A 114,730-nucleotide genomic window follows, 5' to 3' on the forward strand; every position below is an offset into this window, starting at 1 on the left:
TGCAGGCCGCATCGGCGCTCGAAGCGCAGTCGACCGCGCAGAATCTGCAGGTTCCGGATGGCGGACTGCGCCCGTTGGCCGGCCAGGTCGACGCCGCGGTCTTCGACGGCAGCGTCGTCTCCGACGAGCGGGTGCACGAGACCTGGCACGCGGCGGATGCGGCGTTGGCCGCGGCGACGGCATCCGCCGGGCGACTCCGGGCTCGGCTGGCCGCCTTCCGGTATCGTCGGCCACGCAAGGCGTAGCCGTCGGCCACGCAAGGCGTAGCCCTATAGTGGCCTGGTGGACTCGTCCGGTTTCATCGTTCCCCCGCCGAACCTGATCCCGCCTCGCGAGGACACGGGAACGGAGACCCGTCGCGCCCCGGCACGGAGTGGCGAACTGCCGCCGTTCCTCCCTCCTGTAGCAGCCCCGGCCCTCACGCCGTCCGAGCCCGCCGCTCGACGCTGGCAACTTGTTCTGCCGTCCGGTCGGGTCGTCGAACTCACCGACACTGTTCTCCTCGGGCGCAACCCTGTTCGCTTCGGGCAGTGGGGTGAAGCCGAACTGATAGCCGTCGACGACCCCGCCGCGTCGGTCTCGAAGACCCATGCCGCATTCGAGGTCATCGCCGACACGGCGCGCGTCACCGACGTCCATTCGACCAACGGCGTATCGATCACGGCTCCGGATGGGGTCGCCACCACGATCACGCCCGGAGCCCCGGCCGAGGTGGTCGACGGCTCGACGGTGCACCTGGGACGCTTCGCCGTGCGCGTCCAGCGAGGCTGAAAGGTGCAGCCGTGAACCGGTGCTACCCTGAAAACGTGCTTGACGGTTTGCTCCTCCTTAGCTGCCGCGACGGGTCCTAGTTTCCAGGCCTCCCTCGTCGCGGAGTTCGTCGTTGGCTGACCACCGAAGCAAGCAAGGAGTTACGAACACCCATGAGTACCGATTCAGAGCACACCTCGCTCACGCTGGCCGAGAAGGTGTGGCGTGACCACCTGGTGGTCAAGGGCGAAGACGGTTCGCCCGATCTGATCTACATCGACCTGCACCTGGTGCACGAGGTCACGAGCCCGCAGGCGTTCGACGGGCTCAGGATGGCCGGCCGGCCGGTGCGCCGTCCCGACCTCACCATCGCCACCGAAGACCACAACACCCCGACCGTCGGCATCGACAAGCCGATTGCCGACCTCACCAGCCGCACTCAGATCGAGACGCTGCGCAAGAACGCCGAGGAGTTCGGCATCCGCCTGCACTCGCTGGGCGACATCGAGCAGGGCATCGTGCACGTGGTCGGTCCGCAGCTCGGGCTCACCATGCCCGGCATCACCGTCGTCTGCGGCGACTCCCACACGTCGACCCACGGTGCGTTCGGGGCGATGGCCTTCGGAATCGGCACCAGCGAGGTCGAGCACGTCATGGCGACGCAGACGCTGCCGCTCAAGGCCTTCAAGACCATGGCGATCACGGTTGAGGGCGACCTGCGTCCCGGCGTGACGGCCAAGGACATCATCCTCGCGGTCATCGCCAAGATCGGCACCGGCGGCGGTCAGGGCTACGTGCTCGAGTACCGCGGCAGCGCCATCCGGGCTCTCTCGATGGAGGGCCGGATGACGATCTGCAATATGTCGATCGAAGCCGGCGCCCGTGCGGGCATGGTGGCTCCGGATGAGACGACGTACGCCTACCTGAAGGGTCGCCCCACGCGCCCGCCGGTCAGGACTGGGACGACGCCGTCGAGTACTGGAACACGCTCGTCACCGACGACGACGCCGTCTTCGACGCCGAGGTCTACCTCGACGCCGCCGACATCGAGCCGTTCGTCACCTGGGGCACCAACCCCGGCCAGGGCGTCTCGCTGAGCCAGTCGGTGCCGAACCCGGCCGACATCGCCGATGCCAACCAGCGTGCCGCCGCCGAGCGCGCCCTGGAGTACATGGATCTCGAGGCGGGAACGCCGATGAAGAGCATCCCGGTGGATGCGGTCTTCATGGGTTCGTGCACCAACAGCCGGATCGAAGACCTGCGAGCCTTCGCCTCGGTCATCAAGGGCCGCAAGAAGGCCGACGGCGTCCGCGTCATGGTCGTTCCCGGCAGTGCCCGGGTGCGGATCGAGGCCGAGGCCGAGGGCATCGACAAGATCGTCGAGGAGTTCGGCGCCGAGTGGCGGTTCGCCGGTTGTTCGATGTGCCTCGGGATGAACCCCGACCAGCTCGCACCGGGGAGCGCTGCGCCTCCACGTCCAACCGCAACTTCGAGGGCAGGCAGGGCAAGGGCGGCAGAACGCACCTCGTCTCGCCGCTGGTCGCGGCGGCGACGGCCGTGCGCGGAACGCTGTCCAGCCCGTGGGACCTCGAGAGCGACGAAGGCGGCGACACGCCGACCGATGGCAGCACGGATACGCGCACCGGAGAGAAGGTGGGCGCCTGATGGAAAAGATCTCGACCGTCTCCGGCGTGGCCGTCCCGTTCCGCCGCTCCGATGTCGACACCGACCAGATCATCCCGGCGGTGTTCCTCAAGCGCGTCACGAAGACCGGTTTCGACGACGCTCTGTTCTTCGCCTGGCGCCAGGATCCCGATTTCATCCTGAACCAGGAGCCGTACCGCGCAGGCAAGATCCTCATCGCCGGTTCCGACTTCGGCACAGGATCCTCGCGTGAGCACGCCGTCTGGGCGCTGCGCGACTACGGCTTCTCCGCCGTGCTCAGCCCGCGATTCGGTGACATCTTCCGCGGCAACGCGGGCAAGCAGGGCCTCCTCGCGGGTCAGATCAGCGAGGAGGACGTCGAACGTCTCTGGCAGGCCGTCGAGGCGAGCCCGGGAATAGAGGCGACGGTCGATCTGGTTGCCAAGACTGCAAGCGTCGGTGATCTCACAGTCTCGTTCGAGATCGACGATTACACTAGATGGCGTTTGCTCGAAGGGCTGGACGATATCGGTCTGACCCTGCGTGACGAGGCGCACATCACAGAATTCGAAGCCCGCCGTGAAAACTGGCGGCCTAAGACGTTACCGGTGAAACTTTGAACTCACTTCTTCAGGACGCCCAGGCGGCAGGAGCCAGCGTTGGCCTCAAAGGCGATCGCATCGCGATCAACGGCGGCATTCCGCTCCGCGGCCGGATCGAACTGAAGGGCGCCAAGAACCTCGTCACCAAGGCGATGGTCGCGGCCCTCCTCGGCGAGGGACCGAGCGTGCTTCGCGATGTCCCCGACATCAGCGACGTGCGGGTCGTCCGCGGTCTTCTCGAGATCCACGGCGTCAAGGTCACCGACGGCACCGAGGTCGGCGAGCTGCTGCTCGACCCGAGCAACGTCGAGATCGCCCACATGGCCGACATCGACGCGCACGCCGGCTCCAGCCGCATCCCGATCCTCTTCTGCGGACCGCTGCTGCACCGCCTCGGTGAGGCGTTCATCCCCGACCTCGGCGGCTGCCGCATCGGCGACCGCCCGATCGACTACCACCTCGAGGTGCTGCGCAAGTTCGGCGCGATCGTCGACAAGCTGCCCACGGGCATCCGGATGACCGCCCCCAACGGTCTGCACGGCGCCAAGCTCGAGCTCCCGTACCCGAGCGTGGGCGCGACGGAGCAGGTGCTCCTCACCGCCGTGCGTGCCGAGGGCATCACCGAGCTCAAGGGCGCGGCGATCGAGCCCGAGATCATGGATCTCATCAACATCCTCCAGAAGATGGGCGCGATCATCACGGTCGACACCGACCGCGTGATCCGCATCGAGGGCGTCAGCAAGCTCGTCGGCTACAGCCACACCGCGCTGTTCGACCGCAACGAGGCAGCCAGCTGGGCCGCCGCGGCACTGGCCACCGGCGGCGACATCTACGTCGGCGGCGCGCGCCAGCCCGAGATGCTCACCTTCCTCAACGTCTTCCGCAAGGTCGGCGGCGCGTTCGAGATCCACGACGACGGCATCCGCTTCTTCCACCCCGGTGGCGAGCTCAAGCCGGTCGTCATCGAGACGGATGTGCACCCCGGCTTCATGACCGACTGGCAGCAGCCGCTCGTGGTCGCCCTCACCAAGGCGAACGGTGTCTCGATCGTGCACGAGACCGTGTACGAGCAGCGTTTCGGCTTCGTGGACGCCCTCGTCGACATGGGTGCGACCATCCAGATCCACAAGGACTGCCTGGGCGGGCACCCGTGCCGCTTCGGTCAGCGCAACTTCAACCACTCGGCCGTCATCTCCGGCCCGACGCCGCTGCACGGCGCCGACATTGTCGTTCCCGACCTGCGCGGCGGCTTCAGCCACCTGATCGCGGCGCTCAGCGCCGAGGGACGTTCGACCGTCAGCAACGTCGGGATCATCAGCCGCGGGTACGAGAACTTCATCACCAAGCTCGAACTGCTGGGAGCCGACTTCACTCTCGAAGGATAATAGGGACGTGTCCCGACCTTCTTCAGAGCAGAAGCCTGCGCCCGCGTCCGTGAAACTGCCCCGCAAGGAGACGAGCAAGCCCTCGATCTTCTGGGTGCTCGCCGGGATCGTCATCCCGATCATGAGCATCGGCGTGCGATTCAAGATCACCGACGGCGACAAGTTGCCCCGCAAGGGCGCTTTCGTCGTCGCACCGAATCACTACACGGAGATCGACCCGGTTCTGGTAGGCATGGTCAGCTGGCACCTCGGTCGCGTGCCCCGCTTTCTGGCGAAGGGGAGCCTGTTCAAGGTTCCGGTGGTCGGCTGGTTTCTGAAGAAGTCCGGTCAGGTGCCTGTGGAGCGTGCGGGCTCGGTCCGTGGCTCCGCTCCACTGCAGGCCGCTCAGCAGATCGTCGACGACGGCCGCATCGTGATCGTGTATCCCGAGGGATCGCTGACGCGCGACCCCGACATGTGGCCGATGCGAGGCAAGACCGGTGCGGCGCGAATGGCGCTCGAGCACGACATCCCCGTCATCCCGGTTGCGCACTGGGGTGCTCAGCAGGTCATGGCCCGGTACGGCAAGAAGATCAGCTTCTTCCCGCGCAAGACGGTCACGGTCAAGTTCGGCGACCCCGTCGACCTGTCGGCCTTCCGAGGGCGCAACCTGGACTCGGCGACGCTCAACGAAGCGACCGCCGCCATCATGGACGCCATCACCGCGCTGCTGGAAGACCTCCGCGGCGAGAAGGCGCCCACGAACCGGTGGAACCCCGCCGAGCACGACCAGAAGGAGACGGGACGCTTTGAGAGCTGACTCGAGAAAGGCTCCTGTGATCGCCCCCCGCCGTGTCGCCGTCCTCGGCGCGGGTAGCTGGGGAACGACCTTCGCGAAAATCCTCGCCGACGGCGGTGCCGACGTCACTCTCTGGGCACGTCGTCCCGAACTCGCTCGCGAGATCAACGAGGTGAAGCGGAACAGCGACTATCTCGAGGGCATCAACCTGCCCCGCAACCTGCACGCTACGAGCAAGATCGGCGACGCGATGCGCGATGCCGAACAGGTCTTCGTCTCCATCCCGAGTCAGACCCTGCGTTCGAACCTGGAGGCGATCGCCCCGTTCCTCGGCCCGTCGACGGTCGTCGTCAGCCTCATGAAGGGGGTCGAGAAGGGCACCGGGCTCCGGATGAGCGAGGTCATCGCCCAGGGACTGCCGATCGAGCCCGAACGCATCGCCGTCGCATCCGGACCCAACCTCGCGTTGGAGATCGCGCGCGAGCAGCCCACTGCCGCGGTCGTGTCATCCGTGAGCCTGGAGACCGCGCAGGCTGTCGCCATGGCGGCGACCAACAGGTATTTCCGCAGTTTCGTGAACACCGATGTCATCGGCACCGAGTTCGGCGGCGTGCTCAAGAACCTCATCGCGGTGGCCATCGGCATCGTCGACGGCGTCGGCTACGGCGAGAACACCAAGGCGTCGATCATCACGCGCGGACTCGTCGAGATGACCGACTTCGCCGTGGCGTATGGCGCGGAGGCCGTCACCCTGTCGGGACTCGCGGGCCTCGGCGACCTCATCGCGACCTGCGAATCCTCGCTCAGCCGCAACAACACCGCGGGCCGGCTTCTCGGACAGGGCTACAGCTTCAACGACGTCGTGAAGCAGATGAACCAGACCGCCGAGGGATTGGCGTCGGTGGCGCCCATCCTCACCCTCGCCGAGGCGCGCGGAGTCGAAATGCCGATCGTCCGCCAGGTCAGCCAGGTGCTGGCCGGTACGCTCGACCCGAAAGACATCGCCCCGCACCTCACCACCGACTCAGACGAGCCTCAGGGCGAAAGGACACTGGATGACGGACAAACTCGTAGTCGCTCTTCTTTTCGGAGGGCGTTCAAGCGAGCATTCGATCAGCTGCGCAACGGCGGCGGGAGTGCTGACCGCGATTGATCGCGAGAAGTACGACGTCATCCCGATCGGCATCACCCGTGACGGCACCTTCACGCTGCAGCCCGACGACGCCTCGCTGTTTGCGCTGAACGCGGAGAAGTTGCCCACCGTCGAGGACAACGGCACGCGCATCCTGTGGCCGGAGAACGCCTCGACGCACGAGCTGTCGGTCACCGAGAACGGCGTGACCCGCACGCTCGGCAACGTCGACGTCGTCTTCCCGATCCTGCACGGACCTTGGGGCGAAGACGGAACGGTGCAGGGCCTTCTCGAGTTGGTCGACCTTCCGTATGTCGGTAGCGGCGTGCTCGCGAGCGCTCTCGGCATGGACAAGCACTTCACGAAGACCGTCCTGCAGCAGTCGGGCATCCCCGTCGCGCCCTGGCGTACGGTGACCGCGTTCGAGTGGCGCACGGATCCGGATGCGGTGCGTGCCGCGGCCGCGGAGCTCGGCCTCCCCGCCTTCGTCAAGCCCGCTCGCGCCGGCTCCAGCGTCGGAGTGAGCAAGGTGAAGCAGGCGTCCGAGCTCGACGCCGCGATCGAGACGGCGTTCGCCGAAGACGACCGCGTGCTGATCGAGTCGTCGGTGGCCGGTCGGGAAGTGGAGATCGCGGTGCTCGGCGGTCGCCCCGGCGAAGCGTCGCGCGCATCCGTCGCCGGCGAGATCGTCGTCACGGGTCGCGACTTCTACGACTTCGCCGCCAAGTACCTGGATGCGCCCGGGATCGACCTCGTCTGCCCAGCCGACCTGACCGCCGAAGAGCTCGCCACGATGCAGGCGCTCGGTGTGCAGGCGTTCGACGCCATCGGGGGAGAGGGACTCGCCCGTGTCGACTTCTTCCTCACCGCAGACGGCTTCGTCATCAACGAGATCAACACGATGCCGGGCTTCACCCCGATCTCGATGTTCCCTCGCTGCTGGCAGGAGTCTGGGCTCAGCTACCCGGCCCTCATCGACGAACTCATCTCGGTCGCCCTCGCCCGCGCGGCCTGAGACCTCCGGATTACGGGCCGGTCGTCGGCGCAGGTGTCGGTGTCGCTGTGGGGGTGGGCGCGGGTGTCCCCGTGCTCCCCGGATCCGTGTCCAACGTCGACAGGCACTTCTGGGTCTGCTTGACCTTCGCGATGGCACCCGAGAACTCGGGCAGCACGGCGGAGTCGGAGACGCCGGAGACGTGGTCGATGATCAGCTCGGTGGCGGGCACCCGTCCGAAGGTCTGGTAGACGATCGTCTTGGCAGCGGGATCCGTCATCAACACCCAGTCGATGCCGTTGACGTTGACGCACGGCTGGGTGGTCGGCCCGATCGGCTTCACGCCGCACCGCAGCAGCACCACCGTGGGCGTTCCCCATGCCCCGGTCGCCTGCGCATTCGTCTCCCGCTTCTCCTTTCCCGCGACACTGTCGGGCAAGCGAACGCTGATCTCTGCACAACCGGGATCGTTCGAGTCGGGCGCGGCGTCGAGTGCGACGATCGGGGCGCATCCGGTGAGCGAGAGGAGGGCGGCGGCGAGGATCACCGCGAGGGCGGTGTGGCGTCTGGGCATCGGTTTCAGGCTACCGTTTGATGCATGACGATGTCTGGGAGCGCCACCGCCGGTCCGACCCTCGGCGAGGCCTCCGAGCGGGAGACCCTCAAGCTGATTTTCCCGCGCCTGCCCGAGTCGTCAGCGACGATCGTCGGCCCGGGCGACGATGCGGCCGTGCTGGCAGCGCCCGACGGCCGCTACGTGGTCACCACCGACATGATGGTGCACGGCCCGGATTTCCGCTGGGCCTGGTCGGCACCGTACGACCTCGGCTGGAAGGCCGCGGCGACGAACCTGTCCGACGTCGCCGCCATGGGCGCGCTGCCGACCGCTCTCGTCGTCGCGATCGCCGCTCCGAGATCGACACCGGTTGCCGACCTGCTCGAATTCGCCGACGGACTTCGGGATGCCTGCCAAGGGCTCGCGCCAGGCTGCGGCGTGGTCGGGGAGACCTTTCCGTGTCCGATACCTTCACGATCGCGGTGACGGCGTTCGGCGATCTGCAGGGTCGTCGCCCTGTGCTGCGAGCGGGTGCGCGACCCGGCGATGTCGTCGCCTTGTCCGGCGACCTCGGAGTCGCGGCGACAGGGCTACGGCTGTTGTTCGAACACGCCGTGGACGAGAACGGCGAGCCCGACCGGGCGAGGTTTCAGGATGTGCTGCGCGAGCATCCTGAGGCCGTCACCGCTCAGCTGCGCCCACGCCCACCGATCGCCGACGGGCCGCTCGCCGCGACCGCAGGGGCCACAGCGATGCTCGACCTGAGTGACGGTCTGGCGCTCGACGCCCGGCGTGTCGCAGAGGCCAGCGATGTCGCCATCGATCTCGATCCGGATGCGCTGGGCGACGACGTTCACACGGCGCTGACCGGGGGCGAGGACCACGGCCTTCTCGCAACCTTCCCTCCCGAGGCGGTACTCCCGGGAGGCTTTCGGCGGATCGGGCGCGTCGCGGTCGGCACCGGGCTGCTCGTCGGCGGGCACACGTTCGACGAGCGCGGTGGGTGGGACCCGTACGTCGGGTGGAACGGGCAGGGCGGCTGACACCGGTCCGGCTCAGGTCAGACGGCCCTGGTCAGGTGGGCGTGGTCAGGCGGGTGTTATCCAATACAGCGCCGTGTCGCCGTAGTCTTTGCGCCGGTCGAGCGCGAGTCCCGGCGGGAGAACGGGCTCCGGTGAGCGGGTGCTGCGTTCGAGGCAGACGGTGGCGTGCGGCGCGAGACGGTGCTCCAGTTTCAGCAGCGCGTCGCGGATGTCGTCTTCTTCGAGGTCGTAAGGCGGATCGATGAAGACCAGGTCATAAGTCGATCCCGAGCCGGTCAGAAACGTCTGCACGGCCGTCGAGCGCACCTCGATCTTGGGCTTCGCATCCTTGGGCGCCGCCTTGAGGAGCGCCGAGATGTTCTTGCGAACGACTGCGGCCGCCTCGGCGTTGCGTTCGACCAGCATGACCGTTGCGGCGCCACGGCTCGCGGCCTCGAGACCGAGAGCGCCTGACCCGGCATAGAGGTCGAGCACGCGGGCGCCGCGCAGCTCGTCCCGGGCGTCGAGCGCCGAGAAGATGGCCTCGCGCACGCGATCGCTGGTCGGCCGTGTCCCGCTTTTCGGCACCTGCAGGGCGAGCGATCCGGCGAAACCTGAGACGATTCGTGTCATTGTGCCTCCGAGCCTAGGTGATCTCTCACGCGGCACCCGTGATGTCGGCGCAATTCCCACCTCACGGCCTAGCGGCGGGACCTCTAGCCGAGCAAGATAGTGTCGTGGACGAACGACTCGACCAGTCCGAGCTCGACGCCCTGTGGAACTTCGACGACCCGATCGCCTCAGCGGACCGTTTCGCTCAGGCGGCAGCCGAATCCGACCGTACCGAGGTGGTGCGCGCCGAGTTGGAGACGCAGCGCGCGCGAGCACTCGGCCTGCAGCAGCGCTTCGATGAAGCGGACGCCCTGCTCGACTCCCTGGAGCCGGCAGTGGGTGTCCTCTCTGTGCGCATTCCGCTGGAACGCGGGAGGCTGCGAACCTCATCCGGGCGCAAAGAGGAAGCCGTCCCGCTCTTCGAGGAGGCGCTGGCTCGTGCACGTAGGGAGGGCGAGATCTTTCTGGCCGTCGACGCGGCGCACATGCTCGCCATCGCCGATACGGCTCGTTCCGCTCATTGGACAGCGGAGGGCCTCGCCGAGCTTCAGGCGACGACGGACTCGCGCACGCGTCGGTGGGCGGTGACTCTGCACAACAATCGTGGGCTCGCGCTCATCGACGACGGGCATCCAACGGCCGCGCTCGAAGAGTTCGCGACGGCGTTCTCTGCAGCGCGGGAGGTCGGCACCGACGTGCAGCTCTTCTGGGCCGAATGGGCGCTCGCCCACTGCCTGCGCCTGCTGGGCCGCACCGAGGAGGCGCTCGCCATCCAGCAGCGCCTCTCCGCCGAACGACCCGAGGATCCCGACGTGGTGGCAGAACTCGCCGCGTTGACGGATGCGGCGCATACGATCGAACCATGAGTTCCGTGTCATCCCCGGCCGTCGAGAGCGCGATCACCCTCGACTCCCGACTGAGCACCGTGCTCGGCGGGCGTACCGCCGGTGCCTTCGATAAGGCGTTCGGGATGCGCACGGTCGCCGATCTGCTCACCCACTACCCGCGCCGCTACGCGAAGCGCGGTGAGCTGACCGCCCTCGCCAACCTGCCGATCGACGAGAACGTGACGATCGTCGCCGAGGTGCTACGCGTTCAGGAGCGTCCCATGCGTGCCCGCCGCGGCTCGATCCTCGAGGTGAAGATATCCGACGGCGAGGGCATCCTCACCCTGACCTTCTTCAATCAGGCCTGGCGCGCGAAAGACCTGGTCCCGGGGGTGCGCGGCATCTTCGCGGGCAAGGTCTCCGACTACCGCGGTGCGCTGCAGCTCGCGCATCCCGACTACGAGCTGTTCCAACCGGATGAGGGCGGCGAGCTCGCTGCGAACAGCGCGGCCGCTAAGAACTGGGCGCAGACCCCGATCCCGATCTATCCCGCCACCGGAACCGTGGCCAGCTGGCAGGTGCAGAAAGCGGTCGACCTGGTGCTCGACGGGCTCGGCCCGGTCGCCGATCCGGTGCCCGACGCCGTCTCGCGCGAGCGCGGACTGTTGCCGTTCCGTGAGGCCATCGAGCTCATCCATCGGCCCGAGAAGGACTCGCAGTGGCAACGGGCCCGGGATGCGCTCCGATTTCAGGAGGCGTTCGTGCTGCAGGCGGCCCTGCTGCAGCAGCGCGCAGCGGCGCGGACGATCCCCGCGACGCCGCGAACGCCGACCCCGGGCGGTTTCCTCGAGCGATTCGACGCGGCACTCCCGTTCGTCCTGACGGACGACCAGGCGGTGGTCGGCGGAGAGATCGCGCGCGACCTCGCTGACACGGCCCCGATGAACCGGCTCGTGCAGGGAGAGGTCGGCTCGGGCAAGACCCTCGTCGCGCTCCGGGCGATGCTCGCTGTCGCCGATTCCGGCGGTCAGGCAGCGCTGCTGGCGCCGACGGAGGTTCTGGCCGCCCAGCACCTGCGCTCGATCGTGAAGGTGCTCGGACCCGATCTCGCTGCCACGCTGATGCCGACCATGCTCACCGGGCAGCTGACGACCGCTGAGCGGAAGAAGGCGTTGCTCCGCACGGTCTCGGGGCAGGCGCGAATCGTCGTCGGAACCCACGCTCTGCTCGGGGACGCGGTCACCTTCTTCGATCTCGGCCTGGTCGTCGTCGACGAGCAGCACCGGTTCGGGGTCGAGCAGCGTGAGGCTCTGCGGGCCAAGGGAGGCACGCCGCCGCACGTTCTCGTGCTCACGGCCACGCCCATCCCGCGAACGGTCGCGATGACGGTGTTCGGAGACCTCGACGTCTCGACGATCGCGCAGCTGCCCGCGGGCCGACAGGGGATCGAGAGCTTCGTGGTGCCGTTGGCCGATCGGCCCGGCTGGGAGAGACGCATCTGGGAGCGCGCAGCGGAGGAGATCGGCAAGGGCCGTCAGGTCTTCGTCGTCTGCCCGGCGATCACCGGCAAGGATGCGGAAGACGACGGCGAGGATGCGCTGCCGGAGGAGGGCCCCGCTCGCCCGATCGCGAACGTCGAGTCCGTCGCCGCGCAGGTGCGGGCCGATCCGCTGTTCGCCGAGGCGCGAATCGGGGTGCTGCACGGCAAACTGCCGTCGGACGTGAAGGATGAGGTCATGCGCGCGTTCGCCGCGGGCGCCCTCGATCTCATCGTCGCGACCACGGTGATCGAGGTGGGCGTCGACGTACCCAACGCCTCGGCGATGGTGATCCTCGACGCCGACCGGTTCGGCGTGTCGCAGCTCCACCAGCTCCGGGGGCGCGTCGGCCGAGGGGAGTGCCCGGGCTCTGCCTCATGGTCACGTCGGCCGAACTCGAGACGCTGGCCAGGGAGCGGGTGGATGCGGTCGCCGCGACGCTCGACGGGTTCGAGCTAGCGAATGTCGACCTGGAGCTGCGGCGCGAGGGCGATGTTCTCGGCAGTCGCCAGTCTGGTGGTCGTTCCTCGCTCCGGCTCCTGCGGGTCGCGAAAGACGGAGAGCTCATCTCGGAGGCGCGCACCGCGGCGGAGGAGACGCTCGAATCGAACGGCGGCCTCGGCGCGCATCCCGCCCTCGCCGACGCGCTCGCTCGGCGCCTCGATGAAAGCGAACGGGCCTTTCTCGCGAAATCCTGATGCGGCCACCGACGCCCGCACCGGGCCGTCATGCGCCCGCAACATTTCGGTAACGGATTCACAACGAAATACCGGAATCGGCGGGATAGTCTGAAGGTCTATGAACAGGATCGCCGTTGTCCCTGGATCGTTCGACCCGGTCACCCTCGGGCATCTCGACGTGATCGAACGTGCCGCCGGCATCTTCGACGAGGTGCATGTCCTCGTGGTGCACAACCCGGACAAGTCGGCACTCCTGCCCATCGCACAGCGGGTCTCCCTGCTCGAACGGTCGATCGAGGACGCGGGGATCGTCGGCACCATCGTCGTCGCGTCGTGGAGCGTCGGGCTCCTGGTCGACTACTGCACCGATGTCGGCGCCCATGTTCTCGTGAAGGGCATCCGTTCGCAGGTCGACGTGGCCTACGAGACGCCGATGGCGATCGTCAACCGCAACCTCGCGGCGGTCGAGACGATCTTCCTGCTGCCGAACCCAGCCAACGCCCATGTCTCCAGCTCCCTCGTGCGTCAGGTCTCCGCGCTCGGGGGCGACGTCAGCCCGTACGTTCCACCCGTCGTCTACGAGTACTTGCAGGAGACATGAACAGTTACGCGACCCGCCAGCCGACGGAGTCCTCCGTCGCCCCGTCCGAACCCATGGAAGATGCCGCCGTCGGCATGGACCTGGATGAACTGCGCCGCCGAGCCGAGCAGATCACGGTCAACGTCGAGTCGGTCATCGACGGCAAGCACGAAGCTGTGCGAACCGCCCTGACCGTGTTGCTGGCCGAAGGCCACCTCCTCATCGAGGATGTGCCCGGCGTCGGCAAGACCATGCTCGCCAAGGCACTGGCGAAATCGGTCGACTGCACCGTCAGCCGCATCCAGTTCACGCCCGATCTGCTGCCGAGCGATGTGACGGGCGTCTCCGTCTACAACCAGGCCGAGCGGCGGTTCGAGTTCAAGCCCGGTGCGGTGTTCGCCAACATCGTGATCGGCGACGAGATCAACCGCGCCAGCCCGAAGACCCAGTCCGCCCTCCTGGAGTGCATGGAGGAGCGTCAGGTGACGGTCGACGGATCGACGTATCCGCTCTCCGCCCCGTTCATCGTGGTCGCCACCCAGAACCCGGTCGAGATGGAGGGCACGTACGCTCTCCCGGAGGCCCAGCGCGACCGCTTCATGGCGCGCATCGCGATGGGGTATCCCGACGACGACTCGGAGATGGCGATGCTGACCACCCGAGACACATCGAGCCCGCTCTCCCGGATCGGGCCGGTGGTGACCTCGGCAGAGCTGCGCGCGATGATGACGACAGCGCGGGGCGTCTACGCGTCCACGCCCGTGAAGCAGTACGCGGTCGACCTCGTGCGGGCCACTCGAGAAGACCGCGATCTGCGGCTCGGTGCGAGCCCGCGCGCGACGCTCCAGCTCGTGAGGGCAGCCAAGGCCAAAGCGGCGCTCGACGGCCGCGACTTCGTGCTGCCGGACGACATCGACACGCTCGCCGTTCCCGTACTCGGGCACCGGCTGCTTCCGACGAGTCGTGCGCTCGGCCATCACCACGAGAGCGCGCCGGTGATCGCGGACATCGTGCGGCGCATCGTGGCCGCAACGCCTGTTCCGGTCGGTTCGGGTGCGATCGGCGGGGGTTCGGCAGGCTCGGGTCCGGCCAGGCCGGCCGCGGCCAGGTCCGGCTCGGCAGGCTGAGCCGTGCCCCGGCGCTCGCGTTCCTCGTCGCCGGTCCGCAAGCCGCGGCCGACGTTCCGAGGCTGGGCGTTGTTCGGCGTTGGAGTGCTCGCACTCATCGCCTCAGCGGTCTTCGGACGCACGGACGTGCTTTTTGTCGGCCTGTTCCTCACCGTCTTGCCGTTGGCGGCGATGATCTCGGTGACGATGGACCGGCCGAGGCTGACGGTCACGCGCAGCTTCCATCCCGACATCGTCGGTGTCGGGGAGACGGCGAGTGTCGTGACGACGGCCCGCAACGAGTCGAGCCGTCCGAGTCCGGCCGCCCAGTGGCGCGAGTTCGCACCCCCTGCTGTCGGTGTGCAGGACTCGGCCCCGTTCCCGCGGCTGGGCGCACACCAGTCGAACGTGACGCACGGGCGTGACACGATCGTGCTGCGGCAGGAGGTGCGTGCGCTGCACCGGGGATCGCATCCGGTCGGCCCGCTGATCGTCAGCCGCACCGATCCGTTCGGCCTGGCATACGCGGAGTACGCGCTCGGGCAGCCGCGCCAGTTCGTTGTCACGCCGCGCGTCCAGTCGCTCAGCACAGGCGATCTCGACATCGCCAGGAGCGAGGGCACCGAGCACGAGCTGCTCCGCCACAGCATCCCGAGCGCCGACGAGCTGATCGCGCGCGAGTACCGGCAGGGCGACCCGCTGCGTCGTGTGCACTGGCGGGCGACAGCGCGTCACGACAAGCTCATGGTGCGTCAGGAGGAGCAGCGCAGCAATCCCGAGGCCTGGATGCTCTTCGACACCCACGCTGCCGGCAACGACGCTGAGTTCGAGACCCTCGTCGAACTGGTGGCATCGATCGGCGTGCACCTGCTCGATCAGGGCTTCGTCGTGAGCGTCGTGGAGACCGGATCGCGTCAGCTGTCCGGCCGAAGCGGTGCCGGGCGCACGGGAACGCTCGGATCAGCGACGCCCACCTACGACGTCGGGAGCGCCGATCGCCTGCTCCTCGCCGATCTGGCCGCCGTGGATCAGGATGCGGAGAGCCGCGACGACGCCGTCGCAGAGCTCGCAGCCGGGCTGCGCCGATCCGGCCGCGCCGTTCCCGTGTTCGCCGTGCTCTCCGGCGGATCGCTCGACGAGCTTGGAGCTCTGGCCGCTGTGCGTCCCATGTGCGACCCGGCCGTCGCGTTCGTGGCCTCCTCCGCGCCTCAGGATGTGGCCGATGTGCTCGCCGACGCCGGCTGGCTCTGCGTCCCGTTCGCCGCCGGAGACCAGCCCGCCGAGTGCTGGCAGCGCGCCATGCAGGGTCAGAGGGCGGCGATGCAGCGTGGCTAGCGAGAGCGCGGTCGGAACTGCGGCCTTCGCAGGCGTGCGCGCCCGCCGTCCCGGATATTGGCGACTGACATCTGCTCTCCTCCTGCAGGTGCTGGCCCTGAGCTTCTCCTTGTTCGGCCTGATTGAGGGCGCCGGCTGGTGGCTCGCCCTGCTGTTCTCGGCTTCGGTGATCCTCGTCACGGGCGCCAGTCTCCGGATGCTCGGAGTCGGACGCCGGTGGGTGCCGCTCCTGCTCGTGGTCGAGTTCACGATGATCATGACCCTGGTCTTCGGTCGCGGGACGGGACTACTCGGACTCTTTCCCACGCCGGCGACCTTCGCGCGCTTCGGTGAGCTCTCGAGTCAGGCGATGCTCTCGATCTACCAGCAGGGGACCCCGGCGGAGGCTCTTCCCGAGTTCATGTTCCTGGTGGTGGGTGGTGGCTGTCTGATCGCGATCCTGCTCGACCTCTTCGCCATTGCCTTCCGCGTCCCCGCCTTGACCGCCCTCGGGATCGGCGGCGTGCTCATCGTGCCGGCGGCATTGCTCGGCGACGGTCTCGACCCGTTCGCGATGGCCGCGTCCGCCGCGGCGTTCCTGTGGCTGCTGCGCTGCGACGTGCGTACGCGGCGGCCGGGGACGAGCCGGCCGACCGCATCCCTCTCGATCGCGGCCTCGTCGATCGTCGTCGCGCTCATACTGTCGGGCACGGCCCCTGGCTTCGACCGGGGCGGCGCGACCTCTTTCACGGCCGGTGGCGTTTCGATCGGCGGAACCGTGACGCCGCTCATCGACCTGGGCCGCGACCTGCGCCGGCCCGCGGCCGTGCGCACGCTCACGTACACGACGTCGGCGGGGACCGGCCAGTATCTCAAGCTGGCATCGCTCGACCAGTTCACCGGCTCTGTCTGGAAGCACCGAGAGAGGGACACCAAGCGGCTGCCGACCGGTAACACGATCGGCCCCGTCTTCGGCCTCTCCGATACGGTCGCGACCACCAAGATCACGACCAACATCGAGATCGACAACATGCAGAGCCGCTGGCTCCCGGTGCCGTATCCCGTGCAGGGCATCAAAGGATTGAACGGAACGTGGTCGTGGGATCCCGACGATCTCACGATCGGCGGGGTGAACAGCACGACCCAGGGTCAGAAGTACACCGCGACGAGCCTTGTCCTCCAACCGACTGCCGACCAGCTGAAGTCGGCGGGCGGGTTCGTCCCCGCGTCGATCGAGCGCGACCTCTTCCTCCCGCCCGGTCTCCCGTCGATCATCTCGTCGACGGCGATCGCCGCGACTGCCGGTGCGGAGTCCGAGTACGACCAGGCGGTGGCGTTGCAGGACTACTTCCGCGAGAACAATTTCGTCTACTCGACCCAGACGCCCCTCCGTCAGGGATACGACGGCGACGGGGCGCGAGTGATCGCGAAGTTCCTCGAGGTCAAGAGCGGGTACTGCGTGCACTTCGCCTCTGCGATGGCATTGATGGCCCGCACCCTGGGGATCCCGTCGCGAGTGGCAGAAGGATATCTGCCGGGCGTCGCGAACGGCGGCACGGCCAATAACCCCGGTCAGTACAGCGTGACAAGCGACGATCTGCACGCGTGGCCCGAACTGTACTTCGCCGGGGTCGGCTGGGTGTCGTTCGAACCGACGGTGGGCCGCGGAACGATCCCGAGCTATACGCGACCAGATACCGGTGCCCTGCCGATCGGACCGCAGCCCACCTCGACCTCCACGTCGGCGGCCCAGCGTCTGGTGCCGACCGACCCGGCGAACGTCCCGGGTGCGGCCGGTACCACGGTCGCTTCGCCCCTCCAGCCGATCGCATCCGGTGTCGGGGTCGCCCTCCTGGTCATCGCGATACTCCTCGTTCCCGCCGTGTTCCGCCGGGTGCGCCGCCGCAGTCGCTTGAGACGGCTCACGGACGAATGGGGCGGCGCCGCTGTCGCCTGGGACGAGCTGCGCGATACGGCGCGGGACCTCGGGTGGGCCGTGCCGAACACCGAGACTCCGCGCACATTCGCCGCACGCATAGCGGCGGCGATCGCTGGAACACCGGGGGAGGCGGCCGTCTCCCGCCTGCTCACTGTGCGAGAGAGGGATGCGTACGGTCCGCCGACGCGCGCTACCGCCGTCGGCCTCGCCGACGATCTCACCAGGGTCATCGACGCACTCGAATCGCAGGCCGGTGCGGCCCTGCGTGCCAAGGCGCTGCTGCTGCCGGTGTCGCTCATTCCGCCGGGCTGGTCTGTGGGGTCAACTGTCAGGAGCTGAGGCGTAAAATAGTCGATCGTGACCAAGTTCAAGACCACTCCGTACACCGTCAACGTGTACGACCTCATCCACCGTCCCGGGGAGATGCGGGAGACCCGCATCAGCCTGCCCGTCGACGAGAAGCTGGGCGAGGGACTGGTGAGCGTTCCGGTCGGTGCGACCATCGATCTCGACCTCCGGCTCGAGTCGATGCACGAGGGAATCCTGGTCTCGGCCGAGGCCGAATCGACCGCGATCGGCGTCTGCGGACGCTGCCTGATCGACATCGAACAGCCTGTCGAAGTCGATTTCCAGGAACTTTTCGCGTATTCTTCTGACGAAGCTTTTGATTTTGAGGTTCACGACGACCACGTGGATCTTGAACCTCTGATCAGGGATGCGGTAGTGCTTGCACTTCCGTTCCAGCCGGTGTGCCGGCCGGATTGCCCCGGACTCGACCCAGAGACCGGCGAGCGACTGGCGGAAATGCCGGACCGCGAACCCCAGGAGACGACCGATCCGCGGTGGTCTGCGCTTGCGGCCTTCCAGGCTTCCGACAACGTGACGCAGGATGTTCCTGCCGACAACGACAACGACAGAAACAGAGAAGAGAGTTAGTCATGGCTGTTCCGAAGCGGAAGCAATCGCGCGCCAACACCCACGCCCGTCGTTCGCAGTGGAAGGCTGAGGTCCCCACGCTCGTCAAGACGATCGAGAACGGCAAGGTCACCTACAGCCTCCCGCACCGCGCGAAGGTCGTCGAGGACTCCGCAGGCACCGCCCTGTTCATGGAGTACAAGGGCCGCAAGGTCGCCGACGTCTGATTTCCGGCGCAACTGATTTCAGCAGCATGGCCGGACATTCGACCGACCGCACTGCGCTCATCGAGAAGCTCGGGGTCGATATCGACCCCGAGCTTCTCGAGCTTGCGCTGACCCACCGCTCGTACGCGTACGAGCACGGCGGCATTCCCAACAACGAGCGCCTCGAGTTTCTCGGCGACTCGATTCTGGGACAGGCCGTCACGGTCAAACTCTTCACGGAGAACCCGAACCTCGACGAGGGCGACCTGGCGAAGCGGCGGGCGAGCCTCGTCAGCTCCGTCGCACTGGCCGAGGTTGCGCGCGGCATCGGACTGGGGGAGTTCCTCCTGCTCGGACGCGGCGAGAACCAGAGCGGCGGCCGCGACAAAGCCTCCATCCTCGCCGATACCGTCGAGGCCATCATCGGTGCGGCCTATCTCGACGTCGGCGGTGAGCGCGCCACCGAACTCGTGCTCCGCCTCGTGGAGCCGCTGCTCGGCGATCCCGATCGCTTCGGGGCGGCGATGGATCCGAAGACCAGCCTGCAGGAGGCGGCCGCTCATCGCGGCGCGGGCCTCCCCGTCTATACGGTGACGAACAGCGGTCCCGATCACAGCAAGACCTTCCACGCAACGGTCGAGGTGGCCGGACTCGTGACCGCCACAGGCGAGGGCACGAGCAAGAAGCAGGCCGAGATGTCGGCCGCCCTGATCGCCTGGACAGAACTCACGAAGCGTCGTGCCCGAGCTCCCCGAGGTTGAGGTCGTCCGCGCCGGGCTCGCTCCGGCGGTCACCGGTGCGACCATCCTCGGCGTTGAGGTCTTCGAGCCGCGATCGTTGCGACGACATGACCCCGTCGCAGGCGGGTTCGAGGCGCTCGTCACCGGCCGCGTCATGGCTACGCCGGTGCGGCGAGGCAAATTCCTCTGGATCCCGCTCGAAGACAGCACAGGCGTCGAGCCGGGGCGGGCGATCGTCGCGCATCTCGGGATGAGCGGTCAGATCCTGCTGCGGGAGCCTGGCGCCGTCGAGAACGGACTGCTCCGCATCCGGCTGCACATCGAGCATCCTGAGCTCGGCGAGCTCTGGGTGCACTTCGTCGACCAGCGCATCTTCGGCTCGATGGCCGTCGATACGCTCGTGCCGACCGTCGATGGCGCTCCCGGCGGTCGCGGGACCGACAAGCCGCTCGTACCCACCCAGGTGTCCCACATCGCTCGCGACCCGCTCGACCCGGCGTTCGACGACGCAGGCTTCGCGCGGTCGCTCGGCAAGAAGAAGACGGGGATCAAGCGCGCACTGCTGGATCAGACCCTCATCAGCGGCATCGGCAACATCTACGCCGACGAGGCTCTGTGGGGGGCCAAGCTGCACTACGCCCAGCCGGCGAACAGCCTGAGCCGGGCCCGCATCCGCACCCTGCTGGCTGAGATCCGCCTGGTGCTGACGAAGGCTCTGGCCGAAGGCGGCACCAGCTTCGACGCTCAGTACGTCAACGTCAACGGCGCGTCCGGCTACTTCTCACACAGTCTGAATGCGTACGGTCAGCAGGGCAGACCTTGCCCTCGCTGCGGAACCCTGATCGTGCGCGAACAGTTCATGAACCGCTCGTCGCACTTCTGCCCGCACTGCCAGAAACTGCGCGCTTAGGCGAGGGACTTCTGCCAGGTGCCGGTCAGGCCCTGCAACTCGAAGCCGAAGGCATCGTTGACCGCCAGCATCGGCGCATTCTCGTCGGCGTTCCAGGTGAGCAGACGACGGATGCGCGGAGCTCGGTCCGCGAGCCGTCTCAGATTCTCGAGCTTCACCAGGGTGCCGAGCCGGTGGCCCCGGTGCGCGAGGGCGACGAGCGTGTCGTACTGCTCGGCCTTGTCGCCGTCGTCGGGCACAGTGATCTCGGTGTACGCCGCCAGATGCCCGCTCGGGATGTGCTGGGCCACGGTCGTGAGCAAGGGCTCACCGCGGGCGATCAGCTCGTTCTCATGCTCGCGCACCCGGTCGCCGGTCCACTGCTCGTCGTCGAGGGCGATGCCGCTCTGGGGGATGTCGACGGTCATCCGCTCCTTGAGCGCCGCGAACTCGTCGAGCAGATCCTCGGGCGCCGAGCGCCACCAGCTGACCGTGCGGTAGTCGCCCGAGTGGGCGAGAGCGTCGGCGAGCAGCGTATCCCAGCGGCCCTGCGGCATCGGCAGCTCGAGGGAGCTGAACCGCTCGACCTGGCCCAGACGGTAACCGCGACGTTGCGCGAATAGGACGTCGGGGGAATCGGCGGGAAGACCGCTCGGTCCCGCATCGGCGCGAACGACCGGGCCCCCGTGAAGTGTGGCGGCAGGATGCTCGGTGTATGCCGCGATCACGGTGCGGCCCCCGTCCTGCACGAGGTCCTCGCCTTTCGCCAGAAGCGCCGACCCGATCCCGCGGCCGCGCAGTTCCGGGACGACATCGACGAGCAGTGTGGCGGTGACCGCATCCTCTTCGAGCGGGAAGTCGGCGACGACACGCCCGACGATCACGCCGTCGACGACCGCGACGAAGACGACCTTCTCGTGGAACTCCTGCGCCTGGAGGGAGGCGAGTTCAGCCTCGGCGGTGTAGGCGAAGTCGTCGTTGTGCCAGAGCGCGACGGCGACACCGTTCATCACGGCGACCATTTCTTCGAACGCGGCCGACTCGGGTGTGTGCACCCTGGTGGGGATGATCAGCTCTGCGATGGTGGGCGCGGGGCTCTCGCGCATCCGTCGGCACCTCCTCGTGCTCCCGAGATCTCAAGCCTATCCGCGGGCCCGAGCTGTGAACAGGGTGGGTCGTTTTGGTTGCAATCGTGTAAATCTGCGACGAAAAGTGCGTTGCGATTACTTGTGTTGCATGTAGTCTCGGCACACATATTCGTGGTGCGAAGCGGCGACCACGCCGTTTCATAACGGATTCACGTCGAGAGGCAGAATCAGATGTTAGGAAAGAAAGTCATCGTAGGAGCCGCCGTTGCAGCGTCGGTCGCTCTCTTCCTGGCCGGGTGCGCCAATCAGGCGTCCACGGGCGGGTCGACGAATTCGGGGTCGAAAGTGAACATCCCCGCGATCACGTCGATCGATACTCCTGCGGACGCGGTGCTCCCCGCCGGCGATGGAAAGGCGACCTGTCCGGCCGGCCTCACCATCGGCTACGTCGGAGCGGAGACGGGTGCGAACGCCCAGCTGGGTATCAACATCTACAACGGTGTCCAGCTCGCGATCGACCAGCACAACCAGGCCAACGCAGGCTGCCAGGTGGCCTTCAAGAAGTTCGACACCGAGGGTGACCCGAACAAGGCGACGGGCCCCGTCACGCAGGCCGTCAACGAAGCCGACATCATCGGCGTCATCGGTCTCCCGTTCTCGGGCGAGTCGAAGGCGACCGGCAACATCTTCGAGCAGCAGGGTCTGGTGCACATCACGCCGTCGGCGACCAACCCCGATCTGACGAAGAACGGCTGGACGACCTTCTTCCGCGGCCTCGGCAACGATGCCGTTCAGGGCCCGGCAGCGGCCAAGTTCCTCACGGACAAGCTCGAAGCCAAGAAGGTGTACCTGGTCCAGGACGACTCCGACTACGGAATCGGCCTCGCCACGACCACCTCGAAGGCTCTCGGCGACGCGCTCGTCGGAACCGACAAGGTGACCACCGGCCAGAAGGACTTCTCGGCCGTCATCTCGAAGATCATCAACGCCAAGCCGGACGCGGTCTACTACTCGGGCTACTACGCCGAGGGTGCTCCGTTCGACCAGCAGCTGGTGGCCAAGGGCTACGAGGGAACGTTCGTCGGACCGGATGGCGTGAAGGACGACCAGTTCATCAAGCTGGCCGGTGATGCATCCAGCAACGCTTACTTCACCTGCCCCTGCATCCCGGGCGAGCTGATCCCGGACTTCGAGAAGGCGTACAAGACGCTCGCCAGCGCGGAGCCCGGAACGTACTCCATCGAGGGTTACGACGCCGCGACCGTGCTGCTCTCGGGCATCGACCAGGGCAAGACGACCCGCGCCGACCTGAAGGAGTTCGTCAAGTCGTACGACAAGGACGGACTGAGCAAGCACTACAAGTGGGACTCCACCGGTGAGCTCCAGGCGCCGACCGTCTACGGCTACAAAGTCGAGGGCGGCAAGATCGTCCCGATCGGAACCATCGGATAGCGCGACACCATGAGGATGCCGCGGGTCGCCTCCGCGCGGCCCGCGGCATCCTGCGTTCTACCTGTCCGCTCCCGATCGGATCGCCCAGCGGTCCCTTCCCCATCGATCTGGATGCTTGAATGCTCGAACTGCTCGTCCTTCACCCGGTCCTCGACAACTCGTGGATCAACTTCGATGTCCCATCCCTGATACAGAACTTCTGGAGCGCCACGTTCGACGGCCTCACCTTCGGAGCCATCTACGGCCTGATCGCAGTCGGATACACGCTCGTCTACGGTGTGCTGAACCTCATCAACTTCGCGCACTCCGAGGTGTTCATCGTCGGCGCGTACGGCGTGGTCATCACCCTCACCTCACTCGGTTTCGGGCCGTCCGTCCCGAATCTCTCGCTGGCGGCGATCATCGGCGATCTCCTGCTCGCCCTCCTCGTCGGCATGGTGGCCTCGGCCGTCACCGCTTTCCTGCTGGAACGGGTCGCATACAGACCGTTGCGAAGACGCAACGCGCCGCGGCTGGCGTTCCTCATCACGGCCATCGGTGCATCGTTCGCCATCCAGTCGCTGATCTTCGTGATCCGCGGCGCGAACGCCGAGCCGGCGGTGACGATGTTCAAGCCGATCGCAGTGTTCGACGTGTTCGGCACCATCATCAACACGACCTCGATCATCATCGTGGTCTCGGCCGTCGTGCTCATGGTGCTCACCGACATGCTCATCCGGCGCACCCGCACCGGCCGCGGCATCCGCGCGGTGGCTCAGGATGCCGACACCGCGACCCTCATGGGCGTCAACAAGGAGCGGATCATCGTGATCACGTTCGTGCTCGGCGGTCTCCTCGCCGGTGCTGCCGCACTGTTCTACGTGATGCTCGTCCCCTCCGGTGTGATCTACACCGGCGGGTTCGTGCTCGGCATCAAGGCGTTCGCCGCCGCGGTGCTCGGCGGCATCGGCAACGTGCGCGGCGCCCTCCTGGGTGGACTTCTGCTCGGATTGATCGGAAACTACGGACAGATCCTGTTGGGTGATTCGCAGTGGACCGACGTCATCGCCTTCGTGGTGCTGGTGCTCGTTCTGCTCGTCAAGCCCACCGGTATCCTCGGTACCTCACTGGGGAGGAGCAGAGCATGAGCACGTCAGATGGACCCCGGGTCCTGCCCGACGCGAGAAGCGAACAGGCCGAGGATGCGGCCGAGGCTCGACGCAAGAGGGGTGGCCCCCTGCTGGGCTTCCGCAACCGGTGGAACGGTCTGCCCCGCCAGGTGCAATGGCTCTGGATGCTCATCGTGGTGGCATTGGCCTTCGCCCTGCCGTACATGAACTTCTTCCCGCTCACCACCGAACCCGGCAACGACTGGCCGCTGGCCTGCTTCTCAATGGCGGTCTACGCGTTGATCGCGGTCGGCCTGAACGTGGTGGTCGGCTATGCCGGACTCCTCGACCTCGGCTACGTCGCGTTCTTCGCGGTGGGGTCGTACACGGCGGCCATGCTCACCAGCCCGGACTCGCCGTTCATCAAGATCCCGTACCTGTGGACGATCCCGGTCGCCATGGCGGTCGCGATGATCTTCGGTGTCGTGCTCGGTGTTCCGACGCTGCGGTTGCGCGGTGACTATCTGGCCATCGTGACGCTCGGCTTCGGTGAGATCGTGCGCATCCTGGCCACGATCATCCCCGCGCTGAAGGGTCAGGTCGGGTTCCAGAACGTGGGTCACCCGCCGGGCGAGAACGCGAACGGTGTACCGATCTTCTCGAACTCGAACGGCGTGCCCTGGTACTGGCTGACGATCACGATCATCATCGTGATCCTGCTCCTCGTCGGCAACCTGGAGCGCAGCCGCGTCGGCCGCGCCTGGATCGCCATCCGCGAAGACGAGGACGCCGCCGAGATCATGGGCGTCCCCACGTTCAAGTACAAGGTGTGGGCGTTCGCCATCGGCGCTGCGGTGGGTGGCCTCTCGGGCGCGCTCTTTGCCGGGCAGGTCGGCTTCGTCAACAACCAGAAGTTCGACGTGCAGACCTCGATCCTGTTCCTCGCCGCCGTGGTGCTCGGTGGAACGGGAAACAAGGTCGGAGCCCTGCTGGGTGGCGCGATCGTGGCGTACATCCCGCTGCGGTTCACGGCTATCGCCGACTACAAGTACCTGATCTTCGGTGTCGCGCTTGTGGTGCTGATGATCTTCCGGGCGAAGGGTCTCGTGCCCGCCAAGCAGCGTCTGCTCGCCTACGGCAGGAACGCGTTCAAGTACCTGGTCGACAAACCGAAGTCGCCGCCGCCCACCACCGCGTCGACTCCGACGACCACGCCGACCCCGAGGGGAGACGCATCATGACCGACGCACGCGACAACGTGCCCGACGGCCTGGCCCCCGGTGCCGATCCCGAAGCCCTCGCCGAACTCGACGTGAACCTCGACGTCGCGGCCGCCGCCGCACCTGATCGCGAAATCGCGGTCGAGGTCGGCGACAGCATCGTCGAGGTGAAGAACCTGACGGTCAAGTTCGGTGGCCTTTTGGCTCTCGACAACGTCAGTTTCGACATCAAGCGCGGTGAGATCCTCGGGTTGATCGGTCCGAACGGCGCAGGCAAGACCACCTGCTTCAATGCGATGACCGGGGTCTATAGGCCGACCAGTGGCGACGTGCTGCTGGAGGGCAAATCGATCAAGGGTCAGAAGCAGCACCAGATCACTCGCCTCGGGCTGGCGCGCACGTTCCAGAACATCCGGCTGTTCGGCGAGATGAGCGCTCTCGAGAACGTGGTGGTCGGTCTGGATGCGCGGCACAAGACGAGTGTCCCCGGCGCCCTGGTGCGCACACCGCGGCACACGCGAGAGGAAAAGTCCGCCATCGAACGAGGGATGGCTCTGCTCGAGTTCGTGGGGATCGCCGACCTGGCGACGACCGCATCCCGACAGCTGCCGTACGGATACCAGCGCCGTCTGGAGATCGCACGAGCGCTCGCGACCGACCCCAAGGTGCTCTGCCTGGACGAGCCGGCCGCCGGCTTCAACCCGGCGGAGAAAGAGGACCTGATGGACCTCATCCGCACGATCCGCGCCGACGGGTACACCGTGCTGCTGATCGAGCACGACATGCGGCTGGTGATGGGAGTCACCGACCGGATCGTCGTGCTGGAGTTCGGCCGCAAGCTCGCCGACGACGTCCCGACCGTGATCCGCAACGACCAGCGCGTGATCGCCGCCTACCTGGGGGAGCCCGAAGATGACGTTGCTTGAGCTGAAGAACGTGAGCGTCGCCTATGGACGCATCGAGGCCATCCACGACATGTCGTTCTCGGTCGAGGAGGGCGAGATCGTCAGCCTCATCGGGGCCAACGGTGCAGGCAAGTCGACGACGATGAAGACCATCTCGGGTCTGCTGAACCCGTCGAAGGGCTCCATCATGTTCGACGGTCAGGACATCACGAAGATGAAGGCGCACATCCGTGTCGTCAAAGGGATCTCGCAGGCTCCTGAAGGTCGGGGGATCTTCCCCGGCATGACGGTCTACGAGAACCTCGACATGGGTGCATTCGGCCGCAAGGATCGCAGCGGCATGGCCGCCGACTTTGATCGGGTCTTCTCGCTGTTCCCGAGGCTGGCCGAACGACGCACGCAGGTCGGCGGCACAATGTCCGGCGGCGAGCAGCAGATGCTCGCGATCGGTCGGGCGCTGATGTCTTCACCGCGCCTGCTCCTCCTCGACGAGCCCTCGATGGGTCTCGCCCCGCAGTTCATCAAGCAGATCTTCTCGATCATCAGCGAGATCAACAAGCAGGGCACGACCATCCTCTTGGTCGAGCAAAACGCCAACCAGGCGCTCGCTCGCGCCGACCGTGGGTTCGTCCTCGAGACCGGTTCCATCACGAACTCCGGCACTGGCCGCGAACTCCTCGCCAACCCGGCGATCAAAGAGGCCTATCTCGGCGTCGGCTGATCACCGCTCGAGCCCGGGGTTCTCCCGCTGATTCTCCGGTTTCGGCGCAAGAACCCCGGGCTCGATTGCGCGCGCCGGGCGGGGCGGACCGGAGGCTGGCCGCCGGTCGGGTAAATTTGGCGCAGACATTCCGTACGACGCGAGAAAGAAGGGGCGCAGGTGTATCTGAAGAGCCTGACGCTCAAGGGGTTCAAGTCCTTCGCACAGTCGACGACCTTCGCGTTCGAACAGGGCGTAACCTGCGTCGTCGGCCCGAACGGTTCTGGCAAGTCGAATGTGGTGGATGCGCTCGCCTGGGTCATGGGCGAGCAGGGCGCGAAGACCCTTCGCGGCGGCAAGATGGAAGACGTCATTTTCGCCGGCACCTCCACGCGCGGCCCGCTCGGCCGCGCCGAGGTCACGCTCACGATTGACAACTCCGACGGCGCTCTGCCCATCGAGTACTCCGAGGTGACGATCTCGCGCACGCTGTTCCGGAACGGCGGCAGCGAGTACGCGATCAACGGCTCCGCTTGCCGACTGCTCGACGTGCAGGAACTGCTCAGCGACTCCGGTCTCGGCCGCGAGATGCACGTCATCGTCGGTCAGGGGCAGCTGGATGCGGTGCTGCACGCGAGCCCCGAGGATCGGCGCGGCTTCATCGAGGAGGCCGCGGGCATCCTGAAGCATCGTCGTCGCAAAGAGAAGACCCTCCGCAAGCTGGAGGCGATGCAGACCAACCTGACCCGTCTGAGCGACCTGGCGGGGGAGATCCGTCGGCAGCTGAAGCCGCTGGGTCACCAGGCGGAGATCGCCCGCGAGGCGCAGTCGATCGCGGCCGTGGTGCGCGACGCCCGCGCTCGCCTGCTCGCCGACGAGGTCGTCACCCTGCGCACCGCGCTCGACGACCACGGTCGCACCGAGTCAGAGCGGCACAGCGAACGCATCGTGCTGCAGGAGCAGCTCGAACAGAAGCAGCTTCGTGTGGCACGCCTCGAGCAGGCCCAGGTGGGCGACGAGGTGGATGTGGCCCGGCGCACGGCCTTCGGCCTCGAGTCGGTGCAGGAACGACTCCGCAACCTCTACACGATGGCCAACCAGCGTCTCGCGCTGCTCGGGAGCCAGGCCGAAGCGCCCGACTCCGGTCCGGGCGTGAGCCCTCAGATGGTGCAGGATGCGCGCGACGAAGTCGAACGTCTGCGCGCGGTCGTACTCGAATCCGAGGCCGCTTGGACCGCATCCCAGACCGCCACGCGCTCGGCGCGATCGCGTCTCGATGCGGTCGATGAGGAGATCGCGGCACAGAGCGCTCTCGTCTCGAGACATGACCTCGAGATCTCGAAGCTGAGCGGGCAGGCCGACGCCGCCGCCCAGCGTCTGGCCGCTGTCCGCGGCGAAGTCCTCCGCCAGCAGAACGCGCACGATGCCGCGACCGAGCGCCGCGAGAAGGCGCGCGCGGATTTCGCAGCTCGCGAAGCAGAGGCCGCGACAGCCGACGTCGGCGAGGGCAACCTCGACGAGGCCTACGAGCTCGCGCAGGCCGATGTATTCGAGGCCGAGGGGGAGATCGAGCGGCTGCGCGAAGAACTCCACGTCCTGGAACGGGAGCGCGACGCTCTCGCCGCCCGCACCGGTGCGCTGTCTCTCGCCCTCGACCAGAAGGACGGCTCCGCCGCGCTTGTCGCTGCGCGCCTCGCCGGGGTCCGTGGGCTCGTTGCGGAACACATCCGCGTGCATCCTGGTTTCGAAGCCTCGATCGCTGCCGCACTGGGTTCGCTGGCGGATGCTGTGCTCGCCGATGACCGCGACCGGGCCTTCGAGGCGGTCGCCCACGCCTCCGCCGACGACTTAGGTCGCGTCGAGGTCATCATCGCCGATGCGGACGCCGCTGCCGTCGACCTCTCCGGTGTCGCGGGCGTCGTGCCCGCACGCTCGGTGGTCGAGGCGCCGGCGGGAGTGCTGGGCATCCTCGCCCTGACTGCGATCGCCGACGACCTCGACGCCGCACGCGCCGCTCATGCCGCCTTCGCGAAGCGCGCTCTCGGCGCCCCCGTCACCATCATCACCAAGAGCGGGGATGTGCTCACCGACTATGTGCTCCGCGGCGGTTCCGGCGCCAAGCGCAGTCGGATCGAGCTGATCGCCGAGCGCGAGACCGCTCAAGACAGGCTGGGCGAGGTCACCTCGCTGATCGACCGGGCCCGGTTTGCTCTCGCGGAGCAACGTGGAGTGCTGCAGGTCGCCAAGGAGCAGTCGCAGACCGCACTCACCGCACTGCGCGCATTCGACGCGCAGCTGGCAGCCCAGACCGAGCAGCTGAACCGACTCAAAGTGCAGCTCGAGGCTTCGCAGGCCGAGTACGAGCGGTTGAGCTCTGCGCTCGCTCTCGCAGGCGACCGGGTCGCGGAGGCCGAGGCTGCCGCGGAGAAGGCCAAGGCGGAACTGGAAGCCGCGCGCTCACGACCGCGGCCGATCCTCGATGTGAGCGCCCGCGACAGCCTCTCGGCCGAACTGGATGCGTCGCGTGAGGCCGAGGTCGAGGCCCGACTGAACGTCGAGACCGCCAAGGAGCGCGTGCGCGCGGAGCAGGCCAGGGGAGAGGCGCTCGCACGTCAGCTGGACGCCGAACGTGCCGCAGCCGAGGAGGCGGCCCGTCGTGCCGTCATCCGTCGCCGTCAAGTCGACGCCGCCACCGGTGTGATCGAGGCGCTGCCCGCCGTTCTCGATTCGGCAGACCGTTCCGTCGCGCAAGCGCGCGTCGAGCTCGCAGCGGCGGAGGCCAGGCGTGCGAGTCAGAACGAAGAGCTGTCCACGCTCCGGCGCGAGGAGAACGCTCTTCGCGAGCGACTGCAGACCATCACCGAGAGTGTGCACGGGCTCGAACTGCAGATCTACGAGAAGAAGCTGCACCTCTCGAGCCTCTTGGAGCGCGCGGGGAGTGAGCTCGGACTCGTCGAGGACGTTCTGGTCGCCGAGTACGGTCCGGAGGTCCCCATCCCGGTGGACGTCGATCGTCGCGACCATGAAGAGAACGAGGAGAGCGCGGCCACCGCCGAGTCTGACACCCGTGCCGAGGTCGAGACGGTCCCGTTCAACCGTGAGCAGCAGCAGAGAAGACTGGCGTCAGCCGACCGCAAGCTCGCACAGCTCGGGCGCGTGAACCCGCTGGCGCTCGAGGAGTTCGCCGCGCTGGAACAGCGGCACAAGTTCCTCACCGAGCAGCTCACCGACCTCACGAACACCCGCAAAGACCTGCTGACGATCATCGAGGAGATCGACGAGAAGATGCAGACCATCTTCGAGTCGGCGTTCGAGGACACGAAGGCAGCTTTCGGCTACGTCTTCCCGATCCTCTTCCCTGGCGGAACGGGCAGCATCTCGCTGACGAACCCCGACGATCTGCTGACGACCGGCATCGAGGTCTCGGTGAAGCCGGCCGGAAAGAAGATCGAGCGGCTCTCGCTGCTGTCCGGTGGCGAACGGTCTCTGGCGGCGGTCGCCCTGCTGATCGCGATCTTCAAGGCGCGCCCCAGCCCGTTCTACATCATGGACGAGGTCGAGGCGGCTCTCGACGATGCCAACCTCGGTCGCCTGCTCACGATCTTCGAAGACCTGCGCGAGTCCAGCCAGCTCATCGTCATCACTCACCAGAAGCGCACGATGGAGATCGCGGACGCACTCTACGGCGTCTCGATGCGTCAGGACGGCGTCTCCGCCGTGGTGGGGCAGCGAATCGCACAGGAACAGGCTTCTTAGCTACTGCGCAGTGCGTCGAGCGCGGGTTCGGCCTCGGCGAGACTCGCCGTCGCTGCCGCCTCTACCTCAGCGGCGAGTCGCGCGATCCCGGCGATCGCGGATGCACTGAGCTCGGTCGCCGAGGAGCGCTCGCGCAGGTAGAGCGCAAGCAACGTGCCGTCGCGGTTGTCGCCGTAGGCGTCTTGCACCGCCTCGGCCTCGGCCGCGAGCTCGGTCACGTCGCGGGTGTCCGCGACCGCCTCGGCCGCATACCGCAGTCTGCGCGCGGCCTTGCGGAGGCGGTGCCGCTCGTCCAAGGTCGTGGGCTCCGGGATGCGAACCCGATCCAGCGCTCTCGCCAGCGCCGCCTCGATCAGTTCGTCGCCATGCTTCTCGGCGCGTTTCCGCAGCGGCGGTCGTGCGGCGAACTCCTGGACGTCGGCCAACAGGATGCGGTGCGAGCGGCCCTGCAGCCGCGCCACCAGTACCCGCTCCGCCGCTTCGAACTCGCGGCGCGCTTCCTCGGCGAACGAGAGCACGGCATCCATGACGTCCGGCGTAGTCTGTGCCTCGAGGAGGTTCTCGAGGGCGGTCGCCCGCACCTCGAGGTCACGGGCACGGCCCAGGGCGTCGCCCAATGATTTGAGCCGGGCGCTCAGCTCCTTCGCCGCGGCCTTGTTGAACGCTCGGCGGTAGACGCCGAGCACACTGCGCAGGCGGCGAACACGCGTGCGGGCCTGGTGCACCGCATCCTCGCCCCCCAGCTCTACCGCGATGAGCTGCTCGGCGAGCTCTGCGGAGAGGCGGACGAGGGCGAACATGGTGACACCGTAGCAACTAGGCTCGTGCGTATGGCAGATCGCACCCCCTGGTCGCTGTCGAACGCTCTGCGGGGCATGTTCGCCAAGAAGACCATCGATGACACCACCTGGGACGACCTCGAGACGGCACTCATCACCGCCGATTTCGGACCGGACGTGACCGAGGCCATCGTCGACGACCTGCGCGCCAAGGTCGAGCGCTACCGCACCACCGACCCGGCCGACCTGCAGCGGATGCTCCGCGAGACCCTCGAAGAACGTCTCTCGAAGTACGACACGACCTTGAAGCTGAGCGAGCGCCCTGCCGTCGTGCTCGTCGTCGGTGTTAACGGCGTCGGCAAGACGACCACGATCGGCAAGTTCGCGAAGTTCCTGCGCACGTACGACCGCACCGTCGTCGTCGGTGCAGCGGATACGTTCCGTGCGGCTGCCGTCGAGCAGTTGGCGACTTGGGCCGAGCGAGCGGGGGCGTCGATCGTACGGCCGCAGCAGCAGGGTCAGGACCCGGCATCCGTCGCGTTCCAGACCGTCGAGCTCGCCAAGCAGAACGGCACCGAGATCGTCATCATCGACACCGCAGGACGACTGCAGACCAAGGGCGGCCTGATGGACGAGATGTCGAAGATCAAGCGCGTCGTCGAGAAGCAGGCGCCGATCGCCGAGGTACTGCTCGTACTCGACGCCACCACGGGTCAGAACGGGCTAGCGCAGGCAGAGGCCTTCCTCGAGCACGCCGGCGTCACCGGTCTCGTCCTCACCAAGCTCGACGGGTCGGCCAAGGGCGGCTTCGTCCTCGCTGTGCAGGAGAAGACGGGCATCCCGATCAAGCTCGTCGGCCAGGGCGAGGGGATCAACGACCTCACCGGTTTCACGCCTCACGTCTTCGCGCAGCAGCTGGTCGGATAGGGGAGCGGTATGGCCATCGAGCACGACTACTTCGGGATCATCGACGAGACCGCGAGCGGCGGCCTCGCCTGGGGCGACTCTGCCGACGTGTCCGAGCAGGTCGTCGAGATCGAGCTCCAGGCGGACGACGAGTCCGCGGTCACCGAGTTCGCTCTCGACGCCGCTGCCGCCCTCATCCAGGCGCTCGAGGGTTTCGACTCGCGGGCTCGGGATGCGCTCATCGCCGAACTGAGTTCACGCGCCTCCGCGACCACCAGCTACATCGACGATCACGTCGCGAAGCTCGGCGACACGCTGCTCGACCTGCTCGTCTACAACTCAGGCGACATCCCGGTGGACGTGCTGCGTTCACTGCAGCTCGTGCGAGTGGTCATCCAGCCCGACCATCCGGACGAGGAGGAGGTCTTCGCGACCTTCGACTACTCGATCAGCCCCGACGAGACGGATGCGCTCCTCACCGTGAGCTTCGACATCCGGGGCGATGTGGTCTCGATCGACACCCAGGATTCGTAGCGCGTTCCGAACTCGGAGCGCACATCCGGTACGCGCGCGGCTGAATGCGCGCTTGCTCACAGCATCCGCCCGTTAAACTGGATAGATCATGGCTACTTTCGGAACGCTGTCTGACCGGCTCGCAGACACCTTCAAAAACCTCCGCACCAAAGGCAAGCTGACTGCCGCCGACGTCGACGGCACCGTGCGCGAGATCCGGCGCGCACTCCTCGACGCCGACGTCGCTCTCGACGTCGTCAAGGAGTTCACCGGCAAGGTGCGTGAGCGCGCCCTGAGCGATGAGGTCAACAAGGCTCTCAACCCGGCACAGCAGGTCGTGCAGATCGTCAACGAAGAGCTGGTCGCCATCCTGGGCGGACAGCAGCGCCGTCTGCAGTTCGCGAAGAAGCCGCCGACCGTGATCATGCTCGCAGGTCTCCAGGGCGCGGGTAAGACGACCCTCGCCGGCAAGCTGGCCAAGTGGCTCGTCAAAGACGGGCACACACCGGTCCTTGTCGCGGCCGACCTCCAGCGTCCGAACGCCGTCACCCAGCTGCAGATCGTGGGCGAGCAGGCCGGAGTTCCGGTGTTCGCGCCTGAGCCGGGCAACGGCGTCGGCAACCCGGTCAAGGTCGCCAAAGAGGCGCTCAAGTTCGCCGAGACCAAGCAGTACGACACGGTCATCGTCGACACGGCCGGCCGTCTCGGCGTCGACGCGGAACTCATGAAGCAGGCCGCCGACATCCGCAAGGCCGTCGACCCCGACGAGGTGCTCTTCGTCATAGACGCCATGATCGGTCAGGATGCGGTCGCAACCGCCAAGGCCTTCCAAGACGGCGTCGACTTCACCGGTGTGGTGCTTTCAAAGCTCGACGGCGACGCCCGCGGTGGCGCCGCACTGTCGGTGGCGTCGGTTACCGGACGTCCGATCATCTTCGCCTCCACGGGTGAGGGGCTCGACGACTTCGAGCCGTTCCACCCCGATCGCATGGCGAGCCGCATCCTCGACCTGGGCGACATCCTGACCCTCATCGAGCAGGCGCAGGAGGCCTTCGACGAGGAGGAGGCGCGCAAGGTCGCGGAGAAGTTCGCGACCGACACGTTCACTCTCGACGACTTCCTCAAGCAGATGCAGCAGCTGCGCGACATGGGCTCCATCAAGAAGATGATGGGGATGCTCCCGGGCGCCGGCGCGATGAAGCAGCAGCTCGACAACTTCGACGAGAAGGAGATCGTGCGCACCGAGGCGATCATCCAGTCGATGACCAAGGCCGAGCGCACCACTCCGAAGCTTCTCAACGGATCGCGTCGTCTGCGCATCGCAAGGGTTCCGGCTCGACCGTCACCGAGGTGAACCAGCTGGTGAACCGGTTCGAGCAGGCGGCGAAGATGATGAAGACCGTCGCCAAGGGCGGCGTCCCGAACGTTCCCGGCATGGGTCCGATCCCGGGCGCCGGGTTCAGCGGCGGGCGCGGCAAGGCGCAGCAGCCCAAGAAGAAGGGCTCCAAGTCCGGCAACCCGGCGAAGCGGGCGGCCGAGAACGCGGCGCTGGCCTCGGGCGCGAAGCCCACGGGAGCCGCAGCGGGTTCAGGATTCGGTCTTGGTGCGCCGGGCGGCAAGCCCGGCGGCCCGTCAGAGGAAGAGCTCGCCTCGCTGCAGAAGTTCCTCGGCCGCTAGGCCGAAGGCGGCACCCGACGCGCGGGCGGCACCGCCACGTCTACAGGGCGAGGTTGAGCGTCGCCAGCTTCTCTTCGATGGTCTTGGCCACTTCGACCTGTCCGGAGACGTTGGGGTGGATCTGGTCCGGCTGCAGCCACGCGGTGTGGCCGACGAGCGGGAAGCCGATGTCGAGGAACGTGCCGTCGACGCCGGTAACCGACTTGCGGACGATCTCATCGACCCTGGTCATCGTTGCCGGCGGCTGATCCGAGCCCCAGACGGCGGTGATCCCGATGATCCGTGCCTTCGGGAACGCGTCACGGAGGGCATCGAGCATCTCCGTGCTCTTCTTCTCGACGAGTGCGGGGTCTTGATCCCGGTCGTTGCGAGTGGCGGCGATCAGGATGCAGTCGGGCTTGAGCTGCAGAGCGCGGTCGACCTGCTGCTGGAACGTCGTGCCGTTCCAGCCCGGCTTGACGAACCCGGAGCCGGAGACAGCCAGGTCGGTCAGCTTCCAGTTGTGCGCCGCTGCGACCAGCGCGGGCCACGCCTCATCGGGCTTCACGCCCTTGCCGAAGGCGATCGAGTCGCCGATCGCGACCGCCTGAATCTGATGCTGGGGCGCGGGCGCGGCGACGGGCGTGCCGACTGCGGCCACGGGCCGTTGAACAGGTGCGGCAGAGCAACCTGCGAGGAGTGCGGCCGACGCCGTCAGCGCCACGAGGGCAGCCACTCGGAGGCTACGGGTTGACATGCGCACGAGCCGAGAGTAGTACTGCGAAACTGCGTGAACGCTGTGGATGCGGGCGCGTGTCTCAGCGAGGAAGTCCGGAGCGCAACTCGTGCGTGAGCGAACTCACCACGGCCTGCAGACTCCCACCGTTCGCTTCGGCGACTTTGAGCTGCCGCTGGTAGCTCGCACCGGTGCGCAGGATGACGTCCACCGTCTCGAGTTCTGCCAGGCAGCCGAGCCGTTCGGCCTCAGGCGCGAGGTCCACGACGAGGTCGCGAAGTGCGTCCGAGACGAGGCGCTCCTCGCCGTCGGGAGCCACGATGATCTCGGCGTCGAGGCCGTAACGGGCGGCCCGCCACTTGTTCTCGCGCACGAACCACGGCTGCAGTGTGACGGGCTCGACGCCATCATCGAGCTGTCCGGACATCCGGTCGGTCAGACAATGGATGAGAGCCGCCACCGCCCCGACCTCGTCGGCCGTCGACAGGCCGTCGCACGCCCGCATCTCCACGGTTCCCCATTTCGGAGAGGGGCGGATGTCCCAGCGCACTTCCGAGTGATCGGTCACGACGCCGGTCGTCACCAGATCTTGCACGTACTCCTCGTAGTTCGCCCAGGTTCCGAACTGCCAGGGCAGACCGGCCGTGGGCAGCTGCTGGAACATCAGCGCACGGTTGGACGCGTATCCGGTGTGCGCCCCGGCCCAGTACGGGCTCGAGGCGCTGAGGGCCTGCAGATGCGGATAGTACGTGAGGAGGCCGTTGACGATCGGAAGGGCCTTATCGCGGTCGTCGATCCCCACATGCACATGAATGCCCCAGATCATCATCTGGCGGCCCCACCACTGCGTGCGGTCGAGCAGCCGGTCGTAGCGCTCGTTCGGTGTGACCTTCTGCTCGTACCACTGGGCGAACGGATGCGTTCCCGCGCACATCAGTTCGACACCGAGCGGGTCGGTCACTCCGCGCACGAGCCTGATGAGCTCCTGCAGATCGGCGATCGCAGCGGGCACGGTGTGGTGGACGCGGCTGACCAGCTCGATCGTGTTGAGGAGCAACTCGTGGGTGATCTGGGGATGTTCGCGGCCGTCGGGCGTGCCGAGCTCGCGCAGCACGTCCTCGGCGATGTTCACCAGCTCGCCGGTGGATCCGTCGACGAGCGCGAGCTCCCATTCGACGCCGACTGTGGAGCGCTCGGATTCCGAGAATTCGATCTGCATACTGAACGTCCCGTTCATCCGATTATTCAAGGGCGGCGATATCTGACAGAATAGCTAGTTGAGTTCCGTGCTTACTCGACCCTCTAATCAAGTTCGCGCAGAAACCCTTAGACCTCCTGCCGAGTGTGCCCCCACGCTCACGGCAGTCAGTTCGTCAAACACCTCATACAACACAGGAGAATTGTGGCTGTCAAAATCCGTCTGAAGCGCCTCGGCAAGATCCGCGCCCCGTACTACCGCATCGTCGTTGCCGACTCGCGCACCAAGCGCGACGGTCGTGTCATCGAGGAGATCGGTCTGTACCACCCGACCGAGGAGCCCTCGGTCATCCAGGTCGACTCGGAGCGTGCTCAGTACTGGCTCGGCGTCGGCGCCCAGCCGAGCGAGCAGGTTCTCGCACTCCTCAAGCTCACCGGCGACTGGGGCAAGTTCAAGGGCGACAAGAACGCTGTCAGCACCGTCAAGACCAAGGAAGCCAAGGCTGAGTTCCAGGTCGACGAGAAGAAGAAGCCGGTTCTGAAGCCGAAGGCCGAGAAGCCCGCCGAGGTCGTCGCCGAGGCTGAGGCCGTCGTCGAGTCCGAGGTCGAGGCTGAGGAAGCCGCCGAGGCCGAGGTGGTCGAGGCCGCCGAGGAGATCACCGAGGCTGCTGCCGACGGCGAGAAGGCGTAGCCTTGCTCGCTCCCGCACTGGCACACCTCGTCAAGGGGATCGTCGATCACCCCGACGACGTGCACGTCGTTGCAAAGAGTTCGCCCCGCGGCGAGGTCCTCGAGGTTCGTGTGAACCCCGAGGACCTCGGCCGGGTCATCGGCCGGGCCGGTCGCACCGCCAAGGCGCTGCGCACGCTCGTGGCCGCGCTGGCAGACGGACGTCGCGTTCGCGTCGACGTCGTCGACACCGACGACTGAGGTGGCCGAACACAAGCTGCCCCCGGCTGACGGTCCACGGTCCGATCAGACGCAGCTCCGAGTCGGTCGGCTCGTCAAGGCGCACGGCCTGAAGGGCGCCATCAAGGTGGAGCTCTACACGGACGAGCCCGAGAAGCGGTTCGCCCCCGGCGCGATCTTCACCCTGCAGGTGCCGACCGCGTCGAAGTGGCACGGCAAGACGCTCGAACTGGTCGAACTGCGCTGGTACAACGCCCATGCGGTCGGCTTCTTCAAGGGAGTCGACGACCGCACGGAGGCCGAGTCTTTGATCAAGGCGATCCTCTGGGTCAGTCAGGATCCGAAGGAGCTCCCCGAAGAGGAAGACGCCTGGTACGACCACCAACTGGTCGGGCTGGACGCGCTCCGCGACGGTGTCAAGGTCGGTCTCGTCGCTCGCGTCGATCACCTGCCTGCTCAGGATCTGCTCGCGATCAAGACCGCTGACGGCGAGGTGCTCGTTCCGTTCGTCAAGGCGATCGTGCCCGAGGTCGATCTCGCGGCAGGAACGCTGACGCTCACGCCGCCGATCGGGCTGTTCGAAGAACTGCCCGAGGAGCCGGAGGAGCCTGAGGCCGAGGCCGAGGCCGAATCCGAATCGCCAGACCCCGACGACAAACCTTCCGAGTAACAGAAGAGCCCCGACCATCCGGTCGGGGCTCTTCTGTTTTCTTGCTAACGCACGATCGCGAGCCCGCGCGCCCTGAGCGACCGGGTGTCCGCATCCAGAGCGGCCAGCAGCCGTTCGTGGGTGGCCACGATGTGATGGTGGATGTGCTGAGCGGCGGCGTCCGCATCCCTTGCTGCGATCAGGTCCACGATCTCGCAGTGCTCGGCCCACGCGGCGCGGCGCGCGTCCTCCGTGCGCACCTCGAGCCAGCGAGTTCTCGCCAGTCGGGTCATGGCGGAGTCGACGGCGTCGGCGAAGAAGTGATTGCCCGAGAGCCCGGCCAGGTCGACGTGGAAATGCGTGCCCGCCCTCACGCTCGCCTCGCTCGGACCGTCGAGCACGAACGCGCCGAGCCGCTCTCTGAGCGCCGTCACCTCTTCGTCGCTCGCCCGCGCACAGCTGAGGCGCGCGGCCGCGGTCTCGACCGCATCCCGCAGCTCGCTGAGTCGGATGATCTCGCCGAGGTCGATGGGGAGACCTGCCAGGCCCTCCCGTCGCGCTCGACCAGCCCGTCGGCCTCGAGGCGCATGAGCGCCGCACGCAGCGGGGTTCGGGATGCGCCGAGCTCGGTCTCCAGGCCACGCTCGGTGAGTCGCGCGCCCGGCATTCTGTCGAGGTCGAGGATCTGCGAGCGAAGACGATCGTAGACATGCGTTTGTTCGGCCAAGACGCCCTCTCTGTTTGGTATACCGTCGTGGTATACCGCTAGGGTATACCACATGGCCTCCACCCAGACGCGAACACCCCGGCCCTGGCTGATGCTGAGCTTCGGAGTGCTCGCTCAAGCCAGCTCCACGGTGTTCGTCAGCACGCCGGCGTTTCTCATCCCGTTGCTGCACACCGAGCGGGGTCTCTCTCTGCTCAGGCGGGCCTCCTTGCGTCGGCGCCGACTCTGGGGCTCGTGATCACGCTGATCGCCTGGGGTGCGCTCAGCGACCGGATCGGGGAGAGATGGGTGATCGCATCCGGACTCGCCATCACCGCGCTGGCCGGGTTCGCGGCCATGTTCGCGAGCGACTACATCAGCCTCGGAGCGCTGTTCCTCATCGGCGGGATGGCCGCGGCAAGCCCCAACGCTGCTAGCGGCCGCGTCGTGATCGGCTGGTTCCCGAAGGAGCGTCGGGGGCTCGCGATGGGCATCCGTCAGATGTGCCAGCCGCTGGGCGTCGCTGTCGCCGCCCTGACGGTCCCGCAGCTCGCCGCGTCGGGCGGGATCGCCGCCGCGCTGGTCGTGCCGGCGGTCCTCTGCGCGATCTCGGCCGTGCTCTGCGCGATCTGGATCGTCGATCCGCCGCGTCCGCCCCGACAGGTCGCGGGCGGGGATGCGCATCCCCAGGCCGCGTGGCGTCCGTACCGGGAGACCTCGCTGCTCTGGCGCATCCACGGTGTCTCGATGCTGCTCGTCGTGCCGCAGTTCACGGTGTCGACGTTCGGACTCGTCTGGCTGGTCACCCAGCTGCACTTCTCCTCGCTGGGAGCGGGAATCGTCATCGGTGTCAGCCAGTTCGCCGGTGCCATCGGCCGGATCGGGGTCGGGGTGCTGAGCGACCGTGTCGGCAGCCACCTGAGACCGTTGCGGTGGGTGTCACTGGCTGCGGTCGCCGTGATGCTGTCAATGGCGGTCGCCTCCTCGCTGGGGGCCGTCTGGGCGGCGGTCATTTTGATCGTCGCAGCCATCGTCACCGTCGCGGACAACGGTCTGGCGTACACCTCGGTCGCGGAGATCGCCGGACCGTTCTGGTCGGGTCGAGCGCTCGGCGCTCAGAACACGGGTCAGTTCCTCGCCGCCTCTGTCGTCGGCCCGGCCGTCGGCGGCCTCATCACGCTGGTCGGGTATCCGTTCGCCTTCGCCCTTGTCGCGCTCTGCCCAGCCGTTGCGACGCCGTTGGTGCCTCGCGAGCGCGAGCTCCAGGTGGTGCCGGCCGAGACCGTGGCGGCCTAGCGCGGGCGACGCCCATAGAATTTCCGTCATGCGCATCGACATCGTCACGATCTTCCCCGAGTTCTTCGATGTGCTTGACATCTCGCTCCTCGGCAAGGCCCGCCAGTCCGGGATCATCGATCTCGGCGTGCACAATCTGCGGGAACACACGCACGATCGCCACCGAACGGTCGACGACACACCGTACGGCGGGGGCGCCGGCATGGTCATGAAGCCCGAGCCGTGGGGGATGCGCTCGACGGCATCCTCGACGCGAGCCCCGGCGATCCGCTGGTCATCTTCCCGTCGCCTGCCGGGGAGGTCTTCACCCAGGCCGTCGCCCGCGAGTTGGCGGAGGAGCAGCACCTGGTCTTCGGATGCGGGCGGTATGAGGGCATCGACCAGCGCGTCTTCGACGAGACGGCGTCCCGTGCCCGGGTTCGTCTGATGAGCCTCGGCGACTACGTGCTCAACGGGGGAGAGGTCGCCACGATGGCGATGATCGAGGCGATCGGGCGGCTCATCCCTGGCGTCGTCGGCAACCCCGAGAGCCTGGTGCAGGAGTCGCACGAAGACGGGCTGCTCGAGTACCCGAGCTATACCAAGCCGGCCGTCTGGCGCGGCCGAGAGGTTCCGCCGATCCTGCTCTCCGGCAACCATGGCGCCATCGCCGCATGGCGCCGTGAGCAGCAGCTGGAACGCACCGCACGCGTGCGTCCCGATCTCCTGCCGCCTGTCTGACGCTGTCCACGCGTGCCGACTCTCAGTCGCGCGCGGTCAGGACGATCGGTCCGGTCTCGGTGATCGCGATGGTGTGCTCGGAGTGGGCACCCCTGGATCCGTCCGCGCTGCGCAGGGTCCAGCCGTCGGGGTCGGTGAAGATCTCGTCCGTCGTCTCGAGGAACCACGGCTCGATGGCGAGAACGAGACCCGCGCGCAACGGGTAGCCACGGCCGGCACGCCCGTCGTTGGGGATATGCGGGTCGCCGTGCATCGTGCGTCCGACGCCATGCCCGCCGAACTGCGTGTTGATGGAGTACCCCTCGGCGTGGGCGACGGCGGCGATGGCGGCGGAGATGTCACCGATCTTGTTAGCGGGCTGCGCGGCCTCGATCCCGGCTGTCAGGGCACGGCGCGTCGTCTCGATGAGACGGAGGTCCTCATCCCGTGCCTCGCCGACCACGATGCTGAGCGCCGAGTCCGCCACCCAGCCGTCGACGCCGGCGGCGAAGTCGAGGCTGAGGAGGTCGCCGTCCCGCAGCCGGTAATCGTGGGGAAGACCGTGCAGCACCGCGTCGTTCACCGACGTGCAGATCACCTTGCCGAACGGGCTCGCTCCGAACGACGGGTGATAGTCGAGGTAGCTCGACTCGGCACCGGCCTTCCGGATGAGGTCGTGCGCGATCCTGTCGAGCTCCAGCAGATTCGTGCCCACCCTGGCTGCGGCCGCGGTCTGCCGCAGGACGTCTGCGACGAAACGGCCTGCCGGGCGCATCTGCTCGATCTCGGCGGGGGTTCTCAGTTCGATCACGCGATCCTCGTTTCTGTCCAGGACAGTTTTTCACGCCCACGGCGAACCCGCAGCCGCTGCACAGCCGAGCGCGGATACGCTGGTCGCGTGTTCATCCGCAAGGCGTTCTACTGGTGGCTCTTCCCCTCTGCCGTCGTGCTGCCTGTCTGGCTGCTGATCGGCTGGGCGGTCTTCCACCCGAGCGGCTGGGCTTTCGTCGGGTTGTTGGTGCTCTGCCCGATCCTGTTCATCGCGTTGCTCGCGGTCGGCGGCATCATCGCGGCGCGCAAGACCGTGCGGGATCAGCGAGCTGTCTCGTGGTACGACGTCGGGCTGCTGGCCGCCTGGCACGCGACGATCGTGGTGTTCGGATGCTTCATCCCGGGTGCTACCGGCTGGATCGCCGTCCTGGGCGTACTCCTCGGCCTTGCGACCTTCTGGATCTCTCTCTGGGAGCTCATCACCGAGGCCAGGATGCGCGTCAAGCAGACATTCGACGCCTACGAGCGCGCGGCGCAACAGCAGCAGGTGAACCGCCCACCGAGTGGATTCACCGACGGCGGCGAGTACATCGTCATCGAGGAACCCCGCGACGATCGGTGAGCCCGGCGGAGGCGCTTTGGTAAACGCGCCCGGTTCATGGCAGAATTGTTGTTTGTGCCGCGGCCAGACTCTGCCACAGGGGAGTCAGCACTTCTCGCGGACACCCCATAACCGATAACCCGGACGTTGACCGCGCGGAATGCCGCGCGCCAGTAGTCCCCAAGTCCGTCCTCGACCTGTGGCGGGTACAGAGAGCGAACGAGCAATGCACATTCTCGACCAGGTGGATGCCGCTTCACTGAAGCAGAACATCCCGGCCTTCCGCGCCGGAGACACCGTCAAGGTTCACGTCAACATCATCGAGGGAACCCGCTCTCGTATCCAGGTCTTCCAGGGCGTCGTCATCGGCCGCTCGGGCGAAGGCGTCCGCGAGACCTTCACGGTCCGCAAGGTCAGCTTCCAGGTCGGCGTCGAGCGCACCTTCCCGGTTCACTCGCCGGTCATCGACCACATCGAGGTCGTCACCCGCGGTGACGTTCGTCGCGCCAAGCTGTACTACCTGCGCGAGCTGCGCGGCAAGAAGGCGAAGATCAAGGAGAAGCGCGACAACTGAGCTGTTGCGCCTCGGCGCAGCACGATGACTCGCGGCTGAACCAGCCGATCCTGAGCTCCCGGTCCTCTACACTGGACCGGGAGCTCAGGCGGTTAAATGACGGAAGAATCAGCGCCCACCCGGTCGGACCGCGTGGCGAACGAGAGGCGCGGCAGGCGCCGGAGCACGAAGCTCTTCGTGCGGGACATCATCATCATCTTCGTGGTGGCGGTCCTCGTGTCCTTCCTCATCAAAACCTTCGTGGTGCGGTCGTTCTACATCCCGTCGGCCTCTATGGAAAACACGCTCCAGATCAACGACCGGATCATCGTGAACGAGCTGGAGCCGTCCCTCGTTCCCATCAGCCACGGCGATGTGGTCGTTTTCCGCGATCCGGGCGGCTGGCTGCCGCCCCAGCCGCCGAGCACACAGAACCCATTAGCCGCTGCGATCGATTCGGCGCTCACCTTCATCGGTCTCTCGGCGGCGGACAGCAACGATCACCTGATCAAGCGAGTCATCGGGCTTCCGGGCGATCACGTCAAGTGCTGCAATGCGCTCGGGCAGATCTCGGTGAACGGCGTTCCGCTCAAGGAGCCGTACATCCTGATACCGCCCGGCCAGACGAAGGCCGCCACCGTCGACTTCGATGTGACTGTTCCCAAGGGCGAGCTCTGGGTGATGGGCGATAATCGGTACAACTCGCAAGACTCGTCGCGCAACCAGAACCTGCCGGGCAAGGGATTCGTGCCGATCGACCATGTCGTCGGTCGCGCGTTCGTCATCACCTGGCCGGTCAGCCGCTGGACGTGGCTCGACAACTATCCCGAGGTCTTCGCCGGAGTGGAGGACAGCAAGTGATGACGCCGATCAGCCCGACCCTCCGCTTCGAGAAGTCTCTCTACCGCGAAGGCGTCACCTCGATCATCGCCTGTGACGAGGTGGGCCGGGGTGCCCTCGCCGGCCCGGTGGCCGTCGGGATGGTGATGATCGACACGGCGGTGAAGCGGATGCCCACCGGGCTCCGCGACTCGAAGCTGCTTCCCGAGCCCGCTCGCGAGGCGCTGGAGCCGTATTGCCGCAAGTGGGTTCTGCACTCCGCAGTCGGACTGGCGAGCGCCGCGGAGGTCGACTCGCTCGGGATCATGCGCTGTCTGGGCCTGGCGGGAGCCCGTGCGCTGGCGCTGCTGGAGGAGGGTGGGGCGGACGTATCCACGAGCACGCTCATCCTCGACGGCAACTACGACTACCTCAACCCTGCGCTCTATCGGCCCGCCCGGGTCGTGACGCGGATCAAGGCGGACAGGGATTGCGCATCCGTCGCTGCCGCATCCGTGATCGCCAAAGTGCATCGCGACCGCATGATGATCGCGCACGACGTCGACTACCCAGGCTACGGCTGGGTCACCAACAAGGGATACTCCAGCCGGGAGCACTTCGACGCCATCGCGGAGCTCGGTCCGAGCGCGTTGCATCGCCTCACCTGGCTCAAGGAGGCAACGATGCTCGATCTTCCGGCATAGACTTGTCGGACGATGGATGATGACGAGTTCGACGACTACGACCGCGAGGTCGAGTTGGCCTTGTACCGCGAGTACCGAGACGTCGTCTCGCAGTTCAAGTACGTGATCGAGACCGAGCGTCGGTTCTACCTCGCCAACGAGGTCGAGTTCGTGCGCCGGGACACCGAGCACGACTTCTACTTCGAGCTGACCATGAACGATGTCTGGGTGTGGGACGTCTACCGCTCCGACCGCTTCGTGAAGTCGGTTCGTGTGCTGACGTTCAAAGACGTCAACATCGAGGAGTTGTCGAGCAAGGAGTTCGAACTCCCCAAGGAACTCGCGCTCGACGAGTAGCGCTCGGGTCTGGTGAGGTTCCTCCACAGGACGCCTTCTGACTGACCTTTCCACCGATCTTCTGCGCGCCACGCGCCGCCGCATCCCGCCCCCGAAGCTGGGTGCGGGAGGCAGAGATGGCAGCGAAAGACGATTTGGGCCGCCGAGGCGAGGCCGTCGCGGCGATGTGGTTCGAGCAGCACGGATACACGGTGATCGCCCGCAATTGGCGGTGCCGGGTGGGGGAGCTCGACCTCGTGCTCCAGCACGGCGAGACGACGGTGTTCGCCGAGGTGAAGACTCGCACGTCGGTGGCGTACGGGCATCCGTTTGAGGCGATCACCGCGCAGAAGCGTCGACGGCTCAGGCAGTTGGCCGCCGAGTGGTGCAGAGAAAACGAGCCAGGCGCAGGCGGAATCCGCGTGGATGCCGTCGCGGTCGTCGACGCGTGGAGCGCGGTGCCACAGGTCGAGCATCTGAGTGGGATCGCCTGATGTCGCTCGGGCGCACCTTCGCCATCGCCTTGAACGGGATCCACGGCGAGCTGGTCGAGGTCGAGGCGGATATCGCAGCCGGGCTGCCGATGTTCGTGCTGATCGGGCTGCCCGACACTGCGCTCGGAGAGTCGCGCAAACGTGTGGCGGCGGCGGCAGTCAATGCCGGGTGCCCACTCACGCAGCGCAAACTCACGGTCAACCTGTCGCCTGCCGCCCTGCGAAAGCAGGGATCCGCCTTCGATCTGGCGATCGCGATCGCTGCTCTCGCTGCTGCGGGAGACGTGTCGGGGGAGTCGACGGAGCGGGTTGTGCACCTCGGGGAGTTGGGACTCGACGGACGGCTGCGCCCCGTAACGGGAGTCCTGCCGGCTGTGCTGGCCGCGCGAGCCGCCGGGTTCGGGAGGGTGATGGTGCCGATCGCGAATCGTGACGAGGCCGATCTCGTCGATGGGATCGAGGTGACCGGGGTTTCGTCGCTGCGCGAAGCTGCCATTTGGCACGGCAGCGAACTCGAACCGGCGGATCCTGTTGAGCAGCCCGTCTTCGTCGCCTCGAACGAACCACCCGAACCGGCGGCCGAGCTGGACATGACAGAAGTCATCGGCAACGACGAGGTCGTGGACGCGCTGGTCGTCGCGGCAGCCGGGGGCCACCACGTCTCGATGATCGGCCCGCCCGGTGCGGGCAAGACAATGCTGGCGGCACGGCTGCCGAGCATCCTGCCCGACCTCACCGATGAGCAGGCGCTGGAGGTGAGTTCGATCCGATCGCTCGCGGGCGCGACGATCGGCAGGGAACTCGTCCGTCGACCGCCCTTCGAGGCCCCTCATCACACGGCATCGCCCGCTTCTCTAGTGAGCGGGGGCACGAATCGCATCGTCCCTGGTGCGATCGTGCGGGCATCTCACGGAGTCCTCTTCCTCGACGAGGCAGCCGAATTCAGATCGGGTGTTCTCGACGCACTGCGCCAGCCGCTCGAATCGGGGTCGATCACGATTCACCGGATGGTCGGTACGGCGGTCTTTCCGGCACGGTTCCAACTCGTGCTCGCCTCCAACCCGTGCCCGTGCGGCCTGTACGGATCACCGGATGAGGAGTGCACGTGCACACCGATCGTCCGTCGGCGCTATCTGGCGAAACTGTCCGGGCCTCTGCTCGACCGGGTCGACATCCGGCTCACCGTGCGTCGGCTCGGACTCGCGGCCCTGCGCGCGAGCGCAGACCCCTTGGATACGGATGCAGCAACGGAAGGCTCTCGCTCGCGCGGCCGTCCCGATGACGTGGCCGTCGTTCCTCCCCGCAGCAGTGGCGAGTTGCGTCAACGGGTGGTCGTCGCGCGGGCGGTGGCTGCTGAACGTCTCGTCGGCACAGCGTGGACCCGCAATTCGGACGTTCCGGGCAGCTGGCTCCGGGCACGTGGACGTCGGCTACCGCCGTCGGCGACGGCAGGTCTTGATCGAGCGCTCGAACGCGGCGCGTTGACGATGCGCGGCTACGACCGCACACTGCGACTCGCGTGGAGTCTGGCCGACCTCGATACGGCGTCAGCGCCCACCGCTCACCACTTGGGCGCGGCGCTCTATCTCCGCAGGGGGATCTCATGACGGGCTATCTCGGGCTCGAGCACCGCGAGCTCGCTCGCGTCCTCGGGCCGGTGACGTCGGCAGCGCTGAGCGTGGACCTGACTGACGGATCCGAACTGGAGAGCCGGTTCGCTGCGGCGGCGCTCTCGACCATCGTGGAACCAGGAGACACGGATGCGGTCCTTCTCATCGGAGCGCTCGGCGCCCCCACCGCGCTGACGGCAATCGTCGAGCGCTGGCCCGCTGTCCGGATCCTCGCTGCCGTCGCAGAGGTGGATGCAGGAGCGTCAGAGATGCTCTCCGGTCGCCCGCGCCCGCGGACTCGCGGAACCAACGCGCTAGAAAAGAGCGCGGAGGCTGCCATGCGGATCGAGGAGGCCGTTGAACGCTGGCTTCCACGGCTCTCACTGCGAACGGCGACACGATCGCTGGAGACGGCCGCCGGTGTGAATGCCGCCCTCGTCGTTCCCCTTGACCGGCTGTGGCCCACAGGCTTCGGAGACCTGGGCGATGGATCCCCGATTGCACTGTGGGTTCGCGGCGATGTCGATCGCTTGACGGCCTGCAATCGGTCGATCGCCCTCGTCGGTGCACGCGCCGACACCGGATATGGGGAGCACGTCGCCATGGAGTCGGCGGCCGGCCTCGCAGATCGCGGCTTCGCTATCGTGTCCGGGGGCGCATACGGAATCGACGGAGCCGCTCATCGTGCGACGCTGGCCAGCGACCAGACGACGATCGCGTTCCTCGCCGGGGGAGTCGACCGCCTCTACCCTGCGGGCCACACAGCCCTTCTCACTCGCATAGCCGAGCGCGGCCTGCTCGTTGGAGAGCTTCCGTGCGGCTCCGCACCGACGAAATGGCGGTTTCTCCAGCGGAACAGATTGATCGCAGCGGCGAGTCGGGCAACTGTCGTCGTCGAGGCGGGACGTCGGTCTGGATCACTGAACACGGCCGGTCACGCGGCAGCGATAGGTCGTCCACTCGGTGCCGTGCCAGGTCCGGTGACCTCGCCGGCATCGGCCGGATGCCATCGGCTGATCCAGGAATACGGCGCGGCATGTGTGACCTCGGCCTCCGAGATGGCCGAACTGGCTGGCATCGTCGCTTCACCCGAGAAGGGCGGCGAGAGCAGTCTCGCCTCGACGGACGGCGGATCGACAGACCACGGCGAGCGGGTCCGGATGCTCGATGCCCTGAGCCCACGAACGCCGCGTTCTGTGAACGAGCTCGCCGCTCGGGCGGGAATGTCGGACCGAGAGGCGGTCGCGATCCTCGGGCTCCTCGATCTGGAATCACTCGTCAGCGAACGCGATGCAGGCTGGGTCCGGGCGCCCCGCAGCCCTCGCTGATCAGTAGGGGCGACGGCGAGCCGACAACGTTCGCCCAATTCTCGCGGATCCGGCCGAACGGGCAGCCCGCGGGTGCGTCGCTCCCTGAAATCGGGCGCTGACGCGCGAGCCTAGAGGGGTGGAACTGCAGCGTGCGATCGAGGACTACACCGTGCACCTCGCGGTGGAGCGCGGATACTCGCCGCAGACCGTGCGCGCGTATCGCGCGGACCTCCACGGGTTCGCCGACTTCGCGGCGGCGAAAGGTCACCTCGCAACCGACGAGATCACGCTCGAACTCCTCCGCGACTGGTTGTGGACGGCCGCCCAGGAGGGTCGCTCGAAGGCGACACTCGCCCGGCGATCCGCTTCAGCACGAGGATTCACCGGCTGGCTGGCCCGCACCGGAAAGGAGACCAAGGACCCGGGGGCACGTCTCCGTTCCCCGAAACCCGACAAGACGTTGCCCCGGGTAGTGAATCGCGCCCAGATGGCCGGGATGCTCGACGGCCTGGCGACCAGGGCGGCTGACGGGGACCCGAGTGCATCCCGAGACCAGGCGGTGATCGAGCTCCTTTACGCCTCGGGGATCCGCGTGTCCGAGCTCACCGGACTCGACGTCGACGATGTCGACCTCGAGCGCTTGACCGTTCGCGTGCTCGGAAAGGGTTCCAAGGAGCGCGTCGTGCCCTTCGGTGTTCCGGCCCGGGATGCGTTGGTCGGGTATCTGCACGGCGCTCGGCGCGCGCTCGCAACCGCGGCTTCAGGGCCCGCGCTCTTCCTCGGCGCACGCGGCGGACGGCTCGGGACGAGGGCCGTGTACGAACTCGTCGCCGGCTTGCTGTCGGACATCCCCGGCGGCGGCCCCGCGGGTCCGCACGCGCTCCGGCACACGGCAGCGACGCATCTGCTCGACGGGGGCGCCGATCTGCGGGCGGTACAAGAGCTGCTCGGGCACGCCAGTCTCGGCACCACCCAGATCTACACGCATGTCTCGACGGAGCGTCTCAAAGAGAGCTACCGGATCGCGCATCCGCGAGCCTGACCACGCCGGATCGTCCGCTCGACCCAGAGGAAGAAGTATCGCCCGCGGAACGCGGTCGAAGAAGAGGAGGGGAGACACGTATGCACCGTCGATGCGCACTCCAACATGCAGGCAGCGTGCGTCGCAATGACCGCCGCCTCCGACCAAACCAATGAGGTCGCCTCGGCGCACTGTCGACCCGACACGGAGAGTTGAAGGCGCGGACATCGCGCCTGCGACCGGTTCATAGCTCGAGAGCACGCCTCGGCCGTGATCGATCGTCACCACCGGCCGATCCGCGACCATCCCGACGAAGTGCACCGTCCCATCGGCAGGGGCCGTCACCCGGTCGCCGGGTGCGGCCGTGAGGTCGATGCCGCGATGACCCGCGGCGTACCGAGTCGCGGGCGCCTCGAACCCGCGAACAACGGCATGCGGCTGCAGCGGCCACTCCCACTGCGTGCGTGCTCGCCGCGCCTGATCGTGCTGCGGAGACGCTCCGCTCCCGATGAACGCGACCAGCACCGTGCACGTCACGGCCAGCGCGATCGGCACGACTCTTCGCGCAGCGCTGAGCACGATCGCGCACGAACCGCGCATCCTGATTCCCATCAAACCGCCTCCATTTGAGCGCCACACTGACACGCCTATAGACGACCTGGTTGCGAATCGGGAGACCGGTGTGGAGCCCGATTCGTTTCAGCCCTGGGGAGGAAAGGACACGCACGCATCTGGGACTTGTCTGAATGTCCGTGCGGAGTAACTTGGAAATGCGGTTGTCCGATGCACCCTCCCGGCGTGTTCAGAGCCGCACCGGAACGCGAAGGGTCCCCATGTCTGACAGGCAGAGCAACACGCCAGCCTCTTCCGAGGAGAACTATCCCAAGCCCACCGGCGCGATGCGGCGCAAAGTCCTCGGCCTCGCCCTCGCGGCTGCGGTCGGCGGCTTCCTCTTCGGGTTCGACTCGTCCGTCGTCAACGGCGCCGTCGACTCCATCCAGCAGAACTTCGCCCTGAATGACTTCGTCAAGGGCTTCGTCGTCGCGATCGCGCTGCTCGGTTGCGCCGTCGGCGCGTACATCGCGGGTCGTCTCGCCGACCGTTGGGGTCGCATCAAGGTGATGCTGCTCGGGTCCATCCTCTTCTTCGCGAGCTCCATCGGAGCCGGCCTCGCCTTCTCCGTCTGGGATCTCGGCCTGTGGCGTGTGGTCGGTGGTCTCGGCATCGGCATCGCATCCGTCGTCGCCCCCGCATACATCGCGGAAATCGCACCCAAGCAGTCGCGGGGTGGTCTCGCATCACTGCAGCAGCTCGCGATCACGATCGGTATCTTCGTCGCTCTGCTCTCGGACGCCCTCCTCGCGGGCGTCGCCGGCGGCGCGTCGAACCAGCTGTGGTTCGGCCTCGAGGCCTGGCGCTGGATGTTCCTGGTCGGCGTGATCCCGTCGGTCGTCTACGGCATCCTCGCGCTGACGCTTCCCGAATCGCCGCGCTATCTGCTGGCGACAGGCAAGCACGACGAGGCCAGAGCGATCTTCGCCACCCTGGTGCCGGAGAGCGACATCGATCGCCAGATCGGCGACATCGAGCACTCGATCAGCGAGGACAAAGAAGGCCTCAAAGCCACTCTGCGCGGCAATCGCTTCGGGTTGAAACCGATCGTCTGGATCGGCATCATCCTGTCGGTGTTCCAGCAGTTCGTCGGCATCAACGTGATCTTCTACTACTCGACAACGCTCTGGAGGGCGGTGGGGTTCACCGAGAGCAACTCGTTGCTGATCACCGTCATCACCTCAGTGACCAACGTCGTGGTCACGATCGTCGCCATCCTCCTGGTCGACCGCATCGGGCGCCGCCCCATCCTGCTCACCGGCTCGATCGGTATGACCGTGTCGCTCGGGGCGATGGCGCTCGCCTTCGCGTTCTCGATCACGAACGACAAGGGCGACGTGAGCCTGCCCGGCGCTTGGGGGCCGATCGCGCTGATCGCAGCGAACGTCTTCGTTGTCTGCTTCGGTGCATCCTGGGGCCCACTCGTCTGGGTTCTGCTCGGCGAGATCTTCCCGACCAAGATCCGTGGAAAGGCGCTCGGTGTCGCTGCAGCGGCGCAGTGGATCGCCAACTTCCTGGTCACCGTCAGCTTCCCGCCGCTCGCGGCCTTCTCATTGCCGTTCACTTACGGTATGTACGCCGTGTTCGCCCTGCTCTCGTTCTTCTTCGTGTTCTGGAAGATCCCGGAGACGAACGGGATGGCGCTCGAGCAGGCGGAAACCCTGTTCGCCAACTCGGGCAAGAATCGCGGGCCGCAGGTGCGCTCCACCGGAGACATCGCCTGAGACGCATTCTGATAGGATGACTGCAGCACCTCGCTCGTCGGGGTGACTACGCGTGCCCACTCGGGTTCACGCCACATCCACCGGTCTTCACGTACCGCGGCTCATCGCCGTCGGGCCGAGGAGCGGATGTGTGCGCCGGGCACCAGGAGTGGCGGCCGACCGGCCGCCGCAGTCAACCGCAAGAGCATCCGCGCGCCGCGCGCCACGGATGCAAGAAAAGGAGAACGGCAAATGGCCGTTGTAACCATGCGCCAGCTGCTCGACAGCGGCGTCCACTTCGGACACCAGACCCGTCGCTGGAACCCGAAGATGAAGCGATTCATCCTCACGGAGCGCTCGGGCAGCTACATCATCGACCTGCAGCAGTCGCTGGCGTACATCGACAAGACGTACGAGTTCGTCCGCGAGACGGTCGCCCACGGCGGCACCATCCTCTTCGTCGGCACGAAGAAGCAGGCCCAGAACGCCATCGCCGAGCAGGCGACCCGCGTCGGCCAGCCCTACGTCAACCAGCGCTGGCTCGGTGGCCTCCTCACCAACTTCCAGACGGTGTCGAAGCGCCTCGCCCGCATGAAGGAGCTCGAGGAGCTGGACTTCGAAGGCACCACGAGTGGCTTCACCAAGAAGGAACTCCTCATCAAGAAGCGCGAGCTCGACAAGCTGCACAAGTCGCTCGGCGGCATCCGCAACCTGTCCAAGACGCCGAGCGCGCTCTGGGTCGTGGACACCAAGAAGGAGCACCTGGCGATCGACGAGGCCAAGAAGCTGGGCATCCCGGTCATCGGCATCCTCGACACCAACTGCGACCCCGACGAGGTCCAGTACCCGATCCCGGGTAACGACGACGCGATCCGTTCGGTGGGCCTGCTCACCCGCATCGTGGCCGACGCGGCCGCTGAGGGCCTGATCCAGCGCCACCAGAAGCCCGAAGAGGGTGCAGAGCCGGCCGAGCCGCTCGCCGAGTGGGAGGCAGAGCTCCTCGGTGCATCGGGCGAGGAGATCCAGTCCAGCGCCGAGACCGAGAAGGCCGCTGACGCCGACCTCGCCGAGGCCAAGGCGGACTCCGCCGAGGTCGTCGCCGAGGGCGAGGCTGTCGCCGAGGCCGTTGCCGAGGTCGAGTCCGCTGACGAGACCGCCGCCGTCGCCACCGACGACGCTACCGAGGCTGTCGTCGAGGCCACTGAGGCCGACGCCAAGTAATCCGTCTCACCAACGTCAATTTCGACAGAAGGTTCTCAAAAGAACATGGCAAACATCAGCATCGCTGACATCAAGGCCCTGCGCGAGCAGCTCGGCACGGGCATGGTCGACACGAAGAAGGCGCTCGAGGAAGCCGATGGCGACCTCGAGAAGGCCACCGAGATCCTGCGCCTGAAGGGTGCGAAGGGCAACGCGAAGCGTGCCGACCGCTCCACCAGCGAGGGACTCGTCGCGGCCAAGGAGAACGGCTCGACCGCAACGATGATCGAGCTCGCCTGCGAGACCGACTTCGTCGCCAAGGGTGACAAGTTCATCGCACTGGCCGACAAGGTCCTCGACGCCGTGAGCGCCGCAGGCGCCACCACGGTCGAAGAGGGTCTCGCGGCCGCCGCGGGCAGCCAGACCGTCGCCGAGCTCATCGGCGGCGAGGCCGCCATCCTCGGCGAGAAGGTGGAACTCCGCCGGATCGCCGTCGTCTCGGGCGAGCACTTCGCGATCTACCTGCACAAGACCTCCAAGGACCTGCCCCCGCAGGTCGGTGTCGTTCTCGGCTACGCCGGCGACGACGCGGAGACCGCGCGCAGCATCGCCCAGCACATCTCGTTCGCCAACCCGGAGTACCTCACCCGCGAGGACGTCCCCGCAGAGGCCGTCGAGAACGAGCGTCGCATCGTCGAGGAGATCTCGCGCAACGAGGGCAAGCCCGAGGCAGCACTGCCGAAGATCATCGAGGGTCGTCTCGGTGCGTACTTCAAGCAGGTCGCGCTCCTCGAGCAGGACTACGCCAAGGACAACAAGCTGAGCATCAGCCAGGTCGTCAAGGATGCGGGCATCACCGTTTCGGGCTTCGCCCGTTTCAAGGTCGGCGCCTAACAGCCTCATGAAGGAGTCCGGATCGTTCACACGATCCGGACTCCTTTTCTGTGCGCCCGGACTGCCCGACCGAGAAGGTCGGGTTCGACCGTCGGGCGTGCACGCACTAACTTTGAACGAGATCACCAACGGAAGGGCTCAGTGACGCATGTCGGAATCGAATAAGAGGCGCAGGGTTCTTCTCAAACTCTCCGGTGAGGCGTTCGGCGGGGGTCAGTTGGGAGTCAATCCCGACATCGTGAGTTCGATCGCGCGCGAGATCGCCGAGGCAGCGCAGGATGTCGAGGTCGCGATCGTCGTCGGCGGAGGTAACTTCTTCCGCGGCGCCGAGCTCTCGCAGCGCGGCATGGACCGCGGCCGCGCGGACTACATGGGGATGCTGGGCACCGTGATGAACGCCCTCGCGCTGCAGGACTTCCTCGAGCAGGCGGGCGCCGAGACGCGCGTACAGTCCGCGATCGCCATGACCCAGGTCGCCGAGCCGTACATCCCGCGCCGCGCGGAGCGCCACCTCGAGAAGGGACGCGTCGTCATCTTCGGCGCGGGGGCGGGACTTCCGTACTTCTCGACCGACACGGTCGCTGCGCAGAGAGCGCTCGAAATCGAGGCGGATGTGGTGCTCGTCGCCAAGAACGGCGTCGACGGCATGTATGACGACGACCCCCGCACCAATCCGGATGCGCGCAAGATCGACCAGATCAGCCACCAGCAGGCGCTCCAGCGCAACCTGAAGGCCGTCGACTCGACCGCTCTGAGCCTGTGCATGGACAACGGTATGCCGATGCGCATCTTCGGCATCGAGCCCGCCGGTAACGTGACCGCGGCGATCCTGGGCGCCGAGATCGGCACTCTGCTCGGCTAGCCGGGCAGGACGCCGAGGCCACGGGCTCTAGACTAGACACCGATTCACCGATTGAAGGAGAGACCGTGATCGCGGATGTGATTTCCGACGCCACCCAGCGCATGAGCAAGACCGTCGAGGCGGCGAAGGACGACTTCAGCACCGTGAGCGCCGGCCGCGCCAACCCCGCGCTGTTCCTGAAGGTGCTCGTGGACTACTACGGCTCTCCGACGCCGCTCGCTCAGCTCGCCGGGTTGCAGAACCCGGAGGCACGCGTTCTCCTCGTCACGCCGTACGACAAGTCAGCCCTGAAGGAGATCGAGAAGGCGATCGTCAACATGCCGAACCTGTCGGCGAACGTCGGCAACGACGGTGACATCGTTCGAGTGACGCTTCCCGAGCTCACGGAGGATCGCCGCAAGGATTTCGTCAAGCTCGTCCGTACCAAGGGTGAAGACGCCAAAGTCGCGATCCGCAACATCCGCCGCAAGGCCAAAGACGATCTGGACGCGCTGAAAAGCGAGGTCGGTGACGACGACGTGGCCCGCGGCGAGAAGGAGCTGGAGAACGTCACCCGTGCGCACGTCGACGCCGTGGATGAGGCGTTGAAGCGCAAGGAAGCCGAACTCCTCGAGGTTTAGGCATCCCTCATGACCAACGGCAGCTCCGGCGATCCGGGCACCCCGGCACAGCCGAAACGGGGCCGGGCGGCCTCGAAGGCCGAGTTCAGGGCCCAGGTGCAGGCCACACGGGCCGATCTGGAGCGCCAAGTACAGGCGCGCAAGGCGCAGCTCGACGCCACGAACGAGCGCATCGAGGCTCGCACCGGGCGCAATCTCATCCTGGCGATCCTGATCGGCCTGGGATTCGGGCTGCTCATGCTGTTCAGCCTGATCTTCGTCAAAGAGCTGTTCATGGTGGTCGTCGTCGCAGCGGCGGGTTTCGCGGCCCTCGAGCTCACGCAGGCCTTCCGCGGCGCTGGTCGGCTTGTTCCACGGGTCCCGACGGTCGTCGCGGCCGTGGTGATCGTTCCCGCCTCGTACTACCTGCACTCAGGCGGTCAGCTCGTCGCGCTCTCGGGGGGCATTCTCCTCGTCTGGGTGTGGCGGTTGATCGAGGAGGCCGCGCGGCCTCAGAAGGTCGGTGGCGCCCAGTTGCTGCGTGACCTGGGCTCCGGTGCGCTCGTGCAGCTCTACGTCGCCCTCCTGGCGAGCTTCGCGGTACTGCTCCTCGCGGAAGACGGCGGAGAGTGGTGGGTTCTGGCCTTCATCGTCCTAGTGGTCGCGGTCGACACCGGTGCGTACGTCAGCGGGCTCTCGTTCGGCAAGCATCCGATGGCCCCGACCATCAGCCCCAAGAAGACCTGGGAGGGATTCGCGGGCGCGGCTCTTGTGGCGATGGTCGCCGGCGTGCTCCTCGCGATTTTCATGATCGGTGAGGACTGGTGGTTCGGCATCGTCTTCGGCCTGGTGGTGCTGCTGACGGCCACGGTCGGCGACCTGGCCGAGTCGCTGATCAAGCGCGACCTCGGCATCAAGGACATGAGCTCGTGGCTGCCCGGGCACGGCGGCTTCCTCGACCGACTGGACTCGATCCTGCCGTCGGCCGCGGCCGCGTACGCGCTCTTCCTCATCTTCGGATGACACAATGGGGGAGTGAGCACCTTCCCCTTACTCGAAAGTCGAAGCTCGGCTACGACACCGAGCAGGTCGACGAGTTCCTGCAGTCCGCCCGCCGCGCGTACGACGGCGAGCGTTCCGCCGGCGGCACCCTGATGGCCGCGGACATCCGGCACACCGCCTTCGCCATGCAGAAGGGCGGATACTCGACGAGCCATGTGGATGCAGCTCTGGAACGCCTCGAAGACGCGTTCTCGGCCAGGGAACGGGAGGCCGCGCGCGCTCAGAAGGGCGACGGGGTCTGGTTCGAGGAGGCTCGTACGACGGCCCAGGTCATCCTGAACCGTCTGGCCCGTCCGCTGGGGCACCGATTCGATCGAGTGAGCATCTTCACCTACGGCTACAACCGGGCCGATGTCGACCGCTTCGCGGCGCGTCTTGTGCGGTATTTCCAAGACGCGAAACCGATGAGCGTCGACGAGGTGCGCACTGCGACTTTCCGCCCACAGCGCGGTGGATACAAGGAAATCCAGGTCGATCTGCTGCTCGACAGCGTGACGGATGTGATGCTGGCTGTTCGCTGAATGTGGGAGTCCCGTCTTGGTACTTCGCGATTCGTCCGTTATGGTTCTGTGATCGTGGGTAGACGAGAAGCAGAGATTGTTCCGCTGTCTCCGGCCAACCCGGTCGGCGTGGCTGTCAGGCGACCCCATGTGCGCTCCCGGGCTGTACTGCTGGGATTCGCGTTCACGGCCGCCGTCGGTTTCACTCTGGTGAGTGTCGTCGACCCGTATTCGGGCTCGGCGTCGACCCCGGCATACGCGGACACCGTCCAGCCGACGTCCCGTTTCGGGGATGCCCCTGTGCAGTCGCTGACCGCACCGGGCTCGTACACGATGGACATCACGCGTGAGGCTGTGAGCGTCAAGGAGAAGCCCAAGCCCGTCGTCGTCGCACCGGCGCCCGCTGCTCCGGCTAAGAAGAAGAGCACCGGCACGGCGCCCCCCGCTGGAGTCCCCGACCCCGGATCCGCGCAAGCCGCCGGATACGCGGCCGTCAAGGCACGCGGCTGGGGCGATGACCAGTTCAATTGCCTGGTGTCGCTCTGGAACAAGGAATCGCACTGGAACGTCTACGCGCAGAACAAGAGCAGCGGAGCGTACGGAATCCCGCAGGCGCTCCCGGGCAGCAAGATGGCGTCCGCTGGTCCCGACTGGCAGACGAGCGCGGCGACGCAGGTCGCTTGGGGTCTCGGCTATATCCAGGGCCGCTACCAGACGCCCTGTGGCGCATGGGCGCACTCGCAGAGCACCGGCTGGTACTGATCGCCTGAGCGGCACCTGACCTGACCTGGCTGCCGCGCCGATCGCCTGATCGCCCGGCCCGGGCATCCTGACGCCCCGCGTCGTCACGATAGCGTTTGACAATGGAATTCGCGCTGATCGGTGTCATCGGGATCGTCGTGCTCGTGGTCGTTTCGGCGTTCTCGAAACAGCTGGGGATCGCCGCTCCGCTGGTGCTCCTTGTCGTCGGCGTCGCCATCTCGTATCTGCCGTTCGTGCCCTCCGATTTCGTGGTGCCATCCTGGGTGATCCTCATGGCAGTACTGCCGCCCTTGTTGTATTCGGCGGCGATCCAGGTTCCCCTGATGGACTTCCGTCGGAATCTGGGGACGATCTCCATCCTCTCGGTCGTGCTCGTGATCGTGACGGCGCTCATCATCGGCTTCGTGCTGTACATGGTCTTCCCCGATCTCAATCTCGCCGCAGGCATCGCTCTGGGCGCTGTCGTCAGTCCGACGGATGCTGTGGCCGCCACCGCGGTCGCGAAACGACTCGGCCTCCCCAGCCGCATCGTGACTGTTCTCGAAGGCGAGAGCCTCGTGAATGACGCGTCTGCGCTTGTGCTGCTCAAGTCCTCACTGGCGGCGGCGGCTGCGACGGCAGCGGCCGTGAATTTCGGGGAGGTCGTCGGCCACTTCGCGCTCTCGGTGGTGATCGCGATCGCGGTCGGACTGGCCGTCGGCATTGTGACGGTGTTCGTGCGCTCGCGCCTCAACGATCCCGTTCTCGAGACGGCCATGTCGTTCGCCGTGCCCTTCATCGCGTACATCCCCGCGGAGAGCCTGGAGGCATCCGGAGTGCTCGCGGTCGTTGTGGCGGGTCTCTACACCGGCCACAACGCGGCGCGGAAGTTCAGCGCACAGGCCAGGATCGCTGAACGCCTCAACTGGCGCACCGTCCAGTTCGTGCTCGAGAACGGCGTGTTCCTCCTGATGGGCATCCAGCTGAAGTCGATCATCGCGGGCGTGGAGACGCATCCCGCGGGGTACGACGTGTGGGGGTGCATCCTGCTCGGGCTGCTCGTGTGCGTGCTCCTGCTCATCATCAGAGGCCTGTTCATCGTGCCGATCGTGCTGCGACTTCGGTCTGTGCAGCGCAGAGCAGGCGAGATGAGGGATCGTTTCGACGACGGGATCGATCGTCTGAAGGACAGGGGTCAGCCGGAAGATGAACGGGGTCAGCGTCGCTTCAGCCGGGTGACCCGCTATCTGGAGCGCCGCTCTGCAGACATCACCGACATGCAGGAGTCGTCCATCGGCTGGCGGGGCGGCGCCGTCCTCACCTGGGCGGGGATGCGCGGAGTCGTCACCCTCGCAGCCGCGCAGACGATCCCGCGCGAGACGCCGTACTCGTACCAACTGATCTTCATCGCGTTCGTCGTAGCCGTGATCACGCTGCTCGGCCAAGGCGGAACGCTTCCGTTGCTCATCCGCTGGCTGAAGGTGTCGGGCTCGGACGCTGTGGCCGATCGTCGTGAGCTGGCCACCCTGCTCGAAGAGCTCAGCGAGGCGGGCCTCGCCGCGCTCGAGCGACCCGATATCCCGCTCGCAGCAGGGCAGGAGGTGGACGAGGTCGTCGTGGAGCGCGTGCGCAAAGACACCCTTCTGCGTGTGGAGGCCGAATGGGAGCGTGCGGAATTCGACGAGTCCGACGAGGAGACGGTCGGTCCTCACCTGCAGTACCGGGCACTGCGGTCTCTCGTACTCGACGCCGAGCGCGAGGCTCTGCTCGAGGCGCGCAGCCGGGGCAACTACGCGTCGCGCATCCTGACCAAGGCCCAATCGATGCTCGACTTCGACGAGTCGCGGATGGCGCAGCGCGAGGGCGACGTCTAGCCCGATCTAGACTTGGATCATGCCGCGCAGCAATCGTCCGAAGGGTCGCCACGGCCGCGACGCTCGCGACGACGAGGAGGCGCAGGACCTGAGCCGCCTCATGACCGGCTGGCGACGCACCGAGGTGCGTCGCGGCGTTCTGTGGAATGTGCAGCCCGTCTCCGCTGCCCAAGCGCAGAAGAGCTACCTGTGTCCGGGATGCGGCCAGGAGATCACCGCGGGCGTGGCACACCTCGTCGCCTGGCGCGCCGACGGCGTGATGGGCGATGCCGCCGACGTCGCGGCCAGACGGCACTGGCACGGCCATTGCTGGAAGATCAGCTGAGGAGAAGGACAGACGTGACGACCGAGGCGATAGAGCCCATCGAGATCCGTGGCGGCGTCGAGCTGCCGGCGCGCCGGGAGGACATCGAGCTGCACACGAGCGACGGTCTCACCCTCGTCGGTGAGCTCGCCAGCCCGCTCGACCGGCCGCCTGTAGCGACGCTGGTCACCCTCCACCCGCTTCCGACGGGCGGTGGGTTCATGGATTCGCACATCCTGCGGAAGGCCGCCGGGCGTCTGCCCGCGCTGGCCGACATCGCCGTGCTTCGCTTCAACACGCGCGGAACGAAGTCGCCGCGTGGCACGAGCGATGGACAGTTCTCCCAAGGGGTCGACGAGCGGTTGGATGTGGAGGCCGCGATGGCGTTCGTCGCGGAGCGCGGCTTGCCGCACCCGTGGCTGGTCGGTTGGTCGTTCGGCACCGAGCTCGCGCTCATGTACGGCCGTCAGTTCCCGGTCGACGGTGTGATCCTCCTGTCACCTCCGCTGCACCGGGCGACGCCGGAGCATCTCGCGGCGTGGGCGGGGGACGAGCGCCCTATCGTCGCGCTCATCCCGGAGCACGATGACTATCTGAAACCGGATGCTGCGGCCGAGGCCTTCGCGCCGCTCCCGCAGATCGAACTGGTCGAGGTCGCCGGCGGAAAGCACCTGTGGGTGGGGGAGAGCCAGACGCGCCGTGTGCTGGACGAGATCGTCTCCCGCGTCAATCCGTCGGCTTTACCTCTGCCGACGACTTGGCCGGCCGCCTGACGGCTTCTGAACGGGCCTCTACGGCCCCGACCGGCTCTGACCGCCGAACCACCCGGTCCGGGCACTGAAGCGCGCTAGAGCTCGTTCTGGCGCGGGATGACCACCTGTTTGATCACCAGCAGGATGGACGCGGCGAACGGGATGGCGATGAGCGCCCCGAGGATGCCGAGCAGTGTTCCGCCGGCCAGCGCTGCCACGACGACGAGTGCGCCCGGCACGGAGACCGCGCGATTCATGATTCGTGGACTGAGTACGTAGGCCTCGACCTGCATGTAGATGATGTAGTAGATCGCCGCCGCGATCGCCGTAGGAGGCCCGGACAACAGGCAGACGGCCACGATGATGACGGAACCCGTGATCGTGCCCACCAGAGGGATCAGCGAGAAGAAGAAGGCGACGGACGCGAGCAGGATCGGGAACCGCGCGCCGATGATGCTCAGGAAGATCAGGCTGAGCACGCCGTTCACCAGTGCGAGCGCGAACTGACCCATGACGTACTTGCCGACCGAGTCGGTGATCTGGTCGCCCAGGTCGGAGAACCGCGCTCGCTTCGACGCCGGAACAAGCTGATAGGTCGCGCGCTTCAGGCTCGGCAGGGAAGCCGTGAAATAGATGGTCAGGATGATGACGATGATTCCGCCGAACACGCCGCTGACGATGCCGACACCGGTCTGCACGATCGTGCCCGTGATGTTCGGCAGGTTCTTCTGCAGCCAGTCGGTCGCGGCGTTGATGTTCGAATCGTTGATGATCCCGGGGATCTGGTGCTGCAGATCGGTGAACCACTGCTCGGCACCGCCGTTGTTGACCCAGTTGACGATGCCCGTGATCAGCTGCGTCAGCTGGTCGACGGCTACCGGGACGATCGCCCAGATGAGGCCGGCGAGGGCGCCGAGGATGACGACGAGGGTGAGCAGGAGGGCCGCCCAGCGGGGGAACTTGTGCCGTTCGAGGAACGAGATCATCGGCTCGATGCCGAGCGCGATGAAGAGCGCTGCACCGATGTACGTGATGATCGTCGCCAGATTGACGACCGACATGAGGATCAAGACCCCGAGCCCGACACCGAGTGTTCCGATGAGGCCGACGCGGAACGGGTTCAGGATCTTCATGGGGCCCCCTCGAGCGGTTTATCCGTTGCTGTCGGCGGAGACCCGCTCCGCCTGCTGCAGAACGCCCCGAAGGTTTTCGAAATATCCAGCGACAGCTTCGCGCTCAATCCTAATCTGCGCCAGTCGCTCCTCTGCGTCGGCGACCAGGCGTTGCGTGCGTTCCTCGGCCTCCTCGATGAGCGCCGCTGCGCGGTCCTCGGCGGAGGAGACGATGTCGGCCGCCGTGGCCTCGGCCTCCTTGCGCGCGTTCTTGACCGTGACCCGGGCCTCTGCCTCGAACGTGTCCGACTCGGTTCGCGCTTGAGTCGTGCGCTTGATCGCCTCGGCGAGCTGTTGGTTGGCCTCGTCGAGGTACTTCTGGGTCTGGGCGACGGCCTCCTGGTGGCGGCTGAGGTAGTCCTTCTCGGCCTCGTCGCGGCGAGCCTTCAGTTCGACGTCGAGGTCGATACGGGCCTGCTCGATCTCGCGGGTCTTGGCCTCGACCTCTTCGAGGGTCTGGCGCCGGATGGCCGTGAGCTCGGTATCCAGAGCCGAACGTGCCTGAACGCTCTCCTGATCGAACTTGCTGCGCAGCTCCGCTAGCTCGGTCTCGAGCGCGGTGCGTGCCTCGGCGATATCGCGGGCGAGCGCGGCGCGAGCTTCGGCGGTGTCGCGTTCGAACTTGACGCGCGCCTGCTGGGTCTCGTTGGCGAGCGTGACGCGGATTTCTTCCGCCTCGGCTTCGAGGGTCACGCGCTGCTGTTCGCGATCGTTCGCGAGTGCGTTCGCCGTGGACTCGCGCTGATCGGCGAGGTCGACAGCAGTGCGGCGGACGTCCTCCGCGAGGGTGCCCTGGATGCGTTCCGTCTCTTCGGCGAGCGAGGACTTCGTCTGCTCGACCTCGGCCGCGAGCGCGGATTTGGTTTGCTCGACCTCGGCGGCGAGGGCGGATTTGGTCTGCTCGACCTCGGCCGCGAGCGCTGACTTGGTCTGCTCGACCTCGGCGGTCAGCGCTGTCTTGGTCTGTATCACTTCGGCGGCAAGGGCCGATTTGGTCTGCTCGACCTCGGCGGCGAGTCCTGCCCGGGTGGACGTCACCTCGGCCTCGAGCTCGGACTTGGCGTTCGCGACCTCGGTGGCGACCGTCGACCGCTCTCTGGCCACATCCTCGGCGAGCGAGCTGCGGGTGCGATCGACCTCGGAGGCGAGTTCGGCGCGGAGCTGTGCCGCCTCATCCTGCAGCTCGCTCCTCTGCTTCTCGGCGTCGGCTTCGAGCTCGCGGTGCTGCTGCGCGACCTCGGCCTCGAGCTCGCGTCGCTGCTTGTCGGCCTCGGCGGCGAGATCGGCGCGTGTCTGCTCGACCTGGGCGGCAAGACTTTTCGCCGTCTGCTCGCGGTCGGCGGCCAGCGAGGCCGCGGTCGTAGCGCGGTCGGATGCGAGCTGGGCCGTCGTCTGCGTCACTTCGGCTTCGAGAGCAGTCGTCTCGCGGAGGACCTTGTCGGCGAGTTCGCTCTCCGTGCGTTCGACGTTCGCAGCGAGTTCGCTCGTGGTGCGGGTGACCTCGTCGGCGAGTGCGCTCTTCGTGCGCTCGACCTCGTCGGCGAGTTCGCTCCTGGTGCGGGTGACCTCGTCGGCAAGGGCGGACCTGGTCTGCTCCACGTCGGCGTCGAGTTCTCGACGGCTCTGCTCGACCTCGAGTGCAAGCGCCTTCTTGGTCTGCTCCACTTCGGTCTGCAGGGCGAGGCGGGTCGACGTCGACTCGTTCTCGAGGTCTGCCCGAGTCTGTGCGGCCTCGGCGGCGAGCGACGCACGCTGACGCTCGACCTCGTCGGCAAGATCGGCACGCGCCTGCGCGGCCTCGGCGGCGAGGGCGTTGCGTGTCTCGTTCTGCTCGGCCTCCAGCGCGTTCTTGGTCTCCGCGACCTGGCGGGCGAGATCGAGTCTGGTCTGCTCCGAATCGCGCTCGAACGCGGCGCGGTCGGCTGCGAACTCAGCGGTGAGCTCGGCGCGACGGGTCTCGATCTCGTGTCCGAGCTGTGCGGCCTCAGCCCGGGCAGCTTCCGCCTCGCGGCTGGCGACGACCTTGAGCTCGGCCGCCTCGCGATCGGCCTCGGCCCGCACTGCCGACGATTCACGCTTGCTGGTCGCCCGGAGCTCCGCGGCCTCGGTGGCCACGGCGCCACGGATGGCTGCCGCCTCGCGGAGAGCGTCGGTCACGAGGGTCTCTTTGTCGGCATTCGCCTTCGCGAGGATCTCGGCGGACTCGATCTGAGCGTCCTCGAGAGCCGTCGTGGCACGGGCGCGGGCGTCGGCGAGGATTCGCTCCGCCTGCGCAGCCGCCGTCGACTTGATCTTCTCGACCTCGGCGGAGATGCCGCTGCGCAGCTTCTCGGCATCGATGTCGGCCTGGGCGATCAGGCGGGTGGACTGCTCCTCCGCCACCCGCAGGGTGTTCTCGAGCTTGGTGCCGAGACCGGAGAACGTAGGGCTGCCGACCTCTTCGATCTCAGCGTTGAGCTCGTCGACTCGCGCCTGGAGCCTCTTGTTCTCCTTGACGGAGTCCGCCGACTGGGTGTTCGACTTGATGAGCTCGCGACGGAGCTCCTGGATGGCTTTGTCGACCTCATCCTTGTCGTACCCGCGGAAGACCTGGGTGAAGTTCGATTCGTCGGTGGCCACTGTTGTCTCTCCTGAAGTCCGAAGGCGCGCAGCAGGGCTACGGCACCCGTCGATCTTACATTTCGTGACCGGCAGACGCACGGGGCCCCGGTGCATCCGTGCAGCCGATCGTTAGGAGGCTCCCAGACTGAGCCGGTATCGTCTATTGACTGTGCCCGCCCGTCATCCGGGGGCAACACAGAAGGAGCTTGTTTGCGTTTCGTACTCGCTATCGTCGCGTTCGTCGTGGCGGCCGTCATGATCGCTGTGGGAATCGCCCAGCGGACGGTGTTCGCACCCCTGTCGCAGGTGGCCATGTCGGCGACCGTGAAAGGCGACCCCCGCTACATCGTGATCGATGGCGCCGTGCTGAACGCGCATCCGGGTCAGCAGACGCTCGCAGTGTCGGGATCGACGTCCAAGACGCAGGTCGTCGCGTACGGCAGGACTGCCGATGTGAAGGCATGGCTCGGCGGACCAGACGTACTCGCGCATGTCGTACGACACGGCGAAGGGCACGCTCAAGACCACGACGGTGAAGGCTGCCGACGGGTCGGATGGGTCGGACGAGCCGGACAACGGCTCGACCTCAACGCCGGCGTCGAGCGCCTCGGCTCCAGCGACCACTGCGCCGTCGACCACCGATCCATCGACCAGCAAGCCATCGACCGGCACCGATCCCGCCGAGGCGGGACCGAATCCCACGGGGTCTGACCTCTGGCTCGAAGAGTTCGACGGCGACGACGCCAAGCTCACCCGGATGAACGTGCCCGACAGCATCAGCGTGATCGTCGCGGCCGATGGCACCAAGCCCGCTCCGAATGTGATCCGACTCGTCTGGCCCCTCGATACGAGCACCCCTTGGTCGGCCCCGCTCATCATCGGCGGTCTCGCCCTGCTGCTCGTCGGGCTCGGCCTCTACCTTTGGGGCCTCTACACGCTGCGCAAATCGCGCGGCCCCCGCCGGAAGGGCGGACCCAAGATGCCGAAACTCCCGAAAGCTCCCAAGTACAAGCCCTCGAAGGCCGTCGAGGCCACACCGAAGGGTCGTCGCTCGACCCGGCGCGCGATGGTCGCCGTTCCCGTGCTCATCGGTGCCATGGTGCTCACCGGATGCTCGTCCGACCTGTTCGCCGCGCCGAAGCAGTCGGCGGTACCGACAGCCTCGCCCATCGCGACAGACCTCTCCAAGTCGAAAGACGTGATGCCGCCCGCGGTGACCGTTCCTCAGCTCGAGCGGATCATGAAGCGCATCTCCGCCGTCACGAGCCAGGCGGACGCCAAAGCAGACGCCGTGTTGGCCGCCACCCGGCTCACGGGCCCAGCTCTCGAACTCCGCCAGGCCAACTACACGATCCGATCGCACAAGGCGGACGAGCCCGTGTTGCCGCCCATCACCTCGGGGCCGTTCGAGATCACTCTTCCTCAGGCGACCGATTCCTGGCCGCGCGTCGTGACGACGGTGCTCGAGCCGACAGACAAGGCTCAGGCACCGACGGCGGTTGCGCTCGTCCAGGACAGCCCTCGCGACAACTACATGGTCCAGTACGCGGTGTCTCTCGAACCCGACGTCAAGGTGCCGGGCCTGGCTCCGGCGAGCATCGGTGCCGCTGTGGTTCCACCGGACTCCAAACTCATCGAGATGGCCCCGAAAGATGTCGCCGCCGCTTACGGCGACGTGCTGATGAACGGGGATGCCAGCCAAGTTCGCGTCGCAGTTCGAGGCGAAGGGCGACACTCTGCGCACGGCGGTCGGCGCGGACTACAAGGCGAAGACCAAGGCCGGCCTCTCGGCCACGGCGTCGCTCGCGTACACCAACGAGGTACCGAAAGACCGTACGATCGCCATGGCGACCAACGATTCGGGCGCCATCGTCTGGACGAACCTCAACGAGTTCGAGACCACCAAGGTCGTCGAAGCCGGCGCCGAGATCACCCTGAAGGGCGGCGGCGCGGCGGAGGCGCTGCTCGGTGCGAATGCCAGCAAGACCGGCATCCAGATCACCTACGGGTACCAGCTGGCGTTCTTCGTACCGCCGGCCGGTTCCGACCAGAAGATCAGACTCCTGGGGTTCGCCCAAGGAATCATCGGCGCAAAGGAAGTGTAATGAGCGATCTCCCGCCCAACCCCACGAGCCTGCGTGGCGCTGTCGACCTCAGTTCCCTCGTGAATCGGGCGATGATGCCGGCGCAGGGTACGGCAGCAGGCGGACCCGCCGGTTCGGCGGACGGCGCCGACGTCGGTGTGGTCGAGCTTCCGAGCCTCTACTTCGAGGGCACCGACGCCAACTTCAACGACTTCCTCGACCTGTCGGCCACCGTGCCGGTGGTCGTCGACCTGGGCGCGGAGTGGAGCGAGCCGTCGAAGCAGCTCTCCTCGATCCTCGACCGCGTCGTCCAGGATTACGCGGGCCGTCTGGTGCTCGTGCGGGTCGATGCGGGGGCGAACCCGCAGCTGGCGCAGGCCTTCCAGGCGCAGTCGGTACCCGCGGTCGCCGCGGTGATCGCCGGGCGTCCCGTCCAGCTCTTCGACGGAGTGATCCCCGAGCAGCAGGTGCGGGAGGTCTTCGAGCAGCTGCTGCAGCTTGCCGCTCAGAACGGGGTGACGGGTCGCGCATCCGTGCCCACCGATTCGAATGCTGTGGAGCCGAGCGACGAGACCGTCGAGCCGACGCCCGAGCCGCTCCCGCCGCACCACGCGGAGGCGTACGAGGCCATCGAGCGAGGCGACTACAAGACCGCCATCGCGGAGTACAAGACAGCGATCGCGCAAGATCCGCGCGACGCGATGGCCGTGGCCGGCCTCGCACAGGTGAGCTTGCTCGATCGTCTTGCCGGCATCTCGATGGACGCGATCCGTACCGGAGCTGCAGAGGCGCCGACCGACGTCGATGCTCAATTGCTCGTCGCGGACCTCGATATCTCCGGCGGTCACGTCGAAGACGCCATCGACCGGTTGCTGACGCTGTTCCCCCGGCTCGACGCCGACGGCAAGGACTGGGTGCGCTCGCGCCTCCTCGACTATTTCGAGATTGTCGGTGTGGATGACCCGCGAGTCACGAAGGCCAGGGCTAGGCTGACGTCGCTGTTGTACTGAGCCGGTCTCACAGCTCGTCGGCGGCACCCGCACTCCACCAGACCCGCCAGGAGGCTTGAATGCCGCGTGTCCTCGTCGTCGGCGGCACCGGCCTGGCCGGCCGCGCCGTCACGGCCGAAGCGGTGCAGCGCGGACACGACGTCGTCGTAGCGAGCCGCCGTGTTCCGGATGACGATGCCGCAGCCTTCGTGCCGGGCGCCGACTACCGCACCGCGGACATCGTGACGGGCGACGGACTCGAAGAGGTTCTCGAGGGCGTGGATGTGCTCGTCGACGTGTCGAACGCCTCTGGCCGCGGAGCAAGTCATCGTGTTCGCATCCGGCTCGCAGAATCTGCTGCACACCGCGGCTCGGTTCGGTGTGAATCATGCCGTACTGCTCTCGATCGTCAACGTGGACCGCTCGGCGTACTCGTACTACCGGGCGAAAGCGGCACAGGAGCGCAGTTATCAGGATTCGCCACTCGAGACCAGGATCGTCCGTACGACCCAGTTCCACGACTTCCTCACTTCGATCTTCCAGCGCGGCACGCGTCTAGGATTCGTTCCCGCACCGGCCAAGATCAGCTTTCAGCCGATCGCGGTGAGCGATGTGGCCAACATCCTGATCGATGCAGCGGAGGGCCAGGGCGCGGCCGATTCGATCCGTACGGTCGGCGGTCCCAAGGTGGAGTCCTCGCGCGATCTCGCCGAGCAATGGAAGGCGGCCACCGGAGCGCGTGGAGCGATCGTGGGCACGCGCATCACCGGCGCGCTCGGCTCCACCTGGCGCGCAGGGGAGAACCTCGTTCCAGAACAGGCCATCGACGGCGTCGACTACGCCGAGTGGCTCACTTCGATCGAGGCCTGAGCCAGAGGCCGCCGAGCGGCGGCAGCGTCAGGACCGCCGAGGCGGACTGCGCCGCCCAGGGCTCGTCGTAGGCGGTCACCACACCGAGATTGCCGACGCCCGAGCCGCCGAACGCCTCGGCATCGGTGTTTAGCACCTCTTCCCATTCGCCCGCGAACGGGAGTCCGAGCCGGTACTCCGAGTGCGGGTTGCCGGAGAAGTTCAGGATGGCCGCGATGGGGTTCCCTTCTCTGTCCCAGCGGAGGAACGCGACGACGTTGCCCGCCGCGTCCGAGCCGTCGAGCCATTCGAACCCGGCCGGATCGTTGTCGAGCGCCCAGAGCGCCGGATTCGCGCGATAGAGCGAGTTGAGCTGGGCGACGAGGTCCCAGAGGCCGCGGTGAGACGGCTGGTCGAGGATCCACCAGTCGAGCCCGCGCTCCTCGCTCCACTCGGACGGCTGACCGAACTCCTGACCCATGAAGAGCAGCTGCTTGCCGGGATGCGACCACATGAAGGCCAGATACGCCCGCACATTCGCCAGCTGCTGCCAGTGGTCGCCGGGCATCTTGCTGAGCAGCGAGCCCTTGCCGTGCACGACCTCGTCGTGGCTGATCGGGAGCATGAAGTTCTCGCTGAACGCGTAGACGAACGAGAACGTGATCTCGCTGTGGTGGTAGCTGCGATACATCGGATCTTCCTGGATGTACTGCAGGGAGTCGTGCATCCAGCCCATGTTCCATTTGAGGCCGAAACCGAGGCCGCCGCTCGAGGTGGGCGCGGTGACACCGGCCCAGCTCGTGGACTCCTCGGCGATCATCACGGTGCCGGGGTTGCGCTTGTACGACGTCGCGGTGACCTCTTGCAGAAAGCTGATCGCCTCGAGGTTCTCGCGACCGCCGTGGATGTTGGGCAGCCACTCGCCGTCTTCGCGCGAGTAGTCGAGGTACAGCATCGAGGCGACCGCATCCACCCGCAGCCCGTCGATGTGGAACTCCTCGAGCCAGTAGAGCGCATTCGCGACGAGGAAGTTGCGCACCTGCGAGTTGCCGAAGTCGAAGACCAGCGTTCCCCAGTCCTTCTGCTCGCCGCGGCGCGGATCGCCGTGCTCGTAGAGCGGCTGCCCGTCGAAGTGCGCGAGCGCCCACTCGTCCTTGGGGAAGTGGCCGGGCACCCAGTCCAGGATGACGCCGATGCCGGCCTGGTGGAGGCGGTCGATGAGGTAGCGCAGATCGTCGGGGGAGCCGAACCGGCTGGTCGGGGCGTAGTACCCCGTGACCTGGTATCCCCACGAGCCGCCGAACGGATGCTCGGCGAGCGGCAGGAACTCTACGTGCGTGTATCCCAGGGCGCCGACGTAGTCGATGAGCTGATCGGCGGCGTCGCGGTAGCCGAGCCCGGGCCGCCAGCTTCCGAGGTGTAGTTCGTAGACGCTCATCGGGCCGGCGTGGGGGTCGCGGCTGCTGCGTTCGCGCATCCACCCGCCGTCGTTCCACCCGTAGCCGGTCTCGGTGACGACGGATGCTGTTGCCGGCGGGATCTCTGCGGCTCGCGCCATCGGGTCGGCCTTCCGCACCCAGGCGCCGTTCTGGCCGAGCATGTCGAACTTGTAGATGGTTCCTGCGCCCAGCTCGGGGATGAAGAGTTCCCAAACACCGGTCGGGCCCATATTGCGCATGGCGTGCCGCGTGCCGTCCCAGTCGTTGAAGTCGCCGACCACCCGCGCTGCGCGTGCGTGCGGGGCCCACACCGTGAAGGCGGTGCCGCGCACTCCGTCGATCTCGCGGACGTGCGCGCCGAGCGCGGTCCACAGCTGCTCGTGCCGGCCCTCGCCGATCAGGTGCAGATCGAGGTCGCCGATACTGGGGGCGAAGCGGTAAGGGTCGTCCGCGGTCCATGTGCTGCCGTCCGCGTACCGCGCCTCGATCTTGTAGCTGTGGGCGCCGACGATGTCGATGCCCTGCCAGATGCCGTGCGCAATGTGCGCGAGCTCGATGTGCGCACCGGTCTCCAGCACCGCCGAGACCTCGCTCGCCAACGGGCGCAGCGTGCGGATGACTGTGACCGGGTCGGCAACCCCGGGTGCGCTCACCCGGTGCTGCCCGAGCACAGCGTGCGGGTCGTGGTAGCTGCCGGTGGAGACGGCGTAGAGCAGGCCGTCGTCGAGAGCGGGCAGAGAGATCGCGGCAGCGCCCTCGGGGATCGGAGCCATCAGGAACCCACCTTCACGCTCAGGATGTGCACGGGCTCGGTGAACGCATCGAGCCTCACGTAGTTGTCGGCGCCCCAGGTCCAGCGGGCGCCGGTGACGATGTCCTTCACTTCGAACTCCGCGCCGGGCTGGATACCGAACCGGCTCACATCCAGGTGCACGATCGTTTCGCGCACGGAGTGCGGGTCGACGTTGGCGACGACGATGATCGCATCCGGTTTTCCACTGCGGGTGAAGTCGCCGGCGAGGAACTTGGAGTACACCAGGATCGAGTCGTCGTCGCTGCCGTGGATGTGGAGGTTGCGCAGCTGGCGGAGCGCGGAGTGCTCGCTGCGCGCCCGATTGAGCATCGTGAGGTAGGGCGCGAGCGAACGACCGAGTGTCTGCGCCCGGGCGTAGTCGCGCGGACGGTACTCGTACTTCTCGTTGTCGATGTTCTCCTCCGCTCCAGCCCTCGCGACGTTCTCGAACAGTTCGAAACCGGAGTACACGCCCCAGCTCGGCGCGGCTGTCGCCGCGATGGCCGCGCGCACCTTGAAAGCGGCCGGGCCGCCGAACTGCAGGTACTCCGTGAGGATGTCCGGCGTGTTCACGAACAGGTTCGGGCGCAGGAAGTCGGCCGTGTCGTGGGCGAGCCCGTCGAGGAACTCCTCGAGCTCGTCTTTCGTGTTCCGCCAGGTGAAGTAGGTGTACGACTGCTGGAACCCCGCCTTGGCGAGCGTCTTCAGGATGGCGGGCCGGGTGAACGCCTCCGCCAGGAAGACGACGTCGGGATCCGACTCGTTCACGGTGTGGATGAGCCACTCCCAGAAGTCGAGCGGCTTGGTATGCGGATTGTCGACGCGGAAGATCCGCACGCCGAGCGCCATCCAGTGCCGCACGATCCGGAGCACTTCTTCGCGCAAACCGGTCGCATCGTTGTCGAAGTTGATCGGGTAGATGTCCTGGTACTTCTTCGGCGGATTCTCCGCGTAGGCGATCGTGCCGTCGGGCAGCGTCGTGAACCACTCAGGATGCTGCTTGACCCAGGGATGGTCGGGGAGGCCTGCAGAGCGAGGTCCAGAGCCACCTCGAGTCCGGATTGCTTGGCTTTGCCGATGAAGTAGACGAAGTCCTTCTCGGTGCCGAGGTCGGGGTGGATGGCGTCGTGTCCGCCCTCGCTCGAGCCGATCGCCCACGGCGATCCCGGGTCGTTCGGGCCGGCGTCGAGCGTGTTGTTCGGCCCCTTGCGGAAGCTGCGCCCGATCGGATGGATCGGCGGCAGGTAGACGACGTCGAAGCCCATGGCCGCGATCTCGGGGAGACGCTTCGCGGCTGTGCGGAACGTCCCCGACTTCCAGGAGCCGTCGGGCAGCTTCTTAGCTCCCTCGGAGCGCGGGAAGAACTCGTACCAGCTGCCGACACCCGCGCGAGTGCGTTCGACCATCACGCTGCGAGTGGGGGAGAGGGTGGGCAGGCTCACCACCGGCCGGGCGTCCAGGATGCGCACGATCCGGTCGTCGAGCGCCGCCGCGAGACGCTCGTCGGCGCTCCGAGCCTGATCGGCGATGGCGTTCACGGCTTCGCCGAGGTGTCGCCGCTCGGCCGTGCTGCGTCGCTTGTCGGCTGCAGCGCGAACCAGGATGTCGTGACCGATCGTGAACATGAGGTCGACGTCGAGCCCCGCGGGCACCTTGACCTCGGCATTGTGCTTCCAGGTGGCGAACTCGTCGGCATATGCCTGGATGCGGTAGCGCCAGAGGCCCTCGGTCTCCAGTTGGACCTGCGCCTCCCACCTGTCCGTGCCCGGGTCGATGGGGCGCATCCTGTATTCGGTCTGCTCGCCCGCGGGGTCGAGGAGCAGCAGGTCGACGCCGATCAGATCGTGCCCTTCGCGGAAGGCCGTCGCCCTGAACGGGACGACTTCGCCGCTGAACGCGGTCGCGGGCCAGAGCCCCTCGTCGACTTGTGGGGACAGCTCGAGGATCGGGATGCGGCCGAGAAGTGGTGCGTACTCGGGCTGCTCTGCCGGCTGCTCGGCGGGTGCTTGGATGCTCGTTGCGCTCTTTGCCACACCCCGACCGTACACTCCCCACTGGTCGATCTGGGATTGAGTGAATGCAAGCCTTTCGCCTCCCCTAGGCTGAACCCCGTGAAGGCCATTCGTAGATTCACCGTCCGCGCCGTACTCCCCGAGAACCTCGGGGCTCTGGAAGAGCTCGCAGGCAACCTGCGCTGGTCTTGGCATGAGCCCACAAGGCAGCTTTTCGCCAGAATCGCGCCCGAATTGTGGCAGAAGGTCGGCCACGATCCGATAGCGCTGCTCGGCGCGGTCGACCCGGCCAGGCTGGCCGAGCTGGCCGCCGATCCGGGATACGTCGACTGGGCCAACCACCTCCGCGAGGATCTGCACGCATACCTCACCGAGCCGCGCTGGTATCAGTCGCTCGACGACTCCGCACCGCGGTCGATCGGGTACTTCTCACCCGAGTTCGGCATCGCGGCCGCGCTCCCGCAGTATTCGGGCGGTCTCGGGATCCTCGCCGGCGACCACCTGAAGGCCGCGAGCGACCTCGGGGTGCCGCTGATCGGTGTGGGCCTCTTCTATCGCGCGGGTTACTTCTCGCAGGCGATCACTCCCGACGGCTGGCAGCTCGAGAGCTATCCCGTTCTCGATCCCGACGGGCTTCCGCTCTCGGTCCTGCGCAACCCGGACGGCACCGCGGTGCAGATCACCCTCGCCCTGCCGAACGGCGTGCTGCACGCGCGGGTGTGGCAGGCCGCCGTGGGTCGGGTCACGCTGCTGCTGCTCGACACGGACATCCCGGAGAACGAAGAGCGCTTGCGATCGGTGACCGACCGCCTCTACGGCGGCGGGGAGAGCACCGTCTTCTCCAGGAACTTCTGCTCGGAATCGGCGGCGTGCGTGCGATCAAGGCGTACACCGAGTTGAGCGGCACGCCCGACCCCGAGGTGTTCCACACCAACGAAGGCCACGCCGGGTTCCTCGGACTGGAGCGCATCTCCGACCTGATCGGAGAGGGGCTCAGCTTCGATGAGGCCCTTCAGGTGGTGCGTGCGGGAACCGTCTTCACGACGCACACGCCCGTTCCCGCCGGCATCGACCGGTTCGATCGGCCGTTGGTGGAGCAGTACTTCTCGACCGACCTCCTGCCAGGAGTTGCCATTCCGGATGTGCTCGCGCTCGGCGCCGAGGATTATGACGGAGGATCGGCCGACGTCTTCAACATGGCGGTCATGGGCCTCCGGCTCGGACAGCACGCCAACGGCGTCTCGAAGCTGCACGGCGAGGTCAGCCGCCACATGTTCAACGGCGTCTTCCCGGGCTTCGATGCGGAGGAGGTGCCAATCGACTCTGTCACCAACGGCGTCCATGCCCCGACCTGGACCGATCCGATGCTTCGGGCCCTGGCCGAGGAGCGTCTCGGCACCGACGACACCACCACGGCCGACTGGGCGAACAGTGGCGCGGTCAGCGACATGGATCTCTGGTCTCTGCGCACCCGGATGCGCGAACAGCTCGTCGAAGACGCCCGCCGGCGCTTGAAGGCGGCCTGGGAGAGCCAGAACCCGGGCGGCATCGCGCCGTCGTGGATGGACGATCTCCTCGACCCATCGGTGCTCACGATCGGCTTCGCTCGACGCGTGCCGACATACAAGCGTCTCACGCTGATGCTGCACAATCCCGAACGACTGCGCGGCATCCTGTTGAACGCACAGCGACCCGTTCAGATCGTGATCGCGGGCAAATCGCATCCGGCCGACGATGAGGGCAAGCGCCTCATCCAGAAGCTCGTGCAGTTCGCCTCCGAGCCCGACATCCGCACGCGCCTCGTGTTCCTGCCCGATTACGACATCGGGATGGCTCAGCTTCTCTACCCGGGCACCGACATCTGGCTCAACAATCCGCTGCGCCCGCTCGAAGCCTGCGGTACCTCGGGGATGAAGGCGGCGCTCAACGGCGCGCTGAACCTGTCGATCCTCGACGGCTGGTGGAACGAGTTCTACGACGGCGAGAACGGTTGGGCGATCCCGTCGGCCGATGCGGCCGGCGATGGCGCCGAGCGGGATGCGCTCGAGGCGGAGGCCCTCTACGACCTGATCGAGAACCAGATCGCGCCGCGCTTCTACGACCGCGATGGTGACGGCGTTCCCGAGGCCTGGGTGGCGCAGATCCGGCACACGCTGTCGACCCTGTCGCCCGAGCTCAGCGCGGGCCGCATGGTGCGCGAGTATGTCGAGCGGCTCTACATCCCCGCAACCGGATACGAACGGCGCCTGACGGCCGACGGCTACGCGGCTGCGCGGGGTCTCGCCGCGTGGAAGCAGCGCGTGCGTGCCGCCTGGCCGGGCGTGAACGTCGCGCACGTCGAGTCGGGCGGGGTGGATGCGGTGCCGCAGGTCGGCGACGAGTTGCACGTTCGCGCCCTCATCCACCTGAACGGGCTCTCTCCCGACGAGGTCGAGGTGCAGGTCGTCTACGGTCGCAGCCACGAGGGCGATCAGCTCACCGACGTGCGTTACCTGCCGCTCGAGGTCGACCGCGATGCCCCCGGCACCGACGACCCGGCCGTCGCGCGTGAATACCGCGGCACGGTGCAGCTCGCTTGGGCGGGCGCGTTCGGGTATACCGTTCGCGTCGTGCCCAAGAACGATCTCCTGCTCGGAGCCGTGGAACTCGGGCTCATCGCGGTCGCGTCGTAGCGGTCACTCTTTGGCGATCGGCGCGAAGCTGCCGTCGGTCGCCGACAGGAGATCGGCGGGGGTGAGTTCGATGTCGAGTCCTCGCTTGCCGCCCGAGACGTAGACGGTGTCGAACAACTGAGCGGTCTCGTCGATGATGGTCGCGTGTGCGGTCTTCTGTCCGATCGGGCTGATGCCGCCGACAACATACCCGGTGCGACGTTCGGCGACGGCTGGATCGGCCATTGTCGCGCGCTTGGCTCCCACCGCGGCGGCGAGCGCCTTGAGGTCGAGCATTCCGGTGACCGGGACGACGCCCACCACGATTCCTGTATCCGTGTCGGCGAGCAGCGTCTTGAACACGCGATCGGGCGCGACGCCGAGCGCGGCGGCTGCCTCGAGGCCGAACGATGTCGCGGCCGGATCGTGGTGGTACGCGTGCACCTCGAATGGGATGCCCGCGGCCGTCAGCGCGACAGTCGCAGGAGTTCCCGCCCCGGCCCTCTGCTTAGCCACCGCGCTACCCGGCGTCGGAGGCGGCGGCGACCGGAGCGCTCTCCACTCGAGGGCCGTTCGCACGGAACAGCTGCATCGACGTTCCGCCGACGAGGCGCTTGCTGCCCGGCGCGAGCGACGTCGTGTCCTCCTCGATGGGCAGCTCGGTGGAGCTGTCCCAGAGGAGGTTGTACGACGTGACGCCGGGTGCCGCAGGCAGCGAGACCTCGACGTCGTCCTCGACCCCGTGCACGATGAGCAGGACGCGGTTGAATTCTTCGCGGTCGGGAGTGCTCGCGGCGAGATACTGCAGTGTGCGGTTCTCGGGGAGTTCCAATCCTCGTCGTCCATGCGCTCGCCTGTGGCGTCGTACCAGTCCATATGGCTGGCGTTCTTCGTCGTCTCGCCGAGTACCGCGTATTTACTGGGACGCAACGCAGGATTGAGTCGCCGCAGCTCCAGTAGGCGTTTGGTGGTGGCCAGGAGCTCTCGCTCCTCCCGAGTGCGCAGCCACCCCATCCAGGTCAGCTCGCTGTCTTGGCAGTACGCGTTGTTGTTTCCCCGCTGACTGCGGCCGTATTCGTCGCCCGCCGTGATCATCGGCACGCCTGCCGAGAGGAGGAGCGTCCCCATCAGGTTGCGGATGGCCTTGTGGCGCTGCAGCAGGATCGCCTCGTCCACCGTTGCGCCCTCGACCCCGTGGTTGAACGAGCGGTTGTTGTCCGTGCCGTCGCGATTGTCCTCGCCGTTCCCGAGGTTGTGCTTGACGTCGTACGCGGTGAGGTCGGCCATCGTGAATCCGTCGTGCGCCGTCACGAAGTCGATCGACGCGAGCGGGCCGCGCTCCGGCGAGAACGTGTTCGACGAGCCCGCGAGACGCGTGGCGAACCCCCCGATGCCGATCGGCGCCTGGCCGTGCTGGCGCGCCTCCTTGATGTCCGCCAGCCAGAAGTTGCGGACGCGGTCACGGTAGCGATCGTTCCACTCCGAGAAGCCGTCGGGGAAGTTGCCGGTCTGCCAGCCGCCCATTCCCACATCCCAAGGCTCCGCGATCATCTTCGTGTCGGCGAGCTGCGGGTCGTGGAGGATGGCCTGCAGCAACGGATGCTCGGGCGTGTACTGCACGCTCGCATCCCGGCCCAGGGTCGCAGCGAGATCGAACCGGAAGCCGTCGATCTGCACTTCGTTCGCCCAGTAGCGCAGCGAGTCGAGCACCAGCCGCACGGGTACGTCGTGCGAGAAGTCGAGCGTGTTGCCGCATCCGGTGACGTCGATGTACGCGCCGTGTTCGTCCTGCCGGTAGTAGGTGGCGTTGTCGATGCCGCGGAAGCTCGTGCGCGGCCCGCCGATGCCCTCCTCGGCGGTGTGGTTGTAGACCACGTCGAGAATCACCTCGATGCCCGCGAGGTGCAGCAGCTTGACCATTCCCTTGAACTCGTCGAGCACCGCATCCGGACCCGCCGCTTGAGCAGAACGGGATGCGTACGGAGTGTGCGGCGAGAAGAAGTTGAGGGTGTTGTATCCCCAGTAGTTGGTGAGCCCCTGTTGGATGAGGCGCTGCTCGGAGATGAACGCGTGCACCGGAAGCAGCTCGACCGCTGTGACACCGAGATCCTTCAGATACCCGATCGTCGACTCGTGGGCGAGGCCGGCGTATGTTCCCCGCAGGTCTTCGGGAACGTCGGGGTTGAGCTTGCTGATGCCCTTGACGTGCGCCTCGTAGATGACGGAATGGTCGAGGGGATGTTCGGCCTGCGTGCCTCGCCCCAGTCGAAGCCGTCGGCGACCACCGTTCCGCGCCACTCGTTGGCGCCGACGCGGACGAGCCCGCGAGCATACGGATCGAGCAGCAGGGTCTCAGGGTTGAACATGTTGGTCGGACTCGCGGGCCCCGAGACGCGGATGGCGTAGCGGGTGCCCACGGCCAGCGTGCGAGAGCGACCCACCCAGACGTTGTTCGCGTCCTTGACCATCGGAACCGTCTTGATCAGCCAGTTCGGGTCTTTGCTGTCGAAGATGCACAGCTCCATGCCGTCGGCGTTTGCCGAGAAGACCCTGAGCTCTCCACCGTGCTGGGTGATGCGAACGCCCAGGCTGCGTAAAGGATCTCCGGAAGTCATGCGTTCTAGAGTAGTGAATGCGCAAGCGCTTTCAGTCGTGAGGAGAGGTGAAGTGCCGGTATACCTGGATCACGCGGCGACGACACCCATGCGACCGGACGCCATCGCGGCCTACGCAGAGGCGATGGGCGTCGTCGGCAACCCGTCGTCCATCCACAGCCAAGGGCAACAGGCCAAGCGGATGCTCGAAGAGGCCCGCGAGACGGTTGCCGCCACGCTCGGTTGCGACCCCATCGAGGTCGTGTTCACCTCGGGGGGCACGGAGGCGATCAACCTCGCCATCAAGGGGCTGTACTGGGCGCGGAACGGCGCGGACGGCGAACGGCCGCGGCCGCGCATCCTGGCGCCCGGGGGCGAGCACCACGCCACCGTCGACACCCTCGAGTGGCTGGAAAGGCATGAGGGCGCGGAAGTTCGGTGGCTGCCGCTCGACGAGGTCGGCCGCATCCGTCTCGACGCTGCTCAGGATGCGTTCGCCGTCGCACCCGAGCGGATCGCCCTGTCGACCTACCTCTGGGTCAACAACGAGGTGGGCACGATCCAGCCGGTCACCGAACTGGCGGCGCTCGCCGCAGCCGCTGAGGTGCCGGTCCATGTCGATGCGGTCGCGGCTTACGGGCATCTCCCCATCGACTTCTCCGCGCTGCGAGTGTCGGGTGTCGGAGCGCTGAGCGTATCGGCGCACAAGATCGGCGGTCCTGTCGGGATCGGCGCGCTGGTCCTCAGTCGCACCGCCAGCGTCGTACCGCTGGTGCACGGCGGCGGTCAGCAGCGACAGGTGCGCAGCGGCACGCAGGATGTGGCCGCCGCGGTGTCGTTCGCCGTAGCAGCACGTGCGGCTGCCGACGAGCTCTCGCAGGAGGCGGCGCGACTCGAGGGGCTCCGCGACAGACTGATCCGCGGTGTGCTCACCATGGTTCCGGATGCGCTGCTCAGCGGCCTCCCCGAAGGCTCGCCCGAGCGCGTGGCCTCGAACGCGCACTTCACCTTCCCCGGCGCGCAGGGGGACTCGCTGCTGTTCCTTCTAGACCTCGCCGGCATCTCGGTCTCGACGGGTTCGGCGTGCCAGGCGGGCATCCCGGAGCCGTCCCATGTGCTGCTCGCGATGGGGCGCGACGAACCCGATGCGCGAAGCGCGCTCCGGATGACGCTGGGCCGCACCACCACGGAGTCAGACGTGGATGCGCTGGTCGCCGCCCTGCCGGCCGCGTACGAGCAGGCCTCCCGCGCCGGTCTCGCCGAGCGCGCCACCCGCCTCGGCCACTGAATCGTGCGATTTTCCGCGCAGCACCGGGCGGAGTAGCCTCCCAGGCGACCGGGCATAGGATATTCGGGTGAAAGTTCTAGCGGCGATGAGCGGAGGGGTCGACTCCGCAGTGGCGGCGGCCCGGGCGGTCGACGCGGGCCACGACGTGGTCGGCGTGCACCTGGCGCTCAGCCGGATGCCCGGCACCCTGCGTACGGGCAGCCGGGGCTGCTGCACGATCGAGGACTCGATGGATGCGCAGCGCGCAGCCAACATCATCGGCATCCCGTACTACGTGTGGGACTTCTCCGAGCGCTTCAAGCTCGACGTGGTCGACGACTTCATCGCCGAGTACACCGCAGGACGTACGCCGAACCCGTGCATGCGCTGCAACGAGAAGATCAAGTTCGCGGCTCTGCTCGAGAAGGCGATCGATCTCGGATTCGACGCCGTATGCACGGGCCACTACGCGACGATCCTGACCGACTCGGACGGCAACCGCGAGCTGCACCGCGCCAGCGCCTGGGCCAAGGACCAGTCATATGTGCTCGGTGTGCTGACGTCCGATCAGCTTGCACACGCGATGTTCCCGCTCGGCGCCACGCCGTCCAAGGCGGAGGTTCGCGCGGAGGCTGCGGAGCGCGGTTTCAGTGTCGCGAACAAGCCGGACTCGCACGACATCTGCTTCATCCCCGACGGCGATACCCGCGGTTGGCTGGCTGAGCGCGTCGGCGCCGAGACCGGTGACATTCTCGACCGCCAGGGCAACAAGCTCGGCAACCACGAGGGCGCGCACGCGTTCACGGTCGGACAGCGCAAGGGCCTCAACATCGGCTACCCGTCCGACGACGGCAAGCCGCGTTTCGTGCTGGAAGTACGGCCGAAGGACAACACCGTCGTGGTGGGGCCGAAGGAGGCGCTAGACATCGCCGAGATCGCCGGATCCCGGTTCACCTGGGCGGGTCGCGCGCCGGAGAACGCGGGTACGCCGTTCGCGTGCCACGTTCAGATTCGCGCCCACGCGGATCCGGAACCCGCTGTCGCTGTCGTGAAGCCGAACGCCGAGGGCGTCGACGAACTCGTGGTGACCCCGGATGCGCCGCTCAACGGCGTCGCGCCGGGCCAGACGGCCGTCGTCTACGTCGGCACGCGGGTGCTCGGGCAGACCACGATCGACCGCACGGTCTCCGCCGTACCGGTCGGCTAGTGCCGGGATGCCTCCCGCGCTGTCGGTAGGTTTCCCTATGCTTGACGGGTGGCGAACGACAGCGAAGACAATCCGGCGGCAGCACGCGCTGAAGCGCAAGAACTGACCACCCGCATCCTCGAGCTCCGCGACGCGTACTACGAGCGCGACACCGTGCTGGTGAGCGACATCGAGTACGACCGCATGATCCAGCGGCTCGAAGAGCTGGAGCGGCTGTTCCCCGAGCTGCAGAGCCAGGACAGCCCGACGCAGACGGTCGGCGGTCGTGCGCAGACGACGCTCTTCGCTCCGGTCGAGCACGCCGAGCGGATGCTCAGCCTCGACAACGTGTTCTCGATCGAGGAGTTCCTCGCCTGGGCCGCCAAGGTGGAGCGGGACGCGGGTCGCAGGGTCGACTACCTCAGCGAGCTCAAGATCGACGGTCTGGCGATCAACCTCCGTTACGAGAACGGCCTGCTGGTGTCCGCCGCCACGCGTGGCGACGGTGTCGTCGGCGAAGACGTGACCGAGAACATCCGGTACATCCCGGTCATCCCCGCCCGACTGGAGGGTACCGGTCATCCGCCTCTGGTCGAGGTGCGCGGTGAGGTGTTCTTCCCTGTGGCCGAATTCGAAGCGCTCAATGCCGCGCAGCTCGAGATCGGCGAGAAGGTGTTCGCCAACGCGCGTAACGCCGCAAGCGGTTCCTTGCGGCAGAAGGCCGAGGGCAAGAATCCCGCGCAGCTGGCCCTGATGCGTGCGCGCCTCAACCGGCTGCACATGCTCGTGCACGGCATCGGCGCCTGGGCGAACCCGCCGGTCGACAGTCAGTCGAAGACGTACGAGCTGTTGAAGGGATGGGGGCTGCCGACCTCGCCGCACTACCGCGTGGTCGACTCCGCTCAGAAGGCCGCCGAGTTCATCGAGTACTTCGGCGCGCACCGCGACAGCGTCGAGCACGAGATCGACGGCATCGTGATCAAGGTCGACGAGCTCGCGCTGCACGACGAGCTCGGCGCGACCAGCCGCGCTCCGCGCTGGGCGATCGCGTACAAGTACCCGCCCGAGCAGGTGAACACGAAGCTGCTCGACATCGTCGTGAGCATCGGTCGCACGGGCCGGGCGACACCGTTCGCTGTGATGGAGAAGGTGCGGGTTGCTGGCTCAGAAGTGCGTCAGGCGACCCTGCACAACCAGGATGTGGTGAAGGCGAAGGGCGTGCTCATCGGCGACACCGTGGTGCTGCGCAAGGCCGGCGACGTGATCCCCGAGGTGCTCGGCCCGGTGGTCGAACTGCGCGACGGCACCGAACGCGAGTTCGTCATGCCGGAGAACTGCCCCGTCTGCGGAACCAAGCTGGCGCCCGCGAAAGAGGGCGACATCGACCTGCGCTGCCCGAACAGCGAGTTCTGCGCTGCCCAGGTCGGCGGCCGCGTCGAGCACATCGGCTCCCGCGGGGCCCTCGATGTCGAGGCGCTCGGGGAGGTCGCTGCGGCGGCGCTGACCCAACCGCTGCATCCCTCGACCCCGCCGCTTCCCACGGAGGCCGGGCTGTTCGGCTTGACGATGGAAGACATCTTCCCTGTCCAGGTCGTGGTGCGCGACTACGAGACCGGTCTGCCGAAGCTGACGGAATCGGGTGCGGAGAAGACCGACACTCCGTTCCGTCGCCGTCGCCAGAAGAAGGACGGTCCGTACGATCCCGAGGCCGCGGAATTCTCCGGCGACGAGGACTTCGTGCCGTCGAAGAACGCGATCGAGTTGCTCGCGAACCTGGCTGCAGCACGCACGAAGCCGCTGTGGCGCATCCTGGTCTCGTTGAACATCCGTCACGTCGGACCGGTCGCGGCGCGCGCGCTCGCGAACCACTTCGGCTCGCTCGACGCCATCCGGGCCGCCTCTCGCGAAGAGCTCGCGGTCGTGGACGGGGTCGGCGGCATCATCGCCGACGCGGTGCTCGCGTGGTTCGAGGTCGACTGGCATCGGGAGATCGTCGAGCGCTGGGCGCGTGACGGCGTGCAATTCGCGACGCCCGGGCATCCGGGACCAGGAGCTGCCGACGAGGTCGGAGGGGTTCTCGCCGGACTCACGGTCGTCGCCACGGGGTCGCTCGAAGGCTTCAGCCGTGAGGGCGCGCAGGAGGCGATCATCGCCGCGGGCGGCAAGGCTGCATCGAGCGTGTCGAAGAACACGGACTTCGTCGCAGCCGGACCCGGCGCGGGGTCTAAGCTCGGTAAGGCCGAGGAGCTCGGCATCCCGATCATCGACGCCGACGGTTTCCGGCGCCTGCTCGAGGGGGCCCTGGCGCGGTCTGACCGGCCTCAGAACGTCTGGTCTACTCCACAACAGGGGGTAGAACGACCGGCTATTGCAAGTATTCCTACCGATAGCATCGAAGAGTGCGCTCGCCCGGGGCGCACTGCAAGGGCTTAGCTCGTCGCTCTCGGAGGGACCCGGACGGAGTGCTGGTCGGCTTTGCAGCAATCGTTACCCTTACCTCGGTCGCCGCTGGGCTGACCGGGGTCCCAGTGCTGCCCGCCGACATTCCACCGCCGGCAGCATATTCGACCGTCGGTGACGCGCCCACGGGCAACGAGGGCTCGTTGGCCGTCTCGGGCTCGATCCTCGGATCGCTCAGCCGTTTGAACGCGTCCGACCTCCCTGCCTACGTGCAATCACACCGGACCGACCTCGACCGGATGCTCGCCAACCCGCCGAAGGCCGGTGATGTAAGCGGCGTCTGGAGGCTCCTCGACCCGGTGAAGCAGGCGGCGCTGCTCGAAGCCGCCCCGCACGTGATCGGCAATCTCGAGGGTGTTCCGTATTCGGTGCGCGGCCGGGCCAACCTGCTGGATCTGAAACGGACCATCGCAGACACCGATCGCAAGATCAAGACCGGCACGGGGCGAGCGGTGCGCATCGAGCTCGAGCAGAAGCGCGAAACACTCGAGAACGTGCAGAAGGCGCTCAAGCAGAAGAACGGCGTGAAGCGAACGCTCGTCTCGCTGGACACCGCCTCGGACGCCCGGGCATCGATCGTGATCGGCGACCTCGCCACGGCGAAGTACGTCAGCGTGCTCGTGCCGGGCATGTACATGTCGGTCGGCGAGCAGATCGTCGACTGGTCGAAGACCGCGCAGAACCTCTACGACCAGCAGACCTCGATGTTGCACCGAGTGCTCGGCCCTCGCGGAGGTCAGGGGCCCCCGGCGTCGCCACGGTCGCGTGGATCGGATACCAGACGCCGGTGCTCATGAACATCGGCGGTATGAAGCTGGCGAACGAGGGCGCGGACAGCCTGGAGAGCGTTCTCGAAGGGATCCAATCGCTCCGGCAGGCGGACCCACCCTATCTGAGCGTCTTCGCGCATTCGTACGGATCGACGGCGGCCCTGCTCGCTCTGGAACGCCACACCGTGACGGTCGATGCGCTCGCGCTGATGGGCTCGCCGGGCAGCGACGCCCAGTCGGTGGCAGACCTGAGCGTGCGCGATGGCAACGTATTCGTCGCCCAGGCGAGCCTCGACCCGATCGCGCACAGTGCGTTCTTCGGCAGCGACCCCGATTCCCCGTCGTACGGCGCGCGGTCGATGGGCGTCACCGGCGGAACGGATCCGCTCACCGGGGCGAAGCTCGAAGGATCCTCGGGACACAACGAGTACTTCTCGGCCGGCACGGAGTGCATGCGGAATCTCGCGATGATCGGGATCGACCTCGGCGATCTGGTGATGACCTCGCGGACGAATTCGGACGATCCGGGCGTGCAGAGCGCATCCGGACGCTAGCGGCGGATAATAGGGGTCGATGACTGCTGACGACGACACGGCCACCCCGGGCGGGGAGGAGCGCCGGGTCGCCTCGCGCCGGGCATTCCTCCGCGGCGCGGGAATCGCGGCAGCGGGCGCCGCGGTCGGCGGTGTCGCCGGCGGGATAGCGGGCGCTACCATCGCCGGGCAGCAGCCTGCCGAGCACGAGACCGGCGAGGAGTATCCGCCGCTGCCGCCCCGGTCGTCGCCGGGATACGACCACCTGGTCGTCCTGATGTACGAGAACCGCTCGTTCGACAACCTGCTCGGCTATCTCTACGACGAGGACAATCTGCCCAAAGGTCAGCGCTTCAACGGCCTGGCTTTCGGCGACTACAGCAATCCGGATCCCGCGGGCGGCGAGATCGGCGTGCATCCATATATCGGCACCACCGACTTCGTCATGCGTCAGCCGTCGCCGGACCCCGGCGAGGTCTACCCGCATGTGAACACCCAGCTGTTCGGGGTCGTCGACCCTCCCGCCAACGCGCTCGCCCGCGAGGAGGACATCCAGCCGCCGTTCAACGCGCCCCCTGAGGGGATGAAGCCCACGATGAAGGGGTTCGTGCGCGACTACATCGGCGAGCTGACCAAAGACGGTCAGGGGCACGAGCCGGGGCGCGACGAGTACCGCAAGATCATGGGTTCGTTCACGCCGGAGATGCTCCCCGTCTTCTCCACACTTGCGAAGCAGTTCGCCGTCTACGACGACTGGCACTGCGCGGTGCCGTCGCAGACTCTCTGCAATCGTTCGTTCTTCAACGCATCGACCTCGCACGGGTATGTCGCGAACGCGGGCGCCGAGGGGCTGCGGAAGTGGTTCGACCCGAAGAACGACGCACCCACCATCTTCAACCGGTTGGAGGAGGCCGGGCTGAGCTGGCGGGTGTACTTCGACGATCGGCAGCTGATCTCGCTCACCGGCTTCATCCACGCTCCGGTGCTCGAGGAGTTCTGGCACACGAACTTCCGCACCATGGCTCAGTTCTACGAGGATGTGAGCGATGGGCGCCTGCCCGACTACGCGTTCATCGAGCCGCGGCTCCTGTACGACCACAACGACATGCATCCGCCGGGCGGTCCCATGACCGAGGAGGATGTCGACGGGCAGGTCATCGTCGGGGGAGCGATCTCGGATGTTCGCGCCGGCGACCTGTTGCTCCACCAGGTGTACACGGCGATCCGCGGATCCCGAACACAAGACGGCTCCAACGCGATGAACACGATGTTCCTGGTGACGTTCGACGAGCACGGCGGAACATACGACCACGTCGCGCCGGGCCCGGCCGTACCGCCGAACGACGACGGTCCGGGGGAGATGGGGTTCACTTTCGACCGTCTGGGCGTGCGGGTCCCCACGATCGCGATCTCGGCGTACACCGCGCGTGGAACGGTCATCAACGAGGAGATGCACCACTCGGCGGTCATCAGCACTCTGACCAAGAAGCACAAGCTGAAGCATCTGACCGAGCGCGACAAGGATGCGCGGACCATCGACAACGCCGTGAACCGGTCCACGCCGCGCCAGCCCGGCACCTGGCCGGACACGCATCCGCAGTACCTGCCCGCGAATCCGGAGTCTCAGGCGCCGGCCCCGGGCGACGAGGACAGGCCGCTCAGCCCTCCCGGCATCGGTCTGGTCGGGCTTCTCGCGGCGCAGTACGGCGCTCCCGGCGAGCCGGTGCCGCGCACGTACAAGGAGGCATACGACCTGGTGCAGCGCACCGGGGTCGGGCTCTTCGGTTCGACTGAATAGAATTGAACCATCCACCATCCGAGCCACGACGGAGACGCATGTCCGAAATCAGCGCAGAGCAGGTAGCGCATCTGGCCAACCTCGCCAGGATCGACCTCAGCAAGGAAGAGATCGAGAGCCTGACGACCGACCTCGGTCAGATCGTCGAGGCCGTTGCCAAGGTGACCGAGGTCGCCGGGCCCAACGTTCCGGCCACCAGTCACCCTGTGCCGCTCACCAATGTCTTCCGCGACGACGTCGTCCGTCCGTCCCTCACGGTGGAGCAGGCGCTCGCTGCCGCCCCCGATCGGCTGGGCGACAAGTTCAAGGTGCCCCCGATCCTGGATGAAGAGTAGAGAGACACCCGCTGTGACTGATCTGACTAGACTGCCGGCCGCCGCCCTGGCGGACCTCCTCGCTTCGGGCGAGGTCTCCTCTGTCGAAGCGACCCGCGCGCACCTCGATCGCATCGAGGCCGTGGATGCGGACGTCCACGCCTTCCTGCACGTCGCAGGGGACAAGGCGCTGACGACCGCTGCGGCCATCGACGCTCGTCGTGCAGCCGGCGAGAAGCTCGGCGCGCTCGCGGGCGTGCCGATCGCCATCAAGGACGTACTGGCCACGAGCGACATGCCGTCGACGTCGGGATCGAAGATCCTCGAGGGCTACATCCCGCCGTACGACGCCACCGTCGTCCGCAAGCTTCGCGAAGCCGATCTGGTCCCTCTCGGCAAGACCAACATGGACGAGTTCGCGATGGGGTCGTCCACCGAGCACTCCGCATACGGGCCGACCCGGAACCCGTGGGACCTCGAACGCATCCCCGGTGGCTCCGGCGGTGGCTCGGCCGCTGCTGTCACGGCCTTCGAAGCGCCGCTCGCCCTCGGCAGCGACACCGGCGGTTCGATCCGTCAGCCCGCCGCTGTCACCGGCTCCGTCGGTGTCAAGCCGACCTACGGCGGTGTCAGCCGCTACGGCGCAATCGCCCTCGCGAGCTCACTCGACCAGGTGGGACCCGTCTCCCGCACGGTCCTGGACGCGGCTTTGCTGCACGACGTGATCGGCGGCCACGATCCGTTCGACTCGACGTCGCTGACCGACACCTGGCCTTCGATGGCCGACGCGGCGCGCGCCGGACTCGTCGACGGGTCGCTCAAGGGCATCCGGGTCGGCGTGATCAAGGAGCTCGGCGGCGACGGCTTCCAGGCCGGCGTCCAGCAACGCTTCGACGAGTCGCTCGCGCTGCTCGAGCAGGCCGGCGCCGAGATCGTCGAGGTCAGCGCCCCCAGCTTCGAGTACGCGGTCGCCGCGTACTACCTGATTCTCCCGGCAGAGGCGTCCAGCAACCTGGCACGGTTCGACTCGGTGCGTTTCGGGCTTCGCGTCGACCCCGCGGAGGGCCCGGTCACGGCCGAGCGCGTGCTGGCGGCCACTCGCGATGCCGGCTTCGGTCCCGAGGTGAAGCGTCGCATCATCCTGGGCACCTATGCATTGAGCGCCGGATACTACGACGCCTACTACGGCAGCGCGCAGAAAGTGCGTACGCTCATCCAGCGCGACTTCGCCGCCGCCTTCGAGAAGGTGGATGTGCTGGTCAGCCCGAGTGCGCCGACTACCGCGTTCAAGTTCGGCGAGAAGCTCGCCGACCCGCTGGCGATGTACCTCAACGACGTCACCACCATCCCGGCCAACCTCGCAGGGGTGCCCGGGATGGGCCTGCCGATCGGCCTCGCCCCGGAAGACGGTCTGCCCGTCGGCCTTCAGCTGATGGCCCCCGCGCGTGCGGATGCGCGGCTGTACACGATCGGCGCGGCGCTCGAACAGCTCCTGGAACAGAAGTGGGGACACACCCTGCTCAGCCAGGCGCCCGACCTGAGCGCCACCGAGATGTTCGCGAGCGAAGAGGAGCCGTCTGATGGCCCAAGCGAAACTGATGGACTACGACAAGGCCCTCGAGCTGTTCGAGCCGGTGCTCGGCTTCGAGGTACACGTCGAACTCAACACCAAGACCAAGATGTTCTGCGGCTGCGCCAACGAGTTCGGCTCCGGCGCCAACACGAACACCTGCCCGACCTGCCTCGGCCTGCCCGGTGGACTGCCGCAGGTGAACAAGAAGGCGATCGAGTCGAGCATCCGTCTCGGTCTCGCGCTCGACTGCGAGATCGCCGAGACGAGCCGCTTCGCGCGCAAGAACTACTTCTACCCCGACACGTCGAAGAACTTCCAGACCTCGCAGTACGACGAGCCGATCGCGTTCGAGGGCAAAGTCACGATCGAGCTCGAGAACGGCCGTGAGGTCACCATCGACATCGAGCGCGCCCACATGGAAGAGGATGCGGGCAAGCTGACGCACGTCGGAGGCGCGACCGGTCGCATCCAGGGCGCCGACTACTCGCTCGTCGACTACAACCGCGGCGGTGTGCCGCTGGTCGAGATCGTCACCAAGATGATCGAGGGCGCCGAGGCGGACGCGCCGCAGATCGGCAGCATGTACGTGCGCACGATCCGCGACATCGTCAAGGGCCTCGGGGTCTCGAACGCGCGCATGGAAGAGGGCAACGTGCGCTGTGACGCGAACGTGTCGCTGCGCCCGCGTGGGTCGGGCAAGCTCGGAACCCGCACGGAGACGAAGAACGTCAACTCGCTGCGCTCGGTCGAGCGTGCGGTGCGATACGAGATCCAGCGACAGGCGGCGATCCTCGCCGACGGCGGCGTGATCATCCAGGAGACACGGCACTGGCACGAGGACACCGGAACGACGAGCGCCGGCCGGCCGAAGAGCGACGCCGACGACTACCGCTACTTCCCCGAGCCCGACCTCGTTCCCGTCGCACCGTCGCGCGAGTGGGTCGAGGAGCTGCGCGGCACGCTGCCGGAGCAGCCCGCTGCGCGACGCAAGCGGCTGACGGCCAACTGGGGTTTCACCGCACTCGAGTTCCAGGATGTGGCTAACGCCGACCTCCTGGACGAGCTGGAGGCGACCATCGCCGCCGGTGCGACCCCCGCCTCTGCGCGCAAGTGGTGGACGGGCGAGATCGCCCGTCTTGCGAACGCGCAGGGCGTGTCCGCCGGCTCGCTGGTGTCGCCCACTCATGTTGCCGAGCTCGCGGGTCTCGTCGAGGCCGGAACGCTGACCGACCGTTTAGCCCGTCAGGTGCTCGAAGGCGTCGTGGCCGGAGAGGGCAGCCCGCAGGAGGTCGTCGATGCACGCGGTCTGGCGGTCGTCTCTGACGACGGCGCCCTGATCGCCGCCATCGACGAGGCACTCGCGGCCCAGCCCGACGTGCTCGCGAAGATTCGCGACGGCAAGGTCCAGGCAGCCGGTGCTGTCATCGGCGCGGTCATGAAGGCGATGAAGGGTCAGGCGGACGCCGCCCGAGTGCGTGAACTCGTGCTCAAGCGTGCCGGCAGCGCTGAGTAGTTCTCGCTGGCGTTTCGCAGGAGCGTGGGACAGATTAGGCACATGGGCGTTTTCACTCTCGGCGGGCTGACCACGGTTCCCGCATCCACCGACACCGCACTGCTTGCCCCGACCACGACGGGGATGTTGACGAGCGCCGGTCTGCTCGACGAGGTCGGGGTGGTCGAGATCGACCCGGCCGTCTCGGATACGGCGGCCACCCGCGAGCAGTTCGAGCTGGATGCCGCGACGCTCGCGAACTGCGTCATCGTCGCGGGCAAACGGGAGGGCGTCGAGAAGATCGCCGCGTGCGTCGTGCTATCGACGACGCGCGCCGACGTCAACAATGCCGTGAAGCGGTTGCTCGATGTCCGCAAGGCGTCGTTCCTGCCGATGGAGAGGGCCGTCGAACTCACCGGCATGGAGTACGGCGGGATCACACCCATCGGTCTTCCGGCTGAGTGGCCGATCTTCGTCGACAGCCGCGTCGCCGAGACGGATGTGGTGATCATCGGCTCCGGTGTTCGCCGGTCGAAGATCCTGCTTCCGGGCAGGCTCCTCGCGCAGTTGCCGAACGCGCACGTGGTCGAGGGCCTCGGGTTCGAGGCGACCGCCGGATGAGCGGCGTGCTCGGCCCCGTGCGGTCGAGGCTCATCGAGACGCTCGCCGGGCAGTCCGACGAGGTTCCCGCCTGGGTTCTAAGGCTCGGCGACGGCACCGATGAGGGCTATTTCGGGCCGGGGAGCGCATCCTGGGTCGTACACGGGGGCATGCCGACACTCGTGGCCGGTATTCGGGCGCTGCTACTGCAGGCACTGCATCCGGGCGCTCTCGCCGGGGTCAAGGAGTTCTCCCGCTATCGCGAGGACCCGCTGGGGAGGCTCGCGGGCACCATCCGGTGGATCCACACAGTGACCTTCGGCGATACGTCACAGGCGGTCGCGAGCTCGCGGATGGTGCAGTCGACGCACAAACGGGTGACCGGCACGTACATCGACGGTCACGGCGATGAGCGGCCGTATGCCGCCAACGATCCCGACCTTGCGCTCTGGGTGCATCTCGCGTTCACCGACGCGTTCCTGACCTGCCATGAGCGCTGGGGAGTCCCATTCCAGGCGGGGCCGACGGCTACGTCGCCGAGTGGGCGAAGGCAGGTGAGTTGATGGGCATCCCGAACCCGCCGCGCTCCGCGGTCGAGCTGCGGGCGCAGATCTCGGCGTTTACGGACGCGGGGGAGTTGCGTGGCGGCGCCGATGTCGACGAGATCGTGACGTTCATCCGGCGGCCGCCGCTTCGTCGTATGCTCCGACCGTCATACAAGGTGTTGTTCCGCGCAGCGGTGTCGACGCTCGAACCGCGTCACCGCTCGATGCTCGGCTTCGAGAGCACCCCTCTGGAGCGCGCGCTCCCGATCGAGCGAGCTACGGCAGCGGTTCTGAGCGGCGCCGGGGTGCTGCTCGGGCCGCAGACGCAAGCCGAACTCGCCGCCCGCCGACGTCTCGCTCGGCTGCATGAGGAACGCCCGACGGCCTGATACGTTTTCGGCGGATCGGAGTTATTCTGAGCCGTGCGCCCGCCCACCGATGAGCGGACCTCAGTTTGGGAGGTCATGGTGACCGAGACCGTTCCAACACCGCAGCAGGGTGTCGAATCCAAGGGACTGAAGGACGGTGCTCTCGGGCTCGCCTCGAGTGTCGTCGTGGGCGTGGCATCCACAGCTCCGGCGTACAGCCTGGCAGCTAGCCTGGGCTTCATCGTCGTCGGCGGAACGCTCGCGGCGGGGGTCAAGGCGCCGGGCATCGTACTGCTGGCGTTCATCCCGATGTATCTGATCGCCGTCGCGTACCAGGAGCTCAACAAGGCCGAGCCCGACTGCGGCACCACCTTCACGTGGGCGACCCGGGCTTTCGGGCCGATCACGGGCTGGATGGGTGGCTGGGGCATCATCGTCGCCGACGTCATCGTGATGGCCAATCTGGCGCAGATCGCCGGTGTCTACTCGTTCACGTTCGTCGGCAGTTTCGGGCTGCCCGCGGTCGCCGCCCTCGCGACCAACACCACCGCGACGATCATCGCCGGCGTGCTGTGGATCGCGATCATGACCTGGATCTGTTACCGCGGCATCGAGATCTCGGCACGACTCCAGTACGTACTGCTGTCGTTCGAGGTCATCATCCTGATCTTCTTCGCCGTGTTCGCGCTCGTGAAGGTGTACACGGGCAATGCCGAGCCGTACTCGCTCATCCCGCAGTGGGACTGGTTCAACCCGTTCACGCTCGACTTCGCCCAGACGATCGCACCGGCCATGCTGACCGCCATCTTCATCTATTGGGGCTGGGATACCGCGGTCTCGATCAATGAGGAGACGAAAGACCCGGGGCGCACCCCGGGGCGGGCCGCGATCATCAGCACGCTCCTGCTGCTCGGCACGTACGCGATCGTCACGGTGGCCACGGTCGCTTTCGCCGGTGTCGGGGACAAGGGGATCGGGTTGGCGAACCCGGACAACTCGGGTGACGTCTTCTCAGCCATCGGCCCGACGCTCTTCGGCGGCGGTGTCGTGGGGAGCATCCTGATGGCGCTGCTCGGGTTCTCCATCCTGACGTCCGCTTCCGCGTCCACTCAGACGACCATCCTGCCGACGGCACGCACCGCGCTGTCGATGGCGGCGTACAAGGCCATTCCGGAGAAGTTTGCGCGCATCCACCCCCGCTTCCTCACTCCAACCTGGGCGACGATGGGCATGGGGATCGTCTCCGCGGTCTTCTTCCTGATCTTCGCCTTCATCAGCCCCGTGCTGCTCGAGGCGCTCGTCGGGTCGATCGGTCTGATGATCGCGTTCTACTACGGACTCACGGGCTTCGCTTGCGTCTGGTTCTACCGCAAGACTCTTTTCAGCTCATTCCGGCACGTCATCATGCGCGGCCTCTTCCCGCTGGTTGGCGGCCTCATGCTGACGGCGATCTTCATCTACGGGCTGATCAGCTTCGCGGCGCCGGACTGGCTGGTCGACGATGACGGCAAGAATGTGACGATTCTCGGGATCGGCGCTGAAGCGGTAGTCGGAGTGGGTGGTCTGGTTATCGGGGCCGTGCTGATGCTGATCTGGTGGTGGCGCCGACCCGACTATTTCCGCGGGCAGACGCTACCGCGGCGATCGGACGATCTGGTGCTGACCCCGGCAGGCGTCGTCCCGACGTTCGGGCTCCCCGACTCCGGAGACATGCCGCTCATCATCTCGCCCGACCTGTCGAACCTCCCACCCGGGCAGACGGCGATCAACTCTGAGACACTGGAGCCGGTCGAGGAGCCATCACAACTCCCGCCGGAAGACCTGAACCTGCCCCGGAAGGACGGCCAGTGACAGAACGCCAGACGCTCATCGAGTGGCAGGATCCCGCGCCGGGCGTGCAAGTCATGCCCACCATGAGCGGACTCGACTATCTGCAGTCGATGATCGACGGGGAGCTTCCACCGCCGCCGATCGCGAGCCACATGAGAATGGCACTCACCGAGGTGGGCCCGGGCACCGCGACGTTCGTCTGCGAGCCCGACGAGTCCCACTACAACCCGATCGGCACGGTGCACGGGGGACTGGTCTGCACTCTGCTTGATTCAGCCTTGGGATGCGCGGTTCAGACCACGCTCGCGAAGGGCCAGGGCTACACCTCCATCGAGATCAAGGTGAACTACCTTCGCCCGGTCTTCGCTTCTGCGGGCCCGCTCACGTGCGTGGCGACGGTGACGAAACCCGGAAGCCGGGTCGCGTTCGCCGACGGTGTGGTGACGGATGCGTCGGGCAAGGCGGTCGCCACGGCGACGGGCTCCCTGCTCGTGTTCCCGATCGGTTAGCGCCGGCCCGATCGGCTAGCGCCGCCGGCGCGCCTAAGACTGCGCGGCGAGCAGCTGGTCGCGCACCTTGCGGCGGATGACCTTGCCCACGATCGACCGTGGCAGCTCGTCGACTGCGTACACATGCTTCGGCACCTTGTACGCGGTGAGCGTGTCGCGCGCGAAGGCGCGGATAGCCGCCTCATCGAAGGATGCGCCGGGCTTCATGACCACGGCGGCCACCACATCCTCGCCACCCCGCCCCTGCGGGAGCCCGACCACGGCGACGTCGGCGACGCCCTCGAACGAGCGGATCGCATCCTCGACCTCGGTCGGAGCGACGTTGAAGCCGCCGGTGATGATGAGCTCCTTGATGCGGTCGACTATGCGCACGAATCCGTCTTCGTCCATGGTGACGATGTCGCCCGTGCGGAACCAGCCGTCGTCGGCGAAGACCTTCTCGGTCTCCTCGGGCTTGCGCCAGTATCCGGAGAACACCTGCGGACCGCGGGCGAGCAGCTCGCCCTTCTCGCCGAAGGCGCGGTCTTCGTTCGGGTTCTCGGGGTCGACGACACGCAGCTCGGTGCTCGGCAACGGAAGGCCCACCGTGCCGTCTCTTCGGGTGGTGCCGACGGGGTTGGCCATCAAGACGGGCGAGCACTCGGAGAGCCCGTAGCCCTCGACGAGGTAGCCGCCTGTCTTGCTCTCCCAGAGTCGGACGATCGTCTCGGGCAGGCTCATCGCGCCGGAGATCGCGATCTGAATGCCCGAGAGCGAGACCTTGCGTTTCTCCGCCGCGGTGACCAGGCGTTCGTAGATCGGGGGAACCGCGGGCAGGAACGTCGGCGGTCGCTTCTTCGCCACATCCAGCACCAGGTCCGGGTCGAACTTCGGGAACAGCACGAGGCGCGCGCCCATGCTCATGGCGAAAGTCAGGCAGAGCGTGAGACCGTACGCGTGGAAGAGCGGCAGCACTGCATAGACCACCGAGGTTCCGCGCTCGATGGCCGGCACCCAGGCGCGGGACTGTGCCGCATTGACCGCGAGGTTGAGGTGACTCAGCATCGCGCCCTTGGGCACCCCGGTCGTTCCGCTGGTGTACTGGATGAGCGCCAGATCGTCGCGCTCCGGTCGCGGATACGAGGCCTTCAGCTTCTTCGATGCCAGCAGCGTCTCCCAGGTGACCGTTCCGGAGACCTTGGCGGTGAGCTGCTCACGGGCTTTGCGGGCTGCGGGGACAGGGAGGCGCAGCGCCGCTCGCTTCGATGCGGGCATGGCGCGTGTGATGTCCACCGAGATGACTGTGCTCACGCCGAGATCCTCGGGAAGGTCCTGCACGGTCTTGGCGACCTTGTCCCAGACGATCGCGACCTGCGCGCCGTGGTCTTCGAACTGATGCCGAAGCTCCCGCGGCGTGTAGAGCGGATTGTGCTCGATGACAACGGCGCCGAGGCGAAGCGCCGCGTAGAACGCGACGACGTGCTGCGGGCAGTTCGGCAGCACGAGAGCGACGCGGTCGCATTTGCGAACGCCGCGCTTGCGCAGCCCTTCCGCCGCGCGGGCGATCTGGTCGCCGAGCTCGGCATACGTCGTCGTCGCGCCGAAGAACTCGAGGGCGACGTGCTTGCCGTATGCGGCGACCGACTCGTCGATCAGGTGCGAGAGCGAACCGGCGGGCAGCTCGACGTCGGCCGGCACGCCCTCGGCGTAGCTCGACAGCCAGGGGCGTTCAGAGTAGATGCTCACCTTCGAGAGCCTACGCGGAGCCGACGAGCGACCGCACGGCCTCCTCGATCGGAGTGTCACCCGAGATGACCTCCCACTGCCGACCGATCGTGCGGGGTTCGTCGATGCAGGTCGCGATCAGCAGAGCGACGTCTTCGCGCGGGATGCGCCCGGTCGGCACGCTGTCGCCGAGCGTGACGCTCCCGGTCCCGTCGTCGAAAGTCAGGCCGCCCGGGCGCAGGATGGTCCAGTCGAGTCCCGACTGCCGGAGCACCGCATCCGCGTCGCGCTTCGCCTCGACGTATGCACGCCAGACAGGCTCGGTGTCTTCAGGCAGCGGGTTGTCGACGCCCCACGCCGACACCTGCACGAAGCGCCGGATGCCCGCGACGATGGCGGCCTGAATCGACTTCACCGAGCCGCCGTAGTCCACGGTGCGCTTGCGTTCCAGGCTGGAGCCTGCGCCAGCGCCCGCCGTGAACACGACGGCATCGCATCCCGCGAACGCCTGTGCGAGCTCCTCGGCGGTCGCCCTCTCGATGTCGACGAGGTGTCCTTCGCCGCCCAATCGGTAGACGTCGTCCGCATGCTCTTCGGCGCGGACGATCCCGACGAAGTCGTCGCCCCGGTCGTAGAGCACACGCATCAACTGCTGCGCGACCTTTCCGTGGGCACCGACGATAGCTACACGAGTCATGCTTCCATCATGGCCCTCCTTGCTACATGGATGCGCTCAGGGCGAACAGCGTCGGACGAATCGGCCGGCGTTTGTTAGCGTCATCACCATGATCGCCTTTCTCGAGCTGCTGGGACGCCTCTTCGCGTCCTCGGTCGAGACGGTCTGGAGCTCATCCAGCCCTGCCACGGTGATCGCTCTCGTCGGTGTGGTCGGCGCCATCGGCCTGGTCACGATCGTTGCTGCTGCACGGCTCGGCGGAATCGCCGCGCTGGCGGCCGCCCTCGGCGTGGTCGCGCGTGTCGAGCGCGCGGTCGAGCCCGCCGATCGCGGGCTTCTGCTGAGTCAGTCCGATCCCGACGCCGACGGTCGGCCGAGGCCCAGGGCCCCCGGCTTTCCCCTGCCGATCGCGTAGCAGGGGCACTCACCCTTCCCTGCTCGACGCGGTCAGACGAATCACCTTATTCGTTCGACAGCAGGGACCCTCATGGACATCTTCTCTTTCGGCCCGATTGCGGCCATTCTCGACGGCACATACAAACTCGTCACCTCTCTCTCGGCGGCGCTCGATCCGGTCGTCGGCACGGCGAGTGGCCTCGTGGCCGTCGTCATCCTCACCATGCTCATTCGAGCCGTACTCATCCCCGTCGGGATGAGTCAGGTGCGTGCCGAGTACACCCGCCGCAGGCTCGCACCCAAGCTCGCTGAGCTCCAGCGTAAGCACGGCAAAGACCGCGAGACGCTCACGCGCAAGACGATGGAGCTCTACAAGACCGAGAAGGCGTCGCCGTTCGCGGGGATGTTGCCGCTGCTCCTGCAGATCCCGGTCATCTCGCTCGTCTACGCCGTCTTCACGCACTCGATGATCGCTGGCCACGCAAACACCCTGCTCACCGAGCACGCTTTCGGAGCACCGCTGGGCACGAGTTTCGTCGGTCTGAGCGGCGCGGGCGCGGCTGTCTGGCCCGCGATGCTCGTCTACCTGGCGGTGCTCCTGCTGATCGCTGTCGTGATGACTGTGTCTCGCCGGGTGCTCGCCCTTCCGGTACCGGACGGTCAACCGCAGCCGACCGGGATCGTGCGCGCCGTCTCGTTCCTGCCTTACGTGACGGTGGTCTTCGCCGCGTTCGTTCCTCTGGCGGCCGCGGTGTACATCCTGATTTCTGCGGCTTGGACCGTCGCCGAGCGCTCGATCCTGCGTCGGATGCTCGACCCGGAACGCAAGGTGTCCCCGGGCAGCATCGAACCGCGGCCCTCGCACTGACGGATGCGCCCGGTCGGGGATGCGATGCTTGCTTCATGAGAACCCGTAAGGAGACCACTCCATCCGACCCGCGGTTCGGCGTCGGCGTGCAGGTGCACGTGGTCGAGCCGGTCACCCAGACCGGCGACGACTGGGTCGGTGAGCCGACCGGCGTGATCGTCGGAACAGGCGCCGCCAGCCTGAGAAGCGTGAGCCTCCCAGCGAGTGGCACGTCGAGCTGGCTCGTCGCGTTCGACGAGCCGCAGTTCCGGCGGGACGGCCGCGGCCCGTTCGAGCAGGCGAACATCGAGCAGGCGCTGCTGGTGGCGGCCGAGCCGATCAGCGAGGTCTGAGGATGCACGGCGTCGGGTTGGTGCGGGGGATCAACGTCGGCCCGACGACGAAAGTGTCGAAAGCGGATCTGGTGGCCGCGTTTGAGGAGGCGGGATTCAGCGAGGTGAAGACCTTTCTGGCCAGCGGCAACGTCGTGTTCGACGCTCCGAGTGCGCCGGCCGCCGCAGAGACGAAAAGGGTGGAGAAGGGGATCGCCGAGCGCTCCGGCGTGAAGGCCAGAGTTCTCCTCCTGCCAGAGGCGCGCTTCCGGCGGATTGCCGCCGCGAACCCCTTGCTCGACGATGGCGATGACTTCTCGAAGTTGATGGTCACGTTCCTCGACGGGGAGGTGCCGTCGAGCATCGAATCACCGGATGCGGACGCCATCGCCCCCGAGCTCGTGCGGTTCGGGGATCGCGCGATCTACCAGTGGTGCCCGCTCGGCGTCTCGAAATCGAAGCTGAAACCAGCGTTCTGGAAGCAGGCGGGCGAGGTCGCGACCGGCCGCAACTGGCGTACCGTGCTGAAGCTCCTCGAGGAGCTCGACGCCCGAACCTGAGAACGTTCTGCAAATAGTGCAGAAATGAATTGTTGCAGTTGCGCAAAGTTACGGCCAGCGCAACAATTGATGTATGACCACGGAAACCCTCGGACTTCGCGAACGCAAGCGTCTCGAAACGCGTTCGCAGCTTGAGAGCGCTGCCGTGCGGCTCGCCCTCGAAGTCGGGCTGGAGAACGCGACGGTCGACGCCATCTGCGCCGCTGTTCCGGTATCACCACGCACCTTTTTCAACTACTTCGAGAGCAAAGAAGACGCCATCCTCGGCGTTCGGGATGTTCCGCTCGACGACGCATCCGTCGCCGCGATCCGCGCAGAGCACGACGGTGAGTCGCTGCTCTCCTCGGTCATCGCCCTGCTCATGCAGGCTCTCGGGCCGGCCATCGCCGACACCGAGCTGCACGAAGCCCGGATCACGCTCATCAAGCAGCACCCCAACCTACTCGGTCGTCAGATCGCGCAGATGACGCGGATGGGGGAGCAGCTGATCGCTGCGGCCTCCACCCTCGTCGCAGCAGACCCCATGTTCGCCGGTCGCGAGACCGGTGAGCAGCAGGCCATCGCCGAGATCATCCTTCCCCTGTGCGGAGGCGCCGTGCGCGTCGCCGTCAAGGAGTGGGTCGCAGCCGGCGGCGACCGGCACCCGGACGAACTTCGCAAGCGGGCAGTCGAGCTCGCCAGAAAGGCAATAGAACCACTCAGATGACCACCACATCCCCGGCGGTGACCAAGGCTTCGGCCGGGTCTCCCCAGAAGCGCACCATCGTCCTGCTGTTCGCAGGTCTCATGGTCACGATGCTCCTCGCATCCCTCGACCAGACCATCTTCAGCACCGCTCTGCCGACCATCGTCGGCGAGCTCAACGGCGTCGACCACATGCTGTGGGTGACGACCGCATACATCCTCGCATCCACGATCATGCTCCCCGTCTACGGCAAGCTCGGCGATCTCATCGGTCGCAAGGGCCTGTTCATAGGGGCGATCGCGCTCTTCATCGTCGGCTCCGTCATCGGTGGAATGTCTCAGGACATGACCTGGCTGATCGTCGGACGTGCCGTGCAGGGCCTCGGCGGCGGCGGATTGATGATCCTGTCCAACGCGATCATCGCCGATGTCGTGCCCGCTCGTGAGCGCGGCAAGTACATGGGTGTCATGGGCGGCGTCTTCGCGCTGTCCAGCGTGGCCGGCCCGCTGCTCGGCGGCTGGTTCACCGAGAGCATCGGCTGGCGCTGGGCGTTCTGGATGAACATCCCCCTCGGCATCCTCGCCATCGTCTCGGCCGTCGTGTTCCTGCGCCTGCCCAAGAAGGAGCAGCGTCTGCCGCGCCTCGACTTCGCCGGCATGGGCCTCCTCGCGATCGCCTCGACGTCTCTCGTACTGGTGACCACCTGGGGTGGCACGACGTACGACTGGGACTCGGCCGTCATTTTGTCGCTCATCGCCGCTACTGTGGTCGCCGCCATCGCTTTCGTGATGGTCGAGCGCAAGGCCGTCGAGCCGATCATGCCCTTGAAGCTGTTCAAGGACCGCAACTTCAACCTGACCACCATCGCCGGTCTGATCATCGGTATCGCGATGTTCGGTGCCCTCGCCTACCTGCCCACCTATCTCCAGATGGTGACGGGAGCGAACGCCACCCAGGCTGGGCTGTTGATGATCCCGATGATGGCTGCACTCCTGGTGACATCGATCATCTCCGGTCAGCTCGTGAGTAAGACCGGACGGTACAAGTGGCTCCCGATCGTCGGAACCGCGATCGTCGCGGTCGCCCTGGTGCTGCTCTCGACCATGACCCCGGCACTGCCCGTGTGGGTGCTCTGCTCCTACCTTGCGGTGATGGGCATCGGCCTCGGGATGAGCATGCAGATCCTCATCCTGATCGTCCAGAACTCCTTCCCCGTATCCCAGGTCGGAACGGCGACGGCCTCGAACAACTACTTCCGTCAGATCGGTGCGTCGCTCGGCTCGGCGATCGTCGGCAGCCTGTTCGTCGCCCGCCTCACGGAGCTCCTCGCCGACCGGATGCCTGCAGGGGCATCGGCCAGCAGCGGATCGAGCAACTCGTTCACGCCGGCCATCGTCAAGGCGCTTCCGGGTCCGGTGCGTGACGTCATCGTCGGTTCGTACAACGACGCTCTCACGCCCGTGTTCCTCTACATGGTGCCGCTCGTGCTCGTCGCGGTCGTGCTGCTCTGCCTCGTGAAGGAGAAGCCGCTCGCCACCTCGATCGAGGATGAGGCGGTCGTGAACTCGCTGGAGATCGACGGCGCAGACTCTGTCGTCCTCACCCAGGGAACCACCGTTGCAGCGGATGCTGCTGACGACGACCTCACCGGGAACCCGTCCGACACGGCGCGGCGCTCGGCCGAGGACGACGAGCGGGAAGGGGAGCTCGTGACTCCCCGGCTGTAGCACCGGTCACGCTCGATCGACGACCCGCCCTCCGAAGGCTTCCGGAGGGCGGGTCGTCTGCGTTTGTGCCGGACTCTGGTGGCTCGAACCTCAGGCTTCTACAATGACGGCATGTTCGTCGAAGGGACCCTTCGATGGCAGGTCACCGAGGACTGTCCCTGGGACCTGCTGATGGCGCTCGCCCTGCGCGACCTCGGGCATCTCGACAGTGTGGGTGTGCCGGCGATCCCGCGGCTCTCGCCGGCGGTCGCCTCGGTGCTGCATCCGGCAACCGGCACTCTGCCCGTACAGCAGCCGAAGGTCTACCCGAGCGTGGTTCAGGATGCTCCAGCGGCGCCACGGGGTCTGCTCGAGCAGCAGTGGCAGGCCTGGTTCGACCTGACCGTGGACCGCGAGCACCGCCCCATCCTGAGCCTGCTGAGACCGCCGCACTTCGAGGCCTTCGATCGCGCTATCGAACTGCAGGACCTGATCATGGCGCACTACGAAGAGGCGCTGAGTTGGACGAGGGACCGGCACGCGGAGTATGCCCGAACCAGCGTTGAGCAGCACGCGCGCCGGGCGGCCGACATCGTCGACGTGGTCCGCACGCGAGAGCACGAACTCCGGCGCCAGGCAGGCTATTTCCGTCTCGACCTCTACGTCGTACCGCTGGTGGAGTCCGGTGCCTGGATCGTCGGCCCGCACACCGTCATCGTGAGCACGACGATGCGCGACGACCCCGACATGTTCCGCGACTGGTTCACGCCGGTGGTCGCCGCGCTGGTCTGAGCTCCGGTCAGCCCACCACGTTCTGCTGACGCAGCCACACGAGCACCTCAGTCGCGACATCGCGCCAGCCGTGGTCGATGGTGAGCGAGTGTCCGCGGCCCTGGAACTTGATGAGCTCGGTCACGGCGTTGGAGTCGCGGTACTGCTTCAGGGTCGCGTCGGTCGTCACATCCGGAACCGTGTGATCCTTCGTGCCCGAGATCAGGAGGAGCGGCCCTCTGTCTTCGTTCTTGGTCTCGACGGCGGCCTGCGAGTGGACCGTGAAGTTCGCGCCGGCCGCCTGGAAGATCGGGCGCACGGTCGACGGGATGGTCCACTTCTCGTAGAGCTCGTGGGCCTCGTCGTCGCTGAGCTCGTTCGCGAAGCCGTACTTGAACTCCTTCTCGGTGAGGGAGATCGCCTTGTTGATGTTGGCAGGGTTGCCAAGAGCGGGAAGGCCCGACTTCAGCTGGGCGATGGGCAGGGGCAACACGCCCTTGATCTGGGCGGGGTCGATCGCGACCGCGGAGTTTCCGTAACCCAGTCCCAGCAGCTTCTCGGTGATGAGGCCGCCGAAAGAGTGTCCGATGATTACGGGAGGCTCGTCGAAGCCGTCGATGATCTCGGCGAAATGGTTGGTGACCTCGTCGATGCTCTTGCCCGCGACGTCGTCCGCGTTGGCTCGCGTCTCGGCGACGGTGTCGCATTCGCCGGGCCAGTTCGGTGCGATCGCGTCGTATCCCTCGTTGCGGAAGAACTCCGCCCAGGGCTCCCAGCTCGACGCATGGAGCCAGAGACCGTGGATGAAGACAACTGGTTGGTTCGCCATTGCACGTACCTTTCGTAGGGAAGCCCGGGAGAAGAGATCACAGTGCTGATCAGCGTCAGGCTATGCCCGCAGAGGGAAGGCGATCAATGGCCGGGGAGTATCGTTTCGGGAATGGCCGATTGGTTGTGCGCGACCTGCGCTGTCGAGTATCCCGCGGGGGATCAGCCTCCCGAGTTCTGCGCGATCTGCGAGGACGAACGCCAGTACGTCCCGCTCGGCGGGCAGCGTTGGACGTCGCTCCAGGATCTGACCGACGCGGGCGAGCGGGTGCGCGTCACTGAGCTTGAGCCGGATCTCTTCGCCCTGCGCTCGGAGCCGAAGGTCGGAATCGGGCAGCAGAGCATGCTCCTGCGCACGCCCGCCGGCAACCTGCTGTGGGATCCGACCGGCTACGTCGACGAAGCCGCGGCCACAGCGGTGCGGTCCCTCGGGGGAGTCTCCGTGATCGCGACGAGCCACCCGCACATGTTCGGTGCACAGACGTCGTGGTCCCGGCTGCTCGACGATCCGCCCGTGCTCGTGAACGAGGCCGACCGCGGGTGGGTGCAGCGCGATGATCCCCGCATCCTGACCTGGACGGGTGAGCGGGAGGTGCTGCCCGGCGTGACTCTGCGCACCATCGGCGGGCACTTTCCGGGGAGCTCCATCGTGCAATGGGACCGCGGTGTCGTGCTCGGGGGAGACACGGTGTTCCCCGGGCCATCGGGCAAGTGGGTCACCTTCATGCGCAGCTACCCGAACGACATCCCGCTTTCCGGTGCGGTGGTGCGACGTACCGCAGACAGGATCTGCGAGCGCCCGTTCGACAGGCTCTACGGCAACCTGGGCAACACCGTGCTTCAGGATGCGCGCGACGCAGTCCTACGCTCGGCCGACCGGTACATCGGCTGGGTCACCGGCGCCTTCGATCACCTCACCTGAGGCGAGTCCACCGCGAGGAAGGGGCGAGGTCGCGTTCGAGCGCCGGCTTCGGCTTCGCGCCGATGATCGTCTTGACGACCTCTCCGTCGCGGAACACCTTGATCACAGGCAGCGCCATCGCCCGGTATGTGGCCGCGCTGACCGGGTTCTCGTCGGCGTTGATCTTGACGATGTCGATCGCATCCGGATGCTCTGCAGCGAGCTGCTCGAGGATCGGGCTGAGCGCACGGCACGGCGGGCACCAGGGAGCCCAGAACTCGACGAGCGTTGTGCCGGATGCGGTGAGCACGCGGTCGTGGAAGGTGGCGTCTGTGACGGCTGCAAGTGTGGACATGCGCCGAGGCTAGACCGTGCCCTGGGGGGCAAGGTCAAGCTGTGACAGCATAAGAGTGGAGGAACTTTATGGACATTCTTTCGCAGGAGGAGATCCGCGACGCCTTCGTCAACTGCTCGCGGAGCGAGGCGGCCGAGCTCCCGATGCCGCCCGGACTGCACGAGGTGGACTGGTCGCGGCGCGAGTACCTGGGCTGGCGCGATCCTCGCACCGCGCAGCGCGGGTTCATCGTCATCCCGACCGAGAGCGGGCCGGTGGGGATCGTGCTCCGCGCATCCGATGCCTCGATGCGCTCGAACGCTCCGTCGATGTGCGGGTGGTGTCAGGATGTGCAGCTCACCCACGACGTCTACCTCTACGTCGCAAAACGCGCGGGCCAGGCGGGCCGCAACGGTGACACGGTCGGCACGATGCTCTGCGGCGGATTCGAGTGCTGCGAGAACGTGCGGCGGGCGCCGTCGCCGTCGATCGTCGGCTTCGACGTGGATGCGGTGATCGCCGATCGGATCGCCGGTCTCGCCGAGCGGGCCCGGCGCTTCGCCGCGACCGTGGTCGGCGCCCGTATCTAGGTCCATACTCGAATCAGCCGGGCCGGCACGCGCGAGCGGGGACCGGCGCGTCGAAGGAGACCGTGATGGCTGAGGGAACGAAAGACGACCCGTGGGTGCTGAAGACGGCGCCGGGTTCGTCGGAGTACACGATGTATCGGGACGAGGCAGCGGATCCGCCTGCGCTGGTGTGCCAGGTCGGATCGACGACTCTCAAGTACCGTCTGAGCGCTATCGATGACCTAGCTGGCTGGCTGCGTGAACAGGGCGACTGGGTGCCGCTCGGCGCGGCCGACGAGCAGAAACCGGCACCCGACGGTTCGGTCGAGGCGTGGGGGCGCGACGATGGGAATCCCGTCGGCGGTTGGTACGGCTTACGCAAGGGCTACCGCGGTCGCTTCGGGATGTACCTCCCGCCGTTGCTCGAGGAGCTCGGCCTGGTCGAGCTCACCCACGACGCGCGCAACAACAAGGTGCGCGCGCGTGGGTGAGTGTCTCCCGGCCGGCTGTTACGGCAGGTAGTACGTCGGGTTCGGCAGTTTCACGGTCCGATCGGCGGAGCCGCCGATGAGATCGCTGAACTGGTCTCCGAAGTTGGCCACGATGTCGTAGTGACCGCCGGCCTTCGATTCGATGTGGGCACGGGTCTGCGACTTGTACTCGATCGTCGTGCACTTCGCGGTCGCGCAGGTGACGTACGACGGCTGCTGCGACGTGCCGACGCCGGTCCACTTCGTGTAGTAGTTCGCCGCGGTGAAGCCGGTGTACCCGACTTTCGCCAGATTGCCGAGGGTTGCGGCCTTCTGGTTGTCGTTGCGGCCCGTGAGCCCGATGATCGTGCAGCCGGACTTCTGGGCGACGGATGCGAGACTCACCATCGAGGGCGTGGCCGGGAACCGCTGCTGCTGCACCCACACATCCTGTTCGACCGGATCGAAGTTGAAGTGCATGTCCGCGACCTCCATGTCGTAGGTCCACAGGCTCGTGTCGTCGGCGTCGAGCACGATCGCCGGGTTCTTGTGCAGCTTCTTCTCGACGAAGCAGGTCAGGGCGACCTGGGGGATCTGCCTGGCCACGATGCCACGCATCTCACGGATGTACGGAGAGTCCGTCTTGTTGGCGATGCCGGTTCCCGGGTCTCCGTAGTACTTGGCGATGGTCGACTTCACCGAGTCGATGTTCGGGATGCCCTCACCCCCTTGCGTGGCGCCGCTGGAACCGTCTGCGGCCATCCTGAACTGGGTTCGCGGTGCGAGAGCCGGCTCGGAGACACCCGGCAGATTGGCCGACGGCAGGTAGTACGTCGGGTTCGGGAGCTTGAGAGCGCGCTGGGCGTAGCCACCCTGCAGATCGGACCATTGATCGCCCACGTTGAGGGTGATGGTGTACCCGAGATCCTCGATGTGCTTGCGGGTCAGCGCCTTGTACTCGACGGTGGTGCATTTCGCGACCGCGCAGGTGATGTACGACGGCTGCTGGGAGGCGCCGACCCCTGTCCATTTCGTGTAGAAGTTCGCGGTGGTGAACGGTGTGTAGCCGACCTTCGTCAGATTGCCGAGGGTGGCCGCCTTCTGGTCGTCGTTTCGTCCGGTGAGGCCGAACACGCTGTAGCCCATCGCTGCCGCGGTGTTCACGAACGACACCATGCTCGGGGTGGCGGGGAAGCGCTGGCCCTGTACCCACACATCCTGTTCGGCGGGGTTGAAGTTGAAGTGCATGTCGGCGACTTCCATGTCGTACGTCCAGAGCGTCGTGTCGTCGGCGTCGAAGACGATCGCGGGCTTCTCGCCCTTGCTCACCGCTTGGTCGTAACCGGCCTTCAGCTTCGCCTTCTCGGCCGAGACGATCCCTGCCAACTCGCTGATGTACGGCGATGCCGTCTTGTTCGCGATGCCCGTGCCGGGGTCGCCGTAATACGTGGCGATCGTCTTCTTGACGGAGTCGATGTTCGGGATGCCTTCTCCGCCGGCCGTCGCACCGCTCGAACCGTCGGGGGCCATCGTGAAGGCAGTGCGCGGCGCGAGAGTTTGATTGTGCCCCGGGTCGTGGCCGGGACCGGGGTCCCACGCCTGGGCACTGGAGACGCCGACGAGGCCCAGACCGGCGACGAGCGCGACGACGCTGGCACTCGAGACGAGCAGGCGCCGCGCGCGCGGTCGCACGCGAGGAGAGGAGACAGGAACAGAGCGAGGCTGCATTGCATCACCATTCATGTGAACGGACCACCCCCGAACGGGGGTCTGCGAGCACCTTAGTCGCGTGGGCGCGATGCGCGCCAGGGCTCAGGCACACGGACTGGCCGCCGGCTGAGCCGTGCAGGCCGTTCTCGTTGTGCCGGTGGTGGGACTCGAACCCACACGCCCTCTCGGACAAAGCATTTTGAGTGCTCCGCGTCTGCCATTCCGCCACACCGGCGCACAACAACCATTGAAGAATACCGTAGGCTTTTACCCGTGACTGACCAGGAAACCCCCTCAACAGCTCCGCGACGCGTCGTCGTCGCTGAGGACGAATCGCTGATCCGGCTCGACATCGTCGAGATCCTCCGTGACAACGGTTTCGAGGTTGTCGGCGAGGCCGGAGACGGCGAGACCGCCGTCGCCCTCGCCACCGAGCTTCGTCCCGATCTGGTGATCATGGATGTCAAGATGCCTCAGCTCGACGGGATCTCCGCGGCGGAGCGCCTCTCGAAGGGCCACATAGCACCGGTCGTACTGCTCACCGCGTTCAGCCAGAAGGAGCTCGTGGAGCGGGCGACCGAGGCCGGCGCGCTCGCGTACGTGGTCAAGCCGTTCACGCCCAACGACCTCCTTCCGGCCATCGAGATCGCTCTCGCCCGCTACGCGCAGATCATCGCCCTCGAGGCCGAGGTCTCCGACATGGTCGAGCGCTTCGAGACCCGCAAGCTCGTCGACCGGGCCAAGGGCCTGCTCAACGAGAAGATGGGTCTCAGCGAGCCGGAGGCCTTCCGCTGGATCCAGAAGGCTTCGATGGACCGTCGCCTCACCATGCACGACGTCGCTCAGGCGATCATCGAGCAACTCGCAGCCAAAAAGTAGCGCCCAACGCAATCGAGTCCGGCCAAAATCCCGTTCTCGCCCGTCGGATGAGGGGATTTTGGCCGGACTCGATTGCGTTACTGCGTGGGGCGTTAGGGCGTTGGCGCGTTAGGGGCGGTCTTTGATGAGGTTGGTGATCCGGATGGTGGAGCAGCGTCGTCCCTGATCGTCACTGACCGCGATCTCGTGCGTCGTCAACGTGCGGCCGAGATGGATGGGCGTACACACGCCGGTCACGTAGCCGCTCGTCGCTGAGCGGGTGTGCGTCGCATTGATCTCGATGCCGACCGCAAGCTTGTCTGGCCCGGCGTGCAGGTTCGCGGACATCGAGCCGAGGGATTCGCCGAGCACCACGTACGCGCCGCCGTGAAGGAGGTCGGCCGGCTGCGTGTTGCCCTCCACCGGCATGCGGGCGACGGCCCGCTCGATGGTGAATTCGAGCATCTCGATGCCCATCTTCTCGGCGAGACTGCCGAGCCCTCTCTCGTTCACATACGCGAGCGCATCCTCGGTCATCTCGGCCTTTCTCACCGTCGTCGGTCGGGGCATTTCGCTGTCACAGGTGCCTTGTAGGCTGTCCTGGTGTCAGACTCCGAAAAGCCTACCCTCCTGATCATCGACGGCCATTCGCTCGCTTTCCGGGCCTTCTACGCGCTGCCCGTCGACAGCTTCGTCAACCGCGAGGGCCAGCACACCAACGCCATCCACGGCTTCATCGCGATGCTGATCAATCTGCTCACGCAGCAGCGGCCGACGCACATCGCCGTCGCATTCGACATCTCGCGGTATTCCTTCCGCACGCGCGAGTATCCGGAGTACAAGGGCACCCGAAACGAGACTCCGTCGGAGTTCGTCGGGCAGATCCCGCTGCTCGAAGAAGCGTTGCACGCGATGAACATCACGACGGTCACGAAAGAGGATTTCGAGGCCGACGACATCCTCGCGACGCTCGCCACGCAGGGCGCCGCCGACGGATACCGGGTGCTCATCGTCTCCGGTGACCGCGATACGATCCAGCTCGTCAACGACGACGTCACCCTGCTCTACCCGAACGTGCGCGGGGTCTCCGAGTTGAAGGTCTACGACCCAGCCGCTGTCCGCGAGCGCTACGGGATCGAGCCGTACCAGTATCCGGAGATCGCAGCACTCGTCGGCGAGACCAGCGACAACCTGATCGGAATCGACAAGGTCGGCGAGAAGACCGCGGTCAAGTGGGTGCAGCAGTACGGAACCGTCGACGAGATCGTTGCGCATGCAGACGAGATCAAGGGCGTGGTCGGGCAGAACCTGCGCGATCAGAAGGAGAACGCTCTTCGCAACCGTCGCCTCAACAAGCTGCTCACAGACATCGAGCTTCCCGTCGGTCCCGCAGATCTCGAGCGTCGCCCGCTCAACGAAGGCGCCGTGCGCGACATCTTCGCCAGGCTGCAGTTCAAGACGCTGCTCGACCGCCTGCTCAAGACGGCTGCTGAAGAGGGTCACCTCGATGGATCCGGCAGCTTCAGCGAGAGCATCGAGACGGGCGCGGTGAGCATTCCGACCGTCCGCACGATGGTCGACGAAGAGCTGGGCAACTGGCTGTCCAAGGCATCCGCCGCAGGCACCGCCGTCGGCGTCCAGGTCGAACTCGGCCCCGCGGGCATGACGGGGTTCGGTCTCGCAGCTGAAGACGACACCGTGTACGTTCCCTGGGCGGCCGGCCGGATGGATTACCAGGCCCTGGAAGAGTGGCTCGCGAGCAGCGCGCCCAAGTACTTCTTCCACGCGAAGCCGCAGTACAAAGCGCTGAGCCGCGCCGGGCTGATCGTCGACGGCATCGCGTTCGACACGCTGATCGCCTCCTGGCTCGTGCGCCCGGGCGGTGCCCAGCAGTCGCTAGCCGAGCAGGTCTACGAGGTGCTGGGCGAGACGCTCCCGGTGTCCGACCCCAACCAGCTGGTGGCACTGACGGATGCGGTGAGCCCGGCCACCGAGGCCTGGTACGTGCGTCGCGTGGCCGAGGACCAGATGCTCGCGCTCGACGAGGGCACGCGCAAGGTTCTCGACGACATCGAGCTTCCCCTGGTCGCCGTTCTCTCTGAGATGGAACTCAACGGCGTGAGCATCGACAGCGAGGTGCTCGCGCGCCTCCGTGGTGAGCTCACCGACAAGGCCAACGATTACGCGGCGCGGGCATACGCGGAGATCGGACACGAGGTCAACCTCGGTTCCCCCAAGCAGCTGCAGCAGGTTCTGTTCGACGAGCTGCAGATGCCCAAGACGCGGGCAACGAAGACCGGATACTCGACCGACGCCGGATCACTCGCCGACCTGCAGGAGAAGAACCCGCATCCGTTCCTCGATCTGCTCCTGCAGCACCGGGATGCGACCAAGCTCAAGCAGATCGTCGAGACCCTCGAGCGCGCGGTGGAATCGGATGGGCGCATCCACACCACGTACGACCAGACCGGCACGAGCACCGGCCGCATCTCGTCGAACGACCCGAACCTGCAGAACATCCCGGTCCGCACCGAGGAGGGCCGCGAGATCCGCTCCGCGATCCGCAGCGGCGAAGGCTTCGAGACGCTGCTCACCGCCGACTACTCGCAGATCGAGATGCGCATCATGGCTCATCTCTCGGCCGATCCCGGACTGATCGAGGCGTTCAACGCCGGGGAGGATCTGCACCGCTTCGTCGGCGCGCGGATCTTCGGCGTTGCACCTGCGGACGTCAGCCCGGCCATGCGCACCAAGGTCAAGGCGATGTCGTACGGTCTGGCCTACGGGCTGAGCCCGTTCGGCCTGTCCAAGCAGCTTCGCATCGAGACGGCCGAGGCACGCCAACTGATGAGCGACTACTTCGAGCGGTTCGGTTCGGTGCGCGACTACCTGCGCGGCGTCGTCGAGCAGGCGCGCGTCGACGGGTACACCGAGACGATCTTCGGACGACGTCGTCCCTTCGCCGACCTCACGAGCACCAACCGCGTGCTGCGCGACAACGCAGAACGCGCTGCGCTGAACGCCCCGATCCAGGGTTCGGCCGCCGACATCATGAAGATCGCCATGCTCGGGATCGCGGGCGACATGATCGACCAGAAGCTCGATTCCCGGATGCTCCTCCAGGTGCACGACGAGCTGATCTTCGAGGTGGCGCAAGGCGAGTGGGATGCGCTCGAGACGATCGTCCGCGACCGCATGGCGCACGCCGTCGATCTGGCCGTGCCGCTCGAGGTGCAGATCGGCCGTGGCGCCAACTGGGATGCGGCCGCCCACTAGTCGTCGCCGTTCGTGGTGGATCGCGCCGATCCTCCACAACGCCGCGCGGCGGCCGGTTCTGCACACGTGCAGATTTCATCTGGTCCGGCCCGCTCTCGGCCAATAGGGTCGAATCATGACGAACGCAGAACAGCGCGACGCCACTCCCATCGACACGATCGCTGATGAGTGGGTCGACACACAGTTGGAGTTGTACCCGGAGTTCCACGTCTGGCTCGGCAGGCCAGGGCGTGAGGGCGAATTCGCCGACTATTCGCCCGCCGGCGCAGAGGCCGCGATCGCCAAGGTCAAGGAGGCCCTGGCGAAGATCCAGGCGGCGGAGCCGGTCGACGACATCGACCGCGTCACCAAGATGGACCTCACGCGCGACCTGCAGTTGCAGGTCGAGAAGCACGAGGCCGGTTTCGGGCAGCGCGACCTGAACGTGATCGCATCGCCCGCGCAGGGCCTTCGCGAGATTTTCGACCTGGTGCCCACAGACACCGAGGAGGACTGGTCGAACATCGCCAAGCGCCTCCACAACCTTCCCGGTGCGATGGCGGGTTACATCGAGTCCCTTCGCAGCGGAATCGCCGACGGCAACGTTCCGGCGATTCGCCAAGTGCGAGAGGTACTGGCGCAGGCCCAGAAGCAGGTGGCCGACACCGGCTTCTTCTTCGAGTTCACGAACGGAGCGAAAGCCGGCGACGCCGAGTTGCCCGCTTCGCTGGCGGCCGATCTCGCCGCCGGCGCCAAGGAGTCCGCCGTCGCGTACGCCGAGCTCGCCTCCTTCCTCGAGAACGAGTTGGCCCCGCACGCGCCCGAGAAGGATGCTGTCGGGCGCGAGCTCTACGCCCTCGCTTCCCGCGACTTCCTCGGTGCGACCGTCGACCTCGATGAGACGTATGAGTGGGGAATCGAGGAACTGGCGCGCATGGTCGCGGAGCAGGAGTCGATCGCTCGCGAAATCAAGCCGGGTGCGTCGGTGCACGAGGCCATCGAGTTCCTCGACGGCGACCCGAGCCGCAAACTGCACGGCACGGACGCACTCAAGCGCTGGATGCAGGAGACGAGCGACCGCGCGATCGAGGAGCTCGGCAAATCGCACTTCGACATCCCGCAGCAGATCCGCCGGCTCGAATGCATGATCGCGCCCACCCAGGAAGGCGGCATCTACTACACGGGCCCGAGCGATGACTTCACGCGCGCCGGCCGGATGTGGTGGAGCGTTCCTGAGGGCGTCACCGAGTTCGACACCTGGCGCGAGCTGACGACGGTCTATCACGAGGGCGTTCCGGGTCACCACCTGCAGATCGCGCAGGCCACGTACAACAAGGCGCAGCTGAACTCGTGGCGTCGAATCGCGGGCACGTCCGGGCACGCCGAGGGCTGGGCGCTCTACGCCGAGCGCCTGATGGAGCAGCTCGGTTACCTCGACGACCCGGCCGACCGTCTCGGGATGCTCGACGGGCAACGCATGCGCGCGGCTCGCGTGGTGCTCGACATCGGCGTGCACCTCGAGAAGCAGCTGCCCGACGGGTCGGGACCGTGGACGGGCGAATACGCGTTCAAGTTCCTCGGCGACAACGTGAACATGAACGAAGGGTTCGTGCGCTTCGAGGTCAACCGCTACCTCGGCTGGCCGGGTCAGGCTCCGTCGTACAAGATCGGTCAGCGCATCTGGGAGCAGCTGCGCGACGAGTATGCGAAGCGCGAGGGCGCATCCTTCGACATCAAGGCGTTCCATAAGAAGGCGCTCGACATCGGCGGTGTCGGCCTCGACACCCTGAAGTCGGCTCTGCTCGACTGAGTGCCGTCTCCCTACGAAGCGGTGCTGGGGGAGCGGTTCGGCGAGCTGCACCCCCGGCTCCGCGGGTATTTCGAGGAGATCCCTGCAGGGAGCCACGGCTACGGCGAGGGCGTGTTCGATACGGTCGGCACGCCTCGCCGGTGGCTGTGGCCCGTGCTCGCGATCGTGGCATCCGCACACGTGGCCTTTCCCGCTTGGGAGATGGGCGTGCCGTTCACGGTCGTGAACCACCCCGAGGGGCGAGGCGTCCGTGCTGAACGGGTCTTCGAGCTCAGCTCGGGGCGGCGAACGATGATCGACCTCATCTCCGCAGAAGGAGGGATGGTCGTGGATCGGCTCGGCGCGCCTGTCCGGCTCGAGGCGCAGCTGCGCGCATCCGTGATCGACGGCGGGTTGCGACTGGTCTCGACGGCGACAGCGCTGCGCCTCGGGCGGCTGCGCATCCCGATACCTCGATTCGTCGCGCCTCGGGTAGCGCTGTCCGAGCGCTACGATGCGGTTTCGGATGCGCAGCGTGTCTCGATCACGGTCGACCTGCCGGTGATCGGTAGGCTCTACGAGTACGCGGGGAGCTTCCGCTACGAGATCCGAACGGGGGAGCGGACCGCGTGAGCGAGCGCATCGTCATCGCCGGTGCATCCGGCTTCATCGGCCAGTATCTGACGGCGGCATTCCGGGCGCAGGGCGCTCAGGTCAGCCACATCGGGCGCAGAGGTGCGGACGCATCCTGGGGCGATCCGGCGGCGATCACCCGACTGGTCGACGGTGCCGATCTCGTGATCAACATGGCGGGCAAGAGCGTCAACTGCCGCTACAACGACGCCAACCGTGCCGAGATCTTCCGCTCGCGGCTCGACACGACCCGCGAGCTCGGCGAGGCGATCGCGGCGAGTGAGAACCCGCCGCCGCTGTGGATCAACTCGTCGACGGCGACGATCTATCGCCACGCCGAAGACCGACCGATGACCGAGTCGACGGGAGAGATCGGAACGGGCTTCTCGGTCTCTGTGGCCACTTCCTGGGAGGCGGCGTTCTTCGAGCGCGACCTTCCGCGCACGCGTCGCGTCGCCCTGCGGATGGCGATCGTGCTCGGCGACGGCAGTGCGCTCATCCCGCTGCTCCGTCTCGCGAGAACCGGTCTGGGTGGCCCGCAGCTGGACGGACGCTGGTTCGCCACGAAGGCAAGGCGCAATGCCGGAACGTTCCACGAGTTCCGAGCGCGGGGCGGACGGCAGCGGTTCAGTTGGGTGCACCTGCGAGACGTGCTGGGCGCGATCGAGTTCGTCCGCGCGCATCCTGAGCTTGAAGGCGCCGTCAATGTGGCGTCACCCAACCCGGTCGACAACCGGGAGGTGATGGCGACGATCAGGCACGTTCTCGGCGTCAAGTTCGGTCTGCCTGCTTATCGCTGGATGCTCGAACTGGGCTCGATCGCGATTCGCACCGAGACCGAACTGGTGCTGAAGAGTCGCTGGGTCGTGCCCGAGCGGCTGCTGGATGCGGGATACGAATTCACGTTCCCGGAGCTCGAGCCGGCGATCCGCGACATCGTGCAGCATCCCGGGTTGCCGCCCGTCCCCATCCACAGCTAGACTGGACTGTCACATTTGTGGCATCCACATCCGCCTGCCGTTCGCGGACTCACACACACGCATCACTCGCGACCGGCCCGAATTATGTCCATAACGGAGCACTCACTACATGACAACCGCAACGACCGACAAGGCACCCAAGCAGGTCGCCGTCAACGACATCGGATCTGCTGAAGACTTCCTTGCCGCGGTCGAAAAGACGCTGAAGTTCTTCAACGACGGTGACCTCATCGAAGGTACTGTCGTCAAGATCGACCGCGACGAGGTCCTCCTCGACGTCGGATACAAGACCGAGGGTGTAATCCCCTCCCGCGAACTCTCCATCAAGCACGACGTCGACCCCACCGAGGTCGTCGAGGTCGGCGACACCGTCGAGGCGCTCGTTCTCCAGAAGGAGGACAAGGAAGGCCGCCTCATCCTGTCCAAGAAGCGTGCGCAGTACGAGCGCGCGTGGGGCGACGTCGAGAAGATCAAGGATGCCGACGGTGTCGTCACCGGTACGGTCATCGAGGTCGTCAAGGGTGGTCTCATCGTGGACATCGGCCTGCGTGGCTTCCTCCCGGCATCGCTCATCGAGCTCCGCCGCGTTCGCGACCTCACGCCGTACCTCGGCCAGGAGATCGAGGCGAAGATCCTCGAGCTCGACAAGAACCGCAACAACGTTGTGCTTTCGCGTCGCGCCCTGCTCGAGCAGACCCAGTCCGAGAGCCGCACCACGTTCCTGAACAACCTGCACAAGGGTCAGGTCCGCAAGGGTGTCGTGTCGTCGATCGTCAACTTCGGTGCGTTCGTCGACCTCGGCGGCGTCGACGGTCTCGTCCACGTCTCCGAGCTCTCCTGGAAGCACATCGAGCACGCCTCCGAGGTCGTCGAGGTGGGTCAGGAAGTCACCGTCGAGATCCTCGAGGTCGACCTGGACCGCGAGCGCGTCTCGCTGTCGCTCAAGGCGACCCAGGAGGACCCGTGGCAGGTCTTCGCCCGCACCCACGCGATCGGTCAGGTCGCACCGGGCAAGGTCACCAAGCTGGTTCCGTTCGGTGCGTTCGTTCGCGTCGCAGACGGCATCGAGGGCCTCGTGCACATCTCGGAGCTGTCGGGCAAGCACGTCGAGCTCGCCGAGCAGGTCGTGTCGGTCGGCGACGAGGTCTTCGTCAAGGTCATCGACATCGACCTCGAGCGTCGCCGCATCTCCCTCTCGCTGAAGCAGGCGAACGAGGGCGTCGACCCCGAGGGCACCGAGTTCGACCCGGCACTCTACGGAATGCTCACCGAGTACGACGACCAGGGGAACTACAAGTACCCCGAGGGCTTCGACCCGGAGACCAACGAGTGGAAGGAAGGCTTCGAGTCCCAGCGCGAGAAGTGGGAGCAGGACTACGCTGCAGCCCAGGCTCGTTGGGAAGCTCACAAGAAGCAGGTCGCCAAGGGCCTCGAAGAGGCCGCAACCGAGGGCGCCGCGGCGTCGACCGGTGGCTCCTCCTTCTCGAGCGAGGTCGCCGGAGGCGGCACCCTCGCCGACGACGAGTCGCTCGCGGCTCTGCGCGAGAAGCTCAGCTCGAACTCCTGATCGAGTAGCAAGCACTACCGTGTGAAACGGCCGGTCCTTCGGGGCCGGCCGTTTCTGCGTTCCGGATGCGGACGCTTCGCCTAGCATGGACTCGTGCAGCTGATCGGACTCACCGGCGGGATAGCCTCCGGCAAATCGACCATCGCCCGCCGCCTCGCCGATCACGGCGCCGTCGTCGTCGACGCCGACCAGATCGCCCGCGAGGTCGTCGAACCCGGTCAACCGGCACTCGCTGAGATAGCCGAGGCGTTCGGAGACGAGGTCATCCAGGCCGACGGACGTCTCGACCGGCCGGCTCTCGGGGCGATCATCTTCGCCGACGAGAACGCGCGTCTGCGACTCAACGGGATCACGCATCCCGCTGTCCTCCGAGCCTCGACGGCGCGCTTCGAAGAGGCCGAGGCTGCCGATCCCGATGCGATCGTCGTCTACGACGTGCCGCTGCTGGTGGAATCGAAGAACGCGTACCCGTTCGACCTGATCGTCGTCGCCGATTCCTCGGCCGAGACCCGCATCGACAGGTTGATCGAGTTGCGGGGGATGGGGCCGGCCGAGGCCGAGCGCCGCATCCGGTCGCAGGCCTCGGACGAGGAGCGACTGGCCGTCGCCGATGTCGTGATCGACACCGACGGCTCGCTCGAGTACACCCTGGAGCAGACGGATGCGCTCTGGCGGCGACTGACCGCCTGAGCCGGTTCCGCCCAGAGCGCACACCGCCATCAATGTCGGTGGCGCTCCCTAAACTTGAGGTATGCAACCCACGCGCGCCGTCCGTCCATTCGAGGTCGTGAGCGAGTACCAGCCAAGCGGTGACCAACCGCAGGCGATCGCCGAACTCGCCGGGCGCATCAACGCCGGAGAGACGGATGTCGTGCTGCTCGGCGCTACAGGAACCGGCAAGTCCGCGACCACCGCCTGGCTGATCGAACAGGTTCAACGTCCGACCCTCGTGCTCGCCCACAACA

99 protein-coding genes, 1 tRNA gene and 13 pseudogenes (2 of these 113 only partly in view) are annotated in these 114,730 nt (G+C 66.8%); 90 read left to right on the forward strand and 23 right to left on the reverse strand.

The window, feature by feature from the left end; genetic code table 11:
• The 8 genes and pseudogenes from ACQ86A_RS10010 to ACQ86A_RS10045 form a co-directional block, all read left to right on the forward strand.
• Positions 1-245, forward strand: the final stretch of a protein-coding gene (locus tag ACQ86A_RS10010; protein WP_431276955.1) for a transglutaminase-like domain-containing protein. It extends 1,156 nt beyond the left edge of the window; the window shows 245 of its 1,401 coding nt (coding positions 1,157-1,401); its start codon lies off the left edge, out of view; it ends in the stop codon at positions 243-245.
• A 37-nt stretch (positions 246-282) separates the two neighbouring features.
• Positions 283-771: an FHA domain-containing protein gene (locus ACQ86A_RS10015; protein ID WP_431276956.1), complete on the forward strand. Its 489-nt coding sequence runs from the start codon at positions 283-285 to the stop codon at positions 769-771.
• Between the two features lie 152 nt (positions 772-923).
• Positions 924-2,415: pseudogene (leuC, locus tag ACQ86A_RS10020) on the forward strand (3-isopropylmalate dehydratase large subunit).
• Positions 2,415-3,014 carry a 3-isopropylmalate dehydratase small subunit gene (leuD, locus tag ACQ86A_RS10025; RefSeq protein WP_431276957.1) on the forward strand — a complete coding sequence of 200 codons (600 nt, stop codon included), beginning with the start codon at positions 2,415-2,417 and terminating at the stop codon, positions 3,012-3,014. The pseudogene leuC and the gene leuD overlap by 1 nt, the downstream one beginning before the upstream one ends.
• On the forward strand, positions 3,011-4,381 hold the full coding sequence (gene murA / locus ACQ86A_RS10030; protein WP_431276958.1) for a UDP-N-acetylglucosamine 1-carboxyvinyltransferase: 1,371 nt from the start codon (positions 3,011-3,013) through the stop codon (positions 4,379-4,381). Before leuD ends, murA begins: the two co-directional genes overlap by 4 nt.
• A gap of 7 nt (positions 4,382-4,388) precedes the next feature.
• On the forward strand, positions 4,389-5,180 hold the full coding sequence (locus ACQ86A_RS10035) for a lysophospholipid acyltransferase family protein (RefSeq protein WP_431276959.1): 792 nt from the start codon (positions 4,389-4,391) through the stop codon (positions 5,178-5,180).
• Positions 5,181-5,196: 16 nt separating this feature from the next.
• Entirely contained in the window at positions 5,197-6,312 is a 1,116-nt protein-coding gene (locus ACQ86A_RS10040) for an NAD(P)H-dependent glycerol-3-phosphate dehydrogenase (RefSeq protein ID WP_431276960.1), read from the forward strand.
• Positions 6,215-7,306, forward strand: a complete 1,092-nt coding sequence (locus ACQ86A_RS10045) for a D-alanine--D-alanine ligase family protein (protein WP_431276961.1) — start codon at positions 6,215-6,217, stop codon at positions 7,304-7,306. The genes ACQ86A_RS10040 and ACQ86A_RS10045 overlap by 98 nt, the downstream gene beginning before the upstream one ends.
• Positions 7,307-7,316: 10 nt before the next feature.
• Here ACQ86A_RS10045 and ACQ86A_RS10050 read toward each other — a convergent pair whose 3' ends face one another.
• On the reverse strand, positions 7,317-7,859 hold the full coding sequence (locus ACQ86A_RS10050) for a DUF3515 family protein (protein WP_431276962.1): 543 nt from the start codon (positions 7,857-7,859) through the stop codon (positions 7,317-7,319).
• A 24-nt stretch (positions 7,860-7,883) separates the two neighbouring features.
• Between ACQ86A_RS10050 and thiL the strand changes: the two are divergent.
• A pseudogene (gene thiL / locus ACQ86A_RS10055) lies at positions 7,884-8,884 on the forward strand (thiamine-phosphate kinase).
• A gap of 45 nt (positions 8,885-8,929) precedes the next feature.
• Here thiL and rsmD read toward each other — a convergent pair.
• Positions 8,930-9,496 (reverse strand): 16S rRNA (guanine(966)-N(2))-methyltransferase RsmD, encoded by a 567-nt coding sequence (gene rsmD, locus ACQ86A_RS10060; protein WP_431276963.1) that lies wholly within the window; start codon positions 9,494-9,496, stop codon positions 8,930-8,932.
• A 104-nt stretch (positions 9,497-9,600) separates the two neighbouring features.
• Here rsmD and ACQ86A_RS10065 point away from each other — a divergent pair, with 104 nt between their 5' ends.
• The 10 genes and pseudogenes from ACQ86A_RS10065 to mutM all read left to right on the forward strand — a co-directional run bounded on the left by ACQ86A_RS10065 (position 9,601) and on the right by mutM (position 20,230).
• A complete protein-coding gene (locus ACQ86A_RS10065) occupies positions 9,601-10,341 on the forward strand; it encodes a tetratricopeptide repeat protein (protein ID WP_431276964.1) in 741 nt (246 codons plus the stop codon).
• Positions 10,338-12,538 (forward strand): annotated as a pseudogene (locus ACQ86A_RS10070) (ATP-dependent DNA helicase RecG). Before ACQ86A_RS10065 ends, ACQ86A_RS10070 begins: the two are co-directional and overlap by 4 nt.
• A 100-nt stretch (positions 12,539-12,638) precedes the next feature.
• Complete coding sequence (gene coaD / locus ACQ86A_RS10075; protein WP_431276965.1) at positions 12,639-13,121, forward strand: pantetheine-phosphate adenylyltransferase; 483 nt, start codon at positions 12,639-12,641, stop codon at positions 13,119-13,121.
• 53 nt (positions 13,122-13,174) lie between these two features.
• A complete protein-coding gene (locus ACQ86A_RS10080) occupies positions 13,175-14,227 on the forward strand; it encodes an AAA family ATPase (protein ID WP_431276966.1) in 1,053 nt (350 codons plus the stop codon).
• Between the two features lie 3 nt (positions 14,228-14,230).
• Positions 14,231-15,541, forward strand: coding sequence for a DUF58 domain-containing protein (locus ACQ86A_RS10085; protein WP_431276967.1), 1,311 nt, complete (start codon positions 14,231-14,233; stop codon positions 15,539-15,541).
• Positions 15,534-17,798 (forward strand): transglutaminaseTgpA domain-containing protein, encoded by a 2,265-nt coding sequence (locus ACQ86A_RS10090; protein ID WP_431276968.1) that lies wholly within the window; start codon positions 15,534-15,536, stop codon positions 17,796-17,798. The genes ACQ86A_RS10085 and ACQ86A_RS10090 overlap by 8 nt, the downstream gene beginning before the upstream one ends.
• An 84-nt stretch (positions 17,799-17,882) precedes the next feature.
• Entirely contained in the window at positions 17,883-18,395 is a 513-nt protein-coding gene (locus ACQ86A_RS10095; RefSeq protein WP_431280418.1) for a YceD family protein, read from the forward strand.
• A gap of 2 nt (positions 18,396-18,397) precedes the next feature.
• Complete coding sequence (gene rpmF / locus ACQ86A_RS10100) at positions 18,398-18,601, forward strand: 50S ribosomal protein L32 (RefSeq protein WP_348787471.1); 204 nt, start codon at positions 18,398-18,400, stop codon at positions 18,599-18,601.
• A gap of 26 nt (positions 18,602-18,627) precedes the next feature.
• Entirely contained in the window at positions 18,628-19,341 is a 714-nt protein-coding gene (gene rnc, locus ACQ86A_RS10105; RefSeq protein WP_431276969.1) for a ribonuclease III, read from the forward strand.
• Complete coding sequence (gene mutM, locus ACQ86A_RS10110; protein ID WP_431276970.1) at positions 19,319-20,230, forward strand: bifunctional DNA-formamidopyrimidine glycosylase/DNA-(apurinic or apyrimidinic site) lyase; 912 nt, start codon at positions 19,319-19,321, stop codon at positions 20,228-20,230. The genes rnc and mutM overlap by 23 nt, the downstream gene beginning before the upstream one ends.
• On the opposite strand, the gene ACQ86A_RS10115 is transcribed toward mutM, so the two are convergent.
• Complete coding sequence (locus tag ACQ86A_RS10115; RefSeq protein ID WP_431276971.1) at positions 20,227-21,315, reverse strand: GNAT family N-acetyltransferase; 1,089 nt, start codon at positions 21,313-21,315, stop codon at positions 20,227-20,229. The genes mutM and ACQ86A_RS10115 overlap by 4 nt on opposite strands.
• A gap of 213 nt (positions 21,316-21,528) precedes the next feature.
• On the opposite strand from ACQ86A_RS10115, the gene ACQ86A_RS10120 reads away from it, so the two are divergent.
• The 6 genes from ACQ86A_RS10120 (at position 21,529) to smc (ending at position 30,418) form a co-directional block, all read left to right on the forward strand.
• The gene (locus ACQ86A_RS10120) at positions 21,529-22,749 is read left to right on the forward strand and encodes a branched-chain amino acid ABC transporter substrate-binding protein (protein WP_431276972.1); all 1,221 of its coding nucleotides are present in this window, start codon (positions 21,529-21,531) and stop codon (positions 22,747-22,749) included.
• A gap of 119 nt (positions 22,750-22,868) precedes the next feature.
• Entirely contained in the window at positions 22,869-23,876 is a 1,008-nt protein-coding gene (locus tag ACQ86A_RS10125; protein ID WP_431276973.1) for a branched-chain amino acid ABC transporter permease, read from the forward strand.
• Complete coding sequence (locus tag ACQ86A_RS10130) at positions 23,873-25,078, forward strand: branched-chain amino acid ABC transporter permease (protein WP_431276974.1); 1,206 nt, start codon at positions 23,873-23,875, stop codon at positions 25,076-25,078. Before ACQ86A_RS10125 ends, ACQ86A_RS10130 begins: the two co-directional genes overlap by 4 nt.
• Positions 25,075-25,983, forward strand: a complete 909-nt coding sequence (locus ACQ86A_RS10135; protein ID WP_431276975.1) for an ABC transporter ATP-binding protein — start codon at positions 25,075-25,077, stop codon at positions 25,981-25,983. Before ACQ86A_RS10130 ends, ACQ86A_RS10135 begins: the two co-directional genes overlap by 4 nt.
• Positions 25,970-26,683: an ABC transporter ATP-binding protein gene (locus tag ACQ86A_RS10140; protein WP_431276976.1), complete on the forward strand. Its 714-nt coding sequence runs from the start codon at positions 25,970-25,972 to the stop codon at positions 26,681-26,683. The genes ACQ86A_RS10135 and ACQ86A_RS10140 overlap by 14 nt, the downstream gene beginning before the upstream one ends.
• 159 nt (positions 26,684-26,842) lie before the next feature.
• Positions 26,843-30,418 carry a chromosome segregation protein SMC gene (gene smc / locus ACQ86A_RS10145; RefSeq protein WP_431276977.1) on the forward strand — a complete coding sequence of 1,192 codons (3,576 nt, stop codon included), beginning with the start codon at positions 26,843-26,845 and terminating at the stop codon, positions 30,416-30,418.
• On the opposite strand, the gene ACQ86A_RS10150 is transcribed toward smc, so the two are convergent.
• Positions 30,415-31,218, reverse strand: a complete 804-nt coding sequence (locus ACQ86A_RS10150; protein ID WP_431276978.1) for a CHAD domain-containing protein — start codon at positions 31,216-31,218, stop codon at positions 30,415-30,417. The genes smc and ACQ86A_RS10150 overlap by 4 nt on opposite strands.
• A 30-nt stretch (positions 31,219-31,248) precedes the next feature.
• Between ACQ86A_RS10150 and ftsY the strand changes: the two genes are divergently transcribed.
• From ftsY to ffh, 3 genes and pseudogenes are all read left to right on the forward strand, one after another.
• On the forward strand, positions 31,249-32,124 hold the full coding sequence (gene ftsY, locus ACQ86A_RS10155) for a signal recognition particle-docking protein FtsY (protein WP_431276979.1): 876 nt from the start codon (positions 31,249-31,251) through the stop codon (positions 32,122-32,124).
• A 9-nt stretch (positions 32,125-32,133) separates the two neighbouring features.
• Positions 32,134-32,637, forward strand: a complete 504-nt coding sequence (locus tag ACQ86A_RS10160) for a DUF2004 domain-containing protein (protein ID WP_431276980.1) — start codon at positions 32,134-32,136, stop codon at positions 32,635-32,637.
• Positions 32,638-32,725: 88 nt separating this feature from the next.
• Positions 32,726-34,293: pseudogene (ffh, locus tag ACQ86A_RS10165) on the forward strand (signal recognition particle protein).
• 40 nt (positions 34,294-34,333) lie between these two features.
• Here ffh and ACQ86A_RS10170 read toward each other — a convergent pair.
• Together ACQ86A_RS10170 and ACQ86A_RS10175 are read right to left on the reverse strand one after the other, a co-directional pair.
• Positions 34,334-35,029: an SGNH/GDSL hydrolase family protein gene (locus ACQ86A_RS10170; RefSeq protein WP_431276981.1), complete on the reverse strand. Its 696-nt coding sequence runs from the start codon at positions 35,027-35,029 to the stop codon at positions 34,334-34,336.
• Between the two features lie 61 nt (positions 35,030-35,090).
• Entirely contained in the window at positions 35,091-36,227 is a 1,137-nt protein-coding gene (locus ACQ86A_RS10175; protein WP_431280419.1) for a glutamate--cysteine ligase, read from the reverse strand.
• 183 nt (positions 36,228-36,410) lie between these two features.
• On the opposite strand from ACQ86A_RS10175, the gene rpsP reads away from it, so the two are divergent.
• From rpsP to rimM, 3 genes are read left to right on the forward strand one after another with little or no spacing between them, the layout of a single operon-like run.
• Positions 36,411-36,896, forward strand: coding sequence for a 30S ribosomal protein S16 (gene rpsP / locus ACQ86A_RS10180; protein ID WP_431276982.1), 486 nt, complete (start codon positions 36,411-36,413; stop codon positions 36,894-36,896).
• Between the two features lie 2 nt (positions 36,897-36,898).
• Positions 36,899-37,135: an RNA-binding protein gene (locus ACQ86A_RS10185; protein ID WP_223690251.1), complete on the forward strand. Its 237-nt coding sequence runs from the start codon at positions 36,899-36,901 to the stop codon at positions 37,133-37,135.
• Position 37,136: 1 nt separating this feature from the next.
• Complete coding sequence (gene rimM, locus ACQ86A_RS10190; protein WP_431276983.1) at positions 37,137-37,784, forward strand: ribosome maturation factor RimM; 648 nt, start codon at positions 37,137-37,139, stop codon at positions 37,782-37,784.
• Between the two features lie 44 nt (positions 37,785-37,828).
• Here the strand turns inward: rimM and ACQ86A_RS10195 are convergent, their stop codons facing one another.
• Both ACQ86A_RS10195 and ACQ86A_RS10200 read right to left on the reverse strand, forming a co-directional pair.
• The gene (locus tag ACQ86A_RS10195; protein ID WP_431280420.1) at positions 37,829-38,308 is read right to left on the reverse strand and encodes an FCD domain-containing protein; all 480 of its coding nucleotides are present in this window, start codon (positions 38,306-38,308) and stop codon (positions 37,829-37,831) included.
• A complete protein-coding gene (locus ACQ86A_RS10200; RefSeq protein ID WP_431276984.1) occupies positions 38,194-38,490 on the reverse strand; it encodes a GntR family transcriptional regulator in 297 nt (98 codons plus the stop codon). Before ACQ86A_RS10200 ends, ACQ86A_RS10195 begins: the two co-directional genes overlap by 115 nt.
• Positions 38,491-38,542: 52 nt before the next feature.
• On the opposite strand from ACQ86A_RS10200, the pseudogene ACQ86A_RS10205 reads away from it, so the two are divergent.
• Positions 38,543-39,765, forward strand: a pseudogene (locus ACQ86A_RS10205) (MFS transporter).
• A 28-nt stretch (positions 39,766-39,793) separates the two neighbouring features.
• Positions 39,794-40,485 (forward strand): annotated as a pseudogene (trmD, locus tag ACQ86A_RS10210) (tRNA (guanosine(37)-N1)-methyltransferase TrmD).
• A 22-nt stretch (positions 40,486-40,507) separates the two neighbouring features.
• On the opposite strand, the gene map reads toward trmD, so the two are convergent.
• Positions 40,508-41,275, reverse strand: coding sequence for a type I methionyl aminopeptidase (map, locus tag ACQ86A_RS10215; protein WP_431276985.1), 768 nt, complete (start codon positions 41,273-41,275; stop codon positions 40,508-40,510).
• A gap of 87 nt (positions 41,276-41,362) precedes the next feature.
• Here map and ACQ86A_RS10220 point away from each other — a divergent pair, with 87 nt between their 5' ends.
• The 9 genes from ACQ86A_RS10220 (at position 41,363) to ACQ86A_RS10260 (ending at position 48,683) form a co-directional block, all read left to right on the forward strand.
• Positions 41,363-41,857: a hypothetical protein gene (locus tag ACQ86A_RS10220; RefSeq protein WP_431276986.1), complete on the forward strand. Its 495-nt coding sequence runs from the start codon at positions 41,363-41,365 to the stop codon at positions 41,855-41,857.
• A 205-nt stretch (positions 41,858-42,062) separates the two neighbouring features.
• Entirely contained in the window at positions 42,063-42,410 is a 348-nt protein-coding gene (rplS, locus tag ACQ86A_RS10225; protein WP_431276987.1) for a 50S ribosomal protein L19, read from the forward strand.
• Between the two features lie 96 nt (positions 42,411-42,506).
• Positions 42,507-43,250 carry a signal peptidase I gene (lepB, locus tag ACQ86A_RS10230; RefSeq protein WP_431276988.1) on the forward strand — a complete coding sequence of 248 codons (744 nt, stop codon included), beginning with the start codon at positions 42,507-42,509 and terminating at the stop codon, positions 43,248-43,250.
• The gene (locus ACQ86A_RS10235; RefSeq protein ID WP_431276989.1) at positions 43,250-43,912 is read left to right on the forward strand and encodes a ribonuclease HII; all 663 of its coding nucleotides are present in this window, start codon (positions 43,250-43,252) and stop codon (positions 43,910-43,912) included. The genes lepB and ACQ86A_RS10235 overlap by 1 nt, the downstream gene beginning before the upstream one ends.
• A 12-nt stretch (positions 43,913-43,924) precedes the next feature.
• Positions 43,925-44,248, forward strand: coding sequence for a DUF2469 family protein (locus tag ACQ86A_RS10240; protein WP_387059588.1), 324 nt, complete (start codon positions 43,925-43,927; stop codon positions 44,246-44,248).
• Positions 44,249-44,364: 116 nt separating this feature from the next.
• Positions 44,365-44,721 (forward strand): YraN family protein, encoded by a 357-nt coding sequence (locus ACQ86A_RS10245; protein ID WP_431276990.1) that lies wholly within the window; start codon positions 44,365-44,367, stop codon positions 44,719-44,721.
• Positions 44,721-46,328 (forward strand): YifB family Mg chelatase-like AAA ATPase, encoded by a 1,608-nt coding sequence (locus tag ACQ86A_RS10250; RefSeq protein WP_431276991.1) that lies wholly within the window; start codon positions 44,721-44,723, stop codon positions 46,326-46,328. Before ACQ86A_RS10245 ends, ACQ86A_RS10250 begins: the two co-directional genes overlap by 1 nt.
• Positions 46,325-47,659: a DNA-processing protein DprA gene (dprA, locus tag ACQ86A_RS10255; RefSeq protein ID WP_431276992.1), complete on the forward strand. Its 1,335-nt coding sequence runs from the start codon at positions 46,325-46,327 to the stop codon at positions 47,657-47,659. The genes ACQ86A_RS10250 and dprA overlap by 4 nt, the downstream gene beginning before the upstream one ends.
• Positions 47,660-47,777: 118 nt before the next feature.
• Positions 47,778-48,683 (forward strand): tyrosine recombinase XerC, encoded by a 906-nt coding sequence (locus ACQ86A_RS10260; RefSeq protein WP_431276993.1) that lies wholly within the window; start codon positions 47,778-47,780, stop codon positions 48,681-48,683.
• A 129-nt stretch (positions 48,684-48,812) separates the two neighbouring features.
• Here the strand turns inward: ACQ86A_RS10260 and ACQ86A_RS10265 are convergent.
• Positions 48,813-49,274: pseudogene (locus ACQ86A_RS10265) on the reverse strand (peptidoglycan DD-metalloendopeptidase family protein); the annotation flags it as partial.
• A gap of 287 nt (positions 49,275-49,561) precedes the next feature.
• Between ACQ86A_RS10265 and ACQ86A_RS10270 the strand changes: the two are divergent.
• The 11 genes from ACQ86A_RS10270 to ACQ86A_RS10320 all read left to right on the forward strand — a co-directional run bounded on the left by ACQ86A_RS10270 (position 49,562) and on the right by ACQ86A_RS10320 (position 59,786).
• On the forward strand, positions 49,562-50,998 hold the full coding sequence (locus ACQ86A_RS10270; protein ID WP_431280421.1) for a sugar porter family MFS transporter: 1,437 nt from the start codon (positions 49,562-49,564) through the stop codon (positions 50,996-50,998).
• A 231-nt stretch (positions 50,999-51,229) separates the two neighbouring features.
• Positions 51,230-52,198 (forward strand): 30S ribosomal protein S2, encoded by a 969-nt coding sequence (gene rpsB, locus ACQ86A_RS10275; RefSeq protein ID WP_431276994.1) that lies wholly within the window; start codon positions 51,230-51,232, stop codon positions 52,196-52,198.
• A 45-nt stretch (positions 52,199-52,243) separates the two neighbouring features.
• Entirely contained in the window at positions 52,244-53,071 is an 828-nt protein-coding gene (tsf, locus tag ACQ86A_RS10280) for a translation elongation factor Ts (protein ID WP_431276995.1), read from the forward strand.
• 148 nt (positions 53,072-53,219) lie between these two features.
• Entirely contained in the window at positions 53,220-53,933 is a 714-nt protein-coding gene (pyrH, locus tag ACQ86A_RS10285; protein ID WP_431276996.1) for a UMP kinase, read from the forward strand.
• Between the two features lie 65 nt (positions 53,934-53,998).
• Entirely contained in the window at positions 53,999-54,553 is a 555-nt protein-coding gene (gene frr / locus ACQ86A_RS10290) for a ribosome recycling factor (RefSeq protein ID WP_431276997.1), read from the forward strand.
• A gap of 9 nt (positions 54,554-54,562) precedes the next feature.
• The gene (locus ACQ86A_RS10295) at positions 54,563-55,555 is read left to right on the forward strand and encodes a phosphatidate cytidylyltransferase (protein WP_431276998.1); all 993 of its coding nucleotides are present in this window, start codon (positions 54,563-54,565) and stop codon (positions 55,553-55,555) included.
• Complete coding sequence (locus ACQ86A_RS10300) at positions 55,552-56,115, forward strand: DivIVA domain-containing protein (RefSeq protein WP_431276999.1); 564 nt, start codon at positions 55,552-55,554, stop codon at positions 56,113-56,115. The genes ACQ86A_RS10295 and ACQ86A_RS10300 overlap by 4 nt, the downstream gene beginning before the upstream one ends.
• A gap of 54 nt (positions 56,116-56,169) precedes the next feature.
• On the forward strand, positions 56,170-56,856 hold the full coding sequence (locus ACQ86A_RS10305; protein ID WP_431277000.1) for a lytic transglycosylase domain-containing protein: 687 nt from the start codon (positions 56,170-56,172) through the stop codon (positions 56,854-56,856).
• A gap of 101 nt (positions 56,857-56,957) precedes the next feature.
• Positions 56,958-58,709, forward strand: coding sequence for a cation:proton antiporter (locus ACQ86A_RS10310; RefSeq protein ID WP_431277001.1), 1,752 nt, complete (start codon positions 56,958-56,960; stop codon positions 58,707-58,709).
• Between the two features lie 19 nt (positions 58,710-58,728).
• Positions 58,729-59,034: a hypothetical protein gene (locus tag ACQ86A_RS10315; protein WP_431277002.1), complete on the forward strand. Its 306-nt coding sequence runs from the start codon at positions 58,729-58,731 to the stop codon at positions 59,032-59,034.
• A gap of 38 nt (positions 59,035-59,072) precedes the next feature.
• Positions 59,073-59,786 (forward strand): alpha/beta hydrolase, encoded by a 714-nt coding sequence (locus tag ACQ86A_RS10320; protein ID WP_431280422.1) that lies wholly within the window; start codon positions 59,073-59,075, stop codon positions 59,784-59,786.
• 74 nt (positions 59,787-59,860) lie between these two features.
• Here ACQ86A_RS10320 and ACQ86A_RS10325 read toward each other — a convergent pair whose 3' ends face one another.
• Both ACQ86A_RS10325 and ACQ86A_RS10330 read right to left on the reverse strand, forming a co-directional pair.
• Positions 59,861-60,898, reverse strand: a complete 1,038-nt coding sequence (locus ACQ86A_RS10325; protein WP_431277003.1) for an AI-2E family transporter — start codon at positions 60,896-60,898, stop codon at positions 59,861-59,863.
• Between the two features lie 18 nt (positions 60,899-60,916).
• Positions 60,917-63,556 carry a hypothetical protein gene (locus ACQ86A_RS10330; RefSeq protein WP_431277004.1) on the reverse strand — a complete coding sequence of 880 codons (2,640 nt, stop codon included), beginning with the start codon at positions 63,554-63,556 and terminating at the stop codon, positions 60,917-60,919.
• Between the two features lie 192 nt (positions 63,557-63,748).
• Between ACQ86A_RS10330 and ACQ86A_RS10335 the strand changes: the two genes are divergently transcribed.
• The 5 genes and pseudogenes from ACQ86A_RS10335 (at position 63,749) to ACQ86A_RS10355 (ending at position 67,481) form a co-directional block, all read left to right on the forward strand.
• A complete protein-coding gene (locus tag ACQ86A_RS10335) occupies positions 63,749-64,249 on the forward strand; it encodes a hypothetical protein (protein WP_431277005.1) in 501 nt (166 codons plus the stop codon).
• Positions 64,250-65,229: 980 nt separating this feature from the next.
• Positions 65,230-65,643 carry a hypothetical protein gene (locus ACQ86A_RS10340; RefSeq protein ID WP_431277006.1) on the forward strand — a complete coding sequence of 138 codons (414 nt, stop codon included), beginning with the start codon at positions 65,230-65,232 and terminating at the stop codon, positions 65,641-65,643.
• Positions 65,643-66,632 (forward strand): tetratricopeptide repeat protein, encoded by a 990-nt coding sequence (locus tag ACQ86A_RS10345; RefSeq protein ID WP_431277007.1) that lies wholly within the window; start codon positions 65,643-65,645, stop codon positions 66,630-66,632. The genes ACQ86A_RS10340 and ACQ86A_RS10345 overlap by 1 nt, the downstream gene beginning before the upstream one ends.
• 59 nt (positions 66,633-66,691) lie before the next feature.
• Positions 66,692-66,910, forward strand: a pseudogene (locus ACQ86A_RS10350) (NAD-dependent epimerase/dehydratase family protein); the annotation flags it as partial.
• A 31-nt stretch (positions 66,911-66,941) separates the two neighbouring features.
• On the forward strand, positions 66,942-67,481 hold the full coding sequence (locus tag ACQ86A_RS10355; protein WP_431280512.1) for an SDR family oxidoreductase: 540 nt from the start codon (positions 66,942-66,944) through the stop codon (positions 67,479-67,481).
• On the opposite strand, the gene glgB is transcribed toward ACQ86A_RS10355, so the two are convergent.
• Positions 67,462-69,672, reverse strand: a complete 2,211-nt coding sequence (gene glgB / locus ACQ86A_RS10360) for a 1,4-alpha-glucan branching protein GlgB (RefSeq protein WP_431277008.1) — start codon at positions 69,670-69,672, stop codon at positions 67,462-67,464. The genes ACQ86A_RS10355 and glgB overlap by 20 nt on opposite strands.
• Positions 69,672-71,644: pseudogene (locus ACQ86A_RS10365) on the reverse strand (maltotransferase domain-containing protein). The gene glgB and the pseudogene ACQ86A_RS10365 overlap by 1 nt, the downstream one beginning before the upstream one ends.
• Positions 71,645-71,803: 159 nt before the next feature.
• Here ACQ86A_RS10365 and glgP point away from each other — a divergent pair.
• Positions 71,804-74,376, forward strand: a pseudogene (gene glgP, locus ACQ86A_RS10370) (alpha-glucan family phosphorylase).
• A gap of 3 nt (positions 74,377-74,379) precedes the next feature.
• Here the strand turns inward: glgP and ybaK are convergent.
• Positions 74,380-74,934 carry a Cys-tRNA(Pro) deacylase gene (ybaK, locus tag ACQ86A_RS10375; protein WP_431277009.1) on the reverse strand — a complete coding sequence of 185 codons (555 nt, stop codon included), beginning with the start codon at positions 74,932-74,934 and terminating at the stop codon, positions 74,380-74,382.
• Positions 74,876-76,970, reverse strand: a pseudogene (gene glgX, locus ACQ86A_RS10380) (glycogen debranching protein GlgX). The gene ybaK and the pseudogene glgX overlap by 59 nt, the downstream one beginning before the upstream one ends.
• A 52-nt stretch (positions 76,971-77,022) precedes the next feature.
• Between glgX and ACQ86A_RS10385 the strand changes: the two are divergent.
• The 13 genes and pseudogenes from ACQ86A_RS10385 to ACQ86A_RS10445 all read left to right on the forward strand — a co-directional run bounded on the left by ACQ86A_RS10385 (position 77,023) and on the right by ACQ86A_RS10445 (position 92,194).
• Positions 77,023-78,237, forward strand: a complete 1,215-nt coding sequence (locus ACQ86A_RS10385) for a cysteine desulfurase family protein (RefSeq protein ID WP_431277010.1) — start codon at positions 77,023-77,025, stop codon at positions 78,235-78,237.
• An 85-nt stretch (positions 78,238-78,322) separates the two neighbouring features.
• Positions 78,323-79,423 (forward strand): tRNA 2-thiouridine(34) synthase MnmA, encoded by a 1,101-nt coding sequence (gene mnmA / locus ACQ86A_RS10390; RefSeq protein ID WP_431280423.1) that lies wholly within the window; start codon positions 78,323-78,325, stop codon positions 79,421-79,423.
• A gap of 48 nt (positions 79,424-79,471) precedes the next feature.
• Entirely contained in the window at positions 79,472-81,835 is a 2,364-nt protein-coding gene (gene ligA, locus ACQ86A_RS10395; RefSeq protein WP_431277011.1) for an NAD-dependent DNA ligase LigA, read from the forward strand.
• A gap of 95 nt (positions 81,836-81,930) precedes the next feature.
• Positions 81,931-82,659 carry an alpha/beta hydrolase gene (locus ACQ86A_RS10400; protein ID WP_431277012.1) on the forward strand — a complete coding sequence of 243 codons (729 nt, stop codon included), beginning with the start codon at positions 81,931-81,933 and terminating at the stop codon, positions 82,657-82,659.
• On the forward strand, positions 82,656-83,186 hold the full coding sequence (locus ACQ86A_RS10405; protein ID WP_431280424.1) for an alpha/beta hydrolase: 531 nt from the start codon (positions 82,656-82,658) through the stop codon (positions 83,184-83,186). Before ACQ86A_RS10400 ends, ACQ86A_RS10405 begins: the two co-directional genes overlap by 4 nt.
• Before the next feature lie 19 nt (positions 83,187-83,205).
• Positions 83,206-84,963, forward strand: a complete 1,758-nt coding sequence (locus ACQ86A_RS10410; RefSeq protein ID WP_431277013.1) for an alkaline phosphatase family protein — start codon at positions 83,206-83,208, stop codon at positions 84,961-84,963.
• A gap of 38 nt (positions 84,964-85,001) precedes the next feature.
• Complete coding sequence (gene gatC / locus ACQ86A_RS10415) at positions 85,002-85,298, forward strand: Asp-tRNA(Asn)/Glu-tRNA(Gln) amidotransferase subunit GatC (protein WP_431277014.1); 297 nt, start codon at positions 85,002-85,004, stop codon at positions 85,296-85,298.
• 13 nt (positions 85,299-85,311) lie between these two features.
• Positions 85,312-86,820, forward strand: a pseudogene (gene gatA, locus ACQ86A_RS10420) (Asp-tRNA(Asn)/Glu-tRNA(Gln) amidotransferase subunit GatA); the annotation flags it as partial.
• Between the two features lie 37 nt (positions 86,821-86,857).
• Positions 86,858-88,363 (forward strand): Asp-tRNA(Asn)/Glu-tRNA(Gln) amidotransferase subunit GatB, encoded by a 1,506-nt coding sequence (gene gatB, locus ACQ86A_RS10425; protein WP_431277015.1) that lies wholly within the window; start codon positions 86,858-86,860, stop codon positions 88,361-88,363.
• Positions 88,364-88,405: 42 nt separating this feature from the next.
• A complete protein-coding gene (locus ACQ86A_RS10430) occupies positions 88,406-88,963 on the forward strand; it encodes a YbaK/EbsC family protein (RefSeq protein ID WP_431277016.1) in 558 nt (185 codons plus the stop codon).
• Positions 88,960-89,876, forward strand: a pseudogene (locus tag ACQ86A_RS10435) (oxygenase MpaB family protein). Before ACQ86A_RS10430 ends, ACQ86A_RS10435 begins: the two are co-directional and overlap by 4 nt.
• Positions 89,877-89,954: 78 nt before the next feature.
• A complete protein-coding gene (locus ACQ86A_RS10440; protein ID WP_431277017.1) occupies positions 89,955-91,706 on the forward strand; it encodes an APC family permease in 1,752 nt (583 codons plus the stop codon).
• A gap of 53 nt (positions 91,707-91,759) precedes the next feature.
• On the forward strand, positions 91,760-92,194 hold the full coding sequence (locus ACQ86A_RS10445; RefSeq protein WP_431280425.1) for a PaaI family thioesterase: 435 nt from the start codon (positions 91,760-91,762) through the stop codon (positions 92,192-92,194).
• A gap of 33 nt (positions 92,195-92,227) precedes the next feature.
• On the opposite strand, the gene ACQ86A_RS10450 is transcribed toward ACQ86A_RS10445, so the two are convergent.
• The gene (locus ACQ86A_RS10450; RefSeq protein ID WP_431277018.1) at positions 92,228-93,919 is read right to left on the reverse strand and encodes a long-chain-fatty-acid--CoA ligase; all 1,692 of its coding nucleotides are present in this window, start codon (positions 93,917-93,919) and stop codon (positions 92,228-92,230) included.
• A 10-nt stretch (positions 93,920-93,929) separates the two neighbouring features.
• Entirely contained in the window at positions 93,930-94,595 is a 666-nt protein-coding gene (locus tag ACQ86A_RS10455; protein WP_431277019.1) for an SDR family oxidoreductase, read from the reverse strand.
• An 88-nt stretch (positions 94,596-94,683) separates the two neighbouring features.
• Here ACQ86A_RS10455 and ACQ86A_RS10460 point away from each other — a divergent pair, with 88 nt between their 5' ends.
• The 7 genes from ACQ86A_RS10460 to ACQ86A_RS10490 all read left to right on the forward strand — a co-directional run bounded on the left by ACQ86A_RS10460 (position 94,684) and on the right by ACQ86A_RS10490 (position 99,892).
• Positions 94,684-94,989 (forward strand): DUF6412 domain-containing protein, encoded by a 306-nt coding sequence (locus ACQ86A_RS10460; RefSeq protein ID WP_431277020.1) that lies wholly within the window; start codon positions 94,684-94,686, stop codon positions 94,987-94,989.
• 72 nt (positions 94,990-95,061) lie between these two features.
• Positions 95,062-95,838 carry a YidC/Oxa1 family membrane protein insertase gene (locus tag ACQ86A_RS10465; RefSeq protein WP_431277021.1) on the forward strand — a complete coding sequence of 259 codons (777 nt, stop codon included), beginning with the start codon at positions 95,062-95,064 and terminating at the stop codon, positions 95,836-95,838.
• A gap of 35 nt (positions 95,839-95,873) precedes the next feature.
• On the forward strand, positions 95,874-96,170 hold the full coding sequence (locus ACQ86A_RS10470) for a hypothetical protein (RefSeq protein ID WP_431277022.1): 297 nt from the start codon (positions 95,874-95,876) through the stop codon (positions 96,168-96,170).
• A 71-nt stretch (positions 96,171-96,241) separates the two neighbouring features.
• Positions 96,242-96,709, forward strand: coding sequence for a DUF1697 domain-containing protein (locus tag ACQ86A_RS10475; protein WP_431277023.1), 468 nt, complete (start codon positions 96,242-96,244; stop codon positions 96,707-96,709).
• Between the two features lie 73 nt (positions 96,710-96,782).
• Complete coding sequence (locus ACQ86A_RS10480) at positions 96,783-97,415, forward strand: TetR/AcrR family transcriptional regulator (RefSeq protein WP_431277024.1); 633 nt, start codon at positions 96,783-96,785, stop codon at positions 97,413-97,415.
• Positions 97,412-99,121, forward strand: coding sequence for an MDR family MFS transporter (locus ACQ86A_RS10485; RefSeq protein ID WP_431277025.1), 1,710 nt, complete (start codon positions 97,412-97,414; stop codon positions 99,119-99,121). Before ACQ86A_RS10480 ends, ACQ86A_RS10485 begins: the two co-directional genes overlap by 4 nt.
• A 111-nt stretch (positions 99,122-99,232) precedes the next feature.
• Complete coding sequence (locus tag ACQ86A_RS10490) at positions 99,233-99,892, forward strand: hypothetical protein (RefSeq protein ID WP_431277026.1); 660 nt, start codon at positions 99,233-99,235, stop codon at positions 99,890-99,892.
• 7 nt (positions 99,893-99,899) lie between these two features.
• On the opposite strand, the gene ACQ86A_RS10495 is transcribed toward ACQ86A_RS10490, so the two are convergent.
• Complete coding sequence (locus tag ACQ86A_RS10495; protein WP_431277027.1) at positions 99,900-100,700, reverse strand: alpha/beta hydrolase; 801 nt, start codon at positions 100,698-100,700, stop codon at positions 99,900-99,902.
• Between the two features lie 111 nt (positions 100,701-100,811).
• Here ACQ86A_RS10495 and ACQ86A_RS10500 point away from each other — a divergent pair, with 111 nt between their 5' ends.
• Positions 100,812-101,621: a hydrolase gene (locus ACQ86A_RS10500; protein WP_431277028.1), complete on the forward strand. Its 810-nt coding sequence runs from the start codon at positions 100,812-100,814 to the stop codon at positions 101,619-101,621.
• Here the strand turns inward: ACQ86A_RS10500 and ACQ86A_RS10505 are convergent.
• Positions 101,614-101,955: a thioredoxin family protein gene (locus ACQ86A_RS10505; protein WP_431277029.1), complete on the reverse strand. Its 342-nt coding sequence runs from the start codon at positions 101,953-101,955 to the stop codon at positions 101,614-101,616. The two genes, ACQ86A_RS10500 and ACQ86A_RS10505, sit on opposite strands and share 8 nt — an antisense overlap.
• Positions 101,956-102,023: 68 nt before the next feature.
• On the opposite strand from ACQ86A_RS10505, the gene ACQ86A_RS10510 reads away from it, so the two are divergent.
• Together ACQ86A_RS10510 and ACQ86A_RS10515 are read left to right on the forward strand one after the other, a co-directional pair.
• A complete protein-coding gene (locus tag ACQ86A_RS10510; protein WP_431277030.1) occupies positions 102,024-102,524 on the forward strand; it encodes an FBP domain-containing protein in 501 nt (166 codons plus the stop codon).
• Between the two features lie 65 nt (positions 102,525-102,589).
• A complete protein-coding gene (locus tag ACQ86A_RS10515; RefSeq protein ID WP_431277031.1) occupies positions 102,590-102,994 on the forward strand; it encodes a DUF6855 family protein in 405 nt (134 codons plus the stop codon).
• Between the two features lie 18 nt (positions 102,995-103,012).
• Here ACQ86A_RS10515 and ACQ86A_RS10520 read toward each other — a convergent pair whose 3' ends face one another.
• Both ACQ86A_RS10520 and ACQ86A_RS10525 read right to left on the reverse strand, forming a co-directional pair.
• A complete protein-coding gene (locus ACQ86A_RS10520; RefSeq protein WP_431277032.1) occupies positions 103,013-104,665 on the reverse strand; it encodes an HAD family acid phosphatase in 1,653 nt (550 codons plus the stop codon).
• 170 nt (positions 104,666-104,835) lie between these two features.
• Positions 104,836-104,918, reverse strand: a tRNA-Leu gene (locus tag ACQ86A_RS10525).
• 38 nt (positions 104,919-104,956) lie between these two features.
• Between ACQ86A_RS10525 and ACQ86A_RS10530 the strand changes: the two genes are divergently transcribed.
• On the forward strand, positions 104,957-105,562 hold the full coding sequence (locus tag ACQ86A_RS10530) for an ANTAR domain-containing response regulator (RefSeq protein WP_431277033.1): 606 nt from the start codon (positions 104,957-104,959) through the stop codon (positions 105,560-105,562).
• 108 nt (positions 105,563-105,670) lie between these two features.
• On the opposite strand, the gene ACQ86A_RS10535 is transcribed toward ACQ86A_RS10530, so the two are convergent.
• Entirely contained in the window at positions 105,671-106,078 is a 408-nt protein-coding gene (locus tag ACQ86A_RS10535) for a hotdog fold thioesterase (RefSeq protein WP_431277034.1), read from the reverse strand.
• A 66-nt stretch (positions 106,079-106,144) separates the two neighbouring features.
• Between ACQ86A_RS10535 and polA the strand changes: the two genes are divergently transcribed.
• From polA to uvrB, 7 genes are all read left to right on the forward strand, one after another.
• Positions 106,145-108,817: a DNA polymerase I gene (polA, locus tag ACQ86A_RS10540; RefSeq protein WP_431277035.1), complete on the forward strand. Its 2,673-nt coding sequence runs from the start codon at positions 106,145-106,147 to the stop codon at positions 108,815-108,817.
• 115 nt (positions 108,818-108,932) lie between these two features.
• Complete coding sequence (locus ACQ86A_RS10545; RefSeq protein ID WP_431277036.1) at positions 108,933-110,606, forward strand: DUF885 domain-containing protein; 1,674 nt, start codon at positions 108,933-108,935, stop codon at positions 110,604-110,606.
• A complete protein-coding gene (locus tag ACQ86A_RS10550) occupies positions 110,607-111,218 on the forward strand; it encodes a DUF4166 domain-containing protein (RefSeq protein ID WP_431277037.1) in 612 nt (203 codons plus the stop codon).
• Positions 111,215-112,198, forward strand: coding sequence for an epimerase (locus ACQ86A_RS10555; RefSeq protein WP_431277038.1), 984 nt, complete (start codon positions 111,215-111,217; stop codon positions 112,196-112,198). The genes ACQ86A_RS10550 and ACQ86A_RS10555 overlap by 4 nt, the downstream gene beginning before the upstream one ends.
• A 109-nt stretch (positions 112,199-112,307) precedes the next feature.
• Positions 112,308-113,765, forward strand: a complete 1,458-nt coding sequence (gene rpsA / locus ACQ86A_RS10560; RefSeq protein ID WP_431277039.1) for a 30S ribosomal protein S1 — start codon at positions 112,308-112,310, stop codon at positions 113,763-113,765.
• 93 nt (positions 113,766-113,858) lie between these two features.
• Positions 113,859-114,455, forward strand: coding sequence for a dephospho-CoA kinase (coaE, locus tag ACQ86A_RS10565; protein ID WP_431277040.1), 597 nt, complete (start codon positions 113,859-113,861; stop codon positions 114,453-114,455).
• A gap of 61 nt (positions 114,456-114,516) precedes the next feature.
• Positions 114,517-114,730 carry the start of an excinuclease ABC subunit UvrB gene (gene uvrB, locus ACQ86A_RS10570; RefSeq protein WP_431277041.1) on the forward strand. The gene runs 1,853 nt beyond the window's last position, so the window shows 214 of its 2,067 coding nt (coding positions 1-214); the start codon lies at positions 114,517-114,519; its stop codon lies beyond the right edge, outside the window.

The organism is Leifsonia poae (assembly GCF_050632195.1).
GTDB lineage: Bacteria > Actinomycetota > Actinomycetes > Actinomycetales > Microbacteriaceae > Leifsonia > Leifsonia poae_C.

Coding starts and splice junctions, on each gene's coding strand:
- ACQ86A_RS10250 (WP_431276991.1), top strand. CDS start 44,721: ATGTCGCTCGGGCGCACCTTCGCCATCGCCTTGAACGGGATCCACGGC.
- ACQ86A_RS10465 (WP_431277021.1), top strand. CDS start 95,062: ATGGACATCTTCTCTTTCGGCCCGATTGCGGCCATTCTCGACGGCACA.
- tsf (WP_431276995.1), top strand. CDS start 52,244: ATGGCAAACATCAGCATCGCTGACATCAAGGCCCTGCGCGAGCAGCTC.
- ACQ86A_RS10310 (WP_431277001.1), top strand. CDS start 56,958: ATGGAATTCGCGCTGATCGGTGTCATCGGGATCGTCGTGCTCGTGGTC.
- ACQ86A_RS10510 (WP_431277030.1), top strand. CDS start 102,024: ATGGACATTCTTTCGCAGGAGGAGATCCGCGACGCCTTCGTCAACTGC.
- rnc (WP_431276969.1), top strand. CDS start 18,628: ATGGCCGGACATTCGACCGACCGCACTGCGCTCATCGAGAAGCTCGGG.
- ACQ86A_RS10470 (WP_431277022.1), top strand. CDS start 95,874: ATGAGAACCCGTAAGGAGACCACTCCATCCGACCCGCGGTTCGGCGTC.
- ACQ86A_RS10480 (WP_431277024.1), top strand. CDS start 96,783: ATGACCACGGAAACCCTCGGACTTCGCGAACGCAAGCGTCTCGAAACG.
- ACQ86A_RS10170 (WP_431276981.1), bottom strand. CDS start 35,029: ATGTCAACCCGTAGCCTCCGAGTGGCTGCCCTCGTGGCGCTGACGGCG.
- ACQ86A_RS10045 (WP_431276961.1), top strand. CDS start 6,215: ATGACGGACAAACTCGTAGTCGCTCTTCTTTTCGGAGGGCGTTCAAGC.
- rpsB (WP_431276994.1), top strand. CDS start 51,230: ATGGCCGTTGTAACCATGCGCCAGCTGCTCGACAGCGGCGTCCACTTC.
- ACQ86A_RS10135 (WP_431276975.1), top strand. CDS start 25,075: ATGACCGACGCACGCGACAACGTGCCCGACGGCCTGGCCCCCGGTGCC.
- ACQ86A_RS10485 (WP_431277025.1), top strand. CDS start 97,412: ATGACCACCACATCCCCGGCGGTGACCAAGGCTTCGGCCGGGTCTCCC.
- rsmD (WP_431276963.1), bottom strand. CDS start 9,496: ATGACACGAATCGTCTCAGGTTTCGCCGGATCGCTCGCCCTGCAGGTG.
- ACQ86A_RS10095 (WP_431280418.1), top strand. CDS start 17,883: ATGCGGGAGACCCGCATCAGCCTGCCCGTCGACGAGAAGCTGGGCGAG.
- ACQ86A_RS10270 (WP_431280421.1), top strand. CDS start 49,562: ATGCGGCGCAAAGTCCTCGGCCTCGCCCTCGCGGCTGCGGTCGGCGGC.
- ACQ86A_RS10160 (WP_431276980.1), top strand. CDS start 32,134: ATGGCCATCGAGCACGACTACTTCGGGATCATCGACGAGACCGCGAGC.
- rpmF (WP_348787471.1), top strand. CDS start 18,398: ATGGCTGTTCCGAAGCGGAAGCAATCGCGCGCCAACACCCACGCCCGT.
- ACQ86A_RS10235 (WP_431276989.1), top strand. CDS start 43,250: ATGACGCCGATCAGCCCGACCCTCCGCTTCGAGAAGTCTCTCTACCGC.
- ACQ86A_RS10080 (WP_431276966.1), top strand. CDS start 13,175: ATGGAAGATGCCGCCGTCGGCATGGACCTGGATGAACTGCGCCGCCGA.
- ftsY (WP_431276979.1), top strand. CDS start 31,249: ATGGCAGATCGCACCCCCTGGTCGCTGTCGAACGCTCTGCGGGGCATG.
- mnmA (WP_431280423.1), top strand. CDS start 78,323: ATGAGCGGAGGGGTCGACTCCGCAGTGGCGGCGGCCCGGGCGGTCGAC.
- ACQ86A_RS10495 (WP_431277027.1), bottom strand. CDS start 100,700: ATGGCGAACCAACCAGTTGTCTTCATCCACGGTCTCTGGCTCCATGCG.
- ACQ86A_RS10315 (WP_431277002.1), top strand. CDS start 58,729: ATGCCGCGCAGCAATCGTCCGAAGGGTCGCCACGGCCGCGACGCTCGC.
- ACQ86A_RS10150 (WP_431276978.1), bottom strand. CDS start 31,218: ATGTTCGCCCTCGTCCGCCTCTCCGCAGAGCTCGCCGAGCAGCTCATC.
- glgB (WP_431277008.1), bottom strand. CDS start 69,672: ATGGCTCCGATCCCCGAGGGCGCTGCCGCGATCTCTCTGCCCGCTCTC.
- ACQ86A_RS10175 (WP_431280419.1), bottom strand. CDS start 36,227: ATGCAGATCGAATTCTCGGAATCCGAGCGCTCCACAGTCGGCGTCGAA.
- ACQ86A_RS10050 (WP_431276962.1), bottom strand. CDS start 7,859: ATGCCCAGACGCCACACCGCCCTCGCGGTGATCCTCGCCGCCGCCCTC.
- ACQ86A_RS10405 (WP_431280424.1), top strand. CDS start 82,656: ATGAACATCGGCGGTATGAAGCTGGCGAACGAGGGCGCGGACAGCCTG.
- ACQ86A_RS10340 (WP_431277006.1), top strand. CDS start 65,230: ATGCCAGCCAAGTTCGCGTCGCAGTTCGAGGCGAAGGGCGACACTCTG.
- ACQ86A_RS10505 (WP_431277029.1), bottom strand. CDS start 101,955: ATGTCCACACTTGCAGCCGTCACAGACGCCACCTTCCACGACCGCGTG.
- rpsA (WP_431277039.1), top strand. CDS start 112,308: ATGACAACCGCAACGACCGACAAGGCACCCAAGCAGGTCGCCGTCAAC.
- rplS (WP_431276987.1), top strand. CDS start 42,063: ATGCACATTCTCGACCAGGTGGATGCCGCTTCACTGAAGCAGAACATC.
- ACQ86A_RS10300 (WP_431276999.1), top strand. CDS start 55,552: ATGACACAATGGGGGAGTGAGCACCTTCCCCTTACTCGAAAGTCGAAG.
- ACQ86A_RS10545 (WP_431277036.1), top strand. CDS start 108,933: ATGACGAACGCAGAACAGCGCGACGCCACTCCCATCGACACGATCGCT.
- ACQ86A_RS10125 (WP_431276973.1), top strand. CDS start 22,869: ATGCTCGAACTGCTCGTCCTTCACCCGGTCCTCGACAACTCGTGGATC.
- lepB (WP_431276988.1), top strand. CDS start 42,507: ATGACGGAAGAATCAGCGCCCACCCGGTCGGACCGCGTGGCGAACGAG.
- ACQ86A_RS10240 (WP_387059588.1), top strand. CDS start 43,925: ATGGATGATGACGAGTTCGACGACTACGACCGCGAGGTCGAGTTGGCC.
- ACQ86A_RS10500 (WP_431277028.1), top strand. CDS start 100,812: ATGGCCGATTGGTTGTGCGCGACCTGCGCTGTCGAGTATCCCGCGGGG.
- gatC (WP_431277014.1), top strand. CDS start 85,002: ATGTCCGAAATCAGCGCAGAGCAGGTAGCGCATCTGGCCAACCTCGCC.
- ACQ86A_RS10430 (WP_431277016.1), top strand. CDS start 88,406: ATGGGCGTTTTCACTCTCGGCGGGCTGACCACGGTTCCCGCATCCACC.
- leuD (WP_431276957.1), top strand. CDS start 2,415: ATGGAAAAGATCTCGACCGTCTCCGGCGTGGCCGTCCCGTTCCGCCGC.
- ACQ86A_RS10295 (WP_431276998.1), top strand. CDS start 54,563: ATGACCAACGGCAGCTCCGGCGATCCGGGCACCCCGGCACAGCCGAAA.
- ACQ86A_RS10115 (WP_431276971.1), bottom strand. CDS start 21,315: ATGCGCGAGAGCCCCGCGCCCACCATCGCAGAGCTGATCATCCCCACC.
- ACQ86A_RS10515 (WP_431277031.1), top strand. CDS start 102,590: ATGGCTGAGGGAACGAAAGACGACCCGTGGGTGCTGAAGACGGCGCCG.
- ACQ86A_RS10490 (WP_431277026.1), top strand. CDS start 99,233: ATGTTCGTCGAAGGGACCCTTCGATGGCAGGTCACCGAGGACTGTCCC.
- ACQ86A_RS10140 (WP_431276976.1), top strand. CDS start 25,970: ATGACGTTGCTTGAGCTGAAGAACGTGAGCGTCGCCTATGGACGCATC.
- ACQ86A_RS10345 (WP_431277007.1), top strand. CDS start 65,643: ATGAGCGATCTCCCGCCCAACCCCACGAGCCTGCGTGGCGCTGTCGAC.
- ACQ86A_RS10130 (WP_431276974.1), top strand. CDS start 23,873: ATGAGCACGTCAGATGGACCCCGGGTCCTGCCCGACGCGAGAAGCGAA.
- ACQ86A_RS10245 (WP_431276990.1), top strand. CDS start 44,365: ATGGCAGCGAAAGACGATTTGGGCCGCCGAGGCGAGGCCGTCGCGGCG.
- gatB (WP_431277015.1), top strand. CDS start 86,858: ATGGCCCAAGCGAAACTGATGGACTACGACAAGGCCCTCGAGCTGTTC.
- ACQ86A_RS10535 (WP_431277034.1), bottom strand. CDS start 106,078: ATGACCGAGGATGCGCTCGCGTATGTGAACGAGAGAGGGCTCGGCAGT.
- dprA (WP_431276992.1), top strand. CDS start 46,325: ATGACGGGCTATCTCGGGCTCGAGCACCGCGAGCTCGCTCGCGTCCTC.
- ACQ86A_RS10120 (WP_431276972.1), top strand. CDS start 21,529: ATGTTAGGAAAGAAAGTCATCGTAGGAGCCGCCGTTGCAGCGTCGGTC.
- ACQ86A_RS10445 (WP_431280425.1), top strand. CDS start 91,760: ATGCCCACCATGAGCGGACTCGACTATCTGCAGTCGATGATCGACGGG.
- ACQ86A_RS10325 (WP_431277003.1), bottom strand. CDS start 60,898: ATGAAGATCCTGAACCCGTTCCGCGTCGGCCTCATCGGAACACTCGGT.
- ACQ86A_RS10410 (WP_431277013.1), top strand. CDS start 83,206: ATGACTGCTGACGACGACACGGCCACCCCGGGCGGGGAGGAGCGCCGG.
- ACQ86A_RS10460 (WP_431277020.1), top strand. CDS start 94,684: ATGATCGCCTTTCTCGAGCTGCTGGGACGCCTCTTCGCGTCCTCGGTC.
- ACQ86A_RS10455 (WP_431277019.1), bottom strand. CDS start 94,595: ATGACTCGTGTAGCTATCGTCGGTGCCCACGGAAAGGTCGCGCAGCAG.
- pyrH (WP_431276996.1), top strand. CDS start 53,220: ATGTCGGAATCGAATAAGAGGCGCAGGGTTCTTCTCAAACTCTCCGGT.
- coaD (WP_431276965.1), top strand. CDS start 12,639: ATGAACAGGATCGCCGTTGTCCCTGGATCGTTCGACCCGGTCACCCTC.